This window comes from Mesorhizobium sp., assembly GCF_004963255.1.
Lineage (GTDB): Bacteria > Pseudomonadota > Alphaproteobacteria > Rhizobiales > Rhizobiaceae > Mesorhizobium.
Window position 1 is genome coordinate 282369 of the sequence record NZ_SUGA01000003.1, and the last position, 86111, is coordinate 368479.

General features: G+C 64.6%; 82 protein-coding genes and 1 pseudogene (1 of these 83 only partly in view). 39 read left to right on the plus strand and 44 right to left on the minus strand.

Annotation, left to right across the window (positions count from 1 at the left end; all coding sequences use genetic code 11):
* From raiA to lptC, 5 genes are all read right to left on the minus strand, one after another.
* A protein-coding gene (gene raiA / locus E5X34_RS06155; RefSeq protein WP_042641062.1) for a ribosome-associated translation inhibitor RaiA crosses the window boundary here: on the minus strand, nt 1-404 show its 5' portion. 184 nt of this gene lie to the left of the window's left edge; 404 of the gene's 588 nt are visible here — the first part of the coding sequence; it begins with the start codon at nt 402-404; the stop codon falls past the left edge of the window.
* Nucleotides 405-707: 303 nt separating this feature from the next.
* Nucleotides 708-2234: an RNA polymerase factor sigma-54 gene (rpoN, locus tag E5X34_RS06160; protein WP_292562262.1), complete on the minus strand. Its 1527-nt coding sequence runs from the start codon at nt 2232-2234 to the stop codon at nt 708-710.
* Nucleotides 2235-2423: 189 nt separating this feature from the next.
* Nucleotides 2424-3242, minus strand: coding sequence for an LPS export ABC transporter ATP-binding protein (gene lptB, locus E5X34_RS06165; RefSeq protein ID WP_292075148.1), 819 nt, complete (start codon nt 3240-3242; stop codon nt 2424-2426).
* Nucleotides 3242-3844, minus strand: a complete 603-nt coding sequence (locus E5X34_RS06170; protein ID WP_292562264.1) for an LptA/OstA family protein — start codon at nt 3842-3844, stop codon at nt 3242-3244. The genes lptB and E5X34_RS06170 overlap by 1 nt, the downstream gene beginning before the upstream one ends.
* Complete coding sequence (gene lptC, locus E5X34_RS06175; RefSeq protein WP_127306870.1) at nt 3831-4544, minus strand: LPS export ABC transporter periplasmic protein LptC; 714 nt, start codon at nt 4542-4544, stop codon at nt 3831-3833. The genes E5X34_RS06170 and lptC overlap by 14 nt, the downstream gene beginning before the upstream one ends.
* A 294-nt stretch (nt 4545-4838) precedes the next feature.
* On the opposite strand from lptC, the gene sppA reads away from it, so the two are divergent.
* The 4 genes from sppA to E5X34_RS06195 all read left to right on the plus strand — a co-directional run bounded on the left by sppA (nt 4839) and on the right by E5X34_RS06195 (nt 7590).
* Nucleotides 4839-5795, plus strand: coding sequence for a signal peptide peptidase SppA (gene sppA, locus E5X34_RS06180; RefSeq protein ID WP_292562266.1), 957 nt, complete (start codon nt 4839-4841; stop codon nt 5793-5795).
* A 78-nt stretch (nt 5796-5873) separates the two neighbouring features.
* The gene (locus tag E5X34_RS06185) at nt 5874-6158 is read left to right on the plus strand and encodes an integration host factor subunit beta (protein WP_027165368.1); all 285 of its coding nucleotides are present in this window, start codon (nt 5874-5876) and stop codon (nt 6156-6158) included.
* Between the two features lie 118 nt (nt 6159-6276).
* The gene (locus E5X34_RS06190; protein WP_095819479.1) at nt 6277-6609 is read left to right on the plus strand and encodes a DUF1049 domain-containing protein; all 333 of its coding nucleotides are present in this window, start codon (nt 6277-6279) and stop codon (nt 6607-6609) included.
* 18 nt (nt 6610-6627) lie between these two features.
* Nucleotides 6628-7590, plus strand: coding sequence for an ornithine cyclodeaminase family protein (locus tag E5X34_RS06195; protein WP_292562269.1), 963 nt, complete (start codon nt 6628-6630; stop codon nt 7588-7590).
* On the opposite strand, the gene E5X34_RS06200 is transcribed toward E5X34_RS06195, so the two are convergent.
* From E5X34_RS06200 to E5X34_RS06210, 3 genes are all read right to left on the minus strand, one after another.
* Complete coding sequence (locus E5X34_RS06200; RefSeq protein ID WP_292562271.1) at nt 7583-8020, minus strand: EVE domain-containing protein; 438 nt, start codon at nt 8018-8020, stop codon at nt 7583-7585. The genes E5X34_RS06195 and E5X34_RS06200 overlap by 8 nt on opposite strands.
* The gene (locus E5X34_RS06205; RefSeq protein ID WP_292562272.1) at nt 8017-8397 is read right to left on the minus strand and encodes a VOC family protein; all 381 of its coding nucleotides are present in this window, start codon (nt 8395-8397) and stop codon (nt 8017-8019) included. The genes E5X34_RS06200 and E5X34_RS06205 overlap by 4 nt, the downstream gene beginning before the upstream one ends.
* A 70-nt stretch (nt 8398-8467) precedes the next feature.
* Entirely contained in the window at nt 8468-9178 is a 711-nt protein-coding gene (locus tag E5X34_RS06210; protein WP_292562273.1) for a YafY family protein, read from the minus strand.
* 99 nt (nt 9179-9277) lie between these two features.
* On the opposite strand from E5X34_RS06210, the gene E5X34_RS06215 reads away from it, so the two are divergent.
* From E5X34_RS06215 to E5X34_RS06245, 7 genes are all read left to right on the plus strand, one after another.
* The gene (locus E5X34_RS06215) at nt 9278-9763 is read left to right on the plus strand and encodes a DUF1772 domain-containing protein (RefSeq protein ID WP_292562274.1); all 486 of its coding nucleotides are present in this window, start codon (nt 9278-9280) and stop codon (nt 9761-9763) included.
* 76 nt (nt 9764-9839) lie between these two features.
* Nucleotides 9840-10919 carry a class I SAM-dependent rRNA methyltransferase gene (locus E5X34_RS06220; protein WP_292562275.1) on the plus strand — a complete coding sequence of 360 codons (1080 nt, stop codon included), beginning with the start codon at nt 9840-9842 and terminating at the stop codon, nt 10917-10919.
* Nucleotide 10920: 1 nt separating this feature from the next.
* Nucleotides 10921-11778, plus strand: a complete 858-nt coding sequence (locus E5X34_RS06225; RefSeq protein WP_292562276.1) for an RNA methyltransferase — start codon at nt 10921-10923, stop codon at nt 11776-11778.
* A 10-nt stretch (nt 11779-11788) separates the two neighbouring features.
* Entirely contained in the window at nt 11789-12277 is a 489-nt protein-coding gene (gene lspA / locus E5X34_RS06230) for a signal peptidase II (RefSeq protein WP_292562277.1), read from the plus strand.
* A 54-nt stretch (nt 12278-12331) separates the two neighbouring features.
* Nucleotides 12332-13321 carry an MDR family oxidoreductase gene (locus E5X34_RS06235; protein ID WP_292562278.1) on the plus strand — a complete coding sequence of 330 codons (990 nt, stop codon included), beginning with the start codon at nt 12332-12334 and terminating at the stop codon, nt 13319-13321.
* 112 nt (nt 13322-13433) lie between these two features.
* Nucleotides 13434-15707 carry an ATP-binding protein gene (locus E5X34_RS06240; protein WP_292562279.1) on the plus strand — a complete coding sequence of 758 codons (2274 nt, stop codon included), beginning with the start codon at nt 13434-13436 and terminating at the stop codon, nt 15705-15707.
* Between the two features lie 195 nt (nt 15708-15902).
* Nucleotides 15903-16778 (plus strand): GNAT family N-acetyltransferase, encoded by an 876-nt coding sequence (locus tag E5X34_RS06245; protein WP_042641035.1) that lies wholly within the window; start codon nt 15903-15905, stop codon nt 16776-16778.
* A 99-nt stretch (nt 16779-16877) separates the two neighbouring features.
* On the opposite strand, the gene E5X34_RS06250 is transcribed toward E5X34_RS06245, so the two are convergent.
* Nucleotides 16878-17510: a trimeric intracellular cation channel family protein gene (locus E5X34_RS06250; protein ID WP_042641034.1), complete on the minus strand. Its 633-nt coding sequence runs from the start codon at nt 17508-17510 to the stop codon at nt 16878-16880.
* A 124-nt stretch (nt 17511-17634) separates the two neighbouring features.
* Nucleotides 17635-18267 (minus strand): nucleotide exchange factor GrpE, encoded by a 633-nt coding sequence (grpE, locus tag E5X34_RS06255; protein ID WP_042641032.1) that lies wholly within the window; start codon nt 18265-18267, stop codon nt 17635-17637.
* Between the two features lie 218 nt (nt 18268-18485).
* On the opposite strand from grpE, the gene E5X34_RS06260 reads away from it, so the two are divergent.
* Nucleotides 18486-18686: a hypothetical protein gene (locus E5X34_RS06260; protein ID WP_292562280.1), complete on the plus strand. Its 201-nt coding sequence runs from the start codon at nt 18486-18488 to the stop codon at nt 18684-18686.
* A 35-nt stretch (nt 18687-18721) separates the two neighbouring features.
* On the opposite strand, the gene E5X34_RS06265 is transcribed toward E5X34_RS06260, so the two are convergent.
* The 7 genes from E5X34_RS06265 to cysG form a co-directional block, all read right to left on the minus strand.
* Entirely contained in the window at nt 18722-19342 is a 621-nt protein-coding gene (locus E5X34_RS06265) for a DJ-1/PfpI family protein (RefSeq protein WP_292562281.1), read from the minus strand.
* Between the two features lie 192 nt (nt 19343-19534).
* Nucleotides 19535-21142, minus strand: coding sequence for a GMC family oxidoreductase N-terminal domain-containing protein (locus tag E5X34_RS06270; RefSeq protein ID WP_292562282.1), 1608 nt, complete (start codon nt 21140-21142; stop codon nt 19535-19537).
* Nucleotides 21143-21305: 163 nt separating this feature from the next.
* Complete coding sequence (locus E5X34_RS06275) at nt 21306-21845, minus strand: DUF934 domain-containing protein (RefSeq protein WP_292562283.1); 540 nt, start codon at nt 21843-21845, stop codon at nt 21306-21308.
* Nucleotides 21846-22013: 168 nt separating this feature from the next.
* Nucleotides 22014-22778, minus strand: a complete 765-nt coding sequence (locus E5X34_RS06280; RefSeq protein ID WP_042641022.1) for a phosphoadenylyl-sulfate reductase — start codon at nt 22776-22778, stop codon at nt 22014-22016.
* Nucleotides 22753-24423, minus strand: a complete 1671-nt coding sequence (locus tag E5X34_RS06285) for a nitrite/sulfite reductase (RefSeq protein WP_292562284.1) — start codon at nt 24421-24423, stop codon at nt 22753-22755. The genes E5X34_RS06280 and E5X34_RS06285 overlap by 26 nt, the downstream gene beginning before the upstream one ends.
* Before the next feature lie 44 nt (nt 24424-24467).
* Nucleotides 24468-24770, minus strand: a complete 303-nt coding sequence (locus E5X34_RS06290) for a DUF2849 domain-containing protein (RefSeq protein ID WP_292562285.1) — start codon at nt 24768-24770, stop codon at nt 24468-24470.
* Nucleotides 24767-26215 carry a siroheme synthase CysG gene (gene cysG / locus E5X34_RS06295; protein ID WP_292562286.1) on the minus strand — a complete coding sequence of 483 codons (1449 nt, stop codon included), beginning with the start codon at nt 26213-26215 and terminating at the stop codon, nt 24767-24769. The genes E5X34_RS06290 and cysG overlap by 4 nt, the downstream gene beginning before the upstream one ends.
* A gap of 417 nt (nt 26216-26632) precedes the next feature.
* Here cysG and E5X34_RS06300 point away from each other — a divergent pair, with 417 nt between their 5' ends.
* On the plus strand, nt 26633-27073 hold the full coding sequence (locus tag E5X34_RS06300) for a host attachment family protein (RefSeq protein WP_292231783.1): 441 nt from the start codon (nt 26633-26635) through the stop codon (nt 27071-27073).
* Between the two features lie 217 nt (nt 27074-27290).
* On the plus strand, nt 27291-29090 hold the full coding sequence (ybaL, locus tag E5X34_RS06305) for a YbaL family putative K(+) efflux transporter (protein ID WP_292562289.1): 1800 nt from the start codon (nt 27291-27293) through the stop codon (nt 29088-29090).
* A 6-nt stretch (nt 29091-29096) separates the two neighbouring features.
* Here ybaL and E5X34_RS06310 read toward each other — a convergent pair whose 3' ends face one another.
* Nucleotides 29097-29903, minus strand: a complete 807-nt coding sequence (locus E5X34_RS06310; protein WP_292562291.1) for a helix-turn-helix transcriptional regulator — start codon at nt 29901-29903, stop codon at nt 29097-29099.
* Nucleotides 29904-30026: 123 nt separating this feature from the next.
* Between E5X34_RS06310 and E5X34_RS06315 the strand changes: the two genes are divergently transcribed.
* Nucleotides 30027-30944 carry a zinc-binding dehydrogenase gene (locus E5X34_RS06315; protein ID WP_292562292.1) on the plus strand — a complete coding sequence of 306 codons (918 nt, stop codon included), beginning with the start codon at nt 30027-30029 and terminating at the stop codon, nt 30942-30944.
* Between the two features lie 11 nt (nt 30945-30955).
* Here the strand turns inward: E5X34_RS06315 and E5X34_RS06320 are convergent, their stop codons facing one another.
* Nucleotides 30956-31705, minus strand: a complete 750-nt coding sequence (locus E5X34_RS06320; RefSeq protein ID WP_127868358.1) for an SDR family oxidoreductase — start codon at nt 31703-31705, stop codon at nt 30956-30958.
* Between the two features lie 65 nt (nt 31706-31770).
* Nucleotides 31771-34038 carry a transglycosylase domain-containing protein gene (locus E5X34_RS06325; protein WP_292562294.1) on the minus strand — a complete coding sequence of 756 codons (2268 nt, stop codon included), beginning with the start codon at nt 34036-34038 and terminating at the stop codon, nt 31771-31773.
* A gap of 272 nt (nt 34039-34310) precedes the next feature.
* On the opposite strand from E5X34_RS06325, the pseudogene E5X34_RS06330 reads away from it, so the two are divergent.
* Nucleotides 34311-36015: pseudogene (locus E5X34_RS06330) on the plus strand (adenylate/guanylate cyclase domain-containing protein).
* Nucleotides 36016-36068: 53 nt separating this feature from the next.
* On the opposite strand, the gene E5X34_RS06335 reads toward E5X34_RS06330, so the two are convergent.
* The 6 genes from E5X34_RS06335 to E5X34_RS06360 form a co-directional block, all read right to left on the minus strand.
* A complete protein-coding gene (locus E5X34_RS06335) occupies nt 36069-37202 on the minus strand; it encodes an acyltransferase (RefSeq protein WP_292562296.1) in 1134 nt (377 codons plus the stop codon).
* Nucleotides 37203-37657: 455 nt separating this feature from the next.
* Nucleotides 37658-37804 carry a hypothetical protein gene (locus E5X34_RS06340; protein ID WP_126064347.1) on the minus strand — a complete coding sequence of 49 codons (147 nt, stop codon included), beginning with the start codon at nt 37802-37804 and terminating at the stop codon, nt 37658-37660.
* A gap of 27 nt (nt 37805-37831) precedes the next feature.
* Nucleotides 37832-38086: a GlsB/YeaQ/YmgE family stress response membrane protein gene (locus tag E5X34_RS06345; protein ID WP_292562298.1), complete on the minus strand. Its 255-nt coding sequence runs from the start codon at nt 38084-38086 to the stop codon at nt 37832-37834.
* A gap of 113 nt (nt 38087-38199) precedes the next feature.
* A complete protein-coding gene (locus tag E5X34_RS06350; RefSeq protein ID WP_292562299.1) occupies nt 38200-38400 on the minus strand; it encodes a hypothetical protein in 201 nt (66 codons plus the stop codon).
* Between the two features lie 77 nt (nt 38401-38477).
* Nucleotides 38478-39098 (minus strand): ribonuclease D, encoded by a 621-nt coding sequence (locus E5X34_RS06355; protein WP_042640864.1) that lies wholly within the window; start codon nt 39096-39098, stop codon nt 38478-38480.
* Nucleotides 39099-39246: 148 nt separating this feature from the next.
* Nucleotides 39247-40632 (minus strand): M20/M25/M40 family metallo-hydrolase, encoded by a 1386-nt coding sequence (locus E5X34_RS06360; protein WP_292562302.1) that lies wholly within the window; start codon nt 40630-40632, stop codon nt 39247-39249.
* 426 nt (nt 40633-41058) lie between these two features.
* On the opposite strand from E5X34_RS06360, the gene polA reads away from it, so the two are divergent.
* A complete protein-coding gene (polA, locus tag E5X34_RS06365) occupies nt 41059-44022 on the plus strand; it encodes a DNA polymerase I (protein ID WP_292562304.1) in 2964 nt (987 codons plus the stop codon).
* A gap of 182 nt (nt 44023-44204) precedes the next feature.
* Here the strand turns inward: polA and E5X34_RS06370 are convergent, their stop codons facing one another.
* The 8 genes from E5X34_RS06370 to E5X34_RS06405 all read right to left on the minus strand — a co-directional run bounded on the left by E5X34_RS06370 (nt 44205) and on the right by E5X34_RS06405 (nt 52083).
* Nucleotides 44205-44609: a Fur family transcriptional regulator gene (locus tag E5X34_RS06370; protein WP_041003614.1), complete on the minus strand. Its 405-nt coding sequence runs from the start codon at nt 44607-44609 to the stop codon at nt 44205-44207.
* A 149-nt stretch (nt 44610-44758) separates the two neighbouring features.
* Nucleotides 44759-45805: an L-glyceraldehyde 3-phosphate reductase gene (gene mgrA / locus E5X34_RS06375; RefSeq protein ID WP_292562306.1), complete on the minus strand. Its 1047-nt coding sequence runs from the start codon at nt 45803-45805 to the stop codon at nt 44759-44761.
* 110 nt (nt 45806-45915) lie between these two features.
* A complete protein-coding gene (locus tag E5X34_RS06380) occupies nt 45916-47058 on the minus strand; it encodes a Gfo/Idh/MocA family oxidoreductase (RefSeq protein WP_292562308.1) in 1143 nt (380 codons plus the stop codon).
* A gap of 5 nt (nt 47059-47063) precedes the next feature.
* Nucleotides 47064-47816: a sugar phosphate isomerase/epimerase gene (locus E5X34_RS06385; RefSeq protein ID WP_292562310.1), complete on the minus strand. Its 753-nt coding sequence runs from the start codon at nt 47814-47816 to the stop codon at nt 47064-47066.
* 31 nt (nt 47817-47847) lie between these two features.
* Complete coding sequence (gene ugpC / locus E5X34_RS06390; protein ID WP_292562386.1) at nt 47848-48945, minus strand: sn-glycerol-3-phosphate ABC transporter ATP-binding protein UgpC; 1098 nt, start codon at nt 48943-48945, stop codon at nt 47848-47850.
* Nucleotides 48945-49877 (minus strand): carbohydrate ABC transporter permease, encoded by a 933-nt coding sequence (locus E5X34_RS06395; protein ID WP_127304355.1) that lies wholly within the window; start codon nt 49875-49877, stop codon nt 48945-48947. The genes ugpC and E5X34_RS06395 overlap by 1 nt, the downstream gene beginning before the upstream one ends.
* The gene (locus E5X34_RS06400) at nt 49870-50763 is read right to left on the minus strand and encodes a sugar ABC transporter permease (protein WP_292562312.1); all 894 of its coding nucleotides are present in this window, start codon (nt 50761-50763) and stop codon (nt 49870-49872) included. The genes E5X34_RS06395 and E5X34_RS06400 overlap by 8 nt, the downstream gene beginning before the upstream one ends.
* Nucleotides 50764-50841: 78 nt before the next feature.
* Complete coding sequence (locus E5X34_RS06405; RefSeq protein WP_292562313.1) at nt 50842-52083, minus strand: ABC transporter substrate-binding protein; 1242 nt, start codon at nt 52081-52083, stop codon at nt 50842-50844.
* Between the two features lie 385 nt (nt 52084-52468).
* Here E5X34_RS06405 and E5X34_RS06410 point away from each other — a divergent pair, with 385 nt between their 5' ends.
* The gene (locus tag E5X34_RS06410) at nt 52469-53512 is read left to right on the plus strand and encodes a LacI family transcriptional regulator (RefSeq protein WP_292562315.1); all 1044 of its coding nucleotides are present in this window, start codon (nt 52469-52471) and stop codon (nt 53510-53512) included.
* Here E5X34_RS06410 and gndA read toward each other — a convergent pair.
* From gndA to E5X34_RS06440, 6 genes are all read right to left on the minus strand, one after another.
* Nucleotides 53509-54936, minus strand: a complete 1428-nt coding sequence (gene gndA, locus E5X34_RS06415; RefSeq protein ID WP_292562316.1) for an NADP-dependent phosphogluconate dehydrogenase — start codon at nt 54934-54936, stop codon at nt 53509-53511. The two genes, E5X34_RS06410 and gndA, sit on opposite strands and share 4 nt — an antisense overlap.
* A 123-nt stretch (nt 54937-55059) precedes the next feature.
* On the minus strand, nt 55060-56688 hold the full coding sequence (locus tag E5X34_RS06420) for a copper resistance CopC/CopD family protein (protein WP_292562388.1): 1629 nt from the start codon (nt 56686-56688) through the stop codon (nt 55060-55062).
* Nucleotides 56689-56740: 52 nt separating this feature from the next.
* Complete coding sequence (locus E5X34_RS06425) at nt 56741-57259, minus strand: YcnI family protein (RefSeq protein ID WP_292562318.1); 519 nt, start codon at nt 57257-57259, stop codon at nt 56741-56743.
* A gap of 30 nt (nt 57260-57289) precedes the next feature.
* Nucleotides 57290-57844 carry a copper chaperone PCu(A)C gene (locus tag E5X34_RS06430; protein WP_292562320.1) on the minus strand — a complete coding sequence of 185 codons (555 nt, stop codon included), beginning with the start codon at nt 57842-57844 and terminating at the stop codon, nt 57290-57292.
* Nucleotides 57845-57933: 89 nt separating this feature from the next.
* The gene (locus tag E5X34_RS06435) at nt 57934-58281 is read right to left on the minus strand and encodes a hypothetical protein (protein ID WP_292562321.1); all 348 of its coding nucleotides are present in this window, start codon (nt 58279-58281) and stop codon (nt 57934-57936) included.
* A 124-nt stretch (nt 58282-58405) separates the two neighbouring features.
* The gene (locus E5X34_RS06440) at nt 58406-59341 is read right to left on the minus strand and encodes a GntR family transcriptional regulator (RefSeq protein WP_292562323.1); all 936 of its coding nucleotides are present in this window, start codon (nt 59339-59341) and stop codon (nt 58406-58408) included.
* A 257-nt stretch (nt 59342-59598) separates the two neighbouring features.
* Between E5X34_RS06440 and E5X34_RS06445 the strand changes: the two genes are divergently transcribed.
* The 5 genes from E5X34_RS06445 (at nt 59599) to E5X34_RS06465 (ending at nt 66297) form a co-directional block, all read left to right on the plus strand.
* Complete coding sequence (locus tag E5X34_RS06445; protein ID WP_292562325.1) at nt 59599-61104, plus strand: UxaA family hydrolase; 1506 nt, start codon at nt 59599-59601, stop codon at nt 61102-61104.
* 437 nt (nt 61105-61541) lie between these two features.
* Complete coding sequence (locus tag E5X34_RS06450; RefSeq protein WP_040987369.1) at nt 61542-62537, plus strand: ABC transporter substrate-binding protein; 996 nt, start codon at nt 61542-61544, stop codon at nt 62535-62537.
* 157 nt (nt 62538-62694) lie between these two features.
* The gene (locus E5X34_RS06455; RefSeq protein WP_292562327.1) at nt 62695-64248 is read left to right on the plus strand and encodes a sugar ABC transporter ATP-binding protein; all 1554 of its coding nucleotides are present in this window, start codon (nt 62695-62697) and stop codon (nt 64246-64248) included.
* Entirely contained in the window at nt 64245-65210 is a 966-nt protein-coding gene (locus tag E5X34_RS06460) for an ABC transporter permease (RefSeq protein ID WP_042640741.1), read from the plus strand. The genes E5X34_RS06455 and E5X34_RS06460 overlap by 4 nt, the downstream gene beginning before the upstream one ends.
* 70 nt (nt 65211-65280) lie before the next feature.
* Nucleotides 65281-66297: a zinc-binding alcohol dehydrogenase family protein gene (locus E5X34_RS06465; RefSeq protein WP_292562329.1), complete on the plus strand. Its 1017-nt coding sequence runs from the start codon at nt 65281-65283 to the stop codon at nt 66295-66297.
* A gap of 294 nt (nt 66298-66591) precedes the next feature.
* On the opposite strand, the gene phnF is transcribed toward E5X34_RS06465, so the two are convergent.
* On the minus strand, nt 66592-67338 hold the full coding sequence (gene phnF, locus E5X34_RS06470; RefSeq protein WP_292562331.1) for a phosphonate metabolism transcriptional regulator PhnF: 747 nt from the start codon (nt 67336-67338) through the stop codon (nt 66592-66594).
* Nucleotides 67339-67481: 143 nt separating this feature from the next.
* On the opposite strand from phnF, the gene phnG reads away from it, so the two are divergent.
* From phnG to phnE (E5X34_RS06530), 12 genes are all read left to right on the plus strand, one after another.
* On the plus strand, nt 67482-67943 hold the full coding sequence (gene phnG / locus E5X34_RS06475) for a phosphonate C-P lyase system protein PhnG (RefSeq protein WP_292562333.1): 462 nt from the start codon (nt 67482-67484) through the stop codon (nt 67941-67943).
* Complete coding sequence (gene phnH, locus E5X34_RS06480; RefSeq protein WP_292562335.1) at nt 67943-68554, plus strand: phosphonate C-P lyase system protein PhnH; 612 nt, start codon at nt 67943-67945, stop codon at nt 68552-68554. The genes phnG and phnH overlap by 1 nt, the downstream gene beginning before the upstream one ends.
* Before the next feature lies 1 nt (nt 68555).
* On the plus strand, nt 68556-69668 hold the full coding sequence (locus E5X34_RS06485; protein ID WP_292562337.1) for a carbon-phosphorus lyase complex subunit PhnI: 1113 nt from the start codon (nt 68556-68558) through the stop codon (nt 69666-69668).
* Nucleotides 69665-70576, plus strand: coding sequence for an alpha-D-ribose 1-methylphosphonate 5-phosphate C-P-lyase PhnJ (locus E5X34_RS06490; RefSeq protein WP_292562339.1), 912 nt, complete (start codon nt 69665-69667; stop codon nt 70574-70576). The genes E5X34_RS06485 and E5X34_RS06490 overlap by 4 nt, the downstream gene beginning before the upstream one ends.
* Complete coding sequence (gene phnK, locus E5X34_RS06495) at nt 70573-71349, plus strand: phosphonate C-P lyase system protein PhnK (RefSeq protein WP_292562340.1); 777 nt, start codon at nt 70573-70575, stop codon at nt 71347-71349. Before E5X34_RS06490 ends, phnK begins: the two co-directional genes overlap by 4 nt.
* A 2-nt stretch (nt 71350-71351) precedes the next feature.
* Complete coding sequence (phnL, locus tag E5X34_RS06500) at nt 71352-72059, plus strand: phosphonate C-P lyase system protein PhnL (protein ID WP_292562342.1); 708 nt, start codon at nt 71352-71354, stop codon at nt 72057-72059.
* Complete coding sequence (locus tag E5X34_RS06505; protein ID WP_292562344.1) at nt 72056-72673, plus strand: DapH/DapD/GlmU-related protein; 618 nt, start codon at nt 72056-72058, stop codon at nt 72671-72673. Before phnL ends, E5X34_RS06505 begins: the two co-directional genes overlap by 4 nt.
* A gap of 134 nt (nt 72674-72807) precedes the next feature.
* Nucleotides 72808-73518, plus strand: coding sequence for a DUF1868 domain-containing protein (locus E5X34_RS06510; RefSeq protein WP_292562346.1), 711 nt, complete (start codon nt 72808-72810; stop codon nt 73516-73518).
* Nucleotides 73519-73660: 142 nt separating this feature from the next.
* A complete protein-coding gene (gene phnC / locus E5X34_RS06515; RefSeq protein ID WP_292562347.1) occupies nt 73661-74518 on the plus strand; it encodes a phosphonate ABC transporter ATP-binding protein in 858 nt (285 codons plus the stop codon).
* A gap of 141 nt (nt 74519-74659) precedes the next feature.
* Nucleotides 74660-75568 (plus strand): phosphonate ABC transporter substrate-binding protein, encoded by a 909-nt coding sequence (gene phnD, locus E5X34_RS06520; protein ID WP_292562349.1) that lies wholly within the window; start codon nt 74660-74662, stop codon nt 75566-75568.
* A 58-nt stretch (nt 75569-75626) separates the two neighbouring features.
* Complete coding sequence (gene phnE, locus E5X34_RS06525) at nt 75627-76583, plus strand: phosphonate ABC transporter, permease protein PhnE (RefSeq protein WP_292562351.1); 957 nt, start codon at nt 75627-75629, stop codon at nt 76581-76583.
* A gap of 1 nt (nt 76584) precedes the next feature.
* Nucleotides 76585-77952 (plus strand): phosphonate ABC transporter, permease protein PhnE, encoded by a 1368-nt coding sequence (gene phnE, locus E5X34_RS06530; RefSeq protein ID WP_292562353.1) that lies wholly within the window; start codon nt 76585-76587, stop codon nt 77950-77952.
* A gap of 204 nt (nt 77953-78156) precedes the next feature.
* Here phnE (E5X34_RS06530) and E5X34_RS06535 read toward each other — a convergent pair whose 3' ends face one another.
* The 3 genes from E5X34_RS06535 to E5X34_RS06545 all read right to left on the minus strand — a co-directional run bounded on the left by E5X34_RS06535 (nt 78157) and on the right by E5X34_RS06545 (nt 81563).
* Nucleotides 78157-79008, minus strand: coding sequence for a sugar phosphate isomerase/epimerase (locus tag E5X34_RS06535; RefSeq protein ID WP_292562355.1), 852 nt, complete (start codon nt 79006-79008; stop codon nt 78157-78159).
* Between the two features lie 165 nt (nt 79009-79173).
* Entirely contained in the window at nt 79174-80361 is a 1188-nt protein-coding gene (locus E5X34_RS06540) for a Gfo/Idh/MocA family oxidoreductase (RefSeq protein ID WP_292562356.1), read from the minus strand.
* 146 nt (nt 80362-80507) lie between these two features.
* The gene (locus E5X34_RS06545; protein WP_292562357.1) at nt 80508-81563 is read right to left on the minus strand and encodes a sugar phosphate isomerase/epimerase; all 1056 of its coding nucleotides are present in this window, start codon (nt 81561-81563) and stop codon (nt 80508-80510) included.
* 400 nt (nt 81564-81963) lie between these two features.
* Here E5X34_RS06545 and E5X34_RS06550 point away from each other — a divergent pair, with 400 nt between their 5' ends.
* From E5X34_RS06550 to E5X34_RS06565, 4 genes are all read left to right on the plus strand, one after another.
* Complete coding sequence (locus tag E5X34_RS06550) at nt 81964-82851, plus strand: sugar phosphate isomerase/epimerase (protein WP_042640703.1); 888 nt, start codon at nt 81964-81966, stop codon at nt 82849-82851.
* Between the two features lie 56 nt (nt 82852-82907).
* On the plus strand, nt 82908-84077 hold the full coding sequence (locus E5X34_RS06555; protein ID WP_292562359.1) for a mandelate racemase/muconate lactonizing enzyme family protein: 1170 nt from the start codon (nt 82908-82910) through the stop codon (nt 84075-84077).
* Between the two features lie 2 nt (nt 84078-84079).
* The gene (locus E5X34_RS06560) at nt 84080-84796 is read left to right on the plus strand and encodes a FadR/GntR family transcriptional regulator (protein WP_292562361.1); all 717 of its coding nucleotides are present in this window, start codon (nt 84080-84082) and stop codon (nt 84794-84796) included.
* Between the two features lie 61 nt (nt 84797-84857).
* Nucleotides 84858-85838, plus strand: coding sequence for a hydroxyacid dehydrogenase (locus E5X34_RS06565; protein WP_292562363.1), 981 nt, complete (start codon nt 84858-84860; stop codon nt 85836-85838).
* The last annotated feature ends 273 nt before the right edge of the window (nt 85839-86111 follow it).

Sequence of the window (86111 nt, forward strand, 5' to 3'; positions counted from 1 at the left end):
GCGACGATGGCCGGAGCGAAGTCCTCCGGAATGTCTTCCTCATCATCTGTGAGGGGAGCCATCACCGTGTAGGCGATGTCGGTCGGCTCTTCGCCATTGCCGTTGCCCGTATTGCGCGATTTCAGCCGGCGCTTGTAGCGGCGCAGCCGTGTTTCCAGGCGATCGGCCGCCGCCTCGAAGGCAAGCGTCGGGTCCTGGGCGTCGCCAGTCGCCTGCAAGGAAGCGCCGGAATCGAGCCGGACCATGCAGTCGGCGGAGAAACGCGACCCCGATTTGATGACCGTGACATGTCCTGAAAAACCCCGATCGAAATATTTCTCGATCGCCTCGCCGACCCGGTCGTTGATGCGTGTGCGGAACGCATCGCCGATGTCCATGTGTTTTCCCGAAATGCGTAGATTCATCTGAAAACTGACCTTCCTTGCCCAGGCTTCAAACTGGTCCCGAGTTTATACCCGTGGTGCGCGCGCACAAGCTTCGCAGCGGCATGCGCGCCGATTTTAGACCCGAACTTTCCGGTTGATCACAAGTCGCCTTCTTGGCCGTCCATGGCCTTGTCTGACGGACCCATTTGCAAGCTGGCATTACCGCCCTGCTCATGCGGGCGGGCTTCTAGACACTTCATTGCGGCTTGTCAATCAAGCTTGGGATTGCCGGAAATCATCGGGCTTCGGGGTCGGGCCGGCGTCGCGCGAATACCGGCGGGCCTAGCGGCCGGCGTTCGCGAGCGCCCGCTTCTCCCGCCGCCTTTGCACAGACGACGGGATATTCATGCCTTCGCGGTATTTCGCGACGGTTCGGCGCGCGATATCGACACCGCTTTCCTTGAGCATGTCGACAATGGCGTCGTCGGAAAGCACGTCGGCGGGCTTTTCTTCGTCGATCATCTGCTTGATGCGGTCGCGCACGGCCTCGGAAGAGTGCGCTTCGCCGCCTTCGGCCGAGGCGATCGACGCCGTGAAGAAATAGCGCAGCTCGAAAACCCCGCGCGGCGTCAGCATGTATTTGTTGGCAGTGACACGGCTGACGGTCGATTCATGCATGCCGATGGCGTCGGCCACCGTGCGCAGGTTGAGCGGCTTGAGGTGGCGCACGCCATGGACGAGGAAGGCGTCCTGCTGCCGCACGATTTCCGACGCCACCTTGAGAATGGTCTTGGCCCGCTGGTCGAGGCTGCGCGTCAGCCAGTTGGCGTTCTGCAGGCATTCGGCGAGAAAATCCTTTTCCGCCTGGTCCTTGGTGTGGCTCGAGACACGGGCGAAGTAGACATTGTCCACCAGCACGCGCGGCAGCGTGTCAGCGTTGAGCTCGACTGCCCAGCTGCCGTCATTGGCCGCGCGGACCTCGACATCGGCGATGATCGCGTCGCTTGCGCCGCCCGAAAACGCCAGGCCGGGCCGCGGATCGAGCGCCCGGATCTCGGCCAGCATATCGAGGAGGTCCTCCTCGTCGACGCCGCAGATGCGCTTCAACGTCTGGAAATCGCGCCGCGCCAGGAGCTCGAGATTGGCGACCAGCGCTTTCATTGCCGGATCGAGCCTGTCGCGCGCCTGAAGCTGCAGCGACAGGCACTCGGCAAGGTCACGCGCGAAGAGTCCTGCCGGCTCGAAGCTCTGGCAGACGCCAAGCACCCGCGCCACCGCCGCTTCATCCGTGCCGAGCCGGACTGCAATCTCCACCAGGTCGGTGCGAAGATAACCGGCCTCGTCGAGCCCGTCGGCAAGCTCGCCCGCGATAAGGCGTTCGCCGGGGCTCAGCGAAGCAAGCGCGATCTGCTCGCCGACATGTTCGCGCAATGTAACCGCGGCCGCGGCCATGTCGCCGACGTCGAACCCCTCGGATGAGGCCGTGCCGGCGCTGCCCGCTGCCGATTTCCACTGCGCCGTGAGATCCGGCCCCAGCCGCTCGCTGGTGCCGGGATCGTCGGGAAACAGGTTTTCAAGGGAGGAGTCGAGTTTTTGCGAGATCGCTTCCGCGCTCCACTCCGTCTCGCCCTCGAACCAGTCGCCCGCGCTATCCCGCTCCGGCGCGGCCTCGCTTTTCTGGGCCTGGTCGCTGGCGGCGTCATCCTGCGGTTCGGCGCGCTCGAGGAGAGGGTTGCGCTCGATCTCTTCGTCGATGAAGCGTTCGAGCTCGACATGGGTGAGCTGCAACAGCCGGATCGACTGCATCAGCTGCGGCGTCATCACCAGCGACTGGGATTGTCTGAGCTGCAGTTTGGCTGCCAGCGCCATGGTGGGATTCAAACGCCTCGTCTACGCGTCGCACTCTTGCTTTCCAGTCGGGCATAGAAACTGGCCCGGCTTTTGCTTGTCAAGGAAAACGCTAGCAGGATCGGCTTACCGGAGCGTTATTGGGCCGAAAAATCGCGACAAACCAGTCGAATTTCGCTCAAATTCACTCTGGAGAAAAGTATTTTACGCTCAGAGCGTGAAACCCTCGCCGAGATAGAGACGCCGCACATCGGCGTTGGCGACGATTTCGTCGGCCCGACCATGCGTCAGCACCTGGCCGGCATGGATGATATAGGCGCGATCGATCAGGCCGAGCGTCTCGCGCACATTGTGGTCGGTGATCAAGACGCCGATGCCGCGCGCCGTGAGGTGGCGGACGAGCTGCTGAATGTCGGCGACGGCAATCGGGTCGATGCCGGCAAAAGGCTCGTCGAGCAGCATATAGGCAGGCCGCGTCGCCAGGGCCCGCGCGATTTCAAGGCGACGCCGTTCGCCGCCCGACAGCGACATCGAGGGCGCCTTGCGCAGATGGCTGATGTGGAATTCCTCGAGCAGCTCGTCGAGGTTGCGTTCGCGAACCTTGCGATCTTTTTCGACCACTTCCAGTACGGCGCGGATATTCTGCTCGACGTTCAGCCCGCGGAAGATCGACGCTTCCTGCGGCAGATAGCCGATACCAAGGCGGGCGCGCCGGTACATCGGCATCGACGTGACATCGAAGCCGTCGATCTCGATCGAGCCCTCATCGACGGGAACAAGGCCGGTGACCATGTAGAAACACGTGGTCTTGCCGGCGCCGTTGGGGCCAAGCAGGCCGACGGCCTCGCCCGCACGCACGCCGAGCGTCACCCCGCTCACCACCTTGCGGCCCTTGTAGCTTTTGGTCAGGCCCTTGGCGATCAGGGTGCCCTTGAACTTCGCCTTGTCGGTGCCGATCGTCGCCGGAGCAGCCGGCTTTGCAGCCGCCCGTCCCGGAAGACGGGCAAGCAGCGAGGATACGCCGGCCATTACTTGCTCGACGCTCCCTGCTGGGCCGTGCCCTGCTTCTGGGGCGTGATCGACATGATGACGCGGCCGCTGGTGCCGCAGCCGTCGACATTGCCGAGGCCGCTCTTCATCTGCACCGTGAGCTTGCAGCCCTTGAGGACGTTGTCGCCCTGCGACAGCACCACTTCCTTACCCTGGAGCGTAAGCACCTGGGTCTTCATGTCGAACGTGCCCGTGTCGCCGGTGGCGATCTGGTCATTCGACTTGATATAGACCTTGTTCTCGACCACCAGGTGGTCGATGTTGGCGGCCCCGGTCATCGCCGACGCGCCGGCCGCAGCGCTTTTGCCGGCGTTGGGATCCTTGACATAGTAGACCGTCATCTTGCCGGCCTTGAGCAGCGTCTGCCCCTGGTTGACGGTCACATTGCCGCTGAAAACGGCCACGCTGTCGGCCTGCCGGACCTCAAGCTTGTCGCTCTCGATCTGGATCGGCTGGTCGCCGGACAGCTTGAGCCCGGACATCTGGCTGGTCGCGCTCGACTGCGCGAAGGAATGCGCCGTCCCCAGAAACAGCAATGCGGAGGCAGCGCCCAGAGCCCACGCGGATTTACTGCGACGCATTCTGTTCTCCACTGTTTACCCCTGCCGCCTTCAGCGCAGTCGGATCGATGTTGACGCGAACCCGGTTCTCGAAGACCACGAGCCTGCCATTGTCCTCGACCGACATCGAGTCCGCCGTGATGCGCGACCCGCCACGGCTGACGTCGACCGGATTGCTCGTCTTCATAGAGCCTTTGCCCATGTCTAGGAAGATCGATTTGAATTTCGCCGCGAGGCCGTCGGTCGTCGTCACGCTGACGTCGCTGGTGAGGTCCATCGTATTGGCGTCGCGATTGTAGATACCGTGCTCGGCATCGACTGACACGATATTGTCGGTGGCGACCGGCAGTTTGGCGTTGATGCCTTCGAGGTCGATCACGGCCTGCTGGCCGACATCCTGCGTCGCCCTGGTCGCCGTCAGCGAATAGGGCAGCTTCTGCTTGGTGAAGCCGTTGAGCTTCGGATTGGCCATCACCAGCTTGCCGTTCGAAAACGCCGTGCCGTCGGCCTGCACGGAAATGGAGATTGGCGCTTTGAGGTAGGAATAGACTGGAAAGGCGATCGCAATGGCGGCCGCGAGGAGCGGCACCGCGAATTTCAGCACGCGCACGCGGCGCGAGTGCCGTTGCGCGCGGTTGAACGCCTCGCCGCGCGTGCCGTCTTGGATCGCGGGAGCCGGTGCCGCAGCGGCATCGCTCGTTTCGTCAGATCGCGCCAACATGACTTTTCTAATGGACCTTTGTCCGCCCAAACATCGCCTATAGGTGGTATGCCGGCACCTACACGCAAGCACAAGGGGACGAAAACTGCAAAAATGTGACGGCTGCCGCCCACAAAATCGGAAGGAATTCGGGGAGACGGCCAGTACTTCATAGCAGATACAGAACGGGACTGCGTTAATTTTTCGTGAGGTCGCCATCAATGCCGGGGCTCGCGACCGGCGTTCAGGAAACGGTAGCCGTGTGCCGAGGCTTGCTTTAAAAGCTTGCTTTCCCACCGACCCATGAGGCTGACGATGGCAATGAGAGCCGACGACCTGATCGACCGCCGCCGCTTGCGCCGCAAGCTGACTTTCTGGCGCGTGGCTGCTTTTGTGGTTCTGGCGGCAGCTGTGATTGCCTTCTCGGCATGGGTCTATGACGACAATTTTACCGGCCAGGCGGTCCCCCATATCGCCAAGGTGAAGATCGAAGGCACCATCACCGAGGACGAGGAACTGCTCAAAAGGCTGGAAACGATCCGCAAGTCGCCGGAGGTGAAGGGCGTCATCCTGTCGATCGATTCGCCCGGAGGCACCACGGTCGGTGGCGAGTCGACATTCGAAGCCGTGCGCAAGCTTGCCGGCGACAAGCCCGTGGTGGCCGAGGTGGGCACGCTGGCGGCATCGGCCGGCTATATGATCGCAAGCGCGGCCGACCATATCGTTGCCCGCAAGACCTCGATCGTCGGCTCGATCGGGGTGCTGATCCAATATCCTGACGTCAGCGGTCTCATGGACAAGCTCGGCATCAAGCTGGAGGAAGTGAAATCCTCGCCGCTCAAGGCCTCGCCCTCGCCCTTCAAGCCGACCAACGACGATGAGCGCGCCATGGTGCGCAAGCTGATCCTCGACAGTTACGACTGGTTCGTCGGCATCGTCGCGGACCGCCGCAAGATGACGCACGAGCAGGCGCTGGCACTGGCCGACGGTTCGATCTTCACCGGCCGTCAGGCCTTGGCCAATCATCTGGTCGACGCCGTCGGCGGCGAGCAGGAGGCGATCGACTGGCTGACGACGAAGGGCGTGGACGCCAAGCTCAAGGTCGTCGAGTGGAAGGACAAGGACAGGCGTGGCGGCTTCCTGTTCTCGCAGTCGATGGCAAAACTGGCCGCCAAGGCGCTTGGCCTGCCGGATGCCGGCGGCGATATCATTCACGAGCTCGGCGCCGACCGCTTGTTTCTTGACGGTCTCGTTTCGGTCTGGCACCCTTGACATGCCGTTGGCGCGAGCCAAAAAAGCAATAAAAATCATCCTGATAATCGTCTGCAGTGGTTTTACGGGGAACGTTCCATGATCAAATCCGAGCTTGTGCAGATCATTGCTGCACGCAACCCGCACCTTTTCCTGCGCGACGTCGAAAACATCGTCGGTGCGATCTTTGACGAAATCACCGACGCGCTTGCCGAGGGCAACCGGGTCGAGTTGCGCGGTTTCGGCGCCTTTTCGGTGAAAAACCGTCCCGCCCGCACCGGACGCAACCCGCGCACCGGCGAGTCGGTCGAGGTCGAGGAAAAGTGGGTGCCATTCTTCAAGACCGGCAAGGAGTTGCGCGAAAGGCTGAACGGCGGCAAATAGGCGCCGCGCCGGCGGGTCGAGACGGCATCTTGGCGCTTAAAGCATGTCTCCCGAAAGTGGAGGCCGGTTTCGGGCCAAAGACATGCGCGCTTAGGAAGCTTCTCTATACGGAGATCTGATGTTCAATCGCTTCATCCTCGTCGTGGTCTTCGTGCCGCTGGCCATCATCCTGATCGCGCTCGCCGTCGCCAATCGCGGCGCCGTCGCCTTCACGCTCGATCCATTCCATCCCGGCAATCCCGCGCTGACGCTGAACCTGCCGCTTTTCATCTTCCTGTTCCTGGCCTTGGCCATCGGCATGGTCGTCGGCAGCATGGCGACCTGGGTGAAGCAGGGCCGCTACCGCAAGCTCGCGCGCCAGCGCGGCCTGGAGGCTGAAAACCTGCGCCAAGCGGTGAGCCGCGCGCCGGCAGCGCCCAATGGACCGGCGCTGCCCAAGCCGACCAATTAAAGCAATCCGGAGCCTTCGATGCTGACCATTTCGGCCGCCGAGGTCGACCGCGCGCTGACCTTTCCCGGCCTGGTCGAGACATTGCGCACCGCTTTCCGCGAGGGCGCCGTGCAGCCGGTTCGTCACCATCATGGCGTCGAGCGGCCGGATGGTGCGGCCTCGACCCTGCTTTTGATGCCGGCCTGGACCGACTTCAACGCGGCGGGAACTTCGGCCGATGGTCATATCGGCGTCAAGATCGTCACCGTGTCGCCGGACAACAACACAAAAGGCAAGCCGGCGGTGATGGGGCTCTATCTTCTGCTCGACGGCGTCACCGGCGAGCCGCAGGCGATGATCGACGGCCAGCGGCTGACGCAGTGGCGCACGACCTGCGCCTCGGCGCTCGCCGCCTCCTATCTCGCCCGCAAGGACGCCTCGCGGCTCTTGGTCATCGGCGCCGGCGCGCTGTCGCCGTTCCTGGCCAAGGCGCATTCGGCGGTCAGGCCGATCACCACCATCCGCATCTGGAACCGCACGCCGGCCAATGCCGAAAAGGTGGCCGCCGCCTTGCGCGCCGAAGGCCTTCCGGCAAGTGCGGCCGGCGATCTCGACGCGGAGCTTGCCGAGGCCGACATCGTCGCCTCGGCGACCATTTCCAACACGCCGCTGGTCAAGGGCGCGCTGCTCAAGCCGGGCGCCCATGTCGATCTGGTCGGCGGCTTCACGCCCGAAATGCGCGAGGCCGACGACGATGCCATTTCGCGCGCCCGCGTCTATGTCGACACCCGCGCCGGCGCCACCAAGGAGGCCGGCGACATCGTCCAGCCGCTGGCCTCCGGCCTGCTGAAACCGGAAGCGATCATCGCCGATCTGCACGAGCTCGCGCGTGGCGAGAAGCAGGGTCGCCAGAGCGACAGCGAGATCACGTTGTTCAAGTCGGTCGGCGCGGCCCTTGAAGACCTCGCGGCGGGCATCGCGGTCTACAAGGCGCTCAAGTAGCAGCTGGCTCCAGATTGGCTCCCATCGCTTCGCCGATCCGGCGAAAGTCGTGTTCATTCACTTCGAACAGGCCGAAGCGCAGCTGATAGCCCCAGTTCGGCTTGCCGGCGGTGAAGTCGAGCCTGTCGAGCAGCGGCTTGATCGGCGCTTCCTTGGTTTCGACCCAATCGACGTCGCGCCGCGCGGGTGTGAAACCGCCGCCCATGACGCCCTCATACACCTCCCCTTGCCGCACCGTGCCGACGGCCGTGAAGGATTGCAGTCCATCCTTCTCGCCGAACACGGTGCTCGGCGAGTAATAGACGATCCCGTCGCCAGGCTTGATCCGGCGCAGCGGCGCCGCCTTGCCGTGGTTAACCTGCATGAAGCCGTTCTTGCGGCCGATCCGCACATGCTCGGCCGATGCGACCGCGAGCCAGAAGGCGCTCACCCCTGCGCTCCCGCGAAAGGCCAGTAGACGCGCAGGCGATGATTGTCGGGATCGAGCGCGACGAAGGTGCGGCCGAAGTCCAGATCGGTCGGAGCCTGCAGGATGTTCAGGCCGCGACCCGACCAATCGATGTGCGTGGCATCGACCGCCGCCGCGTTCTCGACGGCAAGCACAAGCTCGCCGCCACCACCTACCGCCGCTGCGGCCGGTTCTACCGTATGACGCGACCAGAGGCCGAGCTTGAAGCCCTTGTCGAGCACGAACATGACGAAGGTCGGCGAGGACTCGACCGGCTCGCACCCGAGCAGCGAAGCGTAGAACGCACCGCTCTTTTCCGGGTTGTCGACATAGAGGATGACGAAATTCGGCGTGGTCATGTCTGATCTCCAAAGTGTCTGGACCTTGGGGACCATATGCGGACCTGTTGTCAGATTCTGGCAGCAGCGATCAGGCGGATTCGTCCCTCCTGGCGTTTGAGCGGGGCGCGTTCAGCGTCGCCCGCCACTCCTTCAACATTGCCTGGCGGCGGCGCGGATAGCGGATGCCGGTCATCGTCAGGTCGGACATCCTGTCGGCACGAAAATGGCGGAAATCCTGGCGCATCTCGCACCACGCCACCATCACCCGCACCTTGTCGAAGAAGCTGAGCGCGAACGGCCAGACCAGCCGCTCGGAGGCCGCACCCTCGGCGTCGCGATAGAGGAAGCCCAGCTTGCGTTCCTCGCGGATCGCCTGTCGCACGACACCGAGGTCGATCGCTTCGAAATTGTCCGAGCGTGGCCCTACAAGCAGCGTCGTGGCATCGAGATCCTCGCGCAGATCATCCGGCAGCACCGCGGCGATCTTGGCCAGCGCGTCCGTCGCGGCGGCGGCCAGCCTTTTGTCCGGCTGCTTTGCCACCCAGCGCGAGCCGAGCACGATCGCCTCGATCTCCTCGTCGCTGAACATCAGCGGCGGCAGCATGAAGCCGGGCTTCAGCACATAGCCAAGCCCCGCCTCGCCCTCGATCGGCGCGCCCTGCCGCTGCAGCGTCGCGATGTCGCGATAGAGCGTGCGGATCGACACGCCCATCTCGTCCGCAAGCGTGCGGCCGCTCACCGGCCGGCGATGGCGGCGCAGGATCTGGACAAGGTCGAGCAGGCGTTCCGAGCGGGACATGATTGGCTAACCGATGCGCCGGACAATAGGGCTGCCCCCGACATCACGGCAAGCGACCCTCCAAGGGAACGGCTGTCGGTCGCGGCCGTTGTGCCCATCATGGAGATGCGCGGTTTCCTGTTGTTCTGGTCTGTGCTGACCGCTTTCGTCGCGGCGCTCAGCCTTGGCCCGTCTTTTGCCCATGTGCTGGAATCGCTGCCCAGGCTGACGAAATGGTCGCCGGCGTTGTGGCGCGAGGCGACGGTCTTCAACGGCCAGTTCGTGCTTTTTGCCGTGATCGGAGCACCGCTCGATATCGCCGCGATCCTCTGTCCGGCGCTTCTCGCCTGGATGCTGCGCGGCCAGGCGGGCGCGTTCTGGTTCGTGCTCGCCGCCACGCTGCTCTACGCCGTTTCGCTGGCGCTCTGGTTCGGTCTCGTCAAGCCGGCCAACGACGTTCTCGCGACCTGGGCGCCAGGACCGATCCCGGACAATTTCGAGGCCGTCCGGCTGCGTTGGGAAACCGGCCACATGGCTGTGGCCGCGGCGAAGGCGCTTGGCTTCATTTCGCTTTGTTTCGGCTTGCTCACGGTTCGGCACGGTTGATGGTCTCACCCGCTTTTGTTGCGCCGATGGGCTTAGCTGTGGCAGAAGCGGGCCGAACCGCCGGAGATGATCCTTCTTGAAATCTTTTCGCGACAAACGCCGCGATAATCGACCGCAGCACGCGAGGCCGGAACAGGCCCGCCCGCGGGACGCGTTCCCGGCCGGCCGGCCGCAGGCGGCCGCCGAGCGCCGCGAAACGAGACCGGCTGACCGGCAGGAAGCCAAGCCGGCGCCGCGCGTGCTTGCGCGCCGCGAGGGCTCCTTGCCCGCCGAGCGCCTGCCGCTTATCCTCGAAGTCGCGCCCAACGCCGACTACGCGCTGCTGGACAGCGGCGCGGGCGAAAAGCTCGAGCAATACGGCCCCTATCGCATCGTGCGCCCCGAGGGCCAGGCGATCTGGCAGCGCGCCCTTCCGGCAAAGGAATGGGAGCGCGTCGACGCAATCTTCACCGGCGACACCGACGAGGAAGGCATCGGCCGCTGGCGCTTCCCGAAGGCGCCACTCGGCGAGACCTGGCCGATGAAGCATGACGGCATCGACTATCTCGGCCGCTTCACCTCGTTTCGCCATGTCGGCGTCTTTCCGGAACAGGCTTCGCATTGGGATCATATGGCGGGGCTGATCGCGGCGGCGAAGCGGCCGGTCAAGGTACTGAACCTCTTCGGCTATACGGGGCTTGCCTCGCTGGTGGCCGCCCGCGCCGGCGCCGAGGTCACTCATGTCGATGCCTCGAAGAAGGCGATCGGCTGGGCGCGCGAGAACCAGGAGATGGCCGGCCTCGGCGACAAGCCGATCCGCTGGATCGTCGAGGACGCGGTGAAATTCGCCGAGCGCGAGGAGCGCCGCGGCAGCCGCTACGACATCGTGCTGTTCGATCCGCCCGCCTATGGCCGGGGCCCCAAGGGCGAGGTCTGGCAATTGTTCGAGGACCTGCCGGGCCTCACCGACCTCTGCCGCTCGATCCTGACGCCGAAGCCGCTGGCCGTCGTTCTCACCGCCTATTCGATCCGCGCCTCCTTCTTCGCCATCCATGCGCTGATGCGCGATACCTTCGCCGGCATGGGCGGCACGGTCGAATCCGGCGAATTGATCATTCGCGAGAAATCCGCCGGCCGCGCGCTGTCGACCTCGCTGTTCTCGCGCTGGGTGGCTTGAAATGAACGCACATGACGGCGCTCGCCCTGTCGGGCAGGTCAAGGAAGTCACCAGCCTTGCCAATCCTCTGGTCAAGGACATCAAGGCGCTGGCGCTGAAGAAGTTCCGCGACCAGCAGAACGCCTTCATGGCCGAGGGCCTGAAGCTGGTCATCGACGCCCTCGACCTCGGCTGGTCGATAAGGACCCTGGTCTTCGCCAAGGCCGGACGCGGCAACGCCGCCGTCGAAAAGGTTGCCGCGCGGACCGTCGCCGCCGGCGGCACGGTGCTGGAGGTCTCCGAAAAGGTGCTGGCCGCCATCACCCGGCGTGAAAATCCGCAAATGGTGGTCGGCGTCTTCGCCCAGCAGACCGTGCCGCTGAAGGATATCCGCGCCAGGGACGGCGATGTCTGGGTGGCGCTCGACCGCGTCCGCGACCCCGGCAATCTCGGCACCGTGATCCGCACCATCGACGCCGTCGGCGCCAAGGGCGTCATCCTGGTCGGCGACACCACCGATCCGTTCTCGCTGGAGACGGTGCGCGCCACCATGGGCTCGATCTTTGCCGTGCCGGTCGCGAGAGCAACCGAGCAGGCCTTCCTCGCCTGGCGGCGCGATTTTTCGGGGCTGGTCGTTGGAACGCACCTCAAGGGCGCGGTCGACTATCGGTCCGTCGATTTCTCCAGGGGGCCGGTATTGCTGCTGATGGGCAACGAGCAGCAGGGTCTGCCCGACAGCCTCGCCGAGAGCTGCGACCGGCTGCTCCGGATCCCCCAGGCCGGCCGCGCCGATTCGCTCAATCTGGCGGTCGCCACGGGGGTGATGCTGTTCGAGATAAGGCGCGGCGCGTTGAAGCTCGACGCCACCGAGACGCGGTGAGGACTGATAAGTGAAATCCTGGTCCCCTTATGCCCTGCTGGTCGCGATCGCCATTGCGCTCGACCAGTGGATCAAGCAGCTGGTCGAGAACGGTCTCGCCTTTCAGGAAAAGGTCGATCTCCTGCCCTTCCTGGCGCTGTTCCGCACCTACAACACCGGCATCGCCTTCTCGATGTTCCAGTCCTTCGGCGATACCGGCCTTGTGGTCATCGCCGTGCTGGTCGTCGCCTTCGTGCTCTATCTCGCCACGCGCACCCCGGCCGGCCATGTCGTCGCCCGCATCGGTTTTGCGCTCATCATCGGCGGCGCGCTCGGCAACCTCATCGATCGCGCTGTTTTCGGGCACGTCATCGACTACATCCTGTTCCACACGCCCGTCTGGTCCTTCGCGGTGTTCAATCTCGCCGACGCGTTCATTTCGGTCGGCGCGGCGCTCGTGGTCTTCGACGAGCTGATCGGCTGGGGCCGCGAAGCCAAGCCGCAGGACCCCGGCAATTGACCTCACGCGGTTGAAGCCGCAGAGTTCTCACCAGCCAGAACCGAGGAGAAAACCGTGACCGACACCTTCAAAGCCATCCTCGTTTCACGCGATGCGGACAAGAAGCAGTCCGTCGATGTCGTCGACCTCACCGAGGCCGACCTGATGGAGGGCGATGTCACCGTCGCCGTCGAGGCGACGACGGTGAACTACAAGGACGGGCTCGCCATCACCGGCAAGGCGCCGGTCGTGCGCCGCTGGCCGCTGGTTCCAGGCATCGATTTCGCCGGCACCGTGATCTCCTCTTCCCATGCCGACTGGCGCAAGGGCGACAAGGTTATTCTCAATGGCTGGGGTGTCGGCGAGACGCATTACGGCGCCTATGCCGGCCGCGCCCGCGTCAACGGCGACTGGCTGGTTCCGCTGCCCGAGGGCATGAGCGCACATGACGCGATGGCCGTCGGCACGGCTGGCTACACGGCCATGCTCTCCGTCATGGCGCTGGAGCGCCACGGCATCGTGCCGGATCGCGGTCCGGTGGTGGTGACGGGCGCGGCCGGCGGCGTCGGCTCGGTCGCCATCTCGATCCTATCGAGCCTCGGCTACCACGTCATCGCCTCGACCGGCCGCAACGCCGAAAGCCCCTATCTCATCGACCTCGGCGCGGCCGAAGTGATCTCGCGCGAGGAGCTCAGCCAGCCGGCGAAGCCGCTCGCCAAGGAACGCTGGGCGGGCGGCGTCGATTCGGTCGGCAGCCATACCTTGGCCAATGTCCTGTCGATGACCTCCTATGGCGGCGCGATCGCCGCCTGCGGCCTTGCCGGCGGCATGGACCTGCCGGGAAGCGTCGCGCCCTTCATCCTGCGCGGCGTCTCGCTGCTCGGCATCGATTCTGTGATGGCGCCGAAGCCAGTCCGCCTGGAGGCATGGCGCCGCATCGGCGCCGACCTTGACCTGAAGAAGCTGTCGACATTGTCACGCAGCATCGGTTTCGACGGCATTGTCGCCGCCGCGCGCGACATCGTCGAAGGCAAGGTCCGGGGCCGCGTCGTCGTCGACATGTAGCCGGAGGTCGCGGTTCCGCCAGCGCCCGCAGCGCGGCCGGAATCCGCGCAATCGCTAAAATTCGAACGATCCGCCCCAGTCTTCCATAATTTCTGTCTGGCATGGTCTGCGCATGGTCGCGGACTCCCACATCAGGCAGGACAGCAAAGCCGCGGGCGCTGACAGGCCCGGCGCGCCGAAGCGGCAGGTGCTCGTCGCGCCGCCGCTGGCTCCCGACTTGCCTGCCGCCAGCCACGAAGGCCTGCCTTTCCTGACGATCGTCGCCATCGTCGTCCTGGCCGGGCTGGCGCATCTCACCGGGGCGCCGATCATCGTCACCATCGGGCTCGCCGCCGTGGCCTTCGCCGGCCTTGCCATGCATCTGCGCAACCGCCGCGACGAGCGGCGCACCGCGGCGCTTCTCGACGAGACCGCCGCCCGCAGCCGCGCCGAGATCGAGACCCTCGCCGATCGCATGTGGGAGATGCAGGAGAGCGAGGAGCGCTTCCGCGGCCTGATCGACGCGCTCGGCGACCTCGTCGTCCATCGCGATCGCGACGGCCATATCGTCTATGCCAACAGCGTCTTTGCCTCGCTTGTCGAGGTCGACCCTCGCAATCTCGCCGGCAAGACCCTGTCGGACCTTGGCATCGACGTCGGCATCGTTCCCGACGCCGCCTTCTCCGACCATGAATGCCTGAGCTCCACCGATGTCGCGATCCGCACGCCGAACGGCTCGCGCTGGTTCTCCTGGATCGAATTGTCGGTGCGCGACAAGGATACCGGCGCCGTCTCGCATCGGGCGATCGCGCGCGACATCACCGCCCGCAAGCGCGCCGAATCCTCGCTGATCACCGCGCGCGAGCGGGCCGAATATGCGAGCCAGGCCAAGTCGCGCTTCCTCGCCACCGTCAGCCACGAGATCCGCACGCCGATGAACGGCATCATGGGCATGGCGAAGCTGCTTGCCGACACCGACCTGTCGCCGGAACAGCGGACCTATGTCGGCGCCGTTTCCACCTCGGCCAGCGCGCTGCTCGCGCTCATCGAGGACCTGCTCGACTATTCCAAGATCGAGGCCGGCCGCTTCGAGCCCGAGCCTCAGCCGACTTCGCTGCGCGAAATCGCCGACAACATCATCGAACTTCTGGCCGCAAAGGCCTTCGCCAAGAATATCGGCCTCGGCTGCCATGTCGAGCCCGACGTGCCGCAGATGATCACGGCTGACCCCGGCCGCCTGCGCCAGGTGCTGCTCAACCTCATCGGCAACGCGGTGAAGTTCACCGATACGGGCGGCGTGCTGCTCACCGTGGCGCGCGCCCGCACCGAAACCAGCGATTGCATCTGCTTCACCGTCGCCGACACCGGCCCCGGACTGCGTGAAGAGGACATGGAACGCATCTTCGAGGAGTTCGAGCAATCCGACGGCACCTCGACCAGGGTGCATGGCGGCGCCGGCCTTGGCCTTGCCATCTCGAAGCGGCTGGTGACGGCGATGGGCGGCACGATCTCCGTTTCGAGCCGGCTCGGCGAAGGCTCGGAATTCGTCCTGGAGATCCCGGCGGTCGCCGCGACCGAGCCGCCGCCGCACCGGCACAACATTCTCGCCGACCGGCGGGCGGTGATCGTTTCGAAGAACGCCATCGAGGCCGATGCCATCGCCCGCGCCATCAGGGCCTATGGCGGCATCGTCGAGGTTGCGGCGACGCCAGGCCAGGCCGCTCCATTCGCTGCCGGCTGCAACGTGCTGCTGGTCGACGCCGCGCTCGAAAACAGTGACGGCAGGTTGCTCAAGCGGTTGCGCGACTCAGGCTTCCCCGATTGTGAAGCCATCACCCTGATCGCGCCGACGGACCGGGGCATGCTCGGCGAATTCCGCGCCAGCGGCTACGCCACCTTCCTCGCGAGGCCCGTGCGCGGCGAGACCCTGCTGCGGCTGCTGTTGACCAGCCATGGCTCCGCGCTCACCCAGCCGCAGCCGGAGCCGCGCGGCGCCGCCTCGGTGCGCAAGCGCGATCAGGGCCTGTCGGTGCTGATCGCCGAGGACAATGACATCAACGCCATGCTCGCCCGCGCCACGCTGCTCAAGGCAGGGCATCGCGTCAAGGTCGTCGGCAACGGCAAGGCCGCGGTCGATGCCGTTACCGACGCCGGCCTCAAGTTCCGCTTCGATGTGGTGCTGATGGACCTGCACATGCCTGTTATGGACGGCCTGGATGCGATCGCCGCCATCCGCCGCCATGAAGAGTCGCTCGCCATGCCGCCGATCCCGATCATGGTGCTTTCGGCCGACAGTCAGGAAAAGACCCGGCATGCCGTGCTCGCCCATGGCGCCAGCGGCTTCGTGACCAAGCCGCTCGACCCGGACGCGCTCGTCCAGGCGGTTGAGGGCCAAGTCGCCGCCTGACGAAATTTTGAACCCTTGAAAGCCACGCATCGCCTGGCTTTCGCGACCGTAAGATAGCCGGTTGAGGGTATTGTCCAGCCGACAAAGTATTGCCCGCTACGTCGTATCACGGTAGTGTCACAATCCTGTTGCACCTACACCGTATCCCCGTGCCAAGAGGGATGGCTCGAAGGAGAATCACTCGTGCATACAGTCATGCCTGAATGTGACACTCGGCCGAATGCCGGCGGCGCCCTGCTCGCTGCCCGCACTGCCGACGCCGTCGCAAGCGGCGCTCCGCTGGGCCGTATCGGCAACCTCGAAGTGCGGCTCGCCCGCAACGAGGCTGAGATCGCCGCCGCCCAGGAAGTCCGCTATCGGGTATTTTATGACGAGCTTGGCGCGAGGAAGGACCTGTTCCAGGCGCAGGACCGGCGCGATGCCGACCGTTTCGACCCGCTCTGCGATCACCTTCTCGTGTTGGACACGTCCCTTCCCGGCCCCGAGCACCGCCGCATCGTTGGCACCTATCGCCTGCTGCGGCAGGAGATAGCCGCGACCGCTGGCGGCTTCTATTCCGAGGGCGAGTTCGAGCTCACCAAGCTGATCGCGCGCCATCCCGGCCAGCGCTTCCTCGAGCTCGGCCGCTCCTGCGTTCTGCCCGAATATCGTTCCAAGCGCACCATCGAGGCGCTGTGGCAGGGCATCTGGGCCTATATCAACCATTACGGCATCGGCGTGATGACCGGCTGCGCCTCTTTCCACGGCATCGTGCCGGCGGCGCATGCCGAGGCGCTGACCTATCTTGCCCATCATTGCCGCACCAATTCCGCCTGGGATGTCCGCGCGGTACCGGGGCGCTACTGCTCGATGGACCTGATGCCGATCGAGGCGGTGAACACCAAGGCGGCGATCGCCGCCATGCCGCCGCTGGTCAAGGGTTACCTGCGCGTTGGTGCCCGCATCGGCGACGGCTGCGTCATCGACCACGAATTCTCGACCGTCGACGTCTTCGTCGTCATGCCGGTCAAGGAGATCGGCGCCCGCTATGTCAACTATTATGGCGGCGAAGGGCAGCGCTTCGCGGCATAGCGAATAGCGAATAGCGAATAGCGAATAGCGAAAGAAATACCCAATCTTGGGTTGGTCACCACAGCCCTATTCGCTATTCGCTATTCGCTACTCGCTCTTTTACGGAATATCTTCCGGCCTTCGCCCCGGCCGACTCCGATAGGCCGCAAACGACCAGCCGAATTTAAGCGCCCCGCCGCGCACCACGAACGCGCCCGCGAAGCCGAGCAGGCTGGACGCCAGCGTCGGCAGGCCGGCAAGATCGCCAAGGGTGAAGATCGCGGCGCCGGCCAGGGCGGCCGTGACATAGATTTCGGGCCTGAGCAGCACCGAAGGCTCGCCGGCAAGCAGGTCGCGCAAAATGCCGCCGGAGGTCGCCGTCAGCACGCCCGTGATGACCGACACGACAGGCGAACCGGTGATCGCCAGCCCTTTGGCCGCGCCCATCACCGAGAACGCGGCAAGCCCGATGGCATCGAGCCAGAGCAGCAGCTTGTAGCGGGATTCGAAGCGGTGGGCGCTGAAGAAGACCAGCACCGCGACGACCGCGCAGATCAGCACATAGCCGCTGTTGGCGACCCAGAATACGGGCAGGTTGAGGATGACGTCGCGCAGCGTCCCGCCGCCGATGCCGGTGATGCTGGCCAGGAACAGGAAGCCGATGATGTCGAGCTGCTTGCGCGATGCGGCAAGCGCGCCCGTCGCCGCGAAGACGGCGACGCCGGCATAGTCGAGCAAGGCGATGGGATTCAAGGACATAGGGGAGTAGGGCAGTAAGGGAGTAGGGCAATAGGGGGAAATTGAATAGCATAGAACCGCGTGAAAGTACGGTTTCGCTCCCCTACTCCCTTACTGCCCTACTCCCTTACTCCCCTAATTAAGCATCCTTCTCGGCCTGCTCGTTCACCGGACCGGGCTCGACCTTCGCCTCGGCGGTTGCCTTCGGGCCACCCTTGGCGACACCGACCATCGCCGGCCGCAGCACGCGCTCGCCGATCGAATAGCCGGGCTGCACCACCTGGACGACGGTGCCGGCCGGGACTTCCGGATTGGGCACCTCGAACATCGCCTGGTGGAAGTTCGGATCGAACTTCTCGCCTTCGGGCGCGAGTTTCTTCACGCCGTGGCGCTCCAGCGCCGAAAGCATGGCGCGTTCGGTGAGGTCGACACCCTCGATAAGCGCCTTGAAGCCGGCATCGCCGGAGGCCTTGGCCTCGGCCGGAATGGCATCGAGCGCGCGGCGCAGATTGTCCGATACAGACAGCATGTCGCGCGCGAAATTGGCCACCGCGTAAGTGCGCGCGTCATGCACGTCGCGCGCGGTGCGCCGCCGCAAATTCTCCATTTCGGCCGCGACGCGCAACGCGCGGTCCTTCAGTTCCTCGTTTTCCTTCAGCAGCCGCACGAGCGCTTCATAGTCGCCGTCGACGCCACCTTCCGCACGCTCGCCGGAAGCCTGGGTAGCTTCCATATCTTCGGGCGTGCGTTCGTCTTTTGCCTGGTCGCTCATCGCCGTTTCCCGTCATTCGGATTGGTCTGGATTTGCGCCCGATATCGAGGTTTGGAGGCCAAAAATCAAGGGGTAAGCGCTCGCGGCGGATGTCGAGCCATCATTCCAAATTAATTCAAATTTTACCGTATCACGCGGCTTTGCTTGCCCTCGAATGCCGTTGCGGGAACCATAAACGGGCTGGAGGAGTTTCGAAGCCGACACAGGATTTTGGGACGATGAACGGCAACAACGGCAACCGGCGCGCCGCATTGGCCAACGATATCAGGCGGCAGGCAGGCAGCGAAGCGACAAAGCGCTTTCTGCGCACCTTGCCGGCATTTCGCTTGGAAAAAGAGGTGCCTCGGCGGCTGAGCGACCTGCTTGACCGCCTGGACGCCGCGGATGCCAGGAAAGCTGGCGGCGAGCGGCGTCGATAGCCGCGCGCCGCGGTTAGAGCAACTCCGGGAAAAGTTCAGGCCGCCTTTCGGTCGTCGCGCATCAGCGCTTCGCCGTGGCTGATCTCCGTGCCGAGCACCTTCAGGCATTCCCGCATGAAAGCGGCAAGGCCCGGCCAGCCTTTCGCCGACACCAGATTGCCGTCGACATGCGCGCCGGTCGGGGCGACGTCGACATAGAAACCGCCGGCAAGCGTCACTTCCGGCTCGCAATACTGCAGCGCCGCCACTTTCTTGCCGCGCACCACGCCGTCGACCGCGATCAGGATCTGCACGCCGTGGCAAATGGTGAAGATCGGCTTGCCGGTCTCATGGAAATGCCTGACCAGCGCCTGCACGCGCTTGTCGATGCGGATATATTCCGGTCCGCGCCCGCCGGCCGCGTATACCGCGTCATAGTCGGCCGGATTCACCTCGGCGAAGGTCTTATTGAGGATGTAATCGTGGCCGAGTTTTTCGGTATAGGTCTGATGGCCTTCGAAGTCGTGCAACGAGGTCTTGAGCACGTCGCCCGCCTTCTTGTCCGGGCACACGACATGGACGGTGTGACCGACCGCGTGCATGGCCTGTTCAAAGACGAAAATCTCGTACTCCTCGCTGAACTCGCCAACGAGCATCAATATCTTCTTGCCGGCCATGCCGTTCCTCCCTTAGCTGGCTATTTATTTCGGGGTGCAAAATAATAACGCCATCCTAAGATGAGGACGGCAAAAGGGGAAGCGCAAATCGCCAAATTGGTCTGACCAGATGGATTCGATCCTATCGGCAGGCGTGCCAGGCGACATCGCCGCGACAGAACCGAAGACGTTGGTCCGACCAAGAACAGACGATCAGACCGCAGCCCGGATCATATCCGCGGCCTTCTCGGCAATCATGATCGTCGGCGCATTGGTGTTGCCGCCGATCAGGGTCGGCATCACCGAGGCATCGACGACGCGCAACCCTTCCAGCCCGCGCACCTTGAGCTGCGGGTCGACCACGGCCATGTCGTCGACGCCCATCTTGCAGGTGCCGGCCGGGTGGTAGATCGTGTCGGCGCGCGCCCTGATATGCGCCATTAGCTCGGCATCGCTCGAAGCGCCGGCGGTGTAGATTTCCTTTGCGCGATATTTCGCCAGCGCCGGCGCCTCCAATATGGCGCGCATCTTCCGCACGCCCTTGAGCAGAAGCTCGGCGTCGCGCTCGTCCTCGAGGAAGCGCGGATCGATGCGCGGCGCCGCCAGCGGATCCCGGCTCATCAGACCCACCTCGCCGCGCGAATGCGGCCGCAGCACGCAGACATGGCAGGAAAACCCATAGCCCATATGCAGCTTGCGGCCATGGTCGTCGACGATGGCGATGCAGAAATGCAATTGCAGGTCGGGACGCTCGATCGCCGGATCGGATTTGAGGAAAGCGCCGCCCTCGGCGTAAGGGGTGGCGATCATGCCGGTTCCGTCCTTGCGCCAGCGCAGCATGTGCCGGATCAGGCCCGGCATGCCGCTGAGGCCGATGCCCATCAAATCCGTCTGCCTGGACTTCCAGGCGAGGATGAAATCGAGATGGTCCTGCAGGTTCCGACCGACGCCCGGCAATTCGTGGACAAGCGGAATGCCGTGCGCCGCAAGCTCGACCGCCGGTCCGATGCCCGAGAGCAGGAGCAGCTGCGGCGAACCGAACGCCCCGCCGCAAAGAATGACCTCGCGCCTGGCTTCCGTCACGGCCTCGCTCTTCCCGCGGCGGTAGTGCACGCCAGTGGCCCGCCTGCCGTTGAGCACCACGCCCGTCGCATGCGCGCCGGTGATCACCGTGAGGTTCGGCCGGTTCATCGCCGGATGCAGATAGGCCGCCGCCGCCGAGCAGCGCTCGCCATTGCGGCGCTCGCCCCAGAACTGCGTCACCTGATAGAGGCCGGCCCCTTCCTGCTCCGGCCCGTTGAAATCGTCGTTCAGCCTGATCTGGTTTTCGCCGCAGGCGTCGACGAAGGCCCTGGAGATCGCACGCGGCTCCTGCTGCTCGCAGACCCTCAGCGGTCCGTCGCCGCCATGCAGCGCGTCAGCCCCGCGCTGGTTGCCTTCGGCGCGCCGGAAATAGGGCAGCACCTCATCCCACGACCAGCCGTCGCAGCCAAGATCGGCCCATTCGTCATAGTCGCGGCGGTTGCCGCGCGTGTAGAGCATGGCGTTGATAGCGCTGGAGCCACCCAACGCCTTGCCACGCGGCTGGTAGCCCCTGCGTCCGTTGAGACCTTCCTGCGGTATTGTCTGGAAGCCCCAGTTGTTGATCTTCGGCCGTCCGGGCAGCAGCGCGATGATGCCGGCCGGGGCGCGGATCAAGAGATCCTTGCCGGCGCCTCCCGCCTCGAGCAGGCAGACCGTCTTCGATGGGTCCTCGGAAAGTCTCGCGGCAAGCGTCGAGCCGGCGGAGCCGCCGCCGGCAATCACATAGTCGTAGCGCATGGTTCCCTCCCAGCGGATCTTTCCGTCCGTTGTCTGGAGAGAATGCCTGCCGAAGCGCCTTGTAAAGATGCCGCTGCGTCAGCCAGAGCATGATCCCGAACCGAGGGTTCGGAAAGATCATGCTCCGACAAAGGACTGGATCAGGATGACGGTCAGCCAGACGTTATTCTGATCCAGCGCGCTTGCGCCGCCAGGAATATTTCGGACCCTTGGGCTCCGGCTCCACGGCCGGCTGGTAATAGACCGGCAGGCCGCCCGTGCGCCCCTCCTCCAGCCGCTTCAACAGCACCGGATTGGAGACCTCGAACTCATCGAAGCCGAGCCGCAGCATATGCGGCAGCTGGTCGACCAGCACCTGGCCGGTGGCGCGCACCGCGCCCTTGAAATGATGCCGGGCGCGCAGCAACTCGCCCTTGGAAAAGGAGCGGCCGTCATTGAAGGCCGGGAAGGCGAGCGCGACCAGCGACAGCTGATCCAGCAGGCCGGTTATCTTGTCGAGCTCATCGCCGGGCTGCAGCAGCACACCGAGGCGCTCCTTGGCTGACTTGCGGATTTCTTCATCCAGCCCGAGAAAAGCCTGCAACGGCAGGATGAAGCGGCCATTGCCGGCAAGCGCCTCGGCGCTTTCGGCATGCGTCCACTCGTCCTCGCGAAAACCGTTCGGGGTCCAGAGGCGGGTCCCCGCCGTCGTCGATCCAGTCATCAAAAATCCTAAAGTCCCAAAGATTCGAAGGATATGTCGAGATTCAGGTCAGGCCGAGCCGAAAATGGTGGCTTCCGAGAACCGGAACGGAGCGTACTTGAAGTACGTGAGCACCGGAAGCGCAGGAAGTCGCCTTTGCAGGCCGGCCTCACCTGAATATCGCGTACCCTAAAGAGAGGCGTCGGTCAGCGACTTCTCCAGTCCGGAGAGATGGATACCGCACTCGGTCTTGGCGTGGCCTGCCCAGCGGCCGCTGCGCGCGTCCTCGCCGGGCTGCACCGGCTGTGTGCACGGGAAGCAGCCGATCGAGAGGTAGCCATAGGCGACCAGCGGATTTTCGCGCAGCGCATGCGCGCGCATATAGTCGGCCTGATCCGACGTCGTCCAATGCGCCAGGGGGTTGATGCGAATGCGCGAGCCGACCGCCTCGAAGACGGGCAGTGCCGCACGCGTCGAAGCCTGGAAGCGCTTGCGTCCGGTGAACCAGGCGCGGAACGGCTCGACGCCGCGCGCCAGCGGCTCGACCTTGCGCACATTGCAGCAGGCGTCCGTGTCGGTCTCGTTGAGCTGGCCGGTCGGGTCGACGCGTTCGAGCGCCGCCTCGTCCGGCTTGATCACCCTTACATCCGTCAGGCCGAAATCGGCGACCAGCGCGTCGCGATAGCCGAGCGTCTCCTCGAAATGCTTGCCGGTGTCGAGGAAGATCACCGGCAGCGTGCGGTCGATCTCCGAGATCATGTGCAGCAGCACCGCCGAATCCGCACCGAAGGACGAGACCGCCGCGACCTCGCCACGGAAGGATTCGCGCGCCGCGCGCTCGATGATCTCGATCGGCTTCAGATGGCCGAGCAGCGCGTCGAGCCCCGCCGCTTCGGCGGCGATGCCGGCCTCGACGTCGACGATACGGTCAAGCGGCCTTGGTTTCGCCAGCATAGAGCGCCTCCTTGAACGGCGCGGGACCGACTCGGCGGTAGGCGTCGATAAAATGTTCGTCGGGACTGAGCCGAAGGCCGAGATAGGTGTCGACGATCTGCTCGATGGCATCGGTGATCTCTTCGGAGGAGAAGCCGCGGCCGATGATCTCGCCCACGGAGGTGTTCTCGTCGGCCGAGCCGCCGAGCGTCACCTGGTAGAGCTCGGAGCCTTTCTTCTCGACGCCGAGAATGCCGATATGGCCGACATGGTGGTGGCCGCAGGCATTGATGCAGCCGGAGATCTTCAGCTTCAATTCGCCGATCTCGCGCTGCCGCTCCAGCGAGGCGAAGCGCTGCGAGATTTCCTGCGCGATCGGGATCGAGCGCGCCGTGGCCAGCGCGCAATAATCGAGGCCGGGGCAGGAGATGATGTCGCTGATCAGGTTGGAATTGGCGGTCGCGAGACCGATCTCCACCAGCGCGTCATAGACCTTCTTCAGGTCGGCGCGCGCCACATGCGGCAGGATGAGGTTCTGCTCATGGCTGACCCGCAACTCGTCGAAGCCGTATTTCTCGGCGATATCGGCCACCGCTTCCATCTGGCTGTCGCTGGCGTCGCCGGGCACCTCGCCGATGCCCTTGAGCGAGATCGTGACCGCCGCATAGTCGGGATGGCGATGCGTCACGACATTCTGGTCGAGCCATTCCGAAAAGCTCTTGGAATCGAGCCGCGCCTGCTTCACCGCATCGTCGCCCTCAGGCCGGGCGGTCAGCGCCGGCGGTGCGAAATAGGCGTTGATGGCCTGAATGTCGGCCTCCGGCAGCTTCAGCTCGGCGTCCTTCAGCTCCTGCCATTCCGCCTCGATCTGGCGGGTGATCTCCTCGACGCCGGTCTCGTGCACCAGGATCTTGATGCGCGCCTTGTACTTGTTGTCGCGGCGGCCGTAGAGGTTGTAAACGCGCAGGATCGCCGTGCAGTAGGACAGAAGATCGGCTTCCGGCAGGAAGTCGCGGATCTTCTTGGCCACCATCGGCGTGCGGCCCTGGCCGCCGCCGACATAGACCGCGAAGCCAAGCTCGCCGGCCGCGTTCTTCTTCAGGTGCAAGCCGATGTCATGCGTCTGGATCGCGGCGCGATCGCGCTCCGCACCCGTGACCGCGATCTTGAACTTGCGCGGCAGGAACGAGAATTCCGGATGCACCGATGACCATTGGCGCAGGATTTCCGCATAGGGGCGCGGATCGGCCACCTCGTCGGCGGCGGCGCCCGCGAAATGATCGGCGGTGACGTTGCGGATGCAGTTGCCGCTGGTCTGGATCGCATGCATCTCGACGCTGGCGAGATCAGCCAGGATCGCCGGAATGTCCGACAGCGCCGGCCAGTTGAACTGGATGTTCTGGCGCGTGGTGAAGTGACCGTAGCCCTTGTCGTATCTGCGCGCGATATGGCCGAGCATGCGCAACTGCCTGCTGTTCAGCGTGCCATAGGGCACGGCGATGCGCAGCATATAGGCGTGCAGCTGCAGATAGACGCCGTTCATCAGCCTGAGCGGCCGGAACTGGTCCTCGGTGATCTCGCCGGCAAGCCGGCGCTGCACCTGGTCGCTGAACTCGGCGACGCGGGCGTGAACAAAATCCTGGTCGAACTCGTCGTAACGGTACATGCTTCGTCTTTCCGGGCGCGTCCGCCCGCTGCTTTTCTAAAATTCTACGCCCCGATGGCTTCCGGGGCCGCCTGCTTGCCGAGATCGGTGCGGATGGTCGGTCCCGCGGCGCGGATCTTTTCGCGCAGCCGCACCGGCTCGACCAGACCATCGACCACTTCGACGTCGATCAGATTGACATCGACCACCTCATTGTTGGCGGCGGCCGCGGCGCCGATCGCTTCCAGCCGGTCCTCCGCCGCCTTGTCATGCGCGATATCGGCATGACCGACGGTCTCCGCCCAGCCGCCGTCGGCGTACCAGACGGCGATGCCGTCGGAGAGCCTGTTCGCGGTCAGTACCTTCATGGATGAACTCCTTCGGCGACGGCTGAAGCCGCGCCCTCATGCTTATGGGCCGCGAGCGGCTCGGATCGTTCGAAATTGCCACCGGCGACCGCATCGCCGATGATCGTCATGACCGGACCGGTGAGGTCGGCGCGCTCCTCCAGCGAGGGCAGGTCGGCCAGCGTGCCATGGAAACGGCGGCGGGTGCCGAGGCTGGCGTTCTCGACGACGGCGACGGCGGTGTCCGGTGACAGCCCGGCTTCGATCAGCCGTCCGGCGACTTCCGCAGCGACCGAACGGCCCATATAGACGGCTACGGTCGCGCCCGAGATGGCGAGCTTGGCCCAATCGGGCAGCGAGTTGCCCTTGAGGTCGTGTCCGGTGGTGAACACCATCGAGGACGAGACACCGCGCAGCGTCAGCGGCAACTCGAAATCGGCAGCGGCGGCGAAGGCGGCGGTGACGCCCGGAACCACCTCATAGGCGATGCCGGCCTCGCGCAGCGCCGCCATCTCCTCGCAGGCCCGGCCGAACACCAGCGGATCGCCTGACTTCAGCCGCACCACGCGCTTGCCGGCTTGGCCGAGTTCGATCAGCAGCGCGTTGATTTCTTCCTGGCTCTTGGAATGGCAGCCCTTGCGCTTGCCGACGGGCAGGCGCTCCGCATCGCGTCGGCCCATGGCGACGATCGCCTCCGGCACCAGCGCATCATAGACGATGGCATCGGCTTCCATCAGCAGGCGGTGCGCGCGCAGCGTCAACAGGTCCTCCGCGCCCGGACCGGCGCCGACCAGCGCGATGTGGCCCCCGGCCGGCGCATCCGCGCTCAGGAGTTCGAGCGCCGCGCCATGCGCCTGGGCATGGTCACCGGCTTCGATGGCCTTGGCCGGTGCGCCGGCAAAGAAATCGCTCCAGAAGCGGCGGCGGCGGTTGCCCTTCGGCAGTTTCTCCGCGGCGGCGCGGAACGACGCGGCAAGCGCCGCCAGCCGGCCGAGCGAAGGCGGCAGCATGCGGTCGATGCGGACACGCAGCATCTGCGCCAGAACCGGTCCGGCGCCCTCGGTGCCGATGGCAATCGCAACCGGCGCGCGGTTGACCAACGCCGGAGTGAAGAAATCGCACACGTCCGGCTGGTCTACCGCATTGACCGGAATGCCCAACCGGCGCGCGTCCTCGGCGACGCGGCGGTCGAGCGCCTTGTCGCCAGTGGCTGCGAACACCAGGGCGACATCCTGGAGATGCGCGGCCTCATAGGCGGCACCGACGTGAACGGCGCCGGACGCGGCGATGAAGGCGAGCAGGTCGGGATCGGCGTCGTCGGCAATGATGCGCAGCGCCGCGCTCGACTGGGCGAGCAGCCGGGCCTTGGCAAGCGCCTCCTCGCGATTGCCGACGATGGCCACGGCTTCGCCGTCGATCCGCATGAAGACCGGGAAGGCATTGAGCTTTGCGTTGGCTGGCGACATGGCGACGAGCAATAGTGAAACAGTCTGGCAGTTTTACGCGGGCTGGCCAAAAACCAGAAGGCAAGCACTCGCGCGTCGCCGAACGGCAGGCAATCGCTTTTTCGCAGCCGCGAAGAGCAAGAGAAAAAAATTCTACTTTGAGAATGAGAGATCCAGAACGGCGTGAGAAACCACCTTGATCTGCCGCCGTTTTTAGCACCGGCTCTGGAATGCGCCAAAACAGTTTTTTCTAAATTCTACTAACTTAGTAGATTAAGCCGACCTTGTCGCTGGACGACCAGTCTCGTCAGGCGGGAGCAGTTGAGAGCGCCACCGGCAGCTCGGAACAATCCTGCTGCGCGGCTCGTTTGGCTAGCAATCCATTCTGTCGATCCTGGGCTCGACCGGTCGGCAACCCGCAAGCAAAGGAGGAACACCATGAATATCAAGCTGAAGCACGGATTGTGGGTCGTCGTGGCCGATGGTGAAAAGGCGCTTTTCCTGCGCAACCAGGGCGACAACAAGTTCCCGAACCTGGAGGTGGTGCAGGAGATGGAGCAGGAGAACCCCGCGACGCGCGAGCAAGGCACGGACAAGCCGGGCCGCCAGAGCAACGAAGGCCCCCGCAGCGCTGTCGAGGAAACCGATTGGCACCGTCTCGGCAAGGAGCGTTTCGCTGTCGAGATCGCCGACCGGCTTTACAAGCTCGCGCATCGCGGCGCGTTCGACGCGGTCGTGCTGATCGCGCCGCCGCAGGTGCTTGGCGAGATGCGCCAGAAACTGCACAAGGAAGTCAGCGAGAAGGTGCAGGCCGAAATTCCCAAGACGCTCACCAACCACACGATTCCCGAGATCGAGACCTTGCTGCAGGCGGCATAAAGCGGCGGAGGAAAAGCGGCTTCGAGGCTGGATCGCGTCACGAAGCGGCCTCTTTGTCGGCGCGTCGCCGATTTTCCGGTTTGCACCCTGTTTCTGGGCCGATTTCTGCGTGGCGATGGTTGCATCACCGCCGCTCCGTCCACCATATTGCCGAAGGCGACGGCCTCGGCGGGCGCCCATCCGAAATCGTGAATTTTCGAAAGGCGCGCAAAAGACAATGCCGCATGACACGCCCCTTATCGCCACCATCGTCGCCGGTCTGGGGCTGGCTTTCGTCTTCGGGGCTTTAGCCAACCGTTTCCGCATTCCGCCGCTTGTCGGTTACCTCGTCGCCGGCGTCCTTGTCGGGCCGAACACGCCCGGCTTCGTCGCCGACGCCAGCCTTGCCAACGAGCTCGCGGAAATCGGCGTCATCCTTTTGATGTTCGGCGTCGGCCTGCATTTTTCGCTGAAGGACCTTCTGTCCGTTCGCGCCATCGCCGTACCGGGCGCAATCGTGCAGATCGGCTTCGCCACCCTGCTTGGCGTCGGGCTTGCCTGGCTGCTCGGCTGGCCGCTCGGCGCAGGCCTGGTCTTCGGCCTGGCGCTCTCGGTCGCCTCTACCGTGGTGCTTTTGCGCGCGCTGCAGGAGCGGCGGCTGATCGAGACCGAACGCGGCCGCATCGCCGTCGGCTGGCTGATCGTCGAGGACCTCGCCATGGTGCTGGCGCTGGTTCTGCTGCCGGCGCTAGCCGGCGTGCTCGGCGGCCAGCCGCAGGTCGATGATCATACGAGCCTGCTCTCGCTGCCCGCCAGCTACGGCATATGGGGCGTGGTCGGCATCACGCTGGCCAAGGTCGCCGCCTTCGTCATCGTCATGCTGGTCGTCGGGCGCCGGGTCATTCCCTGGATCCTGCATTACGTCGCCCATACCGGCTCGCGCGAATTGTTCCGGCTTTCGGTGCTGGCCATCGCGCTCGGCGTCGCCTTCGGGGCGGCGAAGCTGTTCGGCGTCTCACTGGCGCTCGGCGCTTTCTTCGCCGGCATGATCATGAGCGAGTCCGAGCTCAGTCATCGCGCGGCGGAAGAATCATTGCCGCTGCGCGATGCCTTCTCGGTGCTGTTCTTCGTCTCGGTCGGCATGCTGTTCGACCCGCTCAGCCTGATCAGCAACGGCCTGCCGATCCTCGCCACTTTGGCCATCATCGTCGTCGGCAAGTCGCTCGCCGCCTTCGTCATCGTCATCGCCTTCCGCTATCCGATCGCCACCGCGCTGATGATCTCGGCGAGCCTTGCCCAGATCGGCGAATTCTCCTTCATCCTGGCCGAGCTTGGCGTCGGCCTGAAACTGCTGCCCGAGCAGGGCCGCGACCTGATCCTGGCTGGCGCGATCCTCTCGATCCTGCTTAATCCGCTGATGTTCCTGGTCGTCGACTGGATGAAGCCGTGGCTAGAAAAGCGCGCCGGCAAGACAGCGCCGGTCGAAGAGCAACGGCCGATCGGCCCGGCCACCGAACCCGGCCAGGTTGCTTCGGTCCAGGCAACGCCGGGAAGGGAAGACGGCCCGCCGCCCAAGACCGCGCTTGCCGGCCATTCCATCCTGATCGGTTACGGCCGCGTCGGCAGCCTCGTCGGCGTAGCGCTGAAGGAAGCCGCCCTGCCCTTCCTGGTGATCGAGGATGCCGACAAGACGCTGGCCAAACTGCGTGAGGACGGCATCGAGACGGTGGCCGGCAATGCCGCCAATGCGGAGGTCTTCTCAGCCGCCAATCCGGAAGGCGCGAAGCGGCTGATCCTCGCCATCCCCAATGCCTTCGAGTCCGGCCAGATCGTGCTCCGAGCCCGCGCCGCCAATCCTGCGATCGATATCATCGCCCGCGCGCATTCCGACGCCGAGGTCGAGCATCTGAAAGGCCTCGGCGCCGACACCGTGATCATGGGCGAGCGCGAGATCGCGCGCGGCATCGTCGAGGTGGTGACCGGCAAAAACACCGGTGCGCCAGGGCCCGCCATGAGGGTCGATCCGCAACCCGCTTGACACCTGTCAGGCAACGAAAGCGGAACCGCCATTCTGCGCGATATCGCTGAGATATTTCGCCGGCGGCTTGCCTAGCGCCTTCTTGAACATGGTGATGAAGGCGGTGACGGACTCATAGCCGAGATCGCCCGACACCTGCTGCACGCTGGCGCCGGCGGACAGTTCCCTGAGCGCCACGATCAGGTGCAGCTGCTGGCGCCAGCGGCCGAAGCTCAGGCCCGTCTCCTTGACGACGAGGCGCGCCAGGCTGCTTTCGCTGAGCGCCACCCGGTTGGCCCATTCCGCCAGCGTGCTGCGGTCGGCGGGATCGTCGGCCAGCGCTTCGGCGATCCGCCGCAGCCGTGGCTCGGTCGTGATGGGCAGGTGCAATTGCTGCACGGGCATGCGTGGCAATTCGGCGAGCAGGACCTTTCCCAGGAAATCGCATCGCGCGTCGTCCGGCGCGCACTCCGACAGTTCGATGATCACCTCGCGCAGCAGCGGCGAGATTGAAAGCGTGCAGCAACTATCCGGCAGGTCGGCGGCGCCCGGCTCGATATAGACGAAGAAAATCCGCGCATTCGCCGTCGCGATGTTGCTGTGCTCCATGCGGCTCGGCACCCAGACCCCGCAATGCGGCGGCACCATCCAAAGCCCGCCGGGAACCCTGCAGGTGACGGCGCCGCCGAGCGCGAAGACGAGCTGCCCCTTGCGATGCCAATGCTCGCGCACCTCGGCCTTGGTCTCGGTGACATCGACGCCAATTGCGATCGCCGGCGCGGCCACGTCGTCGACATCGAAATCCAGCCAGGGCCAGCGGAGTGGCTGTCTCATGATTGAATGCTTTTAGCGATCATTTGGCTTTATCCCTAAATTCTTCAGCCCTGAAAGTCGATAAGGTCGCGCCGATATCGTCGCAATCGATCGCGTCTCAGACGTCAATTTCAAAGGTGGCCAATGCTCGCACTCTGTATTTCTGCCGACAGTTCCAACCGGCTGAAGCTCGCCGAGGTCGACGAGCCAAACTGCAATGCAAATGAAGCATTGGTGGCAGTTCATTCGACATCTTTGAATCGTGGCGAGTTGCGTCTGCTCGCCATCCGCCCCGACGGCTGGATCCCCGGCCAGGACATCGTCGGCATCGTGGAACGCGCGGCGGCCGACGGCTCAGGCCCGGCAGCGGGCACGCGCGTCGCGGCCTTGGTCGACCAGGCCGGCTGGGCTCAACGTGTCGCCGTTCCGACCGATCGTCTCGCCGTCATACCGGACGGTGTCAGCTTCGCCTCCGCCACCACGCTTCCGGTCGCGGGCACGACGGCGCTGAGGACTTTGCGCCATGGTGGCGATCTCGCCGGCCAGCGGATCCTGATCACCGGCGCAAGCGGCGCTGTCGGCCGCTTTCAGATCCAGATCGCCCGCGAGCAAGGCGCCTCGGTGACGGCGATCGCCTCGGTCCGGCATCACGGTGACCTTCGCGATCTAGGCGCCGGACAAGTCGTCGAGTCGATCGAACTGGCCGAGGGACCGTTTTCGCTGATCACAGAATCCGTCGGCGGCGAAAGCCTGACGCATGCCATCGAGCGCGTCGCCCCGGGTGGAACGATCGTCATGTTCGGGTCGAGCAGCGGCGAGCTCACGCCGATCGGGTTCCGTCAGTTCGTTCCGGGCCACGAAGGCGCCAGGCTGCAGACCTTCGCCTATTACACGTCCGGTTCGGCCATCGGCACTGACATCGCCTGGCTGCTTGACTTAGTCGCGGCCGGCAGGCTGGTAACCCGCGTGGCCATGACCGTGCCGTGGATGGACATCGGACAGGCCCTGGACGCGCTCAGACAGCGCAGCTTCAGCGGCAAGGCCGTCCTCACCGTGGCTTGAAATCAGCCACGTCAGACGTGCTGGCCGCCATTGATGTGGATTTCCGAGCCGGTCACGTAGGACGACTGGCCGGAGCACAGGAAGTAGATGATGTCCGCCACTTCCGACGTGGCGCCCAGCCTTCTCAGCGGGATCGTCTCGACTATTCTGTCCGTGCCTGGCGACAGGATCGCGGTGTCGATCTCGCCCGGCGCGATGGCGTTGACGCGGATGCCGTGCGGGCCGAAATCATGCGCCATCTCGCGCGTCAGCGAGCCGAGCGCCGCCTTCGACGTCGCATAGGCGGTGCCGGCGAACGGATGCACGCGGGTGCCGGCAATCGAGGTGACGTTGACGATCGAGCCCTTGGCGGCGGCGAGCTCCTTGAACAGGCCTCTCGCCAGCATGATCGGCGCGAAGAAATTGACCTGGAAGACGTCGCGCCAGACATGCATCGGCGTCTCGATCGAATTCATCCGGCTGCCGTCCTTCAGCTTCGGCGAGATGCCGGCATTGTTGACCAGCGCGTGCAGCTGTCCGCCATGCGCCTCGAGCCGGTGGCGTATTTCCGAGATGGCGATGCCGACGTCCTCCTGGTCGGCGAGATCGACCTTGATGTGGTCCTCGGGGCCGGCCGGCCAAGGGCAGTCCTCGGCGAAAGCCTGGCGCGAGCAGGTGATGACGCGCCAGCCCTCGCGCGAAAAGCGCTTCACCGTCGCATGGCCGATGCCACGGCTGGCGCCGGTGAGCACGATGGTTTTTCTGCTGTCGGTGTCGGCCATGGCTTTGTCTCCGGCCGGACATGTAGCCGAAGGCGCTTGGCATTGCGAGAGGCGAAGTTGCCGCTCTACCCGCCGCCGAGGATATCGAGGATCGAGGTCTGCCGCCTTTTCTTCGGACCGCCGACATCGCCGGGCGGCACCGGATGCTTGATCGAGGCGGTCGATCCGCTGTCGCTAGGCATGTCGAAGCCATCGGCATCGACCGTCTGGGCAGGACGCGCTTGGCGCGCGGGCACCTGGGCGACAGGCTGCGATGGGACGGCAGGCTGCGACTGGCCGACGGCCGCCGGCGGCGCGGGCGGCTGCGAGGCATCCGCCGACGGGATCTCGTCCGGCACGATCGTGTCGGACGGCGTCGACTTCCAGGTGCCGGGCAGCGGCCGCACGGGCACGCCTTCATGCGCGGCCACCATGAATTCGTGCCAGGCCTGCGCCGGGAGCGCGCCGCCGGTGACCTTCTTCATTGGGCTGCCGTCGTCATTGCCGAACCACACGCCGGTGGTGAGATTGGCGGTGTAGCCGACGAACCAGGCGTCGCGCGAGTTCTGGCTGGTGCCGGTCTTGCCGGCCGAAGGCCAGTTGAAGGCCGCCTTCTTGGCGGTGCCGACCTCGACCGTGCCGGTCATCATCGAGTTCATCATGCCGACGATATCGGCCTTGATGACGCGCGGCGCGCTGCCGGTGGTTCCCTCGTAGAGCACCTTGCCGTTGGCGGTGGTGATGCGCTGGATGAAGTGGATGTCCGGCTTGTAGCCGCCATTGGCGAATGGCACATAGGCCGAGGTCAGTTCCAGCGGCGTCACTTCCGAGGTGCCGAGCGCGATCGAGGTGTTGGCCTGCAGGTCGGACTGGATGCCCATGCGATGCGCGGCCTCGACCACGGCGTCGGGTCCGACCTCCATGGTGAGCTGCGCCGCCACCGAGTTGAGTGACTTGGCGAGCGCCGTCGCCAGTGTGACCTTGCCGTAATATTTGCCGCCGTAATTATCGGGCGTCCATTTGCCTATCTTGATCGGCGCATCGTTGCGGATGCTGTCCGGGGTGCGGCCGGCCTCCAGCGCCGCCATGTAGACGAAGGGCTTGAAGGCCGAGCCCGGCTGCCGGCGCGCTTCCGAGGCGCGGTCGAACTGGCTGGTCGAATAATCATAGCCGCCGACCATGGCGCGCACCGCGCCGGAATCGTCGATCGACACCAGCGCCCCTTGGGTGACGTTGAGCTTCTTGCCTCTCTCGTCGATCAGCCGGCGGATCGACTGTTCGGCGAGCTTCTGCAGGTTGAGGTCGACCGTGGTGTCGATGACGATGTCGCCGCGCACGTCGCCGATGAGGTCGGGAAGCTCGTCCATCACCGTGTCGGCGACATAGTTCTCCGAGCCGGTCCAATAGGACGGCGCGCGCGTCGCCGGCGCGCTCAGCGCCGTCTTGTATTCCTTGTCGCTGATCTTGCCGGTCTCGCGCATGGCCGCGAGCACGAGCTGCGCCCGCTCCTCGGCCGCCTTCGGGTCGCGCGCTGGCGAAAGCTTCGACGGCGCCTTGAGCAGGCCTGCCAGCAGGGCTGCCTCCGAAAGCGACACGTCGCGCGCGCTCTTGCCGAAATAGCGCCGCGAGGCCGCCTCGACGCCATAGGCGCCCGAGCCGAAATAGACCCGGTTGAGATACATTTCGAGGATCTGGTCTTTCGTGTGCTTGTGCTCGAGCCAGAGCGCCAGCAGCACTTCCTGGACCTTGCGCTCCAGCGTGCGGTCCGGCGTCAGGAACAGGTTCTTGGCCAGCTGCTGCGTCAGCGTCGAGCCGCCCTGCGAGAAATGCCCGCCGATGAGGTTGGTGACCATGGCGCGCGACAGGCCGATCGGGTCGATGCCGAAATGCGAATAGAAGCGGCGGTCCTCGATGGCGACGACAGCCTCCGGGATATAGGGCGACATCTCGTGCAGGCCGACGGCTTCGCCGCCCGACGCGCCGCGATTGGCGATCAGCGCGCCATCGACCGAGACGATCTTGATGTTGGGCGCGCGATCGGGAACCGACCATGTCGTCGCCGCTGGCATCTTGGCGCCGTAATAGACGACGACGCCGGCCGCCGCGATACCGCCCCAGATGCAGAGCACGAAGCACCAGTAGAACAGGCGGGTGGCAATGCCGAGCAGCCCGCGCCGATTGCGGTCGCGGCCACGCCCGCGTGATTTCGCCTTGGCGGATTTGCCCTTTGCAGCGGATTTGCGGGTGCGCGGCACGACGCGATCCTCCTCGCTCACCGAAAAGCCCTCGGAGGATTTCGCACGCGGCGATTCCTCGAAGCTCGGTTCGATGCGGCTGTCTCTGCGGTTCGCCATGCGCTCTAGCTGTCTGTCCCCGGTACCGATGGCGTTCGGGTTGAAGAGTAGATGCGGCGGTTTAAAGGCGCGTTAAGTGGGGAAAAATCGAAGCGATTGAAAATCAAATGCCCCGCGATGGCGTGATCGGGACCCGATTTCGCGTACGCATCACCACATCGTGGAATGGCAGGCGCCAAGGCTGATTGACTGATTGTCGCCGCCGGCAAATCTTGACCGGAAGGCGTTATTGCCGGCGTGTCTTGGTCAGCGAATCGTTCGAGGCACCGGAAATGAGCCAATTGCAGGTTCCAGCAGCGCCGCCAGGATGGCTGCCGGACGCGTGGCTGCGCAACGCACGACTGTTGTCGGGCCTTGTGCTTATGGCGTTCGTGACGCTGCATTTCCTGAACCATGTGTTGCTCCTGATCTCGCTTGAAGCAGCGGATAGGGGACGCGAGACGTTCCTGCTGCTCTGGCGCAACCCGGCCGGCACTCTGCTCCTTTACGGCGCAGTCGCCACGCATCTTGCTCTTTCGCTGCTAGCGCTCTACCAGCGCCGCACGCTGACCATGCCGGTGCGGGAGTGGGCGCAGATACTGCTCGGGCTCGCCATTCCAGTGCTGATTGTGGAACACGTGGTCGGCACGCGTGCCATGCACGCCCTTTATGATGCCAACGACACTTACGAGTTCGTGGTGCGCTCGCTATGGATCCTGAGCCCAAAGGTCGGGGTGCGGCAGGCGATCGCGGTGGTCGTGATCTGGGCACATGGCTGCCTCGGCCTCCACTTCTGGCTGCGCTATCGTCAGTGGTATCCTCGCACCGCTTCGGCCCTGCTGGTCCTGGCGGTGCTGGTTCCGGTCCTGGCCCTGCTCGGCTTCGCCAGCGCCGGAAAGGAGGTCTCGGCGATGGGACCGCCGCAGTCGCAGGCCATCGAGCCAACCCTTCTCGACCGGGCATTGGCAACCAAGGACCGCATCGACAACAGCATCTATGCCGGCTTTGCGGGACTGATCGTCCTGGTGCTGGCGGCGCGCATCGTTCGCGACCGCATCGAGCGGCGCAACCTGGTTGAGGTGCGCTATGCCGGCGGGCGCAAGGTGCGCGTTCCCCGCGGCTACAGCGTGCTCGATGCCAGCCGGCTGGCCGGCATCGCGCATTATGCCGTGTGCGGCGGGCGCGGGCGCTGCTCGACCTGCCGCATTCGCGTGCTTGACGGCCTTTCCGAGCAGCCGGAGCCCGGTCCGATCGAAGCGGCGACCCTTGCGCCGCATCGCGGCTGACGGCGACGTGCGGCTCGCCTGCCAGCTCAGGCCGCGCGGCAATCTTCGCGTCGCGCCGCTGCTGTCGCCGCCGGTCACGGCGGAAAGCCCGCACGCCACAACCGCCAACGATCCCGGCCACGAGAAGGTCGTGGCGGTGATGTTCTGTGATATGCGCGGCTTCACCGCGATGGCCGACCAGCGTCTGCCGTTCGACGTGGTCTTCCTGCTCAACCGCTATTTCAGCGTGATCGGCCGCGCCGTAGAAAGCTCAGGCGGCCGCCTCGACAAGTTCGTCGGCGACGGCGCCATGGCGCTGTTCGGGCTGGAGACCACGCCCGGCGAGGCATGCCGCAACGCGCTTTCCGCCGCCAGCGCCATCGTCGAGGGAGTTCGCAGCCTCAGCAACGACCTCGCCGAGGAACTGCGCGCCACCATCAATGTCGCGATCGGCATCCATGTCGGCCAGGCGATCGTCGGCTCGATGGGCTACGGCGCGGTCATGAACGTGACCGCGATCGGCGACACCGTCAACATCGGCAGCCGGCTGGAGGCGGCGGCGAAGGAATTCGAGGCGGAGATCGTCGTCTCGGAAGCGGCGGTGCGGCTTTCGGGCCTGGAGCTCCCCGGCGCCGAGGCGCGCGAGATCGACATCCGCGGCCGCGCACGCCCACTCGGCGTGCTCGTCGTTCCGCGCGGCGCGGCGATGCCGATCGTCTTGCCGGCAAAATGAAAGAGGCCCGCCTCGGGGCGAAGCCTCGCCTTGCCGCAGCCTCATTTGCACCGTCAGCCCGGCTGGGAAACTGCCGCGGCGGGCCTGGCTCTGACCGGGATCGGATCAGCGGCAGCCGGCACGACATATCGAAGACGCAGGCGCAGGAACGGCGCTTCGATGCAGGAATAGCTGAGATAACCGACTGGGATGGTTGCCACGAAGCACGCCATGGACCAGAGGCATGCGACGTAGAAATTGCTGACGTCCATGATGTTGTCGTCGATGAACGCGGCGAGCTCGTGCACGAAGAACAGGTGCAGCAGGTAGATCGAATAACTGTATGATCCGGCCTTCTCCATGATCCTGAAGGGCAGGCTCGTTCGCTCCTTGGCGAAGGTCGTGTCATAGTAGGCGATCCCGAGGGCGTAGGCGGCAGCCTCCAGGGTGGGCAGGATCACCCATATCCAGGGCGGCGCCGAGCGGGGCCCCAGATGGTAGAACCCGCCCGCCGCGTCGAACCACCAAAAGAACCCCGAAAATGACGCAAGAACGGCCAGCGCCAGCCAGTGCCTGCCCTTCGCACAGGCGCGAACGTGGAAGGCAAGAATGCCGGCAAGGAACTGGTCCGCATGCCCTATGATTGTCCAGTACGCTGCCCACTGCACCTCGCCGAACTGCACATACAAAGCGAGCCTCAGCAAAATGGCTGCAGCAATGAACAGCAACGGGGCAAACTGGAATCGCCTGGACGCCATCAGCAGGAATGGCAGCAACAGGTAGAAATGAGCTTCGACGGTGACCGACCAGCCGCCATTGGGAAGCGTGGGGAAAACCACCCCCTTGCCGACATCGGTGAAATACGTGCCGAGGTCCTCCCCTGCCAGATATCTGCGGCAAGCCTCGATGCAAATCACGGCGAACAAAAGGGGCAGCAGCCTGAGCGCCCTGTTGGCGAAGAACGGCAGATATCTGACCTGCTTGCCGTCAAGAAGCTTGGCAAAAAGGTAGCCGGAAAGCGCCATGAACAACGAGACGCCGGTGTGCCCTTCGTCCAGGATGCTGAACAAGGGTAGAGCCGGCACGAAGCCATAGGCGACCGGCCCGTCCGGAGATGCATGGAGGAAGTGAAAAGTGAAGACCAGAAAGGCCGCCAAGCCACGGATATGATCCAGCGCTGGATAGTATTCTCCGGTCGAGGACTTCATCTTTAGATCACGCGCCCCCGCGCCTTGCCGGCCACCAACTCGGGGCGATCCCGACCTTACATCGCGCGCAGTGGGCGCCCGAAGCTCGGTTCGATGCGATTGTCCCTGCGGTTCGCCATGGCTCTTCCTTGCCTGCTCCGGCGCTATTGGCGTTAGGGTTGCAGACTAGATGGAGCGGGTTAAAGCAGTGTTTATGCAGCCTGTCGGAAACCCTTGGTTTTCAACATTCAACTCTCGCGTGGTCCGGTTCGAGATCAGGTCGACCACCCTGCTGGACGCCGCACCATTGCGAATGGATGGGTGCTCAAAGTCTCGCCGCCTTGGCCACAGCGCGCATTGCTCAAAGGCCACGGCCAGCCCGCGCAGCCCCCGTATCTCCGACCGGAATCCTGGCGCAATGTTCGTCTCGCAGAGCCAGTCTGGCTCCTCACGGCGCCGGCGGCTGGCCACCGTGATCAGTTCTGCTGGATCGAAATGCCTTTGTCGTCGATCTTGAGCTCGACGCCTTTCGGCCTGGTCTGCTCGCGATAGACATAGACGCCGAGCGCAATGACGACGACCACGAGAGCGCCGATGATGACATAGAGCATGTTCTGCTTCACGGCTCGCCCCCTGTGCCTGCTGGAAGATCAGGCCTGTTTCACCAGCTTGATCAGCACCAGCAGGACCACTGCGCCGATCATGGCGTGGATGATCGCGGCAAGGATCCCGCCGCCCACGGCAAAGCCAAGCCTTGGGAATATCCAGCCGGCAATCAGGGCGCCGACGATGCCGACGACGATGTTGCCGACCAGTCCGAAGCCGAAACCCTTGACGATCAGGCCGGCAAGCCAGCCGGCGATCGCGCCGATGATGATGAAAACGAGCAGGCTTTCAATTCCCATTGCCAATCCCTCCGTGAGCGGAGGACCAACGAAGCCACACGCACCCCGAATCGGCCATCCGACTGCGACGGATGGAACCTATTGGAAAGCGGCCAGCCTCGCCAGCGCCAGCTTCATTCGTCGTCGTCACCCGATGCCGGACGCCAGCTCGTCGGATCGACCCTCTTTTGCGTGTCGCTGTCGGTGTAGACCCACCAGCCGCCATCGCGATACTGGCCGACGGATTCGTTGACGACGCCGTCGCCGTCCTTCCACAGGATGGTGACTCTCGAGCCGTCCTTCGGTGCGCTTTCTATCGGTTTGCGCTCTGCCATCTCACTCCCTCCACGAACCGGCCCGCTCCGTGAACCGGCCGAACCGGCAAGAACGCCCGCCGCCGCGCCGGGTTCCGTCAGCTATGCGCGAAGATATCTTCCTCGGCCCAGCCCATCAGGTCGAGCTTGGCGCGCGTCGGCAGGAAGCGGAAGCATGCGTCCGCCTCCTTGGTGCGGTTTTCGCGCGCCAGGCGCGCCGCCAGCACCTCGCGCAGACGGTGCAGATAGAGCACATCGGAGGCGGCATAGTCGAGCTGTTCGGGCGAGAGCGTTTCCGCTGCCCAGTCCGAGGATTGCTGCGCCTTGGACAGGCCGATGCCGAGCAATTCGTTGCACAGATCCTTCAGCCCGTGGCGGTCTGTGTAGGTGCGGACGAGCCGCGAGGCGATCTTGGTGCAGAACACCGGCTCCGCCATCACGCCGAAGGCATTGTAGAGCACGGCGATATCGAAACGGCCGTAATGGAACAGCTTGGTGATCGCGCGGTTGCGAAGCAGGCTGACGAGATTCGGCGCTTTCTTCTGGCCGGGCGCGATCTGGATGACGTCGGCGCTGCCGTCGCCGGGCGAGATCTGCACAACGCAGAGCCGATCGCGATGCGGGTTCAAGCCCAGCGTTTCCGTGTCGATGGCCACCGCCCCGACATTGTAGCGGGTGAGGTCGGGCAGGTCGTTCTTGTGGAAACGGATATCGGTCATTCTCTTCTCCGGATCGCGGCCCGCGGCGCCGCGCATCGCTTCGGATGCGTCAGCAGCAGCGGCGCGTTGCGCTGGTCATTCGTCCTCGCCGCGATCCGGAGAAAAATCAACAGAAAGTTGAATCTCACATCTTTGCGCGATTTCCGCCTCACCGGGTCAGAGCATCGAGGATGCGCGCCCAGGACCGCTGTCCCTTGTGGAAGGAGGTCAGTTCGTATTTCTCGTTCGGCGAGTGGATGCGGTCGTCGTCGAGGCCGAAACCGACCAGCAGCGATTCCATGCCTAGATAGGTCTGGAAATCACCGACCACGGGGATGGAGCCGCCACCGCCGGTGGTGATAGCCTGCTTGTCCCATTCGTCGGACAGCGCGTCCTTGGCCTTGGCCAGGAACGGCGAGTCGTAGGAAAGCTGGATCGCCGGCGAGCCGCCATGCGGATGAAATTCGACCGAGCAGTCACCGGGAATGCGCTCGCGCACGAAAGCTTGGAAGGCGGCGCGGATCTTCTTCGGGTCCTGCTTGTGGACCAGCCGGAATGACACTTTCGCCGAAGCTTCCGCCGCGATCACCGTCTTGAACCCCTTGCCGGTATAGCCGCCGACGATGCCGTTGAATTCCGCCGTCGGCCTTGCCCAGGTCATTTCGAGCACTGAGCGCCCCTTTTCGCCGGCCGGGATGGAGAGGCCGACCGGTCCGAGGAAGGTCTCGGCGGTCTCGCCAAGGCCTTCCCAGGATTTCAGCACTTGGCTGGGCGTCTCCTCGACGCCGTTATAAAAGCCCGGGATGGTGACATGACCATCCTTGTCGTGAACGTCGGCCAGCACCTTGGCCAGGATGCGGATCGGGTTGGCGGCCGGGCCGCCATAGAGGCCCGAATGCAGGTCGCGGCTGGCCGCCTTAACGGTGACCTCCTCGCCGACCATGCCGCGCAGCGACACGCAGATCGACGGCGTCTCGCGGTTCCACATGCTGGTGTCGCAGACCAGCGCGAAATCCGCCTTCAACTCGGCGGCGTTGGCTTCCAGGAACGGCTTCAGCGACGGCGAGCCGGATTCCTCCTCGCCCTCGAACAGGATGGTGACGCGGCACGGCAGATTGCCGTGCACCTGCTTCCAGGCGCGGCAGGCCTCGACGAAGGTCATCAACTGCCCCTTGTCGTCGGCCGAGCCCCGGCCGGTGATCACCTTGCGTCCAGGCTCGATCTCCTTGATCGACGGCGCGAACGGGTCGGTGTCCCACAATTCGATCGGATCGACCGGCTGGACGTCGTAGTGGCCGTAGAACAGGACATGCGGTGCGCCTGCCGGCCCCTCGTGATGCGCCACCACCATGGGATGTCCGGGCGTGTCGCGCACACTCGCGTCGAATCCGATCAGCTTGAGCTCGGCGACCAGCCATTCGGCGCCCTTGCGGCAGTCGGCGGCGAAGGCCGGATCGGTGGAGATCGACTTGATGCCGAGCAGGCCGAACAGCCGCTCCAGGCTCTGATCGAGATTCTGGTCGAGACGCTCAAGGACGGGGGAGATTCTGGACATGCTTTTTGCCTTTCGATTTTCGCCAGACCCTAAAGGGCCACGCCGAAAACGAAAAGCCGTGATTGTTGGACCACCCCGGGCAATCGCTGCCGCAACATAAAAGAAGACCGCCGTGGTGGAGGGGGAACCACGGCGGTCTTTACTCGAAACGATGCGGCAGCCCGGAGAGGGGGGATAGGCTGCCGCAGTTTGCCCGGGATAGGCGGGGGACGGGCCTTGCTCCGGACTTCGGCGAAAACTGCCGATGACGTGTATTTGGGTCTGTGAACGTGGCGATTCAAGGGCATGAAAATTACACTTTTGTAACATGCCCGTGAGCGCCCAAATTTCCGCCTGGACAGGATGTGTCAGGGGTGTTGCCCGAAGCGGTGGGTTCCTCAGCCTTTGGCATGGACCGCGAAGGCTTGCCGCGCTATCCCTGCCGGCATGAAAAAAGGCGATCACCTCTTCCTCGTCGACGGCTCCGGCTACATTTTCCGCGCCTATCACGCGCTGCCGCCGCTCAACCGCAAATCCGACGGCCTGCCGACCAGCGCCGTGCTTGGCTTCTGCAACATGGTTTGGAAGCTGATGCAGGACGCCCGCAACACGAATGTAGGCATCGTGCCGACGCATTTCGCCGTCATTTTCGACTATTCCTCGAAGACGTTCCGCAGCGATCTCTACCCGGAATACAAGGCGAACCGCTCGGCGCCGCCGGAAGACCTGATCCCGCAATTCGGGCTGATCCGCCAGGCGACCGTGGCCTTCAACCTGCCCTGCATCGAGATGGAGGGTTTCGAGGCCGACGACATCATCGCAACTTATTGCCGGCTCGCCTGCGAGGTCGGCGCCGACACCACCATCATCTCCTCCGACAAGGACTTGATGCAGCTGGTCGGCCCGACGGTCGGCATGTACGACCCGATGAAGGACCGCCAGATCGGCATTCCCGAAGTGATCGAGAAATGGGGCGTGTCGCCGGAAAAGATGATCGACCTGCAGGCGCTCACCGGCGACTCGGTCGACAACGTTCCGGGCGTGCCCGGTATCGGCCCGAAGACCGCGGCGCAGCTGCTGGAACAGTTCGGCGACCTTGACGGGCTGCTGGCGCGTGCCTCCGAGATCAAGCAAGACAAGCGGCGCGAGACGATCATCGCCAATGCCGACAAGGCCCGCATCTCCCGTCAGCTGGTGACGCTGAAGAATGACGTGCCGCTGAAGGAGGGACTGGACGACCTGGTGCTGCACGCGCCGGACGGCCCGAAGCTGATCGGCTTCCTGAAGACCATGGAATTCACCACACTGACGCGACGCGTCGCCGAGGCGACCGCCACCGAGATCGGCGACGTCCAGGCTTCCGCCGTCATCGTCGAGCGCGCCGATGCCGCGCACGGCCCCGATGTCGGCGCCGGCGCGCCGCCAAGGCAGGCAGTGCCTCAATCAAACGGCGAAGCGAAACCCGCCGCGCCGGCCACGAGGGGCGAGGACGCGCCGCCGCAGGGCGACACCCCATCGCTCCTCTCGGCGCTGCGGCTGGAACAAGCCTCGGCGAGCAAGATCGATCCTTCAGCCTATGGCGCGATCCGCGACACGGCCGCGCTGAAAGCCTGGATCGCCGAGGCCCGCGAGGCCGGCATCCTCGCCTTCGACGCCGAGACCAGCTCGTCCGACCCGATGCAGGCCGATCTCATCGGCCTGTCCATGGCGATCGCGCCAGGCCGGGCCGTCTATGTGCCGCTTGCCCACAGGAGCGGCAATGGCGACCTGCTTGGCGGCGGCATGCTGGAGAACCAGATCCCGGTCCGCGAGGCGCTGGCGCTGCTCAAGCCGCTGCTCGAGGACCGGTCCGTCCTGAAAATCGTGCAGGACATGAAATACGACATCGTCGTGATGAGCCGGCACGGCATCGAGGTCGGACCGTTCGACGACACGATGCTCATCTCCTATGTGCTGGACGCCGGCACATCGGGCGGTCACGACCTCGCCTCGCTGTCGGAGAAGTGGCTCGGCCACGCGCCGGCGTCGAAAAAGGAACTGGCCGGATCGGGCAAGAGCGCCATCGGCTTCGACCAGGTCGATATAGAGCGTGCGACCGCCTATGCCGGCGAGCAGGCCGATCTTGCGCTGCGGCTGTGGCAATTGCTGAAGCCCCGGCTCGCCGCCAAGGGCCTCGTTTCCGTCTACGAGCGGCTGGAACGGCCGCTTGTGCCGGTGCTCGCCCGCATGGAGCAGCGCGGCATCTCGGTCGACCGGCAGATCCTGTCGCGGCTGTCGGGCGAGTTGGCGCAGGGCGCCGCCCGCGTCGAGGAAGAGATCTACGGCATCGTCGGCGAGCGCATCAACATCGGCTCGCCCAAACAGCTGGGCGACATATTGTTCGGCAAGATGGGCCTGCCGGGCGGCTCGAAGACCAAGACGGGGCAATGGTCGACCTCGGCGCAGCTTCTGGAAGACCTCGCCGCCGAAGGCCATGAGCTGCCGCGCAAGATCGTCGACTGGCGCCAGCTCACCAAGCTGAAGTCGACCTATACCGACGCCCTGCCCGGCTTCATCAACCCCGGCACCAACCGCGTGCATACCTCATATGCGCTCGCCGCGACCACGACAGGGCGGCTGTCGTCTTCCGATCCCAACCTGCAGAACATTCCCGTGCGCACCGCCGAGGGCCGCAAGATCAGGACCGCTTTCATCGCCGAGAAGGGCCACAAGCTGGTCTCGGCCGACTATAGCCAGATCGAGCTGCGCGTGCTTGCCCATGTCGCCGAGATCCCGCAGCTCAAGCAGGCCTTCGCCGACGGCGCCGACATCCACGCCATCACCGCGTCGGAAATGTTCAACGTGCCGGTCGAGGGCATGCCTTCGGAGGTGCGCCGGCGCGCCAAGGCGATCAATTTCGGCATCATCTACGGCATCTCGGCCTTCGGCCTCGCCAACCAACTGTCGATCCCGCGCGACGAGGCCGGCGCCTACATCAAGCGCTATTTCGAGCGCTTCCCCGGCATCCGCGACTATATCGAAGAAACCAAGGCCTACGCGCGCGAGCATGGCTTCGTGGAAACCATCTTCGGCCGGCGCATCCATTATCCGGAGATACGATCCTCCAACCCGTCGATCCGCGCCTTCAACGAGCGCGCCTCGATCAACGCCAGGCTGCAGGGCACCGCCGCCGACATCATCCGCCGCGCCATGGTGCATATGGAGGAGGCGCTGGAGAAGGCGAAGCTATCCGCCCGCATGCTGTTGCAGGTGCATGACGAGCTGATCTTCGAAACGGTGGAAGCTGAAGTCGAAGCGACCATTCCCGTGGTGCGCAAGGTGATGGAAAACGCGCCGATGCCGGCGGTCTCGATGTCGGTGCCGCTGCATGTCGACGCCCGGGCGGCGAACAATTGGGACGAGGCGCATTAACTCGCACCGCGCCCGTAAGTGCGTCGAGATTCAGGTCAGGCCGAGCTGGAGTCGAAGACGCGCGCGAAGCGACCAAACAAGGTGGGTTCCGAGAACCGGAGCGGAGCGTACTTAAGTACGTGAGCACCGGAAGCGCAGGAAGCCGCCATTTGCAAGCCGGCCTCACCTGAATATCGGCGTACTTACGCCGCCTCAGCCCTGCACTTCGCACACACCCCCCGAAACTCGATCACCGCCTTCTTGGCCGCGAATCCAGTCGAGCGCACCCATTCGTCCAGCCGATGATCGACATCGTGGTCGGACATCTCGGTCACCTGGCCGCAATTGTCGCAGATGGCGAAGGCGGTCATGGAATGGCTGTGATCATGCGGCTCGGCGCAGGCGACGAAGGAGTTGAGGCTTTCGAGACGGTGCACGAAGCCCGACTTCACCAGCGTGTCGAGCGCCCGGTAGACCTGCAGCGGCGCGCGGAACCCGCGCTCGCGCAACTGGTCGAGCAGCGTATAGGCGCTGAGCGGCCCGCTGGACGCCTCGAGCTTCTCGAGCACGCAGAGCTGGTTCTTGGTCAGCGCATCTCTTGCCGTCATCTTGTTCGCCCAATCGACGCTTGCACGCGCGACCGCATGCCAAGGACTTCAATTTCCCTTGAGATAGCGACGAACGAGTGATTTTGCCACTGTTTCCGCAGCGCGTCTCTTGAGGCACAGGTCGGGCGAGATGGTTCGCCGGCTAACCGCTACTTGCGCGGCGGCCCTTTACGTTCGGCCGAAGCCGCCCACAGGTTGATATCGGACTCGCGCGCGTAAGTATCGATCTCGGCAAGCTCGGCATCGGAGAACTCGAGCGCCTGGAGCGCGCCGACGCAATCCTCGACCTGTTCCGGCCGGCTGGCGCCGATCAGGGCCGTGGTCACGCGGCCCTTGCGCAGCACCCAGGCCAGCGCCATCTGCGCCAGCGTCTGGCCGCGGCGAGCGGCAATAGCGTTGAGCGCCTTGATGTTGGCAATCGACTTGTCGTTGATGAAGGCCGGCCTGAGCGACTTGCCCTGGGATGCGCGGCTGCCCTCGGGGATGCCGCCGAGATATTTGTCGGTCAGCATGCCTTGCGCCAGCGGCGAGAAGACGATCGAGCCGATGCCCAGCCCCTCCAGCGTGTCGAGCAGCCCGTCCTCCTCGACCCAGCGGTTGAGCATCGAATAGCTCGGCTGGTGGATCAGGCAGGGGGTGCCGAGGCGCTTCAATATGTCGGCGGCTTCCCGCGTGCGCTGCGAATTGTAGGACGAGATGCCGGCATAGAGCGCCTTGCCCGAGCGCACCGCATGGTCGAGCGCGCCCATCGTCTCTTCCAGCGGCGTCTCCGGATCGAAACGGTGCGAATAGAAGATGTCGACATAGTCGAGCCCCATCCGCTTGAGGCTCTGGTCGAGGCTCGCCAGCACATATTTTCGGCTGCCCCATTCGCCGTAAGGACCGGCCCACATCTCGTAGCCCGCCTTGGTCGAGATGATCATCTCGTCGCGGTAAGGGGCGAAATGGGTGCGCAGGATCTCGCCGAACGCGGTTTCCGCCGAACCGGGCGGCGGGCCGTAATTGTTGGCGAGGTCGAAATGCGTGATGCCGAGGTCGAAGGCCTTGCGCACGATCGCCTGCTTGGTCCGGTGCGGCGTGTCGTTGCCGAAATTGTGCCACAGCCCGAGCGAGATCGCCGGCAGCTTCAGGCCGGAGCGGCCGCAGCGGTTATAGATCATCTTTTCGTAGCGGTTCTCGGCGGCGACATAGGGCATGGGAAACCTCGGGATTGGGGCAACGCGGCAACCGCCGCTGAACAGAATTGAATCGATGCTTGCCCCTAACCCTACCCTCTCCCCGTCGAAACGGGGAGAGGGGTTGCCACCTAGTTTTTCTTGGCCAGCAGCGCCTTCGCGTCCTTTACGCCGAGCGCGGCCGGCCGCTCGCAGCTCGTCTGCATGGCGACGTATTTGCCGCTTTCGCCGGAACGCAGGATGCCGGTCATCACATCGACGGCGTGCAGCGCCAACTCCATCGAGCAACGGTGCGGCCGTCCTTCGGCGATCGCGATCGCCATGTCGGCTAGGCCGGCGGTGCGGTAATTGGCCATCATGCCCTGGCCGTGCATCTCGTTCGGCACGCCGAACGGATGGTTCCATTTCGGCAGCTTCTTCACCGGCTTGGCCGCGTCGGTGAAGCGCACCTCGCCGCCGAAAAAATTCGGATCCGGCACGAAGACGGTGCCCAACTCGCCATAGAGCTCCATCGGCGCGTGGCCATGGCTCCAGACGTCCCAGGAGGTGTTGAGCGTTATCACCGCGCCGTTGGCGAATTCGAGCAGCGCATGGATGGTGGTCGGCGTGTTGACCGGGATTTTTTCGCCTGCCCTCGGTTTCGACGAGATCGTACGCTCCTTCGCCGGGGTCGTCGCGAAAGCTGCCACCTGTTTCACCGGCCCGATCAGCTGGATCAGGTTGGTGACGTAGTAAGGTCCGATGTCCAACACCGGACCGGCGCCCGGCTGGAAGAAGAAGTCCGGATTGGGATGCCAGTGCTCCATGCCGTGGCCCATCACATGGCAGGTGCCGCTGGTGATCTTGCCGAGCTTGCCGCTGTCGATCAGCTCGCGCGCCAGCTGGTGCGCGCCGCCGAGGAACGTGTCCGGCGCCGAACCGATGCGCAGGCCCTTCTTCTCGGCCCTTTTCTTGAGATCTAGTCCTTCCTCGATCGACAGCACGAACGGCTTTTCGGAATAAACATGCTTGCCGGCATCGAGCACCGCTTTCGAGATTTCGTAGTGCACAGCCGGGATCGTCAGGTTGACGATGATGTCGATCTCGTCGTCCTTGAGAAGGTCGTTGACCGTCTCGGCGCGCAGCTTGAACTCCTTTGCCCGCGCCTTCGCCGCATCCATGTTGATATCCGCGCAGGCGCGCATCTTGATGCCGCGGAACAGCGGCGCCAGCGAGAAATACGCCTTCGATATGTTGCCGCAGCCGATGACGCCGACGCCAAGCTTCTCTGCCATTTCGATTACTCCTGCCAGCTCTTGGCCGTCGCGATCGAGCGCCGGGCATAACGCTCGATGTCCTTGGGGTTGTCCTGTTCCATGACGAAATACTGCGCCGCGCTCTTGGCGCGCAATGTCTTGAAAAGACTTGCCCAGTCGATCGTGCCGTGGCCGACATCGGACCAGCCGTCCTCGTCCAGCCCCTCGCCCGGCTTGGCGATATCCTTGACGTGCACGGCGACGATGCGCTTGCCGTGTTTTTCGATCCAGGGCAGAGGATCGGCGCCGCCGCGCACCACCCAGGCGACGTCCATTTCCCAGCCGATGTCGGGTGCGGCGGACAGGATGTGGTCCTGCGGCAGCGAGCCGTCGGCAAGGGCTTTGAACTCGAAATCATGATTGTGCCATGCAAAGCCGTATCCGCCCTTCTTCGCCGTCTCGCCCACCTTGGCCAGGCGCTCGCCGAAACCGCGCCAGCCGGCGCTGTCGGAAGGACGCTGGTCGGGCATCAGATAGGGGCAGACCAGCAGCGTGATGCCGAGCGCGTCGGCGATCTTGCGCACGCCGTCGAAGTCGTTTTCCAGCGCGTCGATCGAGAAATGCCCGGTCGGCATCGCCAGCCCGTTCTTGTCGAGCTCGGCGCGGAAGGCTTTCGGGTCGTCATAGACGCCGCCGAAGCCCTCCACTTGTTTGTAGCCGAGCTCGCCGAGCATCTTCACCACGCCGTCCCATGGCTGGAAATTGCGGGCGCTGTAGAGTTGGAATGACCAGTTCATCTGTCCTGTCCGTTCGGTTGGTCCTGGGAGATTAAATTCGGTTGCCTGTTTGAGCGTCGAAGAGCGAGGCGCGCATCGGATCGAAGCCGACGCTGACCGGATCACCGTTCTTCGGCGTGCGTTCGGAGGTGACGCGCACGGTGAAGTTCTGCCCGCCGAGTTTCAGCCACACCAGCGTATCGGAACCCATCGGCTCCACGACCTCGACATCGGCCGTCGCGGCGAAGGGCCAGCCCGTGCCGCTGTTGAAGGCGACATGCTCGGGCCGGATGCCGAACACCGCGGGACCCGGCGCCGGCTCCTTCTCGAAGGCATAGGTCGCAAGCGGGATGCGCACATCCTCCACGGCAAAGTGCCAATCGCCGCCGTCCTTCTCCAGCCTGCCATCGATGAAATTCATCGCCGGCGAACCGAGGAAGCCGGCGACGAAGCGGTTGACGGGGCGGTTGTAGATCGTCTGCGGCGCATCGAGCTGCTGGATCACGCCGCCCTTCATCACCGCGATGCGATCGGCCAGCGTCATCGCCTCGATCTGGTCGTGGGTGACGTAGATCATCGTGTTCTGCAGGCGGCGGTGCAGCAGCTTGATCTCGACGCGCAGTTCCGAACGCAGCTTGGCGTCGAGATTGGAGAGCGGCTCGTCGAACAGGAAGACATCGACGTCACGCACCAGCGCCCGCCCGATCGCTACGCGCTGGCGCTGGCCGCCCGAAAGCGCCGAGGGCTTGCGCTGCAATAGCGGCTCGATCTGCAGGATCTCGGCGGCGCGAGCGATGCGCCTGGCGATCTCGTCCTTCGGCACGCCGGCGACACGCAGGCCGAAGGAGAGGTTCCTCTCCACCGTCATCTGCGGATAGAGCGCGTAGGACTGGAACACCATGCCGATGCCGCGATCCTTCGGTTCTTCCCAGGTGACGTTCTTGCCCTTGATGAAGATGCGCCCGTCCGAAATGTCGAGCAGGCCGGCGATGCAGTTGAGCAAGGTCGACTTGCCGCAGCCGGACGGTCCGAGCAGCACGATGAACTCGCCCTCGGCGACATCCAGGTTGAGCGTCTGCAGCACCGAGACGGCGCCGAAATTGAGCGACAGATCCTGGATCGAAACGCTGGGATTGGCGATGTCCATCATCATCCTTTCACCGCGCCGGCGGCAATGCCGCGCACGAAGAGCTTGCCGGAAACGAAATAGACGATCAGCGGAACAAGGCCCGTCAGGATGGTTGCGGCCATGTTGACGTTGTATTCCTTCACGCCTTGCACTGAATTGACGATGTTGTTGAGCTGCACCGTCATCGGATAGGTGTCGGGACGGGTATAGACGACGCCGAACAGGAAGTCGTTCCAGATGCCGGTCACCTGCAGGATGATGGCGACGACGAAGATCGGCAGCGACATCGGCAGCATGATGCGCAGGTAGATGCCCCAGAAGCCCGCGCCGTCGACGCGCGCGGCGCGGAACAGCTCCTCCGGCATCGAGGTGAAATAGTTGCGGAAGAGCAGCGTCAGGATCGGCATGCCGAAGATCGAATGCACGATCACCAGGCCGGTCAGCGAGCCGTAGATGCCGATCTCGCGCAGGATGATGACGATCGGGTAGATCATCACCTGATAGGGGATGAAGGCGCCGACGATCAGGATGATGAAGAAGGTGTCGGCGCCCTTGAAGCGCCAGTTGGCCAGCGCGTAGCCGTTCACCGAGGCGATCGCGATCGAGAGCAACACCGACGGCACGGTGATGCGCACCGAATTCCAGAAGCCGCGCGATAGCCCGTCGCAATTGAGCCCGGTGCAGGCCGTCGCCCAGGCTTTCACCCAAGGCTCGAAGGTGATCTCCATCGGCGGCGAGAAGATGTTGCCGAGGCGGATCTCGGGCATGCCCTTGAGCGACGTGACGATCATCACGTAAAGCGGCAGAAGATAATAGAGCGCGACGACGATCAGCGTGCCGTAGAGGAAGATGTTGCGGCGCGACAGCACATGCCGCGGCTTCGGGCCGCTGGGGCCGGCGGCACCGCGCCTGAGCGCTTCGGCGCCTGGGGACAGGGAGGCGACGTCAGCCATGCTTCTTGCCTCCGAATTCGAGATAGGCCCAGGGCACGATGACGATCACCACCGAAAGCAGCATCATGGTCGAGGCGGCGAAGCCCTGACCGAGATTCTGGGCGAAGAACATGTAGTCATAGACATATTTGGCCGGCACTTCCGAGGCGATGCCGGGGCCGCCGCTGGTCTGCGCCACGACGAGGTCGTAGACCTTGACGATGCCGGCGGCGATGATCACCAGCGTGGTGATGAAGACCGGCCGCATCATCGGGATGATGATGAAGAGATAGGTCTTCCAGGCGGGGATGCCGTCCACCCTGGCCGCCTTCCAGATGTCTTCGTCTATGCCGCGCAGGCCTGCGAGCATCAGGCACATGATGAGCCCCGTGCCCTGCCAGAGCGCCGCGATTGAAATGCCGTAGATGACGATGCTGGAATCGTAGAGCGGGTCGAAGCTGAAGCTCGTCCAGCCGAGGTCGCGCACGACGCGCTGCACGCCGAAGTCCGGATTGAGCAGCCACTGCCAGACCAGCCCGGTGACGATGAAGGACAGCGCGAAGGGATAGAGGAAGATGGTGCGGAACGTGTCCTCGAAGCGGATCTTCTGGTCGAGAAGCGCCGCCAGCAGGAAGCCGATGACCAGCGAGAACACCAGCGAGATCGCGCCATAGATCAAGAGGTTCTCGATCGAGACCAGCCAGCGCGATGTCGACCAGAGCCGGTGATACTGGTCGAGCCCGACGAAGTTGAGCCGCGGCAGGAGCTTCGAGTTGGTGAAGGAATAGAGCACCGTCCAGGCCGTGCCGCCGACGAACACCACCAGAGCCGTCAGGATCATCGGGATCGACGCGATCTTGGCGTTCAGGTTGCGGAAAAGCTGGTTGGGGCGTTCGCTGTTGCTCATCTCGGCAGCCGGGCAATGAGACGTCAGGCTCCCGGCCCCGGATAGGCTGGGGTCGGGAGTTGGCGGGGGCGCCGTCGATCAGTCGGCCGACGCGATGATGTCGGCGAAGCGCTTCTGCGCGTCTTCGAGCGTCATGTCGGGCTTGGCGAAGAATTCGGAGAACAGGTCCTCCTTCTGCTTCTGGCTGTCCTGCGAGAGCAGCTGGTCTGTCCATGGAATGACCGCGCCCTTGGCGAGGATGGCGAGACCCTTCTTCATGCAGTCGTTCGCCGTGTTAAGGTCGACGTCGCCGCGCACCGGCAGCGAGCCCTTCTTGAGATTGAAGGCGACCTGGGTCTTGGGATCGAGCAGCGTTTCGGCCAGCACTTCCTGCGCCTTGGACTTGTCGGCGTCCTTGAGCAGCGGGAAGTAGAAGGCGTCGCCGCCGGTGGCGATCACCTCGTTCAGGCCGAGGCCGGGCAGGCAGTTATAGTCCTTGCCGGCGGTCTTGCCGGCGACCTGGAATTCGCCCTGCGCCCAGTCACCCATGATCTGGCCGCCGGCCTTGCCGGTGATGACCAGGTTGGTCGCCTGGTTCCAGTCCTGCACATTGGTGTTCTTGGCCATCTTGCGGGCGTCGTCCGCCGCCTTGAACACCTTGGCGATTTCGGGACCGGCGGCGAATTTGGCGTCCTTGTCCTTATACACGTTCAGGAAGGCGTCGGTGCCGCCAACCGCGGCCAGCAGCACGTCGAAGGCGCCCGATGCCTGCCAGGGCTGACCGCCGACCGCGAGCGGGATGATGCCGGCCTTCTCCAGCGCCGGAGCGGCGGCCACGAATTCATTCCAGTCCTTCGGCATCGGCACGCCGGCCTTCTGGAAAGCCTCGCTGGAGAGCCAAAGCCACTGCCAGGAATGGATGTTGACCGGCACGCAATAGATCTTGCCGTCGATGGTGCAGCTGTCGAGCAAGCTCTTCGGCCGCACGACCTCCGTCCATTTGCCCTTGGTGGCGATGTCGGTGAGGTCGCGCATCAGCCCGGCCTGGACCAGTTCCTCGGCCTGGCGGCCATGGTTGAACTGCGTGGCGCCCATCGGATCGCCGCCGGTGATGCGGCTGATCATGATCGGCCGCGCTGTGCCGCCGGAGCCGGCAATGGCGCCGTCGACCCAGTGATTGCCCGTCGCGTCGAAGGCCTTGGCAAGCTCGGCCACCGCCGCCGCCTCGCCGCCCGAAGTCCACCAATGGGTGACTTCCAGGTCCGTCGCGGCCGCCGGACCGGCGAAGTTGAGTGCAGCAACCGTCGCGGCAAAGGTGGCAGTCAGGAATTTGTATCGCATTTCGGCTTCCTCCCAGAATCTGAAACGTTACAGATTTTCGATACGGCAAATGACCGGCATAGGCAACCCCCTGTCTCAAAGCGGCCTAAGATTTTTTCGAGGCGCGAACAAAATCTTCGGGCCCGGGCGGCTGAACTGAAACCCGAACGGCCGATCCGTGCCCAAAATGGATGCAGGCCGACATTTCCTTGTGATTCCGGCAACTTTCACCCCATCTCTATGTCGGGAAGGCAGAGTCGGCGGCCCCGGGGGTCAATCACGAAGATTGGCAATCTGTAACGTTTCAGTATACTGACGCTCGTCGCGGGCAGAAGTCGCGCAATCGTCAACGCCGCACGATTGCCGGTCGGCCCCGCGGCTGCTATGCGCCTGACGGGCGGGACGAATGGATAGACGGGTGACGAAGAAGGGCGACGACGCGTCGGGCAAGGAGCGGCCGACGCTGAAGACGCTTGCCTTCATGACTGGGCTTGGCGTCACGACGGTGTCGCGCGCGCTCAAGGACGCGCCCGAGATCGGCGCCGAGACCAGGCGCCGCGTCCAGCTCGTCGCCAAACAAATCGGCTATCGCCCGAACCGCGCCGGCGTGCGCTTGAGGACCGGCAAGACCAACGTCATCTCACTTGTGCTCAACACCGAGCACGAGCTGATGAGCTTCGTCTCGGACATCATCTACGGCGTCACCGAGGTGATCGCCGATACGCCCTACCATTTGATCGTCACGCCTTATTCGCGCTCGCAGGATCCGCTCGACCCGGTGCGTTATCTGGTCGAGACGGGCTCGGCCGATGGCGTCATCATCTCGCGCACCCAGCCCAACGACCCGAGGGCGCGCTACATGCTGGAGCACGGCGTTCCCTTCGCCACGCATGGCCGCACCGACATGGGGCTGGTGCATCCCTATCACGACTTCGACAACTACGCCTTTGCCGGCGAAGCCGTCCGCGCGCTCGCCGCAAAAGGCCGCAGCCGGCTTGCCCTCGTGACGCCCCCGGTTGGCCTCACCTATTTCCGCTACACGGTGAACGGCTTTGCCGATGCGCTGAGCGAGGTCGGCGCCTCAGAGGTGCCGTTCAATACCGTCTCGATCGACCATACGATCGAGCAGATCAGGATGCGCACCGCCCAGCTCATGCGCCGAGACGACCGCCCGGACGGCATCGTCAGCAGCGCCGCCGCGGCAACGCTCGCCGTCGTCGCCGGCATCGAGGATGCCGGCCTGAAGCTCGGCCGCGATGTCGACGTGGTGTCGAAACAGTCCTCGGAGGTGCTGCACCTGTTCCGCCGGGAGCTGCTCGTCGTCAACGAGGATTTCCGGCTGGCCGGCTACGAGCTCGCCCGTGCCGTGCTTGGCTGGATTGCAGGCAAGGAACCCGGCTCGCTGCAATCGCTGAGCAAGCCGAGTGAGGTCCTGCCCTATCGGGGTTAGTGCCCCGCGCCGCTCCCCCACGGCCCGTGGAAGGCGCCCTCTTCCCCGATGCGCTCGAAACCATGCGCGCCGAAGAAATCGCGCTGCGCCTGGATCAGGTTGGACGTCCCGCGTCCCTGGCGGTAGCTGTCGAAATAGGTGAGCGCCGAAGCCAGCGCCGGCACCGGCGAGCCGGCTTCGGAGGCCCGTGCCACGATACGCCTGAGCGAGGGATGCGCCTCCTTCATCATCGCGATGAAGGCCGGCGCCATAAGGAGATTGGTGGAGGCGCTGCCGGAACCGAAGGCCTCGGCCATCGTGTCCAGCATTTGCGAGCGGATGATGCAGCCGGCGCGCCAGATCTTGGCAATGGTCGGCATCGGCAGGTTCCAGTTGAACTCCTTCGACGCGCCGCTCATCACCGCGAAGCCTTGCGCGTAAGCCGCGATCTTGCCGGCGAACAGCGCCAACTCCAGGTCCTTGAGCAACGCGGCCTTGTCGCCGGAAATCTTCTCGACGCCGATATTGCCATAGGCCTTTTCCGCCGCCTGCCGCTCTTCCTTGATCGAGGACAACACGCGCGCCGCGACCGCGGCCTCGATGGCGGTGGCCGGAATGCCGAGCTGCTGCGCTTCGATCACCGACCATTTGCCGGTGCCCTTCTGTCCGGCGCGGTCGAGGATGATGTCGACCACCGGCCTGCCGGTCTTGGGATCGTCGGCGGCCAGCACCTTGGCGGTGATCTCGATCAGGTAGGAGTTGAGGCGGCCCTTGTTCCATTCCTCGAAGACCTTGCCGATCTCCTTGGGCGCCATGCCGAGCCCGTCGCGCAATATGCCGTAGATCTCGGCGATCATCTGCATGTCGGCATATTCGATGCCGTTGTGGATGGTTTTGACGAAATGGCCAGCGCCGTCATGGCCGAGCCAAGCCGCGCAAGGCTCGTCCTTGAACTTGGCCGAGATCGCCGTCAGCACCTTCTCGACGCGCTTCCAGGATTCTTCGGTGCCGCCGACCATGATCGACGGACCGTGGCGCGCGCCTTCCTCGCCGCCCGAAACGCCCATGCCGATGAAGGTCAGGCCCGAGCCCGCCAGCTCGGAGAAGCGGCGCATCGTGTCGCGGAAATTGGCGTTGCCGGCATCGATGACGATGTCGTTATTGGAGAGCACGCCGCGCAGCGCCGCGATCTGCTCGTCCACCGGCTTGCCCGCCAGCACCATGATGATGATCGGCCGCGGCGGCCGGATCGCCGCGGCAAGCTCCTCCAGGCTGTAGCAGGGAACGACCATGTCCTTCAGCGGACCGGCGCTCTCGACAAAGGCGCCAGTGCGCGACGGCGTGCGGTTGAAAACGGCGATGCGGTGCCCGTGCTCGGCGATGTTGAGCGCCAGGTTGGAGCCCATCGTGCCAAGGCCGATCAGGCCGATTTCGGCTTTTTCCATCGTTTCTTCCCTGCTTTCGCATGCTTGTTGGAGGCTGCGTCCCGGAGAACGCCTTTTCCAGATGAATGACGGGCCTTGGCGGCGGCGTCAACCGCCTCGCCGCATTCTACATGGACCCGTATTTCAATCGGACCTGATCTCAATCGGCGCTTCGATCTTCACCATCTCGAAGTCGGAAACGAGGATATCGAGCCGGGCGTTCCATCGGCCGGGCAGCGGAATGACGAGATTGTCGACGCGCCAGGTGCCGTCGCCGGGTTTCCTCGCCGGCCGCTTGATCGGCTCGACGCCGGAATCCGGCTTCGACAGCACCAGCGTCACCTGCTTGGCGTCGAGCGATCCGAAATCGCCGGTCATGATCACCATCGATGCGGCGACCTCGCCGGCATGTCCAGGCGTGATGCTGAGATCGGCCATCGCTTCCAGTGTGTGGATATGGATCGACACCGGCTGCGCCGCGGCGATCGCCAGCGCGCGTGGCGGCGGGGTGAAGCGCCAGCCGGCGGCGACGCCGAAGATCGCGAGCACGATGACGACCTCGATGCCGATCGAGCGCATCAGCCGTCGCTGCACCTCGGTGTCGCCCGCCTGGGCGGGCGCCGTCAGCGTCCAGCGATTGACCGCGGCTAGCGTGAACAGGAAGAGCAGCAGCACCAGCTTCAGCAGCAGCAGGCGGCCATAGGCGGTGTGGACCAGCGCGGCCGGCACCTGCACCTGGATGATCGCAAGCACGACGCCGGTTGCGGCAAGCACGACGACGACCGGCAGGATCGCCCGGGAGAAGCGGCGCAGGAAGACTTTTGCTTCCGCCGGCTCCCGCCGCAATGCCAGGCCTAGCGGCGCCAGCGAACCGGCCCAGAAGGCGATTGCCGCGCCATGCAGGAAAACCAGCGGGCACGTTAGCCATTGCGGCTCGGCGGCGCTGGCGTGGCCGCTGGCGGCGAGAACGCCGCCGACACAAAGCAATGCCGCGCTCGCCGACAGCTTGCGAAGACCTGGCGGCCCGGCAAGCGAAAGCAGCGCCAGGCCAAGCGCGATCAGGCCGACCAGCACGGTCCATACGAAGCTGGTCTCCAGCGCTGTCTTCCACACGGCCGGCGTGGCAAAGCGCGCCAGGGGCGCGCCAAGTCCATCGAGCCCCTGCAGGCCGAGCGACACCGGCGCTGCGACGAGCCCCAAAAGCAGCGCCGCCGCGACAAAGCGCCGGCCGCGGCGCACGTCCCCGGCCAGCAAGGCGAGAGCGAACGCGCCGCCGACGCCGAGGAAGAGGCCGGCATAGAGAAACAGCCTGGCGGCCCAGATCGCCGCGCGCAGCGTCCAGTCCGGGGCCTCGCCCGCCATCGGCGCGGCACTTGGCGCGCCAATCGAAAACAGCGCCGAACCGCCGACCGGATGGCCATCGACCGACACCACCCGCCAACTCAGCACATGCGTGCCGGATTTGAGCACCTCGGGATTGTCGATCTCGACCGTCTGGTCGTTGAGACGGAAGGATGTCAAAGCAAGCTGCGAGCCATCGGGCCGGACAAGCGTGAGCACCAGCGGCGAGACGGGCTCGCTGAAGGTCAGCGAAAACCGCGCCGGGCTTTGCTCCAGCACGGCGCCGTCGGCCGGATCGGTCGCGACCAGCGCCGCATGCGCGAAGGCACGCCCGGGCATGGCCAATACCGCAACCGCCATGAGCACTGCCACCAGCCAGGCAATCGGGCCGGTATGCAGGCGCATCGTCAGGGAAGATTGTGCTGCGTTCATGCCGTCTTGCGGGAAATGGTGCCGCGCCTGGATGGAGCGCGCCAACAAAAGATCATTTCTTCGGCAGCAATTTGATGCCGGGCGCCGGACTTTCCAAGGCGTCCTCATCCTGGGCGGGCGCCGGGACCTCGATCCAGCGATCGGTTGCGTCGCCGCACTCCTGCACCACAGGGAAATAGAGCATCTGGCCGGCCGGCAGGTCGGCCGCCAGCGAGGCGCGGAAGACGAATTCGTCATAGAATTCGTCCGGCAAATTGCCGCCGCTCCAGTCCACTTCCTTCACGCCGGTGGTCAGCGTCTCGCCATAGAGCTGGTAGGATTTCTCGTATTTGCCCTTCTTGATCTGCAGCGTCCAGCCGGGCTTGGGCATCGGCTTCACTGAGATCACGCCTTCCGGTATCTGCACGCGCACGGCCGTCGTCGCCTTGCCCTCGCAGCCATGCGGCACGCGCAGAACCGCCTTGTAGGTGGAGCCGACAGGCGCTTCCTGCGTTTCGAACGTGATATGGGCGAGCGCGGCATTGGTTCCAAGCACGCAAAGCGCGCCCGCCGCCAGAAGATGCTTCATCATGAATTGTCCCTCTGATTTCGATTTGGCGGATTATTCGGCGTGGTCCATGTCCATGTCGCCGCTGCCGGTCTCGCCCAACCCTTCGACGGCAAACTCGACCTTGACGCTGCCGGCCTTCTCGAAGGTCAGCGTCGCCGGGAATTTCTCGCCCTGCTTCGGCTGCCGCCTCAGGCCGGTGAACATCAGATGGTAGGCGCCGGGCTTCAGCGCGACCTTGCCGCCGGCCGGGATCTCCAGCCCGCCCTCGACCGGCCGCATGGTCATGACCCCGTCCTTGACGCCCATCTCATGCAGCTCGGCCTTGTCGGAGATGTCGGAGGAAATCGACAGCAGCCGGTCGGGCGCGCTGCCCTTGTTGACCACGGTGAAATAGCCGCCGGCCACCTTGGCGCCGGGCGGCGTCGCCCGCGACCAGGGATGCTCGATCTCGAGGTCGCCGGCCTTGAACTCATGCGCGAGGGCGCCGGGAATGCACGCCAGGAGAAGAACAACGAAAAGCGCGGCGAAGGCGAGACGCCGCTGGAAATCGAGTTGCGGCGTGGCGCGAAGGGCGAAGGCTTGTGCCTGGGGTAGAAGATTGGACATGGTTGCTCCATGAATATGAGGATCGCGCCGCCTTTGCGGCCGCCAACAGTCTGATCTTGGATGAATGGCCTCGCGGAATGTTCCGCGGATCAGACCATTGCCGGCGGCGCGCGCGGATTGGCCGGAGAACGGTCGCGGGCGAAATCCTGGTGCCGGAAGGCCGGAAGCTGGAAGATGACCGCCTCGAAAAGCCAGGTTCCGGCCAGCGCGCCTGCATCCGGCGGCGGCAGATGCGCCGGCGAGACCATGCTGCAGCCGAGCGAGCAACAGGCCGGCAAATGCTGCTGGTGCGGATCGCCGCCGGGGAGTTTTACGGCCCCTTCATGCGTGCATATGACATTGCCGAAGGCATCGAGCTGCGACGGCGCGCCAAAGGCGAAGGCGCCGAGGGAGGACTGAAGCAACAGGAGCAGCGCCGCGACGAACGCGGCCGGCATGCTCCATCGTCTCAGCCGGATATGCAACGGAAAGCCTCTCCCGGAAATTCGATCGACCGTAACACGGACGATAAGGCGGGAAAATCGGCAAAACCGCGCTGCGGCAACGCGGCGCGATACCCGTTCATGCCCGGGCAAATGTGCCTGTCAACGTACTGTCGGCGGCCAGCGCCTGACGTCCCTCGGGAATCGAGCTCAGCAGCGTCTGGCGCGCCGATTTCAGGTGCTTGCGGCAGGCGACGTCTACCTTGGCGGGATCGCGCGACTTCAGCGCCGCGATATAGGCGAGATGCTCCTGGATCGCGACCTCGTTGCGCTGGCGCTCCTCGGCCTTGTTCCACTGATAATGGTAGTGGAAGATCATCGCGATCACGTCATAGAAGTCGACGATGAAGCGGTTGTGCGATGCGCGGTGGATCAGCCGGTGGAAACGCTCGTCGAGCTCCGAGAATTCGTTGAAGCGCGTGGCGATGTCGCTGGCAAGCTGGCGATGTTCGACCTCCAGCCGGTCGAGATCAGCCCACACCGCGCTGTCCATCGGGAGCGCGGCGAAGGCCGCCGCCGAGCGCAGCTCGAACATCTCGCGGATCTCGGTCAGCTCCAGCGCGAAGGCGCGCGTGAAACCCTTCAGCACCCAGTGGCTGTTGCGCCGCTTCTCGATCAGCCCGAAGCGCGAGAACCGGATCAGGAATTCGCGCACGCTGGTGGTGCCCACCCCGATCTCGCGCGCCAGCTCCAGTTCGTTGATCTGCATGCCGGCCTCGGCGCCGCCGGCAAGCAGCCTGCGCATGAAGGAGCGCTCGATGATCTCGGCCAGCGAGTCTGTCTCTTCCTCGGGGAAGAAATCCTCCGGCCGCGGCGTCCTGAGCACTGTCTTGTTGCGCTTGTTCCAGGCGATCAGCCCGGTCTCTTCCATGCGCGAAAGGATGCTGCGCACCGTGGTCCGGCTCACACCGAGCAGCGTGCCGAGTTCCGGCTCCGACGGCAGGCTTTGGGTCTCGTCGAGCAGCCGCAGGCAGCGGTTGAACGCGTCCTTGTAGACGTTGTTGCTCTTCGACATGCCTGTATCCCCCAACGCTTGCGGCGGACAGCCGGAAGCGCGATATGATCGGTGTCTCCTAGCGCACGGCCCCGAAAAGCGGAATCGTTTTTCGCCGGCTTGCCAAACGGGCGGTCGCGCATCGAACAAGGGGCGCCGGCCGCCGCTGATGAAAAAACAATTGACGCAAAAATGTTTTTTCACGATAAAAGACATTACCCCCAAACGGGCGCATGTCAATCCGCCCGCATTCCCAGGATGACCCAGGACAGCCGCTCGTGAACCCCGCAAACACCATTCTTCTTTCCCCCGCCGACAATGTCGCGGTCGCCAATGGCCGCATCGAGATCGGCACGCAGCTGCCGGGCGGCGCCACCGCGATCGCGGTGATCGAGCCTGGCCACAAAGTGGCGATCAGGCCGATCGCCGCCGGCGAAGCGGTGGTGAAATACGCGCAGGCGATCGGCCGCGCCACCCAGGACATCGCGCCGGGCGAGCATGTCCATTCGCACAATCTGGTCTTCGAGAGCGGCCGACTGCCGGTGGTGCCGCCGAGCGAGGCCGAGCACGCCACCGAGGCCGACCGCAAGCGCACCTTCATGGGTTATCGCCGTGCCGACGGGCGCGCTGGCACGCGCAACTTCATCGGCATCATCGCCAGCGTCAATTGTTCGGCCACCGTCTGCCACGCCATTGCCGACGAGGCCAACCGCACGATTCTGCCGAAATATCCCGGCATCGACGGCTTCGTTCCGATCGTCCATGGCCAGGGCTGCGGCATGAGCGGCACCGGCGACGGCATGATGGTTCTGCACCGCACGCTCGCGGGCTATGCCCGCCATCCGAATTTCGGCGGCGTGATGATGGTGGGGCTGGGCTGCGAGGTCAACCAGCTCACCCTCTACGGCCAGAAGGGTGTGGCGGCCGGAAAACGCCATTTCAATATCCAGGAAGCCGGCGGCTCGCGCAAATCGGTCGAGAAGGCGATGGGCGTGCTCACCGAGATCGCCGAGGAAGTCGGCCAGCTCAAGCGCGAGCCCATCCCGGTCAGCGAGATCGTCGTCGGCCTGCAATGCGGCGGCTCGGACGGCATGTCCGGCATCACCGCCAACCCGGCATTGGGCGCCGCTGTCGACATCCTGGCCGGCGTCGGTGGCATCGGCATCCTGTCGGAGACGACCGAGATCTACGGCGCCGAGCACCTGCTCGCCTATCGCGCCGCCTCGCCCGAGATCGCCGCCAAGCTCGACGGCTTCGTGAAATGGTGGGAGGAGCATACCGCCAAGCACGGCGCCTCGATCGACAACAACCCCTCGCCGGGCAACAAGCGCGGCGGTCTGACCACGATCCTGGAAAAATCCCTGGGCGCCGTCGCCAAGGGTGGCCAGACGCCGTTGAATGGCGTCTTCGGCTATGCCGAGAAGGTTTCTGGCCACGGCCTGGTGTTCATGGACACGCCCGGCTACGACCCGGTCTCGGCCACCGGCCAGGTGGCGGGCGGCGCCAATGTCATCGTCTTCACCACCGGCCGCGGTTCTTGCTTCGGCTGCCGGCCGACGCCGTCGATCAAGGTCGCGACCAACTCGACCATGTACCACCAGATGGAAGAGGACATGGACGTCAATTGCGGCGTTATCGCCTCGGGCGAGAAGACCATTGCCGGCATGGGCCGTGAGATCTTCGAACTGATCATCGAGACGGCGTCAGGCCGCAAGACCAAGAGCGAGGCCTTCGGCTACGGCGACAACGAGTTCGTGCCCTGGCATCTCGGCGCGACGCTTTAGAGCAATTTCAGGAAAAGTGTGAAGCGGTTTTGCGTCCGAAATTGCGTAAAACAAAGAGATAGTGCATTTCGCCGTTTCCGTGAAACGATGAAATGCACTAGTCCGAAAGTCAATATTGCGGTGGAAGCCGGGAACCCCGGCCCTCACACCTGCGGCCTTGCGATGGAATGAGTATTCCGTATTGACAGAGCAATGGAATTATTGTTCCATAGCGATAGGGAGGAACGGGAAGCATCCATGTGCCGCCAGGCGAGCCGGTAGGGCAGAACGGACTCTCACCCGCATCACACAAACGGCAACAGACACCGCTTGCATCGGCCATGGCAATGCTCTATCAAAAAATGGCATCTGTTTTTTATTGATAAAGTTCTGTTTGGGCCGCGCCTATCCAGATGGAGCTTCCGCAACCTTCACCAGGCGACTTAGGGAGGAACCTAATGAAATTCGTGACCAGCCTTCTCAACCGCCGTGCTTTCGTCGCCCTGGCCGCTGCGTCGATGCTTGCCGGCGCGATGCATTCCGCGCCCGCCTCGGCGGCCGACGTGACCATTCCGATCATCGTCAAGGACACCACCTCCTTCTACTGGCAGATCGTGCTGGCCGGCGCCCGCAAGGCTGGCAAGGACCTCGGCATCAACGTGCCGGAGCTCGGCGCCCAGGCCGAGACCGACGTCAACGGCCAGATCTCGATCCTCGAGAACGCCGTCGCCAGCAACCCGGCCGCCATCGTCATCTCGCCGACCGAGTTCAAGGCGCTCGGCAAGCCGATCGATGAGGCGGCTTCCAAGGTCAAGGTCATCGGCATCGACTCCGGCGCCGACTCCAAGGCGTTCACCTCCTTCCTCACCACCGACAACGTCCAGGGCGGCCGCGTCGCCGCTGACGGTCTCGCCGCCGCGATCGGCGCCGCCAATGGCGGCAAGGTTGAAGGCAAGGTCGCGCTGATCACGGCCCTTCCCGGCGCCGGCTCGCTTGAGCAGCGCAAGCAGGGCTTCATCGAACAGATCAAGGCCAAGTATCCGGGCCTCGAACTCGTCGCCGACAAATACGCCGACGGCCAGGCCACCACGGGCTTGAACATCGCCACCGACCTGATCACTGCCAATCCGGACCTCAAGGGCATCTTCGCCTCGAACCTGATCATGGCGCAGGGCGTCGGCCAGGCCATCGCCGAGAACAACCTCGGTGGCAAGGTGGCGCTGATCGGCTTCGACAGCGACGAGAAGCTGATCAAGTTCCTCAATGACGGCGTCATCTCCGGCCTCGTCGTCCAGGACCCGTACCGGATGGGCTATGACGGCATCAAGACCGCTCTGGCTGCCTCGAAGGGCGAGAAGGTGGAGGCCAATGTCGACACCGGCGCCAACCTCGTCACCAAAGACAACATGAAGGACCCGAAGATCGACGCGCTGCTCAACCCGAAGCTCAACTGAGCAAGCAGCGTCACACTCGTTTCCGGGGCCTCGCGCCCCGGAAACATCCGTCAGGCGATTTGGAAATCCGCGGGCCTGATCTAGGTTTTGACTCCAAGATGCGCGTCAGACGCATCGCTGCATACCCAATGGTTGAGACCAATGTGGGAGGATTGTCATGACGTCGACGGCGCAGGAACTGCACCCCGCCCCCACGCTGGCCCCGGGCAGGACGATCCTCGAGCTCAACGGGCTGGAAAAGCGCTACCCCGGCACGCATGCGCTGAAGCCGGTGCATCTCGCCTTCAAGGCGGGCGAGATCCACGCCATCGTCGGCGAGAACGGCGCCGGCAAGTCGACCCTGATAAAACTTCTGACCGGCGTCATGCCGCGCACCTCGGGCGAGGTGATCTGGGAGGGCAAGCCGGCGGCCTTGGCCACGCCGCATGAGGCGATGGCGCTGGGCATCAACGCCGTTCACCAGGAGGTGGTGCTGTGCCGCCATCTCACCGTCGCCGCCAACATGTTCCTCGGCGAGGAGGAGTCCCGCTTCGGCCTGCTGCAGCAGCGCGCCATGGTCAAGGATGCGCAGAAGATTATCGACGGACTGGGCTTCGATCTGCCGGCGCATGTCGTGCTCGGCGATCTCACCATCGGCCAGCAGCAGCTGATCGCCGCGGCGCGGGCCACGGTGCGCGGCACGAAATTCCTGATCTTCGACGAACCGACCGCCTATCTCACCCGCAAGGAGGCCGACCAGCTGTTCAAGCTGATCCGAAGGCTGAAGGGCGAAGGCGTCACCATCATATACATCAGCCACCGCATGGAGGAAGTGTTCGAGCTTGCCGACCGCGTTTCCGTACTGCGCGACGGCACGTTGGTCGGCACCCGCAACATCGCCGAGACCGACGAGGCCGAGCTGGTCAAGCTGATGATCAACCGCTCGATCGAGCAGATCTACCACAAGGAACATTTCACGCCCGGCACCACGATCGTCGAGACGAAGAACCTTTCCGGCAAAGGTTTCGAGAATGTCTCGGTGACCGTCCGCGCCGGCGAGATCGTCGGTCTCTATGGTCTGATCGGCGCCGGCCGCAGCGAGTTCGTCACCACGCTTTACGGCCGCCACAGGAAATCGGCCGGCCAGATCCTGTGGGAGGGCAAGGAGGTCCAGGTCAATTCCGAGTATGACGCGATCAAGCTTGGCATGGCGCTGGCGCCGGAGAGCCGCCGCGACCAGGGCCTGTGTCTCAACCTCTCGGTCGGCATGAACCTCAACCTGCCGATCTACAAGCGCATTTCCAGCAACGCCTTAATCTCAGGAGCCAAGGAGAAGGCCGAGGCCGATCGCCAGATCGCCGACCTGCGCATCAAGACGCCGACGCGCAGCGCGCTCGCCTCCAGCCTCTCAGGTGGCAACCAGCAGAAGATCGTCATCGGCAAATGGCTGGCGCATGGCGCCAAGCTGTTCATCTTCGACGAGCCGACGGTCGGCGTCGACGTCGGCACCAAGGCCGAGATCTACCGCTTGTTCTCGACGCTGCTGTCGAAAGGCGCCGGCATCATCCTGATCTCGTCCTATCTGCCGGAAGTCTACGAGCTTGCCGACACGCTGCACGTGTTCCGGCGCGGCAAGCTGGTCGCCACGCATGGGTTCCGCACCGCGAGCCACGAGGACATTCTGGGTCAGGCGCTGGCCGAGAAACAAGAAAAGTCGGGAGGACAAAAATGAGCACCGAGGCGATCCCCGCCGAAAAACCCAAGCGCAATTTCAACGCGCTCTTCGGCCTGACCCTGCTTGGCCTTCTGCTGCTGATGTGGATCGTGCTGGCTGTCGCCACGCCCTCCTTCGCCACGGCCCTCAACATCACCAATCTTCTGCGCCAGGGCTCGCTGATCGCCATCCTCGCCGTCGGCCAGACCTTCGTCATCATCACCGGCGGCATCGACCTGTCCGTCGGCGCGGTGGTCGGTTTCACCACCGTCGTGGTGGCGCTTCTGATCAATGCCGGCTGGCCGATCTGGGCGGCGGTGCTGATCACCTTGCTGGTCGGCGTCGCTATCGGCCTCTTCCACGGCTTCGGCATCGTCAAGATGGGCCTGCCGCCCTTCATCATCACCCTGGCCACCATGACCTCGCTGCGCGGCATCGGCCTCTTGATGACCAACGGCAACTCGATATCGATCAACAGCGATCCGTTCCAGGCCTTCTCGCGCGGCTCGCTGTTCGGCATCCCCTATCTGTTCTGGATGGTGATCCTGGTCGCCATCCCGTCCTACATCTTCCTGCACCACACGCGCTGGGGCCGCTATCTGTTCTCGGTCGGTTCCAACGCCGAGGCCGCGCGCCTGTCCGGCGTCAACGTGCCGCGCACCATCTTCATGGCCTATATCCTGTCAGGCCTGCTCGCCGCCTTCGTCGGCGTGCTGCTCGCCTCGCGCATCGGCATCGGCAATCCGACACAGGGCGACACCTATGAATTGCAGGCCATCGCTTCGTCGGTGATCGGCGGTACCTCGCTATTCGGCGCCATCGGCTCCGTGCACGGACCGCTGATCGGCTCCTTCATCCTGTCGACGATCAACAACGGCGCCAACCTGCTCAACGTCAACACCTTCTGGCAACGCGTCATCACCGGAGCACTGATCATCGTCATCGTCTACTTCGACGGCTTGCGCCGTCGCGGCAAGTGACTCCTCCCCGAAACGTCCGCGCCGGCCCCGCTCGAGCGAGGCCGGCGCTCTTTTGCTTTGGATTTGCGACATGAAAGCCGTCGTTTGCCGTTCGCCCGGCGACCTTGTCCTCGAAGACCGCGCAGCGCCCGGGGCGCCGCCACCCGGCTGGGCGCGCGTCGCCGTCAGCCATGTCGGCATCTGCGGCACCGACTATCACATCTTCGAAGGCAAGCATCCTTTCCTCGCCTATCCGCGCATCATGGGCCATGAGGTTTCCGGCACCATCGTCGAGAAGGGAGAAGGCGTCGATCTTGCCGTCGGCGAACCAGTCATCATCAACCCCTATCTTTCATGCGGCCAATGCATCGCCTGCCGGCATGGCAAGCCGAATTGCTGCGTGAGGATCGAGGTGCTGGGCGTCCATCGCGACGGCGCCATGTGCGACGAGATCCTGGTGCCGGCGCAGAATCTTTATCCGGCAAATGGCCTGTCGCTGGCCGATGCCGCGGCGGTGGAATTTTTGGCGATCGGCGCGCATGCGGTGCGCAGATCGGTTGGAACGCCTGGTCAGCGCACGCTGGTCATCGGCGCCGGCCCGATCGGGCTGGGCACGGCGATCTTCGCCCGTATTGCCGGGCTGGATGTCAGCCTGCTCGATATGAGCAGCGAACGCCTCGGCTTCGCCGAAAAGGAACTCGGCTTTGTCCCGCTCGACACCTCGAAGGCAGCGGCTGCGGACCTAGTGCGGCAGGCGACCGGCGGCGAAGGGTTCGACCTCGTCTTCGACGCGACCGGCAACACGGCGTCGGTGCAGTCCGCCTTCGCCCATGTCGCACATGGCGGCACGCTGGTGCTGGTCAGCGTCGTCAAGGACGACATCACCTTCTCCGACCCCGAATTCCACAAGCGTGAGATGACGCTGGTCGGCAGCCGCAACGCGCTGAAGGCCGATTTTGAGCATGTCGCCGCTTCGATCCGCAACGGCGCCGTGCCGTTGGGCAAGCTCGTCACCCATCGCACGACGCTCGCCGGAACGCCGCGCGATCTGGCGCGGTGGGCGCATGAGAAATCGGGGCTGATCAAGGCTGTGATCGAGGTGGGGTGAGAGACGCCGGCATAGAGATTTCCGCCCTGGATATCTGGCAATCACAGCCTTGGTGATTGGCCGAAGCGCCTACCCCTTCGTCATCCACGGGCGGAGCAACGAGCGAAGCGACGCGCGCAGACCCGAGGATCCATTCCGTGACTTCGAAGCTCTGCGACGATCCAGAATTCTGCTCTGTCGCATTCCACGGTCGAGGTAACGGAATGGATCCTCGGGTCTGCGCTCCGCTTCGCGTCGCTCCGCCCGTGGATGACGACTCCGAGATTAATCGCACTGGAGTGATGATGGGCGGGACTAATCGCCAGCCGAAAGCCTCAACTCCACCCGCTCCGCTGGAAAGCGCGACTCCGCGAACTGGATCGGCTCGCCGTCCAGCGTGACGTTGACGGCGACGGTGACCAGCACGATGGCGCCCGGCTGCAGATCGAGCGCTGCGAGGTCGTCGGCATCGGCGTGGCGAGCCGACAGCACGGTCGAATGCCGCAGATAATCATTGATGCCGAAACGCTTCAGCGAGGCGGTGATCGATCCTGTTTCCGCCATGGCCGCCTCGATACCGGCGAAGCGCTTGGCGTCGAACCAGGTCGTGGCGCGTGACACCGCATGACCATCGGCCTCGCCACGCGTTTCCAGCCGGATGACGGCCGCGCCCTTGGCGATGCCCAGCGCATCGGCGATGCGCCGGCTGGCCGGCTCCGTCGAGGACGACAGGAGCGCGATATGCCGCTCGCTCGTCTGCCCCTGCAGCCCGGTCGAGAAGCGCGTGCGCGCGCCGATCGGATAGGACAGCCGCTTGCGCGACAGGACGAAGGTGCCGCGGCCCTGCTCGGCCCTGAGCACGCCTTCCTGCACAAGCGCCGCGATGGCGCTGCGCACCGTGTGGCGGTTGACACCGTAGCGCTCGGCCAGCGCGACTTCGGGCGGCAGCGCCGCATTCTCCGCGAAATCGCCGCTCGCGATCCCCTGCAGGATCCGGTCGGCGATCTGCCGCCACAGCGACACGCCGTTGCGCCTTTCGATGCTGCTCGCCAGTCCGGTCATTCATCGCCCCCCATTTCTTCGCCAGCCCGGGCAATTTTCCGGGCCTGTCATCCACCCGTCATGGACTCCCGTTAGGAGATAGGTATAATTTGTACAGTTGTCTATATCAATAGACAAATTTACGCTATGTCAGGAGCAATGCCATGCGAGGACAGGAAGCGCGCGAGCAGGCCGGGCGGAAAGCCTTGATGGCGACGCTGGCGCATGCCGAAGCCGATGAGATCGCGCGCCTGTGGAGCGAGTCGGGACTGCCCTCCGAGGCCGAGCTTTTGCGCGGCCCCGAAACCGGATTGGTGACGGTGCGCGGACGGATCGGCGGCGGTGGCGCGCCGTTCAATGTTGGCGAGGCGACCGTCACCCGCGCCACGGTGCGGCTGCCCTCCGGCCAGGTCGGCCATTCCTATGCGCTCGGCCGCGACAAGGACAAGGCCAGGCTCGCCGCGATCGCCGACGCGCTGTGGCAGGACCCGGCGCAGCGTGAAGCAGTCGAGACGAAGCTCGCCGCGCCCTTGCGCGCGGCGCTCGATGCGGCGCGCGAGACGCGGCGCGTCGAGACGGCGGCCACGAAAGTGGATTTCTTCACCATGGTGCGCGGAGAAGACTGATGGATATTGCCACGCAATCGATCGACGGCGGCTTCGCCGAGCCGGTCTTCAATGCTCAGGCCGTCTTCCGCGCCATCATGGACGCGATGGCGCGCCCGGGCTCCATGCAGGCCCTGCCGCAGCTCACCCGGCCGCCGGCGCCGTTGTCGGCGACGGCCGGCGCCGTGGCGCTCTCGCTCTGCGACAACGACACGCCGGTCTGGCTCGATCCGCCGCTGCAGGCGGAAGCTTCGGTCAAGGCCTGGCTCGGCTTCCACACCGGCGCGCCCTTGGCCAACACGCCGGCCGACGCGCATTTCGCGTTGATCGCCAATCCGAAGGAGATGGCGGCGCTCGACGGTTTTGCGCAAGGCACGCAGGAATATCCCGACCGCTCGACGACGCTGATCCTCCTGGTCGACGACCTTGCCTCGGGCCCGTCGCTGCTGCTTGAGGGCCCCGGCATCGAAAAAACGTCAATGATCGCGCCTCCGGGCATGCCGCGCCATTTCGTTGAGCAGTGGAAGCAGAACAACCAACGTTTTCCGCGCGGTGTCGACATCATCCTGGCGGCGCCGGGCAGCCTCGCCTGCCTGCCGCGCACCACCCGCATCAAGTCGATAGAGGCATGACATGTATGTCGCGGTGAAGGGCGGCGAAGCCGCCATTGCCAATGCGCACCGCCTGCTGGCCGACCGCCGCCGCGGCGATCGCTCGGTGCCGGCGCTGCGCCTCGACCAGATTGTCGAACAGCTGGCGCTCGGCGTCGACCGCGTGATGAGCGAAGGCTCGCTCTACGATCGCGAGCTGGCGGCTCTCGCCGTCGTCCAGGCGCGCGGCGACATGATCGAGGCGATCTTCCTGGTGCGCGCCTACCGCACCACGCTGCCGCGCTTCGGCTACACCAATCCGGTCGATACCGGCGCGATGCAGGTCGAGCGTCGTATCTCGGCCACCTACAAGGATCTGCCCGGCGGCCAGGTGCTCGGCCCGACCTTCGACTACACCCACCGCCTGCTCGATCCGGAGCTCGCCGCCGGCGCCGAAGTCGAGACGCCGGCGCAGCGCCCGGTCGAGCCGGAGGCCATGCCGCGCGTTTCGGCGATCCTCGCCCATGAAGGCCTGATCGAGGCCGATGGCGAAATGCCGCTCGACCATGTCCCCGGCGACATCACGCGCGAGCCGCTGCAATTCCCGATGGCTCGCGACATCCGCCTGCAGGCGCTGTCGCGCGGCGACGAAGGTTTTCTCCTGGCGCTCGGCTATTCGACGCAGCGCGGCTACGCCCGCAACCATCCCTTCGTCGGCGAGATCCGCATCGGCGAGGTCGAGCTGGAGCTCGACGTCCCGGAGCTGCCCTTCGCCGTGCCGCTCGGCTCCATCCGCATCACCGAATGCCAGATGGTCAACCAGTTCAAGGGCTCGGCCAAGGCGCCGCCGCAGTTCACCCGCGGCTACGGCCTGGTGTTCGGCCAGAGCGAGCGCAAGGCGATGGCGATGGCGCTGTGCGACCGGGCGCTGCGCGCGGGCGAGCTTGGCGAGGATATCGTCGCCGCCGCGCAGGACGAGGAATTCGTCATCTCCCACTCCGACAATGTGCAGGCGACCGGCTTCGTCGAGCATCTGAAGCTGCCGCACTATGTCGACTTCCAGGCCGAGCTCGGCCTCGTGCGCCGCATGCGCGCCGAATACGAGGCGCGGGAAAACGAGGACAAGGCTGAAGAGAAAAGGGAGGCCGCGGAATGAACGCGCAATCGACCGACATCGCAACCTACAACTTCGCCTATCTCGACGAGCAGACCAAGCGGATGATCCGCCGCGCCATCCTGAAGGGCATCGCTATCCCCGGCTACCAAGTGCCCTTCGCCTCGCGCGAGATGCCGATGCCTTACGGCTGGGGCACCGGCGGCGTGCAGGTCACCGCCTCGATCATCGGTCCCGACGACGTGCTGAAAGTCATCGACCAGGGCGCCGACGACACCACCAACGCCGTCTCGATCCGCGCCTTCTTCAAGAAGGTCGCCAAGGTCGACGTCACCACCGAAACCGCGAAGGCGACGATCATGCAGACCCGCCACCGCATTCCGGAGCAGCCGCTGACGGCGGGCCAGGTGCTGGTGTTCCAGGTGCCGATCCCCGAGCCGCTGCGCTTCCTCGAACCGCGCGAGACCGAGACGCGCAAGATGCATGCGCTGGAGGAATATGGCCTCATGCATGTGAAGCTCTACGAGGACATCGCCAAGCACGGCCGCATTGCCACCACCTATGCCTATCCGGTCAAGGTCGAGGGTCGCTATGTGATGGACCCGTCGCCGACGCCCAAATTCGACAATCCGAAGATGCATCGTTCGCCGGCTTTGCAATTGTTCGGCGCCGGCCGCGAGAAGCGCATCTACGCAGTGCCCCCTTTCACCGACGTCGTCAGCCTCGATTTCGAGGATCACCCCTTCGAGGTGCAGACTTTCGACCAGCCCTGCGCGCTCTGCGGCGCCGAGAATGTCTATCTCGACGAGGTCATCCTCGACGACCATGGCGGCCACATGTTCGTCTGCTCCGACACCGACCACTGTGAGAAGCGACGCGCCGATGGGCATCATGGCCACCTTGCCCCCGAAGCCCATCTTGTCCCGGAAAAGACGGAGCCGGCCGAATGACGGACGAACCGCTGCTGCGCGTTTCAGCGCTTTCGAAATTCTACGGCTCGCGCGTCGGCTGCGAGAACGTCACCTTCGATCTCTGGCCGGGCGAGGTCCTGGCGGTCGTCGGCGAGTCCGGCTCCGGCAAGACGACGCTGCTCAACTGCCTGTCGACCCGCCTTCTGCCCTCCTCCGGCACCGCCAGCTACCGCATGCGCGATGGCCAATGGCGCGAGCTCTATCGCATGAGCGAGGCCGAGCGCCGCTTCCTGATGCGCACCGACTGGGGTTTTGTCCATCAGAACCCGGCCGACGGGCTGCGCATGACCGTATCAGCCGGTGCCAATGTCGGCGAGCGGCTGATGGCGGTTGGCGACCGCCACTATGGCAGGATCCGCGCTACCGCCGTCGACTGGCTGTCGCGTGTCGAGATCGACGAGGACCGCATCGACGACGAGCCCCGCGCCTTCTCCGGCGGCATGCGCCAGCGCCTGCAGATCGCCCGTAACCTGGTGACCGGCCCGCGGCTCGTCTTCATGGACGAGCCGACCGGCGGCCTCGACGTCTCGGTGCAGGCGCGTCTGCTCGATCTGCTGCGCGGGCTGGTCACCGATCTCGGGCTGGCGGCGATCGTCGTCACCCACGACCTCGCCGTGGCGCGGCTCCTGTCGCAGCGCATGATGGTGATGAAGGACGGTCACGTCGTCGAAAGCGGCCTCACCGACCGCGTGCTCGACGATCCGCGCGCGCCGTATACGCAACTCCTCGTTTCTTCCATCTTGCAGGTGTGATGATGGCCACTCCTCTCGTCGTTTCCGATGTCGCCAAAAGCTTCACCATGCATCTGCGCGACGGCGTCACGCTGCCGGTGGTGGCGGGCGTCTCCTTCTCGATCCGCGGCGGCGAATGCGCCGTGCTCGGCGGTCCGTCGGGTGCCGGAAAAAGCTCGATCCTGAAGATGCTCTACGGCAACTACGCCGTCGATGAAGGCCAGATCATCGTCCAGCATGGCGGCGGGCTGATCGACCTCGCCTCCGCCAGCCCGCGCACCGTGCTTTCCGTGCGCCGCCACACCATCGGCTATGTCAGCCAGTTCCTGCGCACCGTGCCGCGCGTTTCCGCGCTCGACGTGGTCGCCGAGCCGCTGGTCGAGCGCGGCGGGGATCGCGAGACCGCGCGCGCGAAGGCTCGCTCCTTGCTTGCGCAGCTCAACCTGCCGGAAAAACTCTGGGCGCTGCCGCCGGCGACCTTCTCCGGCGGCGAGCAGCAGCGCGTCAACATCGCGCGCGGCTTCATCACCGAGCATCCGATCCTGTTGCTCGACGAGCCGACCGCTTCGCTTGACGCCCGCAATCGCGATGTCGTCGTCGAGCTCATCGCCGCCAAGAAGGCGGCGGGCGTTGCGCTCCTCGGCATCTTCCACGACCTCGACGTGCGCGACGCGGTCGCCGACCGCGTCATCGACGTCACCGCCTTCGCCGCCGGAAAGATCGCCGCATGAGCAAGAAACTCTCGGAGGCGCCGCTGATCCATCCGACGGCGCAGGTCGAAAACTCGACCCTCGGCCGCTGGACCGAAATCGCCGAGCGCAGCCGCGTCGCCGAATGCGAGCTCGGCGACTATTCCTACATGATGCAGGACTGTGCCGTCTGGTGCGCGACTATTGGCAAGTTCTCCAACATCGCGGCAAGCGTACGCATCAACGCCACGAACCACCCGGTCTCGCGTCCGACGCTGCACCACTTCACCTATCGCGCCTCGGACTATTGGGACGACGCCGAGCATGAGAGCGAGTTTTTCGCGCAGCGCCGCGCCAAGCGCGTCACCATCGGCCACGACACCTGGCTCGGCCACGGCTCGACCATCCTGCCCGGCGTCACCGTCGGCGACGGCGCGGCGGTCGGCGCGGGCGCGGTGGTGTCGAAGGATGTCGCGCCCTACACCATCGTCGGCGGCGTGCCGGCGAAACCGATCCGCGAGCGCTTCGACCGCCGCACCGCCGAGCGCTACCAAGCCCTGGCCTGGTGGGACTGGGACCATGCAAGGTTGCGCGCCGCGCTCGACGATTTTCGCGAACTGTCGGCAGAGGCGTTTCTCGAAAAATATGGCGGCTGATTTCGGTGAATGATGAATAGTGAATGGCAACGAAGCCCTTCTTATTCACCATTCACCATTCACCATTCACCATTCACCATTCACACCTTTGACACATGACTCGGACAAGAGCCGATCTCCCCCAGGAGATCGCCATGCTCGCCACTGTTAGACCCTCGCTCGCCGGATTTTTCGAAGGCTCCAACCCGGCGCCGCCGGTTCATCTCGGCACCCGTTACGACGTCTCGGGCAACTTTCTCCCCGAGCCGGGCAACACCGTCGTCTGCCATCTGGTCGAAGGCTCGCCTTCGCAAGCAGCGATCGTGGAGGTGCGCGAACGCATGCTTGCCATGCCGGATGCCGATCGCCTCGCCTTCACGCCGATCTCAAGCCTCCACATGACGCTCTTCCAGGGCATTATCGAATACCGCCGCCGCCTTCCTTACTGGCCTTCGGACGTGCCGCTCGACACCGGCATCGACGACATGACCCGCCTCTATCTCGATCGCCTGCAAGATTTCGAGGGCCACGGACCCTTCAAGATCAAGGTTGTCGAAGTCGTGCCGACCGGCCTGACCGTCGCCGGCGCCACCGAACAGGATCGCCGGATCCTGCAAGCTTGGCGCGATGCGCTGTCTGTGCCGTTCGGCTACCGCCATCCGGACCACGACACCTATGTCTTCCACATCACCTATGCCTATCAGATCCGCCGCCTCGCCGACGAGCGGGCCGCGGCCTGGCAGGATCTGTTCGATGACTGCTTGTCATTCCTCGAGCGCGAAGCTCCGGTGATCGAGCTCAAGCCGCCGGCCTTTTGCAGCTTCAAGGACATGAAGCATTTCGAGGAACTGCTGGTGCTTGGCTGACGCCGAGCAGCGACACAGACCAGCATTCCCCGCCAAGCCTGTGACTCGTAACAAAACTGACATCAATCCGACACCCCAGCTTCATCGGCCTGCGCTAGCGAGAGCTAACAGACCTGCAACCGCGACGGACTGGAGTTTTGGTATGTCAGCATCATCGGCCACGCTCGAAATCCGCGGCGTAACCCGACGATTTGGCAAGAACACCGCTGTCAGCGACATCAACATCTCGATCCCGCGCGGTCAGATGGTCGGTATCATTGGCCGCTCCGGCGCCGGCAAGTCGACGCTGCTGCGCATGATCAATCGCCTCATCGATCCCAGCCAGGGGTCGATTTTTTTTGACGGCGCCGAGGTCTCCAGCCTGCAGGGCTCGCCGCTGCGCCGCTGGCAGCGCGACTGCGCCATGATCTTCCAACAGTTCAACCTCGTGCCGCGCCTCGACGTCTTGACCAATGTGCTGCTCGGCCGCCTCAACCATCGCTCCACGGTTTCCAACCTGCTCGGCATGTTCACGCGCACCGAATGCGCGGAGGCGGTGGCCGCGCTCGAGCGCCTCGACATCGCCCGCACCGCGCTGCAGCCGGCCGGCACGCTGTCCGGCGGCCAGCAGCAGCGTGTCGCGATCGCCCGCGCCATGATGCAGCAGCCGAAAGTGCTTCTGGCCGACGAGCCGATCGCCTCGCTCGACCCGCTCAACGCCAAGGTGGTGATGGATTCGCTGCGCGACATCAATCTGCGCGAAGGCATCACCGTCGTCACCAATCTGCACACGCTGGACACCGCCCGCGCCTATTGCGGCCGCATCATCGGCATGGCCGCCGGCAAGGTCGTCTTCGACGGCGCCCCGCAAGACCTCGACCGCGACGCCGTGCGCACCGTCTACGGCGCCGACGCCAGCGGCGCCGAGATCTCCGAAGCGATCACGTCGACCAGCGTGACCATCAGGCCCAAGATCACCGCATCCGCCGGACCGCTCGAACCCGCCTTTCCTGGCTACTGAGTCCATCGCCCCGACCCCAGTCGGTCCGGGCAAATCTTGGATTTCGGCAGAGCAACCCGGATCGCCCGCCAGCGTCAAAGGCAAGACTTGAAAAATCAGAACGCCGCCGGCGCGCAGCCGGAACAACAGGAGAGAGAGCAAATGTTCAGGAAGATGGTTTTTGGAGCGGTTTCGCTGCTCGCCATGGCCGCAAGCGCCGCGCATGCCGCCGATATCAAGGAATTCCGCGTCGGCATCCTCGGCGGCGAGAATGAGACCGACCGTCTGCGCAACTATCAGTGCCTCGCCGACCACCTGAAGTCGGAGTTCGGCTTCGAGAAGGTTTCGCTGTTCCCGGCCGCCGACTATGACGGCGTCATCCAGGGCCTGCTCGGCGGCACGCTCGACTTCGCCGAGCTCGGCGCGTCCGGCTACGCCAGCGTCTATCTGAAGAACCCGAAGGCGGTCACCCCGATCCTCACCACCAAGCAGACCGACGGCTCGACCGGCTATTATTCAGTTGGCCTGGCGCTCAAGACCTCCGGCATCACCGACATCAAGTCGGCCAAGGGCAAGAAGCTCGGTTACGCCGATCCGGATTCGACCTCGGGCTACCTGATCCCGCTGACCCAGATTCCGAAGGACACCGGCGCTTCCAACGAGACCTACTTCGCCTCGACCCAGTTCAACGGCGGCCACGAGAACAACATCCTGGCCGTGCGCGACGGCAAGGTCGACGTTGCGGTGGATGATTCCTCCGGCATCGGCGACTTCAAGAACGGCTACACCTCGGGCACCTTCCACAAGGAAGTCGCCAAGGGCGCCGTCGACCCGAACGACTTCGTCGAAGTGTGGCGCTCGGGCCTGATCCCGAACGGTCCACTGGTTGTCCGCACCGCGCTGGGCGACGACATGACCGCCAAGCTCACCGCCTTCTTCACCGCCTTGCCGGTCAAGGACAAGGCCTGCTTCGAAGGCGTCGAAGGCGGCGACTTCACCGGCTACGTGCCGGTGAAGCCGGACTTCTACAACGTCATCGTCGAAGCCCGCAAAGCCGCCATCGGCGGCTGACGGCATCAGGAAAAGGGCGGCGTCGCAAAAAAACGCCGCCCTTTTTGCATTCACAGTCATGACCCTTTCGACAACGATCCATTCCGACGCCACCCGCCAGCAGGCCGATGCCTGGCGGCGCCAGACGTCGCTGCGCCGCTTCTACACCGCGCTTGGTGTCGGCCTGCTGCTTGTCGCCATGTTCGCGACCATGTGGTTCGCCGACGAGGCCAATGCCGGCCACTTTTTCGACCGCCTGCCGCACATCCTCGATTTCCTGAGCTGGCTGGTCCCGAAGGACTGGAACGATGTCTGGCGTGCGCTGTTCGACATCGCCTCGCCCGGCGACAAGGGCACGCAGGAGTTCAACTTCCCGCTCGGCCGCGTCTACATCTGGGGCGGCTTCTACATTCCCGAATATTTCGAGCTGATGCTGACGACGGTGAACGTGGCGCTGGTCTCGACCTTCATCGGCTTCGTCTTCGCCGTTCCCTTCTCCTTCATCGCCGCGCGCAACCTGACGCCGAGCCCGATCCTGCGGCTCGTCGTCAAGCGCTTCATGGAACTGCTGCGCGCCTTTCCGGAGATCGTCATTGCCGGCCTGTTCGCGGCGATCGTCTCGATCGGCCCGGTCGCGGCAATCATCGCCATCGGTCTGCATTCGATCGGCGCGCTGGGCAAGCTCTTCTACGAGATTAACGAGAACATCGACATGCGCCCGGAGGAGGGCCTGCGCGCGGTCGGCGCCAACTGGTTCGAGCGCGTGCGCTTCGCCGACCTGCCGCAGGTGCTGCCCAATTTCATGTCCTATACACTGCTCCGGATCGAGATCAACGTGCGCATCTCGACCATCATGGGCGCGGTCGGCGGCGGCGGCATTGGCGAGGAGCTGAAGCTTGCCATCTCGCGCGGCTTCGGCGCCAAGACGCTGGCGCTGGTGCTCCTGCTCTTCGTCACCATCATCCTCGTCGACCAGTTCTCCGCCTGGCTGCGCCGCAAGCTCGTCGGCGAGCAGGCTTTCCTGATGAGCGCGTGAAATGGCCGCCATGACCGCCGACGAAATCAGCGCCATCGAAAACCGCCACCCGCAGATCTTCCAGCGGCCGGCCTACAAGCGCTTCTGGCCGCTGCTGCTGGTTGCGGGCACCGTGCTCTATCTTGGCTACGCCCTGTGGTTCTTCAGCTTGCCGCAGGTGCTGCGCGAGTCGCATTGGGAGCGCCTGCCGCTCTTCCTGTCGCAATGGATCAGCTATGATTTGCAGCCGGAGTTCCGCCTCGACCAGCCCGAGATCACGCCGAAATATCCGCGCTTCTCGGCGCTCGGCGAGAACCCCGATCCCGATTGGGTAATCAAGAATCCCGACGGCACCCACACCGTCCAGATCGACGGCGACGCCAAATCCGTCACCTTCGACAAGACCAAAGCGACGATCACGGCCAACGGCGTGACCGTGCCCATAGCGCTGACCGGCAGCAAGCCAGTGGTGACAGGTCCGGTGCCCGACTGGGTGACCGTCCATGACGACGAGATCGTCGCCAAGCTCGGCTTTGCCGGCGAGGTGCGTGTCACCGTCGACCGCGTCAAGATACGCAAGCGCTTCCTCGGTTGGGCGAATTTCGTCTTCGATACGCGCTCGCCCTTCTTCGGCAAACCCTATGGTGAAGTCATCTCGTTGATCGTCTCCGGGCCGGAACTCAAGCCGGGCACCTCGAACCTCGCTTTGGCCGCCGACAATTTCTGGAACAACGCGCAGTGGCAGCACGGCGATGTCTGGACGAAGCTCTTGCAGACCATCGTCATGGCGTTTCTCGGCACGCTGCTCGGCGGCATCGTCGCCTTCCCGCTCGCCTTCTTCGCCGCCCGCAACATCACGCCGAGCGGCGTTCTGAGCCAAGTGCTGAAGCGCTTCTTCGATTTCATGCGCTCGGTCGACATGCTGATCTGGGCGCTGTTCTTCACCCGCGCCTTCGGCCCTGGACCGCTGGCCGGCAGCGCCGCGATCTTCTTCACCGAGATCGGGACGTTGGGCAAAACCTATTCCGAGGCGCTGGAGAACATCGACGACAAACCGCGGGAAGGCGTGCTCTCGACCGGCGCCAACGAGATTTTGGTGCAGCGCTACGGCGTGCTGCCGGAGGTGGTGCCGGTGTTCATCAGCCAGACGCTCTATCAGTGGGAATCGAACACCCGCGGCGCCACCATCATCGGCGCCGTCGGCGCCGGCGGCATCGGCCTGAAATTGTGGGAAGCGATGCGCACCAATTCGAACTGGGCCAACGTCTTCTACATGGTGCTCTTGACGCTGCTCGTCGTCTTCATCTTCGACAACATCTCGAACGTCCTGCGCCGAAGGCTGAGCCGCACGCTGCATGATTACAACCGGTTGCAGGCCGAGCGGGGGTAATTTCGCGTCTTCGTCATCCACGGGCGAAGCAAGGAGCGAAGCGACGCGGCGCAGACCCGAGGATCCATTCCGTTACCTGAGCCGTAGAATGCAGCGGTGCAGAATTCTGCATCATCGCGGAGCGTCGTCGTCACGGAACGGATCCTCGGGTCTTCGCGTCCGCTTCGCTCCCGCTCCGCCCGTGGATGACGAACGGAGAGGCGCCTACGCGGCCCCCTTCCACCCGTCCCTGATATGCCGATACCCCTCGCGATAAACCGCCTCCGGGCTCTCCGCGAAATCCCTCCACACTTTCGTCGCCGCAGCCAAATCCTTCAGCGAGCGTCCAAAGGATTCGATCGTCAGCCAGTCGTCATAACCGCTTTTGCGGATGGCGGAGAAAGTCTCCTTCCACGGAATGTTGCCGCGCCCCGGCACGCCGCGGTCGTTCTCCGAAATGTGGACATGGACGATATTGCGGCGATGCTTCGTATAAGCGCCGATCGGATCGGCCTCCTCGATGTTGGCGTGGAACGTGTCATACATTGCCTTGATGTGCGGCCGGTCGATCGCGTCGATATGTTCCGACAGGTCGGCCATGGTGTTGACCAGATAGCATTCGAAGCGGTTGAGCGCTTCGAGCCCGATGGTCACGCCCCTCTTGCCGGCATGGTCGCCGATGGCGCGCTGCGAGGCGACCGAGCGCTTCTTTTCCGCCGCCGTCGGTCCGCTGCCCGAAAAGGCGCCGAGCGTCGAGTGCAGCGGGCCGCTCAGCGTGTTGGCGCCGAGCGCGGCGCTGCAGTCGATCGCCCATTTCATGTAGTCGATGCCGGCCTTGCGCGTCGCGGCATCCGGCGAGATCAGGTTCATCGCCGGATCGCCCATCGCCGAGACCGCGGTGCGCTCCAGGCCGATGCGGTCGAGCATCTCGCCGAGCTTCTTGTAGTCGTCAGGCGCGCCCGCAAAGACCGGTATCTCGACGCCGTCGAAGCCGGTCGCCTTGATGTCCTTCAAGAGCGTCTCGTGCTTCTTCGAGACGCTGGTGGTCCACAAGAACATACACATGCCGATTTTCATCGACACCCCTCCCCAGCTCGCGGCCAGCCATTTGCGTTGGCGGGCCGCACTCCCCCTCATCCGGCCGCTTCGCGGCCACCTTCTCCCCACCGGGGAGAGGTCGGATTGCCCCGGATTGCGTTTGCAATTCGGCTGGCAATCCGGGTGAGGGGGCGCCGCCGCTGACTAAAGCTTCGTCCACGCCCCATTCTTCTTAGACGACTTCACGCAGGCTTCGATGAAGGCCATGCCTTCGACACCGTCGTCGATCGTCGGGAAGACCACATCCTTAGCCGGCTTGCCGCCCTTCCGGCGCGCCGCGCGAATGGCGCGGGCGGCCTCCTGGTAGATGTTGGCAAAGCCTTCGAGATAGCCTTCCGGATGGCCGGATGGCACACGGGTCACACGTGCGGCCACCGGCATCGCGCCAGCCCCGGCCCGGGTGAGCAACTGCTTCGGCTGGCCGAACGGCGTGTACCAGAGATAGTTCGGGTCGGCCTGCACCCATTCCAGCCCGCCCTTCGAGCCGTAGATGCGCAGCTTCAACCCGTTCTCATGGCCGGGCGCCACCTGGCTTGCCCAGATCATGCCCTTGGCCGGATGCTTGTTGCCGACCGGCTTGAAGCGCAGCATGACATTGACATTGTCGTCGAGCTGGCGCCCCGGCACGAAGGCATCGAGGTCGGCCGACAGAGAATCCAGCTCCAGCCCCGAGACGAAGCGGGCAAGGTTGTAGGCATGCGTGCCGATGTCGCCCAGCGCGCCGCCGGCGCCTGCCTGCTTGGGATCGGAGCGCCATGAGGCCTGTTTCTGGCCGGTGGCTGCGAGATCCTCGGTCAGCCAGTCCTGCGGATATTCCGACTGCACGATGCGGATGTCGCCGAGTTGGCCCTTGGCCACCATCTCGCGCGCCTGCCGGATCATCGGATAGGCGGTGTAATTGTGGGTGAGCACGAACACCTTGCCGGTCTTCTCGACCAGCGCCGCAAGCTTCCTCGCCTCGGCCAGCGAGGTTGCCAGCGGCTTGTCGCAGATGACGTGGATGCCTGCCTCGAGGAAGGCTTTGGCCGCCGGCACATGCACATTGTTGGGGGTGACGATGGCCACCGCTTCGATGCCGTCGGGACGCTTGGCTTCGGCCTTGGCCATCTCAGCATAGGAGCTGTAGCTGCGCGCCGGATCGAGCCCGAGCTCGGCAGCGGAAGCCTTGGCCCGCGCTGGGTCCGACGACAGCGCCCCGGCGACCAGCACGAAATCATTGTCCATGCGCGCCGCGATGCGGTGCACCGCGCCGATGAAGGCGCCCTGCCCGCCGCCAACCATGCCGTAGCGGATCGGGCCGCCTCCCGTTTCCGACTTCGATGCGCCGACCATTTTTCGTCCTCTCCTCTGGGCTCCTCACCCTCCCCCTTGCGGAGAGGGACCGACGCGCGGCGTCGGGCGGGGTATAAGGGTCCGCTGCGGCTTGGAATTCAACCCTGCCGGACCCGCAGTCGAATCTTCTCAAGGAAGTTCGCGGGTCAAATCCCCATCATCGCGCGCAGCAGCTTCTTGTCGGTCGTGCCGGCGGCGAAATCATCGAAGGCTTTCTCGGTCACCTGGATGATGTGATGCTGGATGAAGGGCGCGCCTTCGGCCGCCCCGTCCTCGGGATGCTTGAGGCAGCATTCCCACTCCAGCACCGCCCAGGAATCGTAATTGTACTGGGTGAGCTTGGAGAAGATGCCGCTGAAATCGACCTGCCCGTCGCCCAGAGAGCGGAAGCGGCCCGCCCGGTTCACCCAGCCCTGATAGCCGGAATAGACGCCCTGCCGTCCGGTCGGGTTGAACTCGGCATCCTTGACGTGGAACGCCTTGATCCGCTCGTGGTAGATGTCGATGAATTCGAGATAGTCGAGCTGCTGCAGCAGGAAATGCGATGGGTCGTAATTGATGTTGCAGCGCTTGTGGCCGCCGACCGCGTCTAGGAACATCTCGAAGGTCGCGCCGTCGAACACGTCCTCGGAAGGATGGATCTCGTAGCCGACATCGACGCCATTGTCCTCATAGACATCGAGGATCGGCTTCCAGCGCTTGCCGAGCTCGCCGAAGGCTTCTTCGATCAGCCCGGCCGGCCGCTGTGGGAACGGATAGAGATAGGGGAAGGCCAGCGAGCCGGTGAACGACACCGACGCGTTCAGCCCGAGATTGCGCGACGCCTTGGCGCCGAACTTCATCTGTTCGACGGCCCATTGCTGGCGCGCCTTGGGATTGTTATGCACCGATGGCGGCGCGAAGCCATCCATCTGCGCGTCATAGGCGGGATGCACCGCCACCAATTGCCCCTGCAGGTGCGTTGACAGTTCCGTGATCTCGACGCCGGCGTCCGCGCAAATGCCTTTCACCTCGTCGCAATAGGCTTTCGACGAGGCCGCCTTCGCGAGGTCGAACAGGCGTCCGTCCCAGGTCGGGATCTGCACGCCCTTGTAGCCGAGCCCGGCCGCCCATTTGGCGATCGAAGCCAGTGAATTGAACGGTGCGGCATCGCCCGCGAACTGCGCCAGAAACAGGCCGGGCCCCTTCATCGTCGTCGGCATCGGCATCCTCCCTCTCTTGTTTTCGCGACCAAGCATAGCGCCGATTGGAGCGAGGGCCAGCCTGTTTGGTCAGTCCTACCGGCATCTGAACGCCATGTCATTCTGGTATTACCAAATCCCGTAGTTCGGTCAAGCGCCTGAAAAGCTGGAAGAAGCCGCGGACCCGCAATTGGAAATGCGAAATTACCCTATTAAATCATTGCATTGTCCAGCACGGCCGCCTTCCTCTGCCCACTTCTTGCCGCGCAGGAAAATTTGCTGTAGAGGTCATGACAGGCCCAATTGGTCGAACCAGTTTCGAGGAAAACCTGGCAACGCCTTGGGGAGGAAACGTGCGGCCGCCTCTGTCCGAGGCGTCGCGGGGTAAAATGTGACAGGCGAATTCTGGGAAGGATAGACCATGCATCTTTCGACGCACAATTGGATGCGGGCGGAGCCGCTGGAGGTGACGCTGAAGCGCATCAAGAAGTTCGGCTACGAATCGATCGAGATTTCCGGCGAGCCCGAGCAGTACAAGACCAAGGAGACGCGTGCGCTCCTGAAGGAGTACGGCATCCGCTGCTGGGGTTCGGTGACGCTGATGCTCGGCGAACGCAACCTCGCCGCCAAGAACCAGGGCCAGCGCGAGCGGTCCGTTCAATATGTCAAGGACGTGCTCACCATGGTGAGCGAGCTCGACGGCGAGATCATCACGCTGGTGCCCGCGACCGTCGGCAAGGTGGTGCCGGACGGCACCGAGGCGGAGGAATGGGGCTGGGTGGTCGACGCCACGCGCGAATGCTTCACCCATGCCAAGAAGGTCGGCGTCCGGATCGCCATCGAACCGCTCAACCGCTTCGAGACCTATCTCTTCAATCGCGGGGCCCAGGCGCTGGCGCTCGCCGATGCGGTGAGCCCCGAATGCGGGGTCTGCCTTGACGCCTACCATATCCACATGGAGGAATTTAACGTCTATGACGCGATCCGCCAGGTCGGCAAACGCCTGTTCGACTTCCATGTCGCCGACAACAACCGCTTCGCCGCCGGCCTTGGCCAGATCGACTGGCCGAAGATCGTGCGCACGCTGAAGGAGGTCGGCTATGACGGCGCGCTGACCAACGAATTCGTCGCGCCCGTCGACCGCACGCCGGCCGCACCCTATCCGGAGATGGTCGAGCGCAATCCGGTCGACATCTCGCCCGAGCAGCTCAAATTCATCCAGGACCACGGCTCCAGCGTGCTTACGGAGAAATTCTACACCGACCAGATGCGCATCACCGCCGAAACGCTGCTGCCGCTGATCAAGTAGACCTCCGATCAAAGCTTGTCCTTCCGCCTGGCGGGCGGAGGGGCCGAAGGGAAAATATGCGCATCAAAAGCGTTCAGGCGTGGTGGGTCCGTGTCCCGATCGAAGTCGCGAAGCAGCATCGCAGCGACTTCGGTCAAGTGACGACGTTCGATGCCGCGATTCTGCGCATCGAGACTGATGACGGCCTGGTCGGCTGGGGCGAAGGCAAGAACGCCGCCGGCAGCGCCGGCAGCTATGGCGCGCTCGTCCATATGCTCAACCATGAGATCGCCCCGCAGCTCATCGGCCGCGATCCGGCCGACATCGGCATCATCTGGGAGATGCTCTATAACGGCGTGCGCCATGAGACGGCGGCACATGCAGGCCATGCCATGCCGCAGCTGGCGCGGCGCGGCATGAGCGTGGCGGCGATCAGCGCCGTCGACATCGCGCTTTGGGACATCCTCGGCAAGTCGCTCGGGCAGCCGGTATGGCGGCTGCTCGGTGGCCGCAAGGTCGAGCGCATGCAGGCCTACGCTTCGGGCGGCTGGGCCTCCCCCGCCGCCATCGGCGAGCAGTTGCAATCCTACATCGCCAAGGGCGGCTTCAAGGCGCTGAAGATGCGCGTCGGCGCCATGGACGGCGCCCCGCATCTTTCGGCCGCGCGCGTGCGCGCCGCAAGGCAGGCGATCGGCCCGGAGGTCGACCTGATGGTCGACGCGCACGGCACCTACACCGTCGCCGAGGCCAAGCGCTTCATCCAGCTCACCGCCGATCTCGACCTCGCCTGGTTCGAGGAGCCGGTGATCGCCGACGACAAGCCGGGCATGGCCGAGGTGCGCGCCTCGGGCTCGACGCCGATCGCGACCGGCGAGAGCGAGGCGACGCGCTACGCTTTCCGCGACCTGGCGGTGCTGAAATCGGCCGATATCTTCCAGCCGGATCCGGCGTTCTGCGGCGGCATCAGCGAGGCGATGAAGATCGGCACCATCGCCAGCGCCTTCAACCTGCGTCTCGCGCCGCATTTGTGGGCCGGCGCGCCCTGCTTCTTCGCCGGGTTGCATGTGTGCGCCGCCTCGCCCGCGAGCTTCATCATCGAATATTCGCTCGGCGCCAATCCGATGATCCACGACCTAGTCGAGGAGACTGTCGAAGCGAAGGACGGTATGATAGCGATCCCTGAAAAGCCTGGATTGGGATTCACCATCGCCGACCGATTCCTGGAGGCGCACGCGCAACGTATTTGACAATGAAAGAAAAGAACCTTCTCGCGGAACTCGCCGCCTATCTCTTCTCCAACTCGGACAAGGAGTCCGGCCGCACGCCGTCGGAACGCGAGCTGGCGGAACATTTCGGCGTCAGCCGCGGCCAGATCCGCGAGGCGCTCGCCATCCTTGAGGCGATGCGCATCGTCGAGCGGCGCGCCAAGTCCGGCATCTATATCGACACCAAGCAGGCGAGCGTGGAAGCGCTGGCGCTGTTCGCCCGCGCCGGCCTGCCGCTCGATCCGGTGCAGATTTATGAGACGGTAGAACTGCGCAAGATCCATGAGATCAAGGCGGCCGAGCTTGCCTGCTCGCGCGCAACGGAAGAAAACTTCGAACGCCTGCGCGAGATCCTGAAAGCCTCCGAAGAGCGCATCGCCGCCGGTGAAGGCCTCGCCAAGGAGGACCGCGAGTTCCACCTCGAGATCGTGCGTGCCACCAAGAACAGCGTCTTCCATAACATCTGCAGCGTCTATTACCTGATGGGCGAGCAGCGCCTGCCGATCTATTTCAACGATCCCGAACGCTCAGTGCGCTCGCATGCCGAGCACATCCAGATCTACGAGGCGCTGCTTCGCCGCGACGGCAATCTCGCCCAGGCTCTGATGAGCGCCCATTTGCAGGGCGCCGAGAGCTACTGGAAAGGGATCATCGAAGGCCACGGAACAGAATCGAAAAGCGCGGCGCTCGAAAAGGCTTGAGCAATTCCAGGAAAAGTGTGAGCGGTTTCCGTCCGGAATTGCGTGAAACAAATGGATCCCCATGCGCAAAATCCTGTCGACGCATCCGCTGCACCCACGCGCCACGGCCATGCTGGCCGGCGCCGGGCGGCTGGTCGTCGCTTCCGCGCTCGATCCGGAGACGCTGACCACTGAGGCCCGCGACGCCGACATCGTCATCGTGCGGGCGCCGCTGCCGCCGGAACTGTTTGCGGGCGCTTCGAGCCTGCGGGCCGCTATCCGCCACGGCGCCGGGCTGGACATGATCCCGGTCGAGGCGGCGACGGCCGCCGGCGTGCTGGTCGCGAACGTGCCCGCCGTCAACGCCCGCTCGGTGGCCGAGCATGTGATGTTCACCGCGCTTGCCCTATTGCGGCGTTTCCGCGTGATGGACCGCGACCTGCGCGCCAAGGGCTGGCTTGCCGGGCGCGAGCATGCCAATTCGACCAGCGAGCTTGCCGGCAAGACGATCGGCATTGTCGGCCTCGGCGCGGTCGGCCAGGCCGTCGGCCACATCGCCGCGCACGGTTTCGACCTCAATGTCGTGGCGACGACGCGCAGCCTGCGCCCGGCGCCCGAGCGTGTCGGCTTCCTGTCGATCGACGCGCTGGTCGAGCAGAGCGACGTCATCGTGCTCTGCTGCCCTTTGACGGAGGAAACGCGCGGCCTGATCAGCCGCGAGCGCATCGCCCGCATGAAGCCCAATGCGCTGCTGATCAACGTCTCGCGCGGCCCGGTGGTTGACGACGAGGCACTGATCGAAGCCCTGCGAAAGAGCCGCATCGGCGGCGCCGCGCTCGACGTCTTTTCCACGCAGCCGCTGCCGCCCAACCATCCCTATTTCGGCTTCGACAATGTCATCGTCACCCCGCACATTGCCGGCATCACCGAGGAATCGATGATGCGCATGGGTGTCGGCGCGGCGGGCGAGGCGTTGCTGGTGCTCGCCGGCAAGCTGCCGGTCAACCTGCGCAATCCGGAAGTCGTCGAGCACTACCGGCGGCGGTTTCCGGCCGATGATTAGACCATCGACGGGCATCGTGACGGTGCAGATATGAGATGCTGGCGGGACAGGGCCCCCTCTGGCCTGCCGGCCATCTCCCCCACAAGTGGGGAGATTGGACGTCACGCCGGCTTTCGCCAATCGGCGGCGTCGGAGGGAAAGCGCCGTCGCCGAAGCTGCCAATCCCCCCAAAAGCAGTTACGCCATGCACGCACCTTTTGCGACTGGCGGACTTATCGGGCGGAGGCTTGATTGCCACGTGGTTCCCCCAATCCGTCGCTGCTTCGCAGCGCC

Excerpts from the sequence above, each read along its gene's own strand:
- mgrA (WP_292562306.1), bottom strand. The coding sequence starts at position 45,805 with ATGCCCTATGTCGCCGCCGAGAACCGCTACGAAAAGATGATCTATAAC.
- E5X34_RS06315 (WP_292562292.1), top strand. The coding sequence starts at position 30,027 with ATGCTCGCACTCTGTATTTCTGCCGACAGTTCCAACCGGCTGAAGCTC.
- phnD (WP_292562349.1), top strand. The coding sequence starts at position 74,660 with ATGTTCAGGAAGATGGTTTTTGGAGCGGTTTCGCTGCTCGCCATGGCC.
- E5X34_RS06490 (WP_292562339.1), top strand. The coding sequence starts at position 69,665 with ATGAACGCGCAATCGACCGACATCGCAACCTACAACTTCGCCTATCTC.
- phnC (WP_292562347.1), top strand. The coding sequence starts at position 73,661 with ATGTCAGCATCATCGGCCACGCTCGAAATCCGCGGCGTAACCCGACGA.
- E5X34_RS06360 (WP_292562302.1), bottom strand. The coding sequence starts at position 40,632 with ATGTCCAGAATCTCCCCCGTCCTTGAGCGTCTCGACCAGAATCTCGAT.
- lptC (WP_127306870.1), bottom strand. The coding sequence starts at position 4,544 with ATGTTGGCGCGATCTGACGAAACGAGCGATGCCGCTGCGGCACCGGCT.
- E5X34_RS06185 (WP_027165368.1), top strand. The coding sequence starts at position 5,874 with ATGATCAAATCCGAGCTTGTGCAGATCATTGCTGCACGCAACCCGCAC.
- E5X34_RS06465 (WP_292562329.1), top strand. The coding sequence starts at position 65,281 with ATGAAAGCCGTCGTTTGCCGTTCGCCCGGCGACCTTGTCCTCGAAGAC.
- E5X34_RS06380 (WP_292562308.1), bottom strand. The coding sequence starts at position 47,058 with ATGGCAGAGAAGCTTGGCGTCGGCGTCATCGGCTGCGGCAACATATCG.
- phnF (WP_292562331.1), bottom strand. The coding sequence starts at position 67,338 with ATGACCGGACTGGCGAGCAGCATCGAAAGGCGCAACGGCGTGTCGCTG.
- E5X34_RS06265 (WP_292562281.1), bottom strand. The coding sequence starts at position 19,342 with ATGGCCGGCAAGAAGATATTGATGCTCGTTGGCGAGTTCAGCGAGGAG.
- E5X34_RS06550 (WP_042640703.1), top strand. The coding sequence starts at position 81,964 with ATGCATCTTTCGACGCACAATTGGATGCGGGCGGAGCCGCTGGAGGTG.
- E5X34_RS06240 (WP_292562279.1), top strand. The coding sequence starts at position 13,434 with ATGGTCGCGGACTCCCACATCAGGCAGGACAGCAAAGCCGCGGGCGCT.
- E5X34_RS06300 (WP_292231783.1), top strand. The coding sequence starts at position 26,633 with ATGAATATCAAGCTGAAGCACGGATTGTGGGTCGTCGTGGCCGATGGT.
- gndA (WP_292562316.1), bottom strand. The coding sequence starts at position 54,936 with ATGGAAAAAGCCGAAATCGGCCTGATCGGCCTTGGCACGATGGGCTCC.
- E5X34_RS06210 (WP_292562273.1), bottom strand. The coding sequence starts at position 9,178 with ATGTCCCGCTCGGAACGCCTGCTCGACCTTGTCCAGATCCTGCGCCGC.
- E5X34_RS06355 (WP_042640864.1), bottom strand. The coding sequence starts at position 39,098 with ATGACCGATATCCGTTTCCACAAGAACGACCTGCCCGACCTCACCCGC.
- E5X34_RS06345 (WP_292562298.1), bottom strand. The coding sequence starts at position 38,086 with ATGGGAATTGAAAGCCTGCTCGTTTTCATCATCATCGGCGCGATCGCC.
- E5X34_RS06435 (WP_292562321.1), bottom strand. The coding sequence starts at position 58,281 with ATGCCGGCCGCGTTCGTCGCGGCGCTGCTCCTGTTGCTTCAGTCCTCC.
- E5X34_RS06410 (WP_292562315.1), top strand. The coding sequence starts at position 52,469 with ATGGATAGACGGGTGACGAAGAAGGGCGACGACGCGTCGGGCAAGGAG.
- E5X34_RS06270 (WP_292562282.1), bottom strand. The coding sequence starts at position 21,142 with ATGCGCTACGACTATGTGATTGCCGGCGGCGGCTCCGCCGGCTCGACG.
- E5X34_RS06425 (WP_292562318.1), bottom strand. The coding sequence starts at position 57,259 with ATGATGAAGCATCTTCTGGCGGCGGGCGCGCTTTGCGTGCTTGGAACC.
- phnE (WP_292562353.1), top strand. The coding sequence starts at position 76,585 with ATGGCCGCCATGACCGCCGACGAAATCAGCGCCATCGAAAACCGCCAC.
- E5X34_RS06440 (WP_292562323.1), bottom strand. The coding sequence starts at position 59,341 with ATGTCGAAGAGCAACAACGTCTACAAGGACGCGTTCAACCGCTGCCTG.
- E5X34_RS06370 (WP_041003614.1), bottom strand. The coding sequence starts at position 44,609 with ATGACGGCAAGAGATGCGCTGACCAAGAACCAGCTCTGCGTGCTCGAG.
- E5X34_RS06190 (WP_095819479.1), top strand. The coding sequence starts at position 6,277 with ATGTTCAATCGCTTCATCCTCGTCGTGGTCTTCGTGCCGCTGGCCATC.
- polA (WP_292562304.1), top strand. The coding sequence starts at position 41,059 with ATGAAAAAAGGCGATCACCTCTTCCTCGTCGACGGCTCCGGCTACATT.
- E5X34_RS06325 (WP_292562294.1), bottom strand. The coding sequence starts at position 34,038 with ATGGCGAACCGCAGAGACAGCCGCATCGAACCGAGCTTCGAGGAATCG.
- rpoN (WP_292562262.1), bottom strand. The coding sequence starts at position 2,234 with ATGGCGCTGGCAGCCAAACTGCAGCTCAGACAATCCCAGTCGCTGGTG.
- E5X34_RS06560 (WP_292562361.1), top strand. The coding sequence starts at position 84,080 with ATGAAAGAAAAGAACCTTCTCGCGGAACTCGCCGCCTATCTCTTCTCC.
- E5X34_RS06385 (WP_292562310.1), bottom strand. The coding sequence starts at position 47,816 with ATGAACTGGTCATTCCAACTCTACAGCGCCCGCAATTTCCAGCCATGG.
- ybaL (WP_292562289.1), top strand. The coding sequence starts at position 27,291 with ATGCCGCATGACACGCCCCTTATCGCCACCATCGTCGCCGGTCTGGGG.
- E5X34_RS06555 (WP_292562359.1), top strand. The coding sequence starts at position 82,908 with ATGCGCATCAAAAGCGTTCAGGCGTGGTGGGTCCGTGTCCCGATCGAA.
- E5X34_RS06395 (WP_127304355.1), bottom strand. The coding sequence starts at position 49,877 with ATGGCTGACGTCGCCTCCCTGTCCCCAGGCGCCGAAGCGCTCAGGCGC.
- sppA (WP_292562266.1), top strand. The coding sequence starts at position 4,839 with ATGGCAATGAGAGCCGACGACCTGATCGACCGCCGCCGCTTGCGCCGC.
- E5X34_RS06320 (WP_127868358.1), bottom strand. The coding sequence starts at position 31,705 with ATGGCCGACACCGACAGCAGAAAAACCATCGTGCTCACCGGCGCCAGC.
- E5X34_RS06485 (WP_292562337.1), top strand. The coding sequence starts at position 68,556 with ATGTATGTCGCGGTGAAGGGCGGCGAAGCCGCCATTGCCAATGCGCAC.
- E5X34_RS06400 (WP_292562312.1), bottom strand. The coding sequence starts at position 50,763 with ATGAGCAACAGCGAACGCCCCAACCAGCTTTTCCGCAACCTGAACGCC.
- E5X34_RS06225 (WP_292562276.1), top strand. The coding sequence starts at position 10,921 with ATGAACGCACATGACGGCGCTCGCCCTGTCGGGCAGGTCAAGGAAGTC.
- E5X34_RS06540 (WP_292562356.1), bottom strand. The coding sequence starts at position 80,361 with ATGGTCGGCGCATCGAAGTCGGAAACGGGAGGCGGCCCGATCCGCTAC.
- E5X34_RS06510 (WP_292562346.1), top strand. The coding sequence starts at position 72,808 with ATGCTCGCCACTGTTAGACCCTCGCTCGCCGGATTTTTCGAAGGCTCC.
- E5X34_RS06195 (WP_292562269.1), top strand. The coding sequence starts at position 6,628 with ATGCTGACCATTTCGGCCGCCGAGGTCGACCGCGCGCTGACCTTTCCC.
- ugpC (WP_292562386.1), bottom strand. The coding sequence starts at position 48,945 with ATGATGGACATCGCCAATCCCAGCGTTTCGATCCAGGATCTGTCGCTC.
- E5X34_RS06310 (WP_292562291.1), bottom strand. The coding sequence starts at position 29,903 with ATGAGACAGCCACTCCGCTGGCCCTGGCTGGATTTCGATGTCGACGAC.
- lptB (WP_292075148.1), bottom strand. The coding sequence starts at position 3,242 with ATGGCCGGCGTATCCTCGCTGCTTGCCCGTCTTCCGGGACGGGCGGCT.
- E5X34_RS06290 (WP_292562285.1), bottom strand. The coding sequence starts at position 24,770 with ATGAAGGTACTGACCGCGAACAGGCTCTCCGACGGCATCGCCGTCTGG.
- E5X34_RS06455 (WP_292562327.1), top strand. The coding sequence starts at position 62,695 with ATGACGTCGACGGCGCAGGAACTGCACCCCGCCCCCACGCTGGCCCCG.
- phnE (WP_292562351.1), top strand. The coding sequence starts at position 75,627 with ATGACCCTTTCGACAACGATCCATTCCGACGCCACCCGCCAGCAGGCC.
- E5X34_RS06350 (WP_292562299.1), bottom strand. The coding sequence starts at position 38,400 with ATGGCAGAGCGCAAACCGATAGAAAGCGCACCGAAGGACGGCTCGAGA.
- phnG (WP_292562333.1), top strand. The coding sequence starts at position 67,482 with ATGCGAGGACAGGAAGCGCGCGAGCAGGCCGGGCGGAAAGCCTTGATG.
- phnL (WP_292562342.1), top strand. The coding sequence starts at position 71,352 with ATGGCCACTCCTCTCGTCGTTTCCGATGTCGCCAAAAGCTTCACCATG.
- E5X34_RS06430 (WP_292562320.1), bottom strand. The coding sequence starts at position 57,844 with ATGTCCAATCTTCTACCCCAGGCACAAGCCTTCGCCCTTCGCGCCACG.
- E5X34_RS06420 (WP_292562388.1), bottom strand. The coding sequence starts at position 56,688 with ATGAACGCAGCACAATCTTCCCTGACGATGCGCCTGCATACCGGCCCG.
- phnK (WP_292562340.1), top strand. The coding sequence starts at position 70,573 with ATGACGGACGAACCGCTGCTGCGCGTTTCAGCGCTTTCGAAATTCTAC.
- E5X34_RS06275 (WP_292562283.1), bottom strand. The coding sequence starts at position 21,845 with ATGACTGGATCGACGACGGCGGGGACCCGCCTCTGGACCCCGAACGGT.
- E5X34_RS06170 (WP_292562264.1), bottom strand. The coding sequence starts at position 3,844 with ATGCGTCGCAGTAAATCCGCGTGGGCTCTGGGCGCTGCCTCCGCATTG.
- phnH (WP_292562335.1), top strand. The coding sequence starts at position 67,943 with ATGGATATTGCCACGCAATCGATCGACGGCGGCTTCGCCGAGCCGGTC.
- E5X34_RS06245 (WP_042641035.1), top strand. The coding sequence starts at position 15,903 with ATGCCTGAATGTGACACTCGGCCGAATGCCGGCGGCGCCCTGCTCGCT.
- E5X34_RS06280 (WP_042641022.1), bottom strand. The coding sequence starts at position 22,778 with ATGCTGGCGAAACCAAGGCCGCTTGACCGTATCGTCGACGTCGAGGCC.
- E5X34_RS06505 (WP_292562344.1), top strand. The coding sequence starts at position 72,056 with ATGAGCAAGAAACTCTCGGAGGCGCCGCTGATCCATCCGACGGCGCAG.
- E5X34_RS06215 (WP_292562274.1), top strand. The coding sequence starts at position 9,278 with ATGGAGATGCGCGGTTTCCTGTTGTTCTGGTCTGTGCTGACCGCTTTC.
- E5X34_RS06450 (WP_040987369.1), top strand. The coding sequence starts at position 61,542 with ATGAAATTCGTGACCAGCCTTCTCAACCGCCGTGCTTTCGTCGCCCTG.
- E5X34_RS06460 (WP_042640741.1), top strand. The coding sequence starts at position 64,245 with ATGAGCACCGAGGCGATCCCCGCCGAAAAACCCAAGCGCAATTTCAAC.
- E5X34_RS06405 (WP_292562313.1), bottom strand. The coding sequence starts at position 52,083 with ATGCGATACAAATTCCTGACTGCCACCTTTGCCGCGACGGTTGCTGCA.
- E5X34_RS06565 (WP_292562363.1), top strand. The coding sequence starts at position 84,858 with ATGCGCAAAATCCTGTCGACGCATCCGCTGCACCCACGCGCCACGGCC.
- grpE (WP_042641032.1), bottom strand. The coding sequence starts at position 18,267 with ATGAGCGACCAGGCAAAAGACGAACGCACGCCCGAAGATATGGAAGCT.
- E5X34_RS06545 (WP_292562357.1), bottom strand. The coding sequence starts at position 81,563 with ATGCCGACGACGATGAAGGGGCCCGGCCTGTTTCTGGCGCAGTTCGCG.
- E5X34_RS06205 (WP_292562272.1), bottom strand. The coding sequence starts at position 8,397 with ATGACCACGCCGAATTTCGTCATCCTCTATGTCGACAACCCGGAAAAG.
- E5X34_RS06285 (WP_292562284.1), bottom strand. The coding sequence starts at position 24,423 with ATGTACCGTTACGACGAGTTCGACCAGGATTTTGTTCACGCCCGCGTC.
- E5X34_RS06535 (WP_292562355.1), bottom strand. The coding sequence starts at position 79,008 with ATGAAAATCGGCATGTGTATGTTCTTGTGGACCACCAGCGTCTCGAAG.
- E5X34_RS06335 (WP_292562296.1), bottom strand. The coding sequence starts at position 37,202 with ATGAAGTCCTCGACCGGAGAATACTATCCAGCGCTGGATCATATCCGT.
- cysG (WP_292562286.1), bottom strand. The coding sequence starts at position 26,215 with ATGTCGCCAGCCAACGCAAAGCTCAATGCCTTCCCGGTCTTCATGCGG.
- E5X34_RS06260 (WP_292562280.1), top strand. The coding sequence starts at position 18,486 with ATGAACGGCAACAACGGCAACCGGCGCGCCGCATTGGCCAACGATATC.